Origin of the sequence: Sagittula sp. NFXS13 (genome assembly GCF_040148795.1) — a bacterium.
GTDB lineage: Bacteria > Pseudomonadota > Alphaproteobacteria > Rhodobacterales > Rhodobacteraceae > Sagittula > Sagittula marina.
In genome coordinates, this window is the sequence record NZ_JAGEMH010000003.1 from 443222 (window position 1) to 555376 (window position 112155).

At 61.0% G+C, this 112155-nt stretch carries 115 protein-coding genes (2 of these 115 only partly in view); 90 read left to right on the forward strand and 25 right to left on the reverse strand.

Annotation, left to right across the window (positions count from 1 at the left end; all coding sequences use genetic code 11):
- On the reverse strand, positions 1–1617 hold the 5' portion of the coding sequence (locus J4E08_RS09985; protein ID WP_349538332.1) for a leucine-rich repeat domain-containing protein. Its footprint begins 1197 nt before the window's first position; only the first 1617 of its 2814 coding nucleotides appear in the window; it begins with the start codon at positions 1615–1617; its stop codon lies off the left edge, out of view.
- Between the two features lie 364 nt (positions 1618–1981).
- Positions 1982–2611, reverse strand: coding sequence for a S24 family peptidase (locus tag J4E08_RS09990; protein ID WP_349538333.1), 630 nt, complete (start codon positions 2609–2611; stop codon positions 1982–1984).
- Positions 2612–2789: 178 nt separating this feature from the next.
- Here J4E08_RS09990 and J4E08_RS09995 point away from each other — a divergent pair, with 178 nt between their 5' ends.
- The 10 genes from J4E08_RS09995 to J4E08_RS10040 are packed head-to-tail and all read left to right on the forward strand — an operon-like array spanning position 2790 to position 9250.
- Positions 2790–3041 (forward strand): hypothetical protein, encoded by a 252-nt coding sequence (locus tag J4E08_RS09995; protein ID WP_349538334.1) that lies wholly within the window; start codon positions 2790–2792, stop codon positions 3039–3041.
- Positions 3041–3175, forward strand: coding sequence for a hypothetical protein (locus J4E08_RS10000; RefSeq protein WP_349538335.1), 135 nt, complete (start codon positions 3041–3043; stop codon positions 3173–3175). Before J4E08_RS09995 ends, J4E08_RS10000 begins: the two co-directional genes overlap by 1 nt.
- The gene (locus J4E08_RS10005) at positions 3172–3657 is read left to right on the forward strand and encodes a hypothetical protein (RefSeq protein ID WP_349538336.1); all 486 of its coding nucleotides are present in this window, start codon (positions 3172–3174) and stop codon (positions 3655–3657) included. Before J4E08_RS10000 ends, J4E08_RS10005 begins: the two co-directional genes overlap by 4 nt.
- A 2-nt stretch (positions 3658–3659) precedes the next feature.
- Positions 3660–4502, forward strand: a complete 843-nt coding sequence (locus tag J4E08_RS10010; protein WP_349538337.1) for a ParB/RepB/Spo0J family partition protein — start codon at positions 3660–3662, stop codon at positions 4500–4502.
- A complete protein-coding gene (locus J4E08_RS10015) occupies positions 4499–6622 on the forward strand; it encodes a transposase domain-containing protein (protein WP_349538338.1) in 2124 nt (707 codons plus the stop codon). Before J4E08_RS10010 ends, J4E08_RS10015 begins: the two co-directional genes overlap by 4 nt.
- Before the next feature lie 11 nt (positions 6623–6633).
- The gene (locus J4E08_RS10020) at positions 6634–7389 is read left to right on the forward strand and encodes an AAA family ATPase (RefSeq protein WP_349538339.1); all 756 of its coding nucleotides are present in this window, start codon (positions 6634–6636) and stop codon (positions 7387–7389) included.
- The gene (locus J4E08_RS10025; RefSeq protein ID WP_349538340.1) at positions 7386–7931 is read left to right on the forward strand and encodes a hypothetical protein; all 546 of its coding nucleotides are present in this window, start codon (positions 7386–7388) and stop codon (positions 7929–7931) included. The genes J4E08_RS10020 and J4E08_RS10025 overlap by 4 nt, the downstream gene beginning before the upstream one ends.
- A complete protein-coding gene (locus J4E08_RS10030; protein WP_349538341.1) occupies positions 7928–8308 on the forward strand; it encodes a hypothetical protein in 381 nt (126 codons plus the stop codon). The genes J4E08_RS10025 and J4E08_RS10030 overlap by 4 nt, the downstream gene beginning before the upstream one ends.
- Positions 8305–8949, forward strand: a complete 645-nt coding sequence (locus J4E08_RS10035; RefSeq protein ID WP_349538342.1) for a DUF3164 family protein — start codon at positions 8305–8307, stop codon at positions 8947–8949. The genes J4E08_RS10030 and J4E08_RS10035 overlap by 4 nt, the downstream gene beginning before the upstream one ends.
- Positions 8950–8953: 4 nt before the next feature.
- The gene (locus J4E08_RS10040; RefSeq protein WP_349538343.1) at positions 8954–9250 is read left to right on the forward strand and encodes a hypothetical protein; all 297 of its coding nucleotides are present in this window, start codon (positions 8954–8956) and stop codon (positions 9248–9250) included.
- A gap of 2 nt (positions 9251–9252) precedes the next feature.
- Here J4E08_RS10040 and J4E08_RS10045 read toward each other — a convergent pair whose 3' ends face one another.
- On the reverse strand, positions 9253–9552 hold the full coding sequence (locus J4E08_RS10045; RefSeq protein WP_349538344.1) for a hypothetical protein: 300 nt from the start codon (positions 9550–9552) through the stop codon (positions 9253–9255).
- Positions 9553–9617: 65 nt separating this feature from the next.
- Here J4E08_RS10045 and J4E08_RS10050 point away from each other — a divergent pair, with 65 nt between their 5' ends.
- The 39 genes from J4E08_RS10050 (at position 9618) to murD (ending at position 44945) form a co-directional block, all read left to right on the forward strand.
- Positions 9618–10073, forward strand: a complete 456-nt coding sequence (locus tag J4E08_RS10050; RefSeq protein WP_349538345.1) for a gp16 family protein — start codon at positions 9618–9620, stop codon at positions 10071–10073.
- Positions 10070–10306 carry a hypothetical protein gene (locus J4E08_RS10055; protein ID WP_349538346.1) on the forward strand — a complete coding sequence of 79 codons (237 nt, stop codon included), beginning with the start codon at positions 10070–10072 and terminating at the stop codon, positions 10304–10306. Before J4E08_RS10050 ends, J4E08_RS10055 begins: the two co-directional genes overlap by 4 nt.
- 68 nt (positions 10307–10374) lie before the next feature.
- Positions 10375–10710 carry a helix-turn-helix domain-containing protein gene (locus tag J4E08_RS10060; RefSeq protein WP_349538347.1) on the forward strand — a complete coding sequence of 112 codons (336 nt, stop codon included), beginning with the start codon at positions 10375–10377 and terminating at the stop codon, positions 10708–10710.
- Positions 10711–10751: 41 nt separating this feature from the next.
- A complete protein-coding gene (locus tag J4E08_RS10065) occupies positions 10752–11375 on the forward strand; it encodes a holin-associated N-acetylmuramidase (protein WP_349538349.1) in 624 nt (207 codons plus the stop codon).
- A complete protein-coding gene (locus J4E08_RS10070; protein WP_349538350.1) occupies positions 11366–11917 on the forward strand; it encodes a 3TM-type holin in 552 nt (183 codons plus the stop codon). Before J4E08_RS10065 ends, J4E08_RS10070 begins: the two co-directional genes overlap by 10 nt.
- A gap of 1 nt (position 11918) precedes the next feature.
- A complete protein-coding gene (locus J4E08_RS10075) occupies positions 11919–12308 on the forward strand; it encodes a DUF2730 family protein (protein WP_349538351.1) in 390 nt (129 codons plus the stop codon).
- Positions 12308–12607 carry a VpaChn25_0724 family phage protein gene (locus J4E08_RS10080; protein WP_349538352.1) on the forward strand — a complete coding sequence of 100 codons (300 nt, stop codon included), beginning with the start codon at positions 12308–12310 and terminating at the stop codon, positions 12605–12607. Before J4E08_RS10075 ends, J4E08_RS10080 begins: the two co-directional genes overlap by 1 nt.
- A gap of 3 nt (positions 12608–12610) precedes the next feature.
- A complete protein-coding gene (locus J4E08_RS10085) occupies positions 12611–13192 on the forward strand; it encodes a phage protein Gp27 family protein (RefSeq protein WP_349538353.1) in 582 nt (193 codons plus the stop codon).
- Positions 13189–13398, forward strand: a complete 210-nt coding sequence (locus J4E08_RS10090) for a hypothetical protein (protein ID WP_349538354.1) — start codon at positions 13189–13191, stop codon at positions 13396–13398. The genes J4E08_RS10085 and J4E08_RS10090 overlap by 4 nt, the downstream gene beginning before the upstream one ends.
- The gene (locus J4E08_RS10095) at positions 13395–13706 is read left to right on the forward strand and encodes a ubiquitination-like system serine protease family protein (RefSeq protein WP_349538355.1); all 312 of its coding nucleotides are present in this window, start codon (positions 13395–13397) and stop codon (positions 13704–13706) included. The genes J4E08_RS10090 and J4E08_RS10095 overlap by 4 nt, the downstream gene beginning before the upstream one ends.
- A 139-nt stretch (positions 13707–13845) precedes the next feature.
- Complete coding sequence (locus J4E08_RS10100; protein WP_349538356.1) at positions 13846–15480, forward strand: hypothetical protein; 1635 nt, start codon at positions 13846–13848, stop codon at positions 15478–15480.
- A gap of 12 nt (positions 15481–15492) precedes the next feature.
- Entirely contained in the window at positions 15493–17085 is a 1593-nt protein-coding gene (locus J4E08_RS10105; RefSeq protein WP_349538357.1) for a DUF935 domain-containing protein, read from the forward strand.
- Complete coding sequence (locus J4E08_RS10110) at positions 17078–18025, forward strand: phage head morphogenesis protein (RefSeq protein ID WP_349538358.1); 948 nt, start codon at positions 17078–17080, stop codon at positions 18023–18025. Before J4E08_RS10105 ends, J4E08_RS10110 begins: the two co-directional genes overlap by 8 nt.
- Before the next feature lie 110 nt (positions 18026–18135).
- On the forward strand, positions 18136–18552 hold the full coding sequence (locus J4E08_RS10115) for a CD225/dispanin family protein (protein ID WP_349538359.1): 417 nt from the start codon (positions 18136–18138) through the stop codon (positions 18550–18552).
- Positions 18553–18559: 7 nt separating this feature from the next.
- Positions 18560–19078: a phage virion morphogenesis protein gene (locus J4E08_RS10120; RefSeq protein ID WP_349538360.1), complete on the forward strand. Its 519-nt coding sequence runs from the start codon at positions 18560–18562 to the stop codon at positions 19076–19078.
- Between the two features lie 55 nt (positions 19079–19133).
- The gene (locus tag J4E08_RS10125; RefSeq protein ID WP_349538361.1) at positions 19134–20198 is read left to right on the forward strand and encodes a phage protease; all 1065 of its coding nucleotides are present in this window, start codon (positions 19134–19136) and stop codon (positions 20196–20198) included.
- Positions 20198–20635, forward strand: coding sequence for a hypothetical protein (locus tag J4E08_RS10130; protein WP_349538362.1), 438 nt, complete (start codon positions 20198–20200; stop codon positions 20633–20635). The genes J4E08_RS10125 and J4E08_RS10130 overlap by 1 nt, the downstream gene beginning before the upstream one ends.
- A gap of 12 nt (positions 20636–20647) precedes the next feature.
- On the forward strand, positions 20648–21541 hold the full coding sequence (locus tag J4E08_RS10135; RefSeq protein ID WP_349538363.1) for a Mu-like prophage major head subunit gpT family protein: 894 nt from the start codon (positions 20648–20650) through the stop codon (positions 21539–21541).
- An 11-nt stretch (positions 21542–21552) separates the two neighbouring features.
- Positions 21553–22128 carry an HI1506-related protein gene (locus J4E08_RS10140; protein ID WP_349538364.1) on the forward strand — a complete coding sequence of 192 codons (576 nt, stop codon included), beginning with the start codon at positions 21553–21555 and terminating at the stop codon, positions 22126–22128.
- A gap of 79 nt (positions 22129–22207) precedes the next feature.
- Positions 22208–22636: a gp436 family protein gene (locus J4E08_RS10145; RefSeq protein ID WP_349538365.1), complete on the forward strand. Its 429-nt coding sequence runs from the start codon at positions 22208–22210 to the stop codon at positions 22634–22636.
- Positions 22636–23070 (forward strand): phage tail terminator protein, encoded by a 435-nt coding sequence (locus J4E08_RS10150; protein ID WP_349538366.1) that lies wholly within the window; start codon positions 22636–22638, stop codon positions 23068–23070. Before J4E08_RS10145 ends, J4E08_RS10150 begins: the two co-directional genes overlap by 1 nt.
- The gene (locus J4E08_RS10155) at positions 23067–23216 is read left to right on the forward strand and encodes a hypothetical protein (protein WP_349538367.1); all 150 of its coding nucleotides are present in this window, start codon (positions 23067–23069) and stop codon (positions 23214–23216) included. The genes J4E08_RS10150 and J4E08_RS10155 overlap by 4 nt, the downstream gene beginning before the upstream one ends.
- 3 nt (positions 23217–23219) lie before the next feature.
- Positions 23220–24155 carry a phage tail tube protein gene (locus J4E08_RS10160; protein WP_349538368.1) on the forward strand — a complete coding sequence of 312 codons (936 nt, stop codon included), beginning with the start codon at positions 23220–23222 and terminating at the stop codon, positions 24153–24155.
- Positions 24156–24165: 10 nt separating this feature from the next.
- On the forward strand, positions 24166–24471 hold the full coding sequence (locus tag J4E08_RS10165; protein WP_349538369.1) for a hypothetical protein: 306 nt from the start codon (positions 24166–24168) through the stop codon (positions 24469–24471).
- A 122-nt stretch (positions 24472–24593) separates the two neighbouring features.
- Complete coding sequence (locus J4E08_RS10170; protein WP_349538491.1) at positions 24594–24809, forward strand: DUF1799 domain-containing protein; 216 nt, start codon at positions 24594–24596, stop codon at positions 24807–24809.
- 1 nt (position 24810) lies between these two features.
- On the forward strand, positions 24811–27468 hold the full coding sequence (locus J4E08_RS10175) for a phage tail length tape measure family protein (RefSeq protein ID WP_349538370.1): 2658 nt from the start codon (positions 24811–24813) through the stop codon (positions 27466–27468).
- Positions 27465–27890, forward strand: a complete 426-nt coding sequence (locus J4E08_RS10180) for a hypothetical protein (protein WP_349538371.1) — start codon at positions 27465–27467, stop codon at positions 27888–27890. The genes J4E08_RS10175 and J4E08_RS10180 overlap by 4 nt, the downstream gene beginning before the upstream one ends.
- The gene (locus tag J4E08_RS10185) at positions 27887–28423 is read left to right on the forward strand and encodes a hypothetical protein (RefSeq protein WP_349538372.1); all 537 of its coding nucleotides are present in this window, start codon (positions 27887–27889) and stop codon (positions 28421–28423) included. Before J4E08_RS10180 ends, J4E08_RS10185 begins: the two co-directional genes overlap by 4 nt.
- Positions 28420–28824: a C40 family peptidase gene (locus J4E08_RS10190; RefSeq protein ID WP_349538373.1), complete on the forward strand. Its 405-nt coding sequence runs from the start codon at positions 28420–28422 to the stop codon at positions 28822–28824. Before J4E08_RS10185 ends, J4E08_RS10190 begins: the two co-directional genes overlap by 4 nt.
- The gene (gene gpJ, locus J4E08_RS10195; protein WP_349538374.1) at positions 28821–32144 is read left to right on the forward strand and encodes a TipJ family phage tail tip protein; all 3324 of its coding nucleotides are present in this window, start codon (positions 28821–28823) and stop codon (positions 32142–32144) included. The genes J4E08_RS10190 and gpJ overlap by 4 nt, the downstream gene beginning before the upstream one ends.
- Positions 32145–32155: 11 nt before the next feature.
- Positions 32156–34837: an SGNH/GDSL hydrolase family protein gene (locus J4E08_RS10200; RefSeq protein ID WP_349538375.1), complete on the forward strand. Its 2682-nt coding sequence runs from the start codon at positions 32156–32158 to the stop codon at positions 34835–34837.
- A gap of 919 nt (positions 34838–35756) precedes the next feature.
- Positions 35757–36263 carry a division/cell wall cluster transcriptional repressor MraZ gene (mraZ, locus tag J4E08_RS10205; protein ID WP_183963161.1) on the forward strand — a complete coding sequence of 169 codons (507 nt, stop codon included), beginning with the start codon at positions 35757–35759 and terminating at the stop codon, positions 36261–36263.
- Positions 36264–37241 carry a 16S rRNA (cytosine(1402)-N(4))-methyltransferase RsmH gene (gene rsmH / locus J4E08_RS10210; protein ID WP_349538376.1) on the forward strand — a complete coding sequence of 326 codons (978 nt, stop codon included), beginning with the start codon at positions 36264–36266 and terminating at the stop codon, positions 37239–37241.
- A gap of 12 nt (positions 37242–37253) precedes the next feature.
- A complete protein-coding gene (gene ftsL / locus J4E08_RS10215) occupies positions 37254–37601 on the forward strand; it encodes a cell division protein FtsL (protein ID WP_349538377.1) in 348 nt (115 codons plus the stop codon).
- Positions 37598–39391: a peptidoglycan D,D-transpeptidase FtsI family protein gene (locus J4E08_RS10220; RefSeq protein WP_349538378.1), complete on the forward strand. Its 1794-nt coding sequence runs from the start codon at positions 37598–37600 to the stop codon at positions 39389–39391. Before ftsL ends, J4E08_RS10220 begins: the two co-directional genes overlap by 4 nt.
- Positions 39392–39466: 75 nt before the next feature.
- Positions 39467–40948, forward strand: a complete 1482-nt coding sequence (locus J4E08_RS10225; RefSeq protein WP_349538379.1) for a UDP-N-acetylmuramoyl-L-alanyl-D-glutamate--2,6-diaminopimelate ligase — start codon at positions 39467–39469, stop codon at positions 40946–40948.
- Positions 40945–42381 carry a UDP-N-acetylmuramoyl-tripeptide--D-alanyl-D-alanine ligase gene (locus J4E08_RS10230; RefSeq protein ID WP_349538380.1) on the forward strand — a complete coding sequence of 479 codons (1437 nt, stop codon included), beginning with the start codon at positions 40945–40947 and terminating at the stop codon, positions 42379–42381. The genes J4E08_RS10225 and J4E08_RS10230 overlap by 4 nt, the downstream gene beginning before the upstream one ends.
- A gap of 12 nt (positions 42382–42393) precedes the next feature.
- The gene (gene mraY, locus J4E08_RS10235; RefSeq protein WP_183963149.1) at positions 42394–43476 is read left to right on the forward strand and encodes a phospho-N-acetylmuramoyl-pentapeptide-transferase; all 1083 of its coding nucleotides are present in this window, start codon (positions 42394–42396) and stop codon (positions 43474–43476) included.
- Between the two features lie 65 nt (positions 43477–43541).
- Complete coding sequence (gene murD / locus J4E08_RS10240) at positions 43542–44945, forward strand: UDP-N-acetylmuramoyl-L-alanine--D-glutamate ligase (protein ID WP_349538381.1); 1404 nt, start codon at positions 43542–43544, stop codon at positions 44943–44945.
- On the opposite strand, the gene J4E08_RS10245 is transcribed toward murD, so the two are convergent.
- Entirely contained in the window at positions 44937–46145 is a 1209-nt protein-coding gene (locus J4E08_RS10245) for a BaiN/RdsA family NAD(P)/FAD-dependent oxidoreductase (protein WP_349538382.1), read from the reverse strand. The genes murD and J4E08_RS10245 overlap by 9 nt on opposite strands.
- A 206-nt stretch (positions 46146–46351) precedes the next feature.
- Between J4E08_RS10245 and ftsW the strand changes: the two genes are divergently transcribed.
- From ftsW to recN, 12 genes are all read left to right on the forward strand, one after another.
- On the forward strand, positions 46352–47518 hold the full coding sequence (gene ftsW, locus J4E08_RS10250; RefSeq protein ID WP_349538383.1) for a putative lipid II flippase FtsW: 1167 nt from the start codon (positions 46352–46354) through the stop codon (positions 47516–47518).
- 81 nt (positions 47519–47599) lie between these two features.
- Positions 47600–48733: an undecaprenyldiphospho-muramoylpentapeptide beta-N-acetylglucosaminyltransferase gene (murG, locus tag J4E08_RS10255; protein ID WP_349538384.1), complete on the forward strand. Its 1134-nt coding sequence runs from the start codon at positions 47600–47602 to the stop codon at positions 48731–48733.
- A gap of 13 nt (positions 48734–48746) precedes the next feature.
- Positions 48747–50144, forward strand: coding sequence for a UDP-N-acetylmuramate--L-alanine ligase (gene murC, locus J4E08_RS10260; protein ID WP_349538492.1), 1398 nt, complete (start codon positions 48747–48749; stop codon positions 50142–50144).
- A 200-nt stretch (positions 50145–50344) separates the two neighbouring features.
- Positions 50345–50605: a DUF2484 family protein gene (locus J4E08_RS10265; protein WP_183963139.1), complete on the forward strand. Its 261-nt coding sequence runs from the start codon at positions 50345–50347 to the stop codon at positions 50603–50605.
- Between the two features lie 95 nt (positions 50606–50700).
- Positions 50701–51618 carry a UDP-N-acetylmuramate dehydrogenase gene (gene murB / locus J4E08_RS10270; protein ID WP_349538385.1) on the forward strand — a complete coding sequence of 306 codons (918 nt, stop codon included), beginning with the start codon at positions 50701–50703 and terminating at the stop codon, positions 51616–51618.
- Positions 51619–51917: 299 nt separating this feature from the next.
- Complete coding sequence (locus tag J4E08_RS10275; RefSeq protein ID WP_349538386.1) at positions 51918–52832, forward strand: D-alanine--D-alanine ligase; 915 nt, start codon at positions 51918–51920, stop codon at positions 52830–52832.
- On the forward strand, positions 52820–53770 hold the full coding sequence (locus J4E08_RS10280) for a cell division protein FtsQ/DivIB (protein ID WP_349538387.1): 951 nt from the start codon (positions 52820–52822) through the stop codon (positions 53768–53770). Before J4E08_RS10275 ends, J4E08_RS10280 begins: the two co-directional genes overlap by 13 nt.
- 19 nt (positions 53771–53789) lie before the next feature.
- A complete protein-coding gene (gene ftsA, locus J4E08_RS10285) occupies positions 53790–55118 on the forward strand; it encodes a cell division protein FtsA (RefSeq protein ID WP_183963133.1) in 1329 nt (442 codons plus the stop codon).
- Positions 55119–55560: 442 nt separating this feature from the next.
- Positions 55561–57189, forward strand: a complete 1629-nt coding sequence (gene ftsZ, locus J4E08_RS10290) for a cell division protein FtsZ (protein WP_183963131.1) — start codon at positions 55561–55563, stop codon at positions 57187–57189.
- A gap of 567 nt (positions 57190–57756) precedes the next feature.
- Positions 57757–58695, forward strand: coding sequence for a UDP-3-O-acyl-N-acetylglucosamine deacetylase (gene lpxC, locus J4E08_RS10295; RefSeq protein WP_349538388.1), 939 nt, complete (start codon positions 57757–57759; stop codon positions 58693–58695).
- Positions 58696–58867: 172 nt separating this feature from the next.
- Positions 58868–59722, forward strand: coding sequence for an outer membrane protein assembly factor BamD (locus tag J4E08_RS10300; RefSeq protein WP_183963127.1), 855 nt, complete (start codon positions 58868–58870; stop codon positions 59720–59722).
- A gap of 54 nt (positions 59723–59776) precedes the next feature.
- Complete coding sequence (gene recN / locus J4E08_RS10305) at positions 59777–61429, forward strand: DNA repair protein RecN (RefSeq protein ID WP_349538389.1); 1653 nt, start codon at positions 59777–59779, stop codon at positions 61427–61429.
- Between the two features lie 56 nt (positions 61430–61485).
- Here recN and J4E08_RS10310 read toward each other — a convergent pair whose 3' ends face one another.
- Positions 61486–61869, reverse strand: a complete 384-nt coding sequence (locus J4E08_RS10310) for a hypothetical protein (RefSeq protein WP_349538390.1) — start codon at positions 61867–61869, stop codon at positions 61486–61488.
- Positions 61870–61974: 105 nt separating this feature from the next.
- Here J4E08_RS10310 and J4E08_RS10315 point away from each other — a divergent pair, with 105 nt between their 5' ends.
- Positions 61975–62562 carry a TetR/AcrR family transcriptional regulator gene (locus J4E08_RS10315; protein WP_349538391.1) on the forward strand — a complete coding sequence of 196 codons (588 nt, stop codon included), beginning with the start codon at positions 61975–61977 and terminating at the stop codon, positions 62560–62562.
- A 3-nt stretch (positions 62563–62565) separates the two neighbouring features.
- On the opposite strand, the gene J4E08_RS10320 is transcribed toward J4E08_RS10315, so the two are convergent.
- The gene (locus J4E08_RS10320; RefSeq protein WP_349538392.1) at positions 62566–63939 is read right to left on the reverse strand and encodes an FAD-binding oxidoreductase; all 1374 of its coding nucleotides are present in this window, start codon (positions 63937–63939) and stop codon (positions 62566–62568) included.
- Between the two features lie 143 nt (positions 63940–64082).
- Between J4E08_RS10320 and J4E08_RS10325 the strand changes: the two genes are divergently transcribed.
- The gene (locus J4E08_RS10325) at positions 64083–65690 is read left to right on the forward strand and encodes a chloride channel protein (RefSeq protein ID WP_349538493.1); all 1608 of its coding nucleotides are present in this window, start codon (positions 64083–64085) and stop codon (positions 65688–65690) included.
- 17 nt (positions 65691–65707) lie between these two features.
- Here J4E08_RS10325 and J4E08_RS10330 read toward each other — a convergent pair whose 3' ends face one another.
- The 3 genes from J4E08_RS10330 to J4E08_RS10340 all read right to left on the reverse strand — a co-directional run bounded on the left by J4E08_RS10330 (position 65708) and on the right by J4E08_RS10340 (position 69209).
- Entirely contained in the window at positions 65708–66805 is a 1098-nt protein-coding gene (locus tag J4E08_RS10330) for an SH3 domain-containing protein (protein WP_349538393.1), read from the reverse strand.
- A gap of 178 nt (positions 66806–66983) precedes the next feature.
- Positions 66984–67328 carry a DUF427 domain-containing protein gene (locus J4E08_RS10335; RefSeq protein ID WP_183963115.1) on the reverse strand — a complete coding sequence of 115 codons (345 nt, stop codon included), beginning with the start codon at positions 67326–67328 and terminating at the stop codon, positions 66984–66986.
- 111 nt (positions 67329–67439) lie between these two features.
- Positions 67440–69209 (reverse strand): aminopeptidase P family protein, encoded by a 1770-nt coding sequence (locus J4E08_RS10340; protein ID WP_349538394.1) that lies wholly within the window; start codon positions 69207–69209, stop codon positions 67440–67442.
- A gap of 165 nt (positions 69210–69374) precedes the next feature.
- On the opposite strand from J4E08_RS10340, the gene J4E08_RS10345 reads away from it, so the two are divergent.
- Positions 69375–69812, forward strand: coding sequence for a hypothetical protein (locus J4E08_RS10345; protein WP_349538395.1), 438 nt, complete (start codon positions 69375–69377; stop codon positions 69810–69812).
- A 19-nt stretch (positions 69813–69831) separates the two neighbouring features.
- On the opposite strand, the gene cobT is transcribed toward J4E08_RS10345, so the two are convergent.
- Complete coding sequence (cobT, locus tag J4E08_RS10350) at positions 69832–71712, reverse strand: cobaltochelatase subunit CobT (protein ID WP_349538396.1); 1881 nt, start codon at positions 71710–71712, stop codon at positions 69832–69834.
- Between the two features lie 57 nt (positions 71713–71769).
- On the reverse strand, positions 71770–72198 hold the full coding sequence (locus tag J4E08_RS10355) for a hypothetical protein (RefSeq protein ID WP_349538397.1): 429 nt from the start codon (positions 72196–72198) through the stop codon (positions 71770–71772).
- Positions 72199–72520: 322 nt separating this feature from the next.
- Here J4E08_RS10355 and J4E08_RS10360 point away from each other — a divergent pair, with 322 nt between their 5' ends.
- Complete coding sequence (locus J4E08_RS10360) at positions 72521–72787, forward strand: hypothetical protein (RefSeq protein WP_349538398.1); 267 nt, start codon at positions 72521–72523, stop codon at positions 72785–72787.
- A 56-nt stretch (positions 72788–72843) separates the two neighbouring features.
- On the opposite strand, the gene cobS is transcribed toward J4E08_RS10360, so the two are convergent.
- Positions 72844–73830 carry a cobaltochelatase subunit CobS gene (cobS, locus tag J4E08_RS10365; RefSeq protein ID WP_183963097.1) on the reverse strand — a complete coding sequence of 329 codons (987 nt, stop codon included), beginning with the start codon at positions 73828–73830 and terminating at the stop codon, positions 72844–72846.
- Between the two features lie 88 nt (positions 73831–73918).
- On the opposite strand from cobS, the gene J4E08_RS10370 reads away from it, so the two are divergent.
- From J4E08_RS10370 to J4E08_RS10410, 9 genes are all read left to right on the forward strand, one after another.
- Positions 73919–74470: a sigma-70 family RNA polymerase sigma factor gene (locus tag J4E08_RS10370; RefSeq protein WP_183964049.1), complete on the forward strand. Its 552-nt coding sequence runs from the start codon at positions 73919–73921 to the stop codon at positions 74468–74470.
- Positions 74467–75156 carry an anti-sigma factor gene (locus J4E08_RS10375; RefSeq protein WP_349538399.1) on the forward strand — a complete coding sequence of 230 codons (690 nt, stop codon included), beginning with the start codon at positions 74467–74469 and terminating at the stop codon, positions 75154–75156. The genes J4E08_RS10370 and J4E08_RS10375 overlap by 4 nt, the downstream gene beginning before the upstream one ends.
- 726 nt (positions 75157–75882) lie before the next feature.
- Positions 75883–76665 carry a ribose-5-phosphate isomerase RpiA gene (rpiA, locus tag J4E08_RS10380; protein WP_349538400.1) on the forward strand — a complete coding sequence of 261 codons (783 nt, stop codon included), beginning with the start codon at positions 75883–75885 and terminating at the stop codon, positions 76663–76665.
- Positions 76666–76677: 12 nt separating this feature from the next.
- Positions 76678–77205 carry a hypothetical protein gene (locus tag J4E08_RS10385; protein ID WP_349538401.1) on the forward strand — a complete coding sequence of 176 codons (528 nt, stop codon included), beginning with the start codon at positions 76678–76680 and terminating at the stop codon, positions 77203–77205.
- 80 nt (positions 77206–77285) lie between these two features.
- Complete coding sequence (gene gorA / locus J4E08_RS10390) at positions 77286–78728, forward strand: glutathione-disulfide reductase (protein ID WP_349538402.1); 1443 nt, start codon at positions 77286–77288, stop codon at positions 78726–78728.
- 139 nt (positions 78729–78867) lie between these two features.
- Positions 78868–80019 carry an FtsH protease activity modulator HflK gene (hflK, locus tag J4E08_RS10395; protein ID WP_183963085.1) on the forward strand — a complete coding sequence of 384 codons (1152 nt, stop codon included), beginning with the start codon at positions 78868–78870 and terminating at the stop codon, positions 80017–80019.
- 14 nt (positions 80020–80033) lie between these two features.
- Positions 80034–81146 carry a protease modulator HflC gene (gene hflC / locus J4E08_RS10400; protein ID WP_349538403.1) on the forward strand — a complete coding sequence of 371 codons (1113 nt, stop codon included), beginning with the start codon at positions 80034–80036 and terminating at the stop codon, positions 81144–81146.
- 4 nt (positions 81147–81150) lie between these two features.
- Positions 81151–81342: a DUF2065 domain-containing protein gene (locus J4E08_RS10405; RefSeq protein WP_183963083.1), complete on the forward strand. Its 192-nt coding sequence runs from the start codon at positions 81151–81153 to the stop codon at positions 81340–81342.
- A gap of 244 nt (positions 81343–81586) precedes the next feature.
- A complete protein-coding gene (locus J4E08_RS10410; RefSeq protein WP_502949259.1) occupies positions 81587–83059 on the forward strand; it encodes a DegQ family serine endoprotease in 1473 nt (490 codons plus the stop codon).
- 57 nt (positions 83060–83116) lie between these two features.
- Here the strand turns inward: J4E08_RS10410 and J4E08_RS10415 are convergent, their stop codons facing one another.
- The 3 genes from J4E08_RS10415 to J4E08_RS10425 all read right to left on the reverse strand — a co-directional run bounded on the left by J4E08_RS10415 (position 83117) and on the right by J4E08_RS10425 (position 84974).
- A complete protein-coding gene (locus J4E08_RS10415) occupies positions 83117–83893 on the reverse strand; it encodes a pyrroline-5-carboxylate reductase family protein (RefSeq protein ID WP_349538404.1) in 777 nt (258 codons plus the stop codon).
- Positions 83894–83967: 74 nt separating this feature from the next.
- Positions 83968–84579, reverse strand: coding sequence for a peptidoglycan-binding domain-containing protein (locus tag J4E08_RS10420; protein WP_349538405.1), 612 nt, complete (start codon positions 84577–84579; stop codon positions 83968–83970).
- Positions 84580–84617: 38 nt separating this feature from the next.
- Positions 84618–84974, reverse strand: coding sequence for an OB-fold nucleic acid binding domain-containing protein (locus J4E08_RS10425; RefSeq protein WP_349538406.1), 357 nt, complete (start codon positions 84972–84974; stop codon positions 84618–84620).
- A gap of 158 nt (positions 84975–85132) precedes the next feature.
- Between J4E08_RS10425 and J4E08_RS10430 the strand changes: the two genes are divergently transcribed.
- From J4E08_RS10430 to J4E08_RS10445, 4 genes are all read left to right on the forward strand, one after another.
- Positions 85133–85456 (forward strand): 2Fe-2S iron-sulfur cluster-binding protein, encoded by a 324-nt coding sequence (locus J4E08_RS10430; RefSeq protein WP_183963080.1) that lies wholly within the window; start codon positions 85133–85135, stop codon positions 85454–85456.
- Positions 85456–86238 carry an FG-GAP repeat domain-containing protein gene (locus J4E08_RS10435; protein ID WP_349538407.1) on the forward strand — a complete coding sequence of 261 codons (783 nt, stop codon included), beginning with the start codon at positions 85456–85458 and terminating at the stop codon, positions 86236–86238. The genes J4E08_RS10430 and J4E08_RS10435 overlap by 1 nt, the downstream gene beginning before the upstream one ends.
- Positions 86239–86302: 64 nt before the next feature.
- Complete coding sequence (locus J4E08_RS10440) at positions 86303–87118, forward strand: TIGR00282 family metallophosphoesterase (protein WP_183963079.1); 816 nt, start codon at positions 86303–86305, stop codon at positions 87116–87118.
- 145 nt (positions 87119–87263) lie between these two features.
- Complete coding sequence (locus tag J4E08_RS10445) at positions 87264–89042, forward strand: SLC13 family permease (RefSeq protein ID WP_349538408.1); 1779 nt, start codon at positions 87264–87266, stop codon at positions 89040–89042.
- Between the two features lie 44 nt (positions 89043–89086).
- Here J4E08_RS10445 and J4E08_RS10450 read toward each other — a convergent pair whose 3' ends face one another.
- The gene (locus J4E08_RS10450) at positions 89087–89821 is read right to left on the reverse strand and encodes a glutamine amidotransferase (RefSeq protein WP_349538409.1); all 735 of its coding nucleotides are present in this window, start codon (positions 89819–89821) and stop codon (positions 89087–89089) included.
- 114 nt (positions 89822–89935) lie between these two features.
- On the opposite strand from J4E08_RS10450, the gene J4E08_RS10455 reads away from it, so the two are divergent.
- On the forward strand, positions 89936–90682 hold the full coding sequence (locus J4E08_RS10455) for a YebC/PmpR family DNA-binding transcriptional regulator (protein ID WP_349538410.1): 747 nt from the start codon (positions 89936–89938) through the stop codon (positions 90680–90682).
- 53 nt (positions 90683–90735) lie between these two features.
- Here J4E08_RS10455 and J4E08_RS10460 read toward each other — a convergent pair whose 3' ends face one another.
- Complete coding sequence (locus J4E08_RS10460; RefSeq protein WP_349538411.1) at positions 90736–91608, reverse strand: LysR family transcriptional regulator ArgP; 873 nt, start codon at positions 91606–91608, stop codon at positions 90736–90738.
- Between the two features lie 111 nt (positions 91609–91719).
- On the opposite strand from J4E08_RS10460, the gene J4E08_RS10465 reads away from it, so the two are divergent.
- The 5 genes from J4E08_RS10465 (at position 91720) to J4E08_RS10485 (ending at position 95482) form a co-directional block, all read left to right on the forward strand.
- Entirely contained in the window at positions 91720–92322 is a 603-nt protein-coding gene (locus J4E08_RS10465; protein ID WP_349538412.1) for a LysE/ArgO family amino acid transporter, read from the forward strand.
- Between the two features lie 234 nt (positions 92323–92556).
- The gene (locus tag J4E08_RS10470; protein WP_183963073.1) at positions 92557–92754 is read left to right on the forward strand and encodes a hypothetical protein; all 198 of its coding nucleotides are present in this window, start codon (positions 92557–92559) and stop codon (positions 92752–92754) included.
- A gap of 819 nt (positions 92755–93573) precedes the next feature.
- Complete coding sequence (locus tag J4E08_RS10475) at positions 93574–94236, forward strand: thermonuclease family protein (protein ID WP_349538413.1); 663 nt, start codon at positions 93574–93576, stop codon at positions 94234–94236.
- Between the two features lie 183 nt (positions 94237–94419).
- A complete protein-coding gene (locus J4E08_RS10480; protein WP_183963071.1) occupies positions 94420–94689 on the forward strand; it encodes a DksA/TraR family C4-type zinc finger protein in 270 nt (89 codons plus the stop codon).
- 301 nt (positions 94690–94990) lie between these two features.
- Positions 94991–95482, forward strand: a complete 492-nt coding sequence (locus J4E08_RS10485; protein ID WP_349538414.1) for a hypothetical protein — start codon at positions 94991–94993, stop codon at positions 95480–95482.
- 63 nt (positions 95483–95545) lie between these two features.
- Here J4E08_RS10485 and J4E08_RS10490 read toward each other — a convergent pair whose 3' ends face one another.
- Positions 95546–97369 carry a M3 family oligoendopeptidase gene (locus J4E08_RS10490; protein ID WP_349538415.1) on the reverse strand — a complete coding sequence of 608 codons (1824 nt, stop codon included), beginning with the start codon at positions 97367–97369 and terminating at the stop codon, positions 95546–95548.
- 161 nt (positions 97370–97530) lie between these two features.
- Here J4E08_RS10490 and J4E08_RS10495 point away from each other — a divergent pair, with 161 nt between their 5' ends.
- Positions 97531–98436 (forward strand): hypothetical protein, encoded by a 906-nt coding sequence (locus J4E08_RS10495; RefSeq protein ID WP_349538416.1) that lies wholly within the window; start codon positions 97531–97533, stop codon positions 98434–98436.
- A gap of 271 nt (positions 98437–98707) precedes the next feature.
- Here the strand turns inward: J4E08_RS10495 and J4E08_RS10500 are convergent, their stop codons facing one another.
- The 5 genes from J4E08_RS10500 to J4E08_RS10520 are packed head-to-tail and all read right to left on the reverse strand — an operon-like array spanning position 98708 to position 103542.
- Positions 98708–99652, reverse strand: coding sequence for a hypothetical protein (locus J4E08_RS10500; RefSeq protein ID WP_349538417.1), 945 nt, complete (start codon positions 99650–99652; stop codon positions 98708–98710).
- Between the two features lie 6 nt (positions 99653–99658).
- Positions 99659–101248: an ATP-dependent DNA ligase gene (locus J4E08_RS10505; RefSeq protein ID WP_349538418.1), complete on the reverse strand. Its 1590-nt coding sequence runs from the start codon at positions 101246–101248 to the stop codon at positions 99659–99661.
- Entirely contained in the window at positions 101245–102249 is a 1005-nt protein-coding gene (locus J4E08_RS10510; RefSeq protein ID WP_349538419.1) for a ligase-associated DNA damage response exonuclease, read from the reverse strand. Before J4E08_RS10510 ends, J4E08_RS10505 begins: the two co-directional genes overlap by 4 nt.
- Before the next feature lie 40 nt (positions 102250–102289).
- Positions 102290–103252: an alpha/beta fold hydrolase gene (locus J4E08_RS10515; RefSeq protein WP_349538420.1), complete on the reverse strand. Its 963-nt coding sequence runs from the start codon at positions 103250–103252 to the stop codon at positions 102290–102292.
- Positions 103252–103542 (reverse strand): SCP2 sterol-binding domain-containing protein, encoded by a 291-nt coding sequence (locus J4E08_RS10520; RefSeq protein WP_349538421.1) that lies wholly within the window; start codon positions 103540–103542, stop codon positions 103252–103254. The genes J4E08_RS10515 and J4E08_RS10520 overlap by 1 nt, the downstream gene beginning before the upstream one ends.
- 87 nt (positions 103543–103629) lie before the next feature.
- Here J4E08_RS10520 and J4E08_RS10525 point away from each other — a divergent pair, with 87 nt between their 5' ends.
- From J4E08_RS10525 to J4E08_RS10545, 5 genes are all read left to right on the forward strand, one after another.
- Positions 103630–104181 (forward strand): tetratricopeptide repeat protein, encoded by a 552-nt coding sequence (locus J4E08_RS10525; RefSeq protein WP_349538422.1) that lies wholly within the window; start codon positions 103630–103632, stop codon positions 104179–104181.
- A 21-nt stretch (positions 104182–104202) separates the two neighbouring features.
- Positions 104203–107178 carry a helicase-related protein gene (locus tag J4E08_RS10530; protein ID WP_349538424.1) on the forward strand — a complete coding sequence of 992 codons (2976 nt, stop codon included), beginning with the start codon at positions 104203–104205 and terminating at the stop codon, positions 107176–107178.
- Positions 107179–107571 (forward strand): RNA-binding S4 domain-containing protein, encoded by a 393-nt coding sequence (locus J4E08_RS10535; protein WP_349538425.1) that lies wholly within the window; start codon positions 107179–107181, stop codon positions 107569–107571.
- A gap of 54 nt (positions 107572–107625) precedes the next feature.
- Positions 107626–107964 carry a ferredoxin FdxA gene (gene fdxA, locus J4E08_RS10540; protein WP_183963062.1) on the forward strand — a complete coding sequence of 113 codons (339 nt, stop codon included), beginning with the start codon at positions 107626–107628 and terminating at the stop codon, positions 107962–107964.
- A gap of 305 nt (positions 107965–108269) precedes the next feature.
- Entirely contained in the window at positions 108270–108776 is a 507-nt protein-coding gene (locus J4E08_RS10545) for a CarD family transcriptional regulator (RefSeq protein ID WP_183963061.1), read from the forward strand.
- A 533-nt stretch (positions 108777–109309) separates the two neighbouring features.
- On the opposite strand, the gene J4E08_RS10550 is transcribed toward J4E08_RS10545, so the two are convergent.
- Positions 109310–111208: a cation:proton antiporter domain-containing protein gene (locus tag J4E08_RS10550; RefSeq protein WP_349538428.1), complete on the reverse strand. Its 1899-nt coding sequence runs from the start codon at positions 111206–111208 to the stop codon at positions 109310–109312.
- A 125-nt stretch (positions 111209–111333) separates the two neighbouring features.
- Positions 111334–112155: the 3' portion of a DUF726 domain-containing protein gene (locus J4E08_RS10555; RefSeq protein WP_349538429.1), read on the reverse strand. Its footprint extends 111 nt past the window's final position; the window shows 822 of its 933 coding nt (coding positions 112–933); the start codon falls outside the window, past its right edge; it ends in the stop codon at positions 111334–111336.

A 112155-nucleotide genomic window follows, 5' to 3' on the forward strand; every position in this document is an offset into this window, starting at 1 on the left:
CTCGCTGTGCAGCCAAAAAACCTCCCCGGCGTTGTGGAGAAAGCACAGGAACTGTTCCGGGTCGGAGATCCCGCCGGTCGTCTCACAAAGGTCGCGGAACGCATCCAACGAAAGTGTTCGGTGCTTGCGTTCATTTGATGCGCGCCCCTGATCCGCCGCAAGCATGTCTCGCAGCGTCTGCACGACGGCCAGACGCCCTGCGCCGATCAAAGGTGGATTGAAACGCGCGGCCGCCCCTTGGAGCGCATCCTTCAAGCTGGGCAGCTTTTGCCCCGTAGCGGCGCTCATCGCCAACACCGTGCAATAGCTGAAGTGTTTGCGCAGCGGCACGAGATTGGGGTGGTCGCCGCGATCATACTCGCCCTCGCGATCAATCTGGTTCTGGACCACGACGAGGGGAGTATCGGGCTCTCCGAAGCGGCGAACAAAATCCAGCCACCAGCCAACCGGACGGTTTCGGAAACGCAGCCCGTGGGAGGGGATATCCTCCGCGCTATTGTCTGTGTCGGGCGTCCAGACCAATAGGAACACGGCGCGAGAGCGCAGGAACAGCGCATGGGTGCCGTGATAGATGTCCTGCCCGCCAAAATCCCAGATCCGAAACGTCCCGCTGTCGCCCGGAATCGGCGCTTTGGACAGTTGGATGCCATGGGTGCTGTCCGCGTCGGCTTCAAACGGAAGGTCTCGCAAGCGGTTGCAAATCTGTGTCTTGCCAATCCGACCATTGCCCAAAATGATCAGTTTGACAGAATCCAAGCGTTGCGGGTTATCACCAAGATCTGCGAAATGGGCGCGAAGACTATCAGCGCAGCTCCTAATAGAATTCGTGGAAAGAACCTCGTCAGGCAGTCCGCGAACCCTTGTGCGATAGGCATTGAGGGTTTGGAAGTTCTCGTTGGACAGCAGCTCGCGCAAACTCCGCATATCATTAATCTGTGTGCCCGAGCAGTTGAGGCGCTGCAGCCGGCTGAGACCGCTGAGGGGCGCCAGATCGCTGACCTGTGTGTCAGAGCAGTTGAGGAAATGCAGCTGGCTGAGACCGCTGAGGGGCGCCAGATCGCTGACCTGTGTGTCAGAGCAGTTGAGGAACTGCAGCTGGCTGAGACCGCTGAGGGGCGCCAGATCGCTGAGCGGTGTTCCCGAGCAGTCGAGGCTCTGCAGCTGGTTGAGACCGCTGAGGGACACCAGTTCGCTGACCTGTGTGTCTGAGCAGTCGAGGCTCCGCAGCTGGTTGAGGCCGCTGAGGAACGCCAGATCGCTGACCTGTGTGTACGAGCAGGCGAAGCTCTGCAGCTGGTTGAGACCGCTGAGGGGCGCTAGATCACTGACCTGTGTTTCCGAGCAGTCGAGGCTCTGCAGCTGGTTGAGACCGCTGAGGGGCGCCAGATCGCTGACCTTTGTGTTCGAGCAGTCGAGGCTCTGCAGCTGGTCGCATTGGCCAATTGCTTCGGGCAATTTTGTGAGCGCCTGTAGATCAGATAAATCGAGGTGATGAGTGGCGGGCGCAGAAAAAGCCGCCCTAACGCGTTTTAGAGCCTCCTCATGCGCGGCTTCAGCGTCTACCCCCCAAATCAAGTCATCGTTAGAAATGCCTTCTGTGGCTTTCAAGTTATTCACCAATCCGTTTCGTCTATGGTCGAACGCTATCCAAATTCTCCCTCAAAACAAGAGGAGGCATCGCCCTCAGGCAACGTCCGCTACGGAAAATCTATCGAACTCCTGAAAATATTCAGCACAGGCTTTGCAAAAGGTCGCTATTTGCGCACAGCGGTCATCGGTGCGCAGTGCAGCGAACGGCGGCTCTCCGCCCAAAAGCACACGGGCAGTGCGCTTCTGCGGCTGACACTAGGGTCTAAGAAGGACTCACATTGGTCAACAAACGTAGTCGCACTCGATCTGGCTATCGTTGATAAGCCGACCCTTGCCTGCCGTGCAGCCCTTGGTGTTTAGATAAGCTTCGGCTGCGGGACGGAACTCTGCATCAGTCTGCTGAATGGCCCCACCAAACGGCTTTGCCGACGATGCGCAGGGCGTTAATTTCCGCGCCGCGCAATTCCTGCGGATCATAGCGGGCGTTGTTTTCTGAAACGAGGATCAGGCGCTCTTCGGAGGGGCGGCGAAGCGCCTTTACCAGCAGTGCGCCGTCCAGTTCGACAACATAGATGTCATCCTGATAGCCCTTGCGCAGCGAAACGCGCCTGGGGTCGCGGATACGAGGCTTGGTGCGGGACGTGTCGATCATGATTAGGTCGTTGTGCCAGATCACAGGCTGCATGCTGTCGCCACGAACCCGCAGCAGGGCAGCGTTCTCCACATTTATGCCTTTGCTGGATAGCCACTCCTTGCGGAAAGCCAAAGGGCCATCTGCTGCAGCATTGACTGCGGATGCTCCGCGCACGCCGGAGACCTCAACCGGGTAGGTCGAGACCAAGGCATAATCTGGATTGTCATGTGGAGCGATGCTGGGTGTGTCCATCGATTGGCGTGGCGGGCCGATGTAAACCTCTAAGCCCAGAACCTCCGCCAAGGCTAAGATCTTTTCGTAAGGGTGCTTCCCTGGATGATCTCTCGCCGACAATCGAAGATTTTTGATCAACGACGGGTTGTCCACTGCCGCCTGAGACGCGGCAGAGGCTGATACACCCTTGTTCAAAAGGGCCTGATCTATAGCGGCAAGTAACTCGTCCATTGGCGCAGTTTAGCCATGAATGGCTAAGAATGAAAAGGTATGGAATAAAATAGCCGTTAATGGCTTGACCGTAATGGCCGTGAACGGCTAACTTGCCATTATGAGCAGAGCACAGAAAAACCTCCTCCGCCTCGCGACCGAATTGTCGGCGCATGAAGGTGTAACGCATTGGGCAATCTCTATGCGTCTGTTCGGCAAGGGTGACTTCTTCAGCAGGTTGGAAAAGGGAAGCCACCCACGCTCGGACACTTATGAAAAGGCGCTGGGGCTTTTGTCCCAGCGCTGGCCTGAAGACCTTGAATGGCCAAAAGGCGTTGAGCGCCCGGAAGATACCAACCGGAGGACAGCGTGATGCCTGCATTTCAGTTCGCTATTTACGTGTGGGCATTTTTCAATCTGCTGGGGTTGGGCGTGGTGTTGATCACCGTTGCATGGCGTCTGGCGAATGATTCGCCGGCCAAGGTCCGAGATGGGGCGCATCAATGAGCCAGATAAACATCTCATCACGTGCTCATTCGATTGGCGTTGGCATGACGGATCTTGAGCGCGTCGCCCTTGGGGTGGCGTTGGTCGAGACGGTTTTGAACCCGGTCTATAGTCCAGCTGTAATCCATGCAGCTCGCACAATTCGCGAACATGGCGAGGCTTTACAGGATGCGCAGTGGCGTGCTGTCTGCGCCGCCGCGAACAACGACACATCACACACCTCGGTTGCGGCATCGACAGGCCAATCTACTCACGGAGCCATCGAGCAGATGGCCACGCCCGAGATTTCCGGTCCCCCAATTGATGCGGGCAAGCTGGGGCGTCCAGGCCGATCTTTCTCTTCCTCACTGAGGTCGGCTTGGGCACGGTTTTCCGCTGCCGAAAAGCGGCTTTCCCAGAGCTGGTGGGGCGACGGGTTGGCGGGGCTGAGCTTTGCCATTCTTTGCATCTGTCTGATGTTCGCGCCGCTGATCTGGAGCTGAGAATGATCGAACGACTGAACACAATCACTGAATTGTCGGTGCAGGATATTCGGATCACGGGCCGTCTGCGGGATGTGTCACCCGATGGTGTAGAAACACTGAAAGACACCATCGCCGCAAACGGTTTTGTCGGACGTATCGTTGTGCGTCGGACAAAGAAGGGCGATCTGGTACTTGATGGCGCGCACCGCCTGACCGCCATGCGCGAGCTGGGCCACGAGGTGATCCCCTGCGATGTGATCCGTTGTTCGGATGACGAAGCGCTGATGTTCGAGATTGATGGAAACATCGCCGGAGCGGGCATGACGGCTTTGCAGCTGTCGTATTTTCTCGCGCGCCGTCGCGAAACTTACCAGCGTTTGCACCCGGAGGCACAGCAAGGCCTTGCCGGTGCAACAAGCCGCTGGGATGCGACTGACACAATGTCAGTTGCAAAGGCGGTTGCCGCCGAGCGCGGCGTTTCTGAACGGCACGTTTACCGGATGATGAAGGCTGGCGCCGCGTTGGCACCGGATGACTATCGTCGCCTGTGTAATGCGCCGCGTCCTATCCAGCTGACCGATCTGACGGATATCTCCAAGATTGGCGAGCCATCCGAACGCTACTACGTCATTAACGCGCTGGCCAAAGGCGAGGCAAAAAAAGCCAGCGCTGCCCGCAAGGCATACCGCGCCGAACAGGGCACTGGTCCTACGCCACGCGACGCCACCGATGCCGCGCACATGCGCCTGTCCGATGCCTGGTCTCGTGCCAACAAAGCTGCGCGTCGACGGTTCCTCGAAGACCTCGGGGCCGAAGTTCAAGCTTTGCTTGATGAAATCCACGAGACGGAAGGCGCGGTATGAGCCTCCCTCCTGTCCAGCAATGGTGGAGCGCCGCCGAGATTGCGGAAGCCGGCTTGCCGGATCTTCCCGCGACGAAGCAGGGCGTGAACGCACTGGCAAAGCGTTCAGGCTGGTCCGTTCAGACTGGTAAGTCGCGCGCCCGGCGTGGACGCGGGCGGGGGCTGGAATATCACGTCAGTCTGTTTCCTACACGGGCGCGCGTGGCTTTGATGCAGGCGTCTGAAGCTTCGGCCATTACAGCGCCAAATCGGTCACGCGAGCAGGCTTGGGCCGATCTGGACAAGGCAACTCCGAAGGCGCGTGAAAAAGCACTGGACCGGCTGACGGCACTGGACGAGGTCTTGGCTCTGGAAGGCGCCGGCCTGACCCGTACTGAGGCGGTTCGAGCGGTCGTGATGCAGCGCAAGGGCGATGGAAAGACCGCTTCGGAGAAGACGCTGTGGAACTGGCTGGCGATGGTCGAGGGGGTGAGGCGCGCTGACTGGCTACCCTTTCTGGCACCCGTTCCGGGCGGCAAGTCCGGTGATCGCACGGAGGTCTGTCAGGCATTTCTTGATGTTGTAAAACAGTATTTCTTCACGCGCTCCGGACCGACGCTGACCGCAGCCTATGAGTGGGCTTGCGATGTCGCGCGCGCTGAGGGTGTCGCCGTTGGGCCGCTGTGGAAAGTGCGCCGACTGATTGCGGAGGTTCCGACGCATGTTCAACTCTATCTGCGCGAAGGGCCGGAAGCTGTGGGTCGCCACTTTCCGCATCAGACGCGCAGCAAGAGCTATTTGAAGGCCATGGAATGCGTGCAAACGGACTACCACAAGTTCGACGTTTTCATCCAATTCCCTGATCGTGAAAAGCCGGGTCGGATCCAGATGATCGCCGTCTCGGATGTGTATTCCGGCAAATTTCTGGCCTATCGCCTGTCTGAGACAGCCAATGGTCACACCGTTCAGCTGACATTCGGCGACCTGGTGCGGCGCTACGGCATTCCGCAGCACTGCCTGATGGATAACGGGCACGAGTTTGTAAACAAGGTGATGGCTGGGCAGGTCAAGCACCGTAAACGTTTCAAGCAGGTGCAGGGCGAGGTGTTGGGCCTATTTCCCCTGCTTGGCATTGAGCTGCATTTTGCAACGCCGGGACACGGTCAGGCAAAACCGATCGAACGCGCGTTTCGGGATTTGTGCGACCGCGTTGCCAAACATCCCGCCTTTGTCGGTGCTTACACGGGCCGCAATACCGTGGAAAAGCCAGAGAACTACGGCACGCGGGCAATTCCTCTCGCTGACTTCAAGGCAGTTCTGGAGCGCGAAATCGCAGCCCACAATGCCCGTCGCGGCAGACGGTCGGAAGTGGCCAACCAACGGTCGTTTGATGAGGTGTTTAATGCCTCATACTCGAACGCGCCAATCACCAAACCCACCGAGGAACAGCAGCGCCTGTGGCTGATGCGTTCCGAGGGCATCCGGGCGCATCGGGATAATGGTGAGCTCAAGGTGCATGGTTCTCGCTACTGGGCGGAATGGATGTGGCAGATTGCGGGGCAGGAGGTCACCGTTCGGTTTGACCCTGACGATCTGATGAATGGCCTTCAGGTCTACACGATGGACGGCACCTTCCTGGGCGAGGCACCGGTGAAACGCCCCGGCGACTTTCTCAGCGTCGAGGATGCAAAGGAGCACGCCCGCGACAAGACCGCGTTCAAGCGTCACGCGAAGGAAGCCGCGCGTCTGCAAAAGAAAATGTCCGACGGCAAAGCTGTCGCGCGGCTTGCGGACGCGCAGAATGACAAAGCTGGTGACGGCTTGCCCGATGCGGGCGTGATCCGTCTTCCTAAAATCCATCCTCACGCGCCGAAAGGTGGGAAGCGTGGCCAAGTGGCCGCCGAGGATGAGGCACGGTTGAGTGCCGAGGTGACACGCCTTCAAGAGCGCATCCAACGCCGCCCCGAACCTGAGCGCGATCCGGCGATGGAGTTCGCTCGTGCCATGGAACTTGAGGGAATGGAGGCCAATGGACAGCCTTTGAGCGTCGAGCAACGCGCCTGGCTGACCGACTATCAGGGCACATCGGAATATCGGGTCCAACTGCGGATACACCGTGGGTTTGGTCGACAAAAGGACTGAGAGGAAAGAGCATGACACAAGGCAATCTCGCCCCACTGCGCAACGTCGCAGCCCTATTGGAACTGGTGGATCAGCTGCTGCACCGCAGTGTGACCTTACCGGGCATTGGTGTCTTTTACGGGGCACATGGCGCTGGCAAGAGCACGGCTACCACGTTCGCAGCCAACGAATACGATGCCTGCATCGTGCAAGCCAAAAGCTATTGGACCCGCCAGCACATGGCTGACGTCCTACTTGAAGAACTCGAAATCAAAGGCGTGCGCGGAACTCTTCCCCGCAAAATCGAGGCAATCTGCGAGGTTTTGGCCGCCTCCAATCGCCCGCTTATCTTCGACGATGCACAGTACATGATGAAAAGCCAGATGATCGACATGGCGCGGGACATCTTCGAGGGCAGCCTGTCACCGATCGTCTTTGTCGGCGAGCCTGACTTCGAGGCGAACCTGACACGGTGGCCAAACATCCATGATCGCGTCCTGGTCAGCTCTGAGACCATCGCTTGCAACGCGGCGGATGCAGAGTTCTTGGCGCAGATCTACTGTTCCGGGATTGAGATCCAGCCGGAGGTGATCCGCGAACTGGTAGACCTGACCGGTGGATCTGCGCGGAAGCTTTCGACCGATTTTGAGCGCATCCGGGAGGCTGCGCGCCGCGCCAGCTTGCGGTCCGTCGATCTCTCTTTCCTACCGCGCGTGGGCAAACTGCACACCACAGGGGGGCAGATCGTCCTGACAGCGCAATTGCTCGACAAGCGGGGTGTGGCATGAAGGAGTTTCGCAGCGCCATGGAACGAGACGCCTGGTCCAAGGTGGAAGGTTTGGCAGAACTGCATTGGTCTGATCTCGCGGCCAAAGGCGTGCACGCCGAGACTGCCCAGCAGTTCATCCGCCGCTGGGAGGCTGCTGGTCGGATCAGGCAAATCCGCAAGGACGGTCACCGCAAGATCTACGTGAACACGGAACGCGCCATTCCGGTCGCGCCGCCGGTGAAAGGCGATCCTACTCCCGAGGGCAACATGTGGCGGACAATGCGCCGCCCTGGGAATTTCACGCCCGTCGACCTCGTGGCTATGTCCAACGCTAACGGGGTCGAGGTGACGCTGGATAAGGCGCGGGCATATTGCCGGACGCTGCTGGAGGCGGGGTATCTGCGCGTGCGAGAGACCGCGATCCCAGGTAAACGCCAGCCGCGCTATCAGCTGATCCGTAATACGGGCCCCTGCGCACCTGTGGTGAAACGTCTCAATGGCGTCGAAGACCCGAATGAGGGAACGTTTGCGCCTCTGCGTGGCAAGGGGCGAGCGTCATGAGCGCGCTGGACAAGGCGACGTCAGGGTGGGGCGTTGACATGCCCGCCTGGGTCCGTGCGCTGGCCGAAGAGTGCGACCGTACAAGCCAGAACAAGGCCGCGGCACGTATTGGGCGCTCCGGATCTCTGGTCTCCACCGTCCTGGCTAACAAATACGGCGGCTCCACGGATGTGGTGGAAGATCTCGTTCGTGGTGCCCTGATGTCCGAAACCGTCAGTTGCCCGATGCTGGGCGCGATCGACAAGAAGACCTGCCACGACTGGCGCAAACGGGCAGGGCGCTTCAGCGCCCGAAACACCCGCGCCGTTCAGATGTTCCGCGCCTGCAGTCGCTGCCCGCGCAACGAGAAGCCCACCGAAAAAGGAACCGAGGAATGACCGAGCAACTCATTCAAGCCGCTGGCGTGACCGATGTGAATGGCACGCCTCATATGACAGATGCAAAAGGCCATCTGATCCCCATCAGCATGGTAAAGGCGCAGGACCAGCTTCAAGACGAGCTTGTCCGGACCATCATTGGCCATGCTCGCGATCTGAATGCGCAGATTGCACGGTTCAAGGGCCACAGCTTTGAAGACGTAAACAGCTTCCTTGAACTGTTATCGTCGGAATACGGTCAGTCACGCGGCGGGACAAAGGGCAACATGACCTTCACAGCCTTTGACGGCACGCTGAAGGTCACCATCCAGGTGGCTGAGCATTTTGACTATGGTCCGGAGCTTCAGATCGCCAAGACGCTGGTGGACGAGTGCCTGATCGAATGGTCCGCCGGTGCGCGCCCAGAGATCCGCGCCGTCATTGAGAAAGCTTTCCAAACCGACAAGGAAGGCAAGATCAACCGGGCCGAACTGCTGAGCCTGAAAAAGCTGGAGATCGAAGACGAGCGCTGGCAGCGCGCAATGGCGGCGATCACTGATGCCGAGCGCGCTGTCGGATCGAAAACTTACATGCGCTTTTACCAGCGCAAAAACGGCCAGGCGGAGTGGGAGGCCATCACAATCGACATGGCCAGGGCGTGATGCGATGGGGAGCCTGAATTTAAGCAAGCTCCATCAAGCTCTTTTGCAACAGCGCTTGGAAGAGATCAGTCTGGAGAATGAACCGCGCGACGGTTCATCCAGCATCAAGGTGACTGACGCGTGCCCACGCGACATCACCAACCCACCCGACGATCTCGTTTGGCAGGGGCGCTGGTGCCGCATCGAGCGCTGGGGCGCTGCTGATTGGGCCATCGGTTTCGGCCATTGGGAGGGGGCTATCGAGATCCACCTGACAAAGTGGATCATCCGCTTTGAACCCGCCTCTCCGGAGTGTTGCTGATGTCAATCGAGGTTGGAAACGGCTTTGCGCATCGCGCCTTGGACACTAGCGCCATTCATAGACGTGCATGCTTCGGAGTAAGCGGGCATCACGTCGACGGACTTTCGCCCCATAGCAGCCCCAAACAAAAACGCTTCCGCTGCGCTCACAATGTTCGCACGGTGCAACTCGGGCGCGGCCAAAATACTGAACATCGTACCGCAGGGCGCTTGCATCAATGTCTGGTTAATGCCGCTGACCGTGCTTTGAGCCTGTACGGTCGTGGACGAAATCAAAGCGGCGGCGAAGATGGTAAAGCGCATGATGAAATCCAGTGCAATCGTGTGTTGAACAGCGTCAGAACGCCCGACTTTGGGAGGGGATGTCAATGAGCCACCAAATCATTCGCACCATACACGCGGGCTGCAAACAACTAGGCCTTGATAAGGATACCCGCCGGGATCTGCAGCTGGCGGTGGTCGGTAAGGCGAGCCTTGGCGATATGACCGATGCAGAGAAGCAGGCCGTGGTCGCCGAACTGAAGCGGCGCGGCTTCAAACCCACCGGGCGCGGCAAGGGGCGCTTCAAAGCGGCATCTCGACGTGATGTCCGCCTGATCTTCGTTCTTTGGCGTGCATTGGGCGACGCTGGTGAGCTGAATGACCCCACGTCCAAGGGCTTGCACGCCTTCGTGCGCAGCCAGTTCGAGCAGACTTGGGGCACTGTGCCGATCGACATAAACACCATGACCGATCCAAGCCAGATCGAAGCGGTGATCCAGGCGCTTCGCTCATGGATCAACCGCACAGGGGTCGACTTCGACTGGGGGCAAGTGAGCCGATGACAAGACGACTTGAGATCAGTGACCATGCCTTGCTGCGTTACATGCAACAAGGCATGGGTCTCGACGTTGAACAGCTGCGCCGCCAGCTGGCCACACGCGTCGATGCGGCAAGCGCAGGCAGGGATGGCATGTGCGGTGTCAATGTGGACGGCGTCCACCTGGTAGTGCGCGGCCATGTGGTTACCACCGCCTTCAACCGTTGCGCCCATCGTCGGGGCAGCGGGCGCGGATGAGTGACCGGGTGGCATACCCCCGCCACCCGGCGCACCTTGACGTCTTCGTCGAGGTCTTAGGTCCACGAATGGCCGTATCCTTTCTTGTCATGTTCGGTGGATCTGAAATCTACTTCCCCCGCGATCCCAAAGGCCGTTCTGCCGCAGAAGGTCTGATCGGCGCCGACAAGCTGAGAACCTTGGGCGCGCGCATGCGCGACGCTTCTGCCGAGATCCCGATCCCACGCACCTGGTTGATCCGAGCGCTTCGCGCCGAAGGCCTTTCGATCGGAGAAATCGCCCGCGCGCTCAAGACTTCGTCCAGCAATGTGAAGCGCCAGTTGCGTGTCACAGGCGAATTGACCGCCCCTGCAGATCCACTGCAATTATCGCTTTTCCCGACAGCGGTCCCCCCGCAAGACTAGCTCAGAACCGGTCATTCTAGCCCCATTCAACGGGGGCTTTTATGGCACGCACAGTTCAACAGATGGCAAAGGAGATCGTCGACCGCGAAGGCGGTTTCGTCAACGATCCCGATGACCCCGGCGGCGCGACCAAATACGGCGTCACCATCCATACGCTGCGGAATATTCCTTGGGGCGATCTCGACGGCGATGGCGACATCGACGCCATGGACGTGCGCGCGCTCACCAAAGCACATGCCGAGACGATCTTTGTGGAGCGCTATTTCTTTGGCCCCCGCATCAATGAGCTGCCCGAGGCGCTGCATGCCACCGTGTTCGACATGTATGTCAACGCCGGGGCCAATGCGGTGAAGATCCTACAACGCCTCGTGAACCGGATGATCACCAGCGAACTTGCCATAGACGGTGTGTTAGGGCCGCACACTCTTGGCACGGTGCGCGCCGCCTGGGATCAGGGATCGCCCGATCGCTTCGTCGATGCTTATGGCATTGCACGCCGCAACTATTACTTCCGGATCGCGGATCACCGCCCCCGTCTCCGCAAGTTCGCCCAGACACGCGCGGGTGGCAAAGGTGGCTGGATTAAGCGCGCCGAAGAGTTCATCTCGCCAAACTTCCACCTGACAGACGCCGACTTTCAGGCGCGGGTGGCCGCATGGGGCTGATCCAAGCGCTCACCGCACTTTTCGGCGGCAACCGCAACACCATCGCCGAAGTGGCTCAGGTCTTCCGCGTCAATGCCGAAGCATCAGATGCGCGCGGCTTCGACCTCGATACCGCTGCGCTGAACCAGTTCGCCGCGGAGTTCGTGGCCCGAAGCCAGCGAACCTGGTGGGATAGTCTGGTCGACGGCTTGAACCGACTGCCGCGCCCGTTGTTCACTGCTGGCGTGTTTGCGCTTCTGGGCTGGACGTTCATTGACCCTGTCAAAATGGCAGAAGTCTTTGGCTCCTGGGCAATCATTCCAACACCTGTCTGGGCATTGATCACCGTTGTGGTGACCTTCTTCTTTGGCGGTCGCGCGCAGGTCAAAGATCAGGACTTTCAGCGCGACATGGCAGGCGTAATGGCCAGCACACAAACATTCCTATCCCAGCGGCGCGAACTGCGTGCCCTTGCTGAAGAACCCGCGCTCCAAACCGTTGGAGGCGATGATGACACGACGTCCGACCCCAACCCCGCCCTGGCCGACTGGCGCACGAGCTGACTTGAGAGGACTGAATGCTCAATCGAAAAGACACCACCACCTGTGCCGTACACTTCCCGCCGAAGTGGTCGACGCCGTGACCGTCGCTGAAATAATCGACTTGGCCTTCAAGGCTCTGACACTTTCGCTGTCGGTCGGTGCGCTTCTGATCGCGTTCTTTCGCACGCGCGGCGACCGAATGGACCGCCACGAAGTGCGCCTGCAGCGTTTGGAGCAAACGGTTCAAGGCCTGCCGGGCAAAGAGGATCTGCACACCCTGCAGCTCGAAGCGGTCAAGCAGACCGGTGCCCTGTCCGAGATGCGCGCCGTCATGGCCGGAAACGCCAAGATCATGGAGCGGCTGGAGATCATCGTCACCCGCCACGAACAACATCTGCTGGAGAACCGCTGATGTCCTACGCCGAAGAACTGCGCGAACACGCGCGCCTGGCCATCCTGCGGATGCTGGAAGACGCGCCGCGATACACTTCGAATGTCTCTATCATGACCGACCTGCTGCCCCGGTACGGGATCAGCTACACGCGTGATCAGGTTGTCGGTGAACTGACGTGGCTGAAGGACCAGGGCATGCTCACCACCGAAGAGTTGCTTGGTGGGTTCATCGTCGCCACCGCCACCACACGCGGCTGCGAAACCGCGCAAGGTGTGGCCACCTATCCCGGCATTCAGCGCCCGCGTCCGAGGGGCTGACGGATGCCACCGCCCAAGAAGATTGATCTGCTGCCCGAGCAGCTGCGCGAATGGCTGCGCGAGGAACTGACCTTGCGCGGCTTCGGTGACATTCTTGACGTCACCGAGGCTCTGAATTTCCGGCTGGAAGAAGAAGGGCTGGAGCTGTCGATCGGAAAGAGCGCCGTTGGTGACTTCAGCAAGGCGCTGAAGGATCAACGCGAGGCTTTCGCCTTCGCCGATGCCATGCTCTCCGACCTCGACATCGAGGCCGAAGGCGATCTGCATCGCACCTTGATGCAGATGATTGCCACAAGCGCCATCCAGATGATGCGTCATGTGCGCGATGAAGACGGCCATCTTGACCCGAAGGATCTGATGTCGCTGGGCCGCATGCTGAAGGATCTGATGTCGTCGGCAGGCATTCGCGAAAAGCTCTTGGACAGCGAGCGCGAGCGTATCCGCCGCGACGCGATCGAAGAGGCGCAGCGCGAAGCCGAAGAACGTGCCGACGCCACGATAGAAACGCTGAGGCGCGACCAGCCGGGCCTGAGCGTCGACACGCTGACCACCATGAAGCGCGGGTTTTTGGGACTGAAGTCATGAAGTGTCTGAAGGACCCCTCAGTCCAGGACGCCATCCTTCTGGTCGGTGACTGGCACTGGCGCAAAGGCCCCCGTTTGAGCGCATGGCTTGCCTGGGCCTTTGGCCGTCGAGAAGTCTTTGTCACCCACTTGGATGACGTCGCCTGCGTGGCGTGGTGGCGCGGGAACCCCTACCTGATCGACCTATCCGAGAGGACACCGCAATGACTTTGCGCGCCATTTCCATGCCAAACAAGGCGAGCCTGAGCGCCGCCGCGCTGCCTGGATCGTTTTGGGTGCCGGAGGTCGAGGAAGGCGGCAGGACCATGCTGCACTTTATTTGCCCATGCGGATGCGGCGTGACGCGGGCGATCACCGTGGGGCATCGTCACAAGCCCAAGATGTGCGGGGCGTCCTGGAACTGGAACGCAAGCCGTTCCGAGCCAACACTGACACCATCGGTCAATGCACGCCCGGTGGGAGGCTGTAACGGCTGGCACGGATACCTTCGCAATGGCTATTGGGAGGCCTGCTGATGTTGTTCGCACGTCCTTTCATTGGACCAATAAAGCGGGCGCTGAAATCTCTGTTCAACAGCTCACCAAAAGCGCCGTCCGAACCCAATTCACGACAGATCCGCAGGCAGGAAGCGTGCCTGGCCAAGAAGGGGCGCTGATGGCTGACGCAGTTCTGACCCGCAACCCGGAAGCGCTGCCCGCCGATCTACCACGCGGCGCAGAGATCCCTGCTGATCTGGATCCGCTGGCCGAAGGCGTTTTAATGGCGCACCAGAAGACGTGGCTGGAAGACGACAGTGGGCTGAAGGTCTGCGAGAAAGGCCGACGCACCGGGATCACCTTTGCCGAAGCACTGGGCGACACGCTGGTCGCCGCCGCCAGCCGCGACGCAGGCGGGCAAAACGTCTTCTACATCGGTGACACCAAGGACAAGGGCCGCGAGTTCATCGGGTACGTGGCGCACTTCGCCAAGGTGATCGCGGGCGAGTTGGGAGAGATTGAGGAGTTCCTTTTCGAGGATCAGCAAGAGGACGGCAGCACCAAAAAGATCGCCGCCTATCGTGTCCAGTTCGCCAGCGGCTATCGCGTCGAAGCGCTGTCCAGCAACCCCGCCAACATCCGAGGCTTGCAGGGCGTGGTCGTGATCGACGAAGCTGCCTTCCACCGCGATGTGCGCGAGGTCATCGACGCGGTCAACGCGATGCTGATCTGGGGCGGCATGGTCCGCATCATCTCGACCCACAACGGGCACCTGAACGCCTTTAACGAGGTGATCCGAGAGGCGCGTGCGGGCAAGAACGCCTATAGCGTCCATCGCTACACCTTTGGTGATGCTGTCGAGAATGGGCTGTTTCAACGCGTCTGCCTAATGCGCGGCAACGAATGGTCGCAAGAGGCACAGGACGCGTGGGAAGCGCAGATCCGCGCCGCCTACGGTGCGCGCGACGCGGCCATGAAACAGGAGCTGGACGCGATCCCGTCAGAGATGGCCGGAGCAGCTCTGACCCGCGTCCAGATCGAGGCCTGTTTGGCCGAAGGCATCCCCTTTGTGCGCTGGCACCAGCCCGATGCTTTCAAGAACGCGCCAGAGCCGACCCGAAAGGCAGAGACGACGAGCTGGTGCGCCTCCCAACTAAAATCCATCCTGGCGGCGCTGGACCCCAACCGCCGACACTACTTCGGCGAAGACTTCGCGCGCTCCGGTGACGCCACCGACATCGTCGTGCTGGAAGAGGGCGAGGATCTGGTGCGCCGTGCCAAGCTGGTCGTGGAAATGCGCAACATTCCGTTTCAGCAGCAAAAGCAGGTGCTGTTCTATGTGGTCGACGCGCTGCCCCGCTTTGCCAAAGGGGCGGTCGACAAGACCGGCAACGGAGCTTATCTGGCCGAAGTCGCAGCTCAGCGCTACGGCGCGCGCATCGTGGAAGTAGCCTTCAGCCGTGAATGGTACGCCACAGAGATGCCGCCCTATGTCGACGCCTTCAGCGATCGCACAGTGCTGTTGCCCAGGCATCCCGACATTCTGAGCGACCATCAGGCGTTGCAGTTCGTGGATGGGATCATCCGGATCCCGCGCGACTTTCGGTTCAAAGGCTCTGACGGTCTGGCTCGCCACGGTGACACCGCTGTCGCGGGAGCGTTGGCGTGGTTCGCCAGTCGTCAGCAGCCTTCAGAGATCGCTTACACGCCGGTCGCCAACGACAGATCAAACGACGACACCCCCCGCCGTCGCGCGCCGGGACGCAGCTGGTGGTCGCCACCGCTTGGCGCACGGTTGCGCGGTGGCCTTTGACGAGGACTGAGTATGGCACGACAGCCGCAACTGCTGGACCACATGGGCCGACCGGTCCAACGCCAGACGCTAACCCAGCGGGTCGCCGGGCCGACCTTGTCCGGTGTGCGTTCGCCGTTGACGGGCGATCCCGGCGACGGGCTGAACCCGGTCCGCCTCGCCAACATCCTGCGCGAAGCCGATCATGGCGATCCTCTGCGGATGCTGGAACTTGCCGAGGTGATCGAAGAGCGAGATCCACACTATGTGGGTGTTTTGGGCACACGTCGCCGCTCTGTCACTGGGCTGGACATAACCGTCGAAGACGCCAGCGACGACCCGATCGACAAAGAGGCCGCCGAGCGCATTCGCCAATGGCTGAGCCGTGACGAGCTGGCTGACGAAATGTTCGATATCCTGGATGCGATCGGCAAAGGCTACAGCGGCACCGAGATCATTTGGGATCAGTCGATGGGCCAATGGTCCATCGAGCGTCTGGAATGGGTCGATCCGCGCTTCTTCCGTTTTGATCGGCGCGATTTGCGCACGCCAATGCTGTTGGACGAGAATGGACATGAACAGCCGCTCACAACCTACAAGTTTATCTGGGCAAACATCCGCGCCAAGTCCGGCATCCCCAGCCGCTCTGGCCTCGCACGGGTGGTGATGTGGCCCTACCTGTTCAAGAAGTTCACCGAGCGCGATTGGGCCATCTTCACCCAGACCTATGGACAGCCGCTGCGCCTGGGCCGCTACCCTGCGGGGTCGAGCGACGACGATCAAAGCACACTGATGCGTGCCGTGGCCAACATTGCCGGGGACTGCGCCGCGATCATCCCCGACGGCATGTCGATCGACTTTGTGCAGACCGGACAGGTAGGCGCGTCCAGTGACCTCTACGAACGCCGCGCCGACTGGCTCGACAAGCAGGTCTCCAAGGCTGTCTTGGGTCAGACGGCCACCACCGATGCCGAGGTCGGCGGGCTTGGCTCGGGCAAGGAACATCGGCTGGTACAAGAGGACATCGAGCGTGCGGATGCCAAGGCGTTGAGTGCGGTGATCAACCGCGACCTTGTGCGCCCCTTCGTCCGCATGAATTTTCCGGGGCATGACCGTTTTCCACGCGTGGTCATCGCCCGACCGGAAGCCGAAGACATCACCGCCTGGATGAGCAACGTGTCCACCGCCGTCGAGCTGGGCCTGCCGGTGGCGGAAGAGGACGTTTATACCAAGCTCGGCCTGCGCCAACCGGCCAAAGGGGCCAAAATTCTGGGGCAGGTGGCCAAGTCCCCCGGCGACCGGGCCACGATGGCCCCTGAGAGCGCCGTTAAATACCCGTTAAATACCCCCCTAGCATCTTTGACGGCCAACGCCCCGTCGGAACACAAAGACGGCCCTGAGGCGCTTTCTCCGGCCATCGACCGTCTGGCCACTGAGGCCGCTCCCCTGGTGGGCCGCATGATTGCGCAGATCGAGACGCTGATCGCAGAGGCTCAGACACCCGAAGAGGCACGTGACGCCATCCTCCAGGCATTCCCGCAGATCCCGACCGACGAACTGACGCAGCTGTTCGCGGCGGCGTTCATGGCGGCCGAGGCCGGGGGCCGGGTCGCGTCTGATGGCTGAGCTGACCGGCACCTTCCACCGTCCCTTCGCTGAGCAGGTGGCGGCGTGGAAGATCCGCGCTGCCAACCGCGTGCCGACATCACGGTGGGACGACATGTGGCAGGACAGCCATGACCGCGCGTTCATGGTGGCCGGCGCGATGAAGGCCGACTTGCTGGCCGATCTTGCGCAAGCCGTTGGCAAGGTGATCGAGGACGGCCAGTCGATCGAAGCGTTCCGAAAGGACTTTCGCGAGATCGTCGCGAAACGCGGCTGGCATGGCTGGACCGGTGAAGGCACCAAGGCGGGTGAAGCCTGGCGCACGAAGGTTATCTACACCACGAACATGCGCAGCACCTATGCCGCTGGACGATATGCCCAGCTGACCGAGGGCAATTTTAAGTTCTGGGTCTACCGCCATTCCGGAGCGACGGAACCGCGCGAGCAACACCTTGCCTGGGACGGGTTGATCCTGCCCGCTGATCATCTTTTCTGGCGAACGCACTTTCCGCCGAATGGCTGGGGATGTGGGTGCTATGTGGTGGGGGCGCGCAGCATGCGGGCCGCTCTGCGCCTTGGCGGCAATCCTATGGTGAAGCTACCTGACAACTGGGATGCCATCGACATGCGGACGGGTGCGCCCGATGGCATTGATCGGGGCTGGGCCTATGCACCCGGTCGCTCCGTCGCCGATCAGGTCCGCGCTGCTGTTGCAGAGAAATCGACGGCCCTGCCGGCGGTGTTGGGAGATGCCTTGGCGCGCAGCATTTCTACGCCCCGGTGGATCGATGCCCTCATTGAAATGCCGGACGACATCCGTAAAAAAGCTGCCGAGCTGCTTTCTCGAGACACTTTGCCACCAGATATCGAACAGAAACTGGAGAATCTGGCAGATGGAGACGCGGTTATTCGTGATCGTCTCATTGAAGTCCTCAAAAACCGAGTGGCTGCATCAGAGTAACGCTGCGCGGGTCGCGATCACCTATGTCGATTTGCTTATCGTTGCGAGAAAGTAAACGATCAAAGTGAAAAACGAATTTGCAGGAAACCCCTTTCAAAGGAAACCGAAATATGCAGAAGCGCAGGAACATCTATGAGGCAATCATCGCATGGGGTTACGACAATATTGACCAGGGCGTGACCGTGACGCAATTTGATCAATTTTGTTCAGATTGGGGGACGTTTGTTCCTCAGCGGCGCCTACGCGAGGTTTTTGTAGAAACTTTCGTACTGAGGACGGGGCAAGGCGTAGCCACCCACGACACAGAAAACAGGGATCAGCAATTGTGGCATCTCAAGTTAGATGCCGTGTTCCAACATCTTGATCGGGTGGAGTTGGAAGAAGCGCGTAAAAGCTCGAAAAGTGCTATGTGGTGGGCCATCACTTCCATTGTTTTAACTGGCGTTATCGGTGTGGCGCAGATCTATGTCGCTATGTGTGAACCACAGAGAATCGGTGCAGTTTCTAAGTTTACTTGCTCAGAATAACGCGGACATGACCGATCTTATCGAGCTGGACTTCGACCTCGACGAACTGACGCCTGCACTGGCGCGCGTCATTGCGAAACTGGGAGACACCACCGAGCTGATGCAGGACATCGGCGAATTGATGGTGAACAGCACCAAACAGAACTTCGCCGAGGGCACCGATCCGGATGGCGACGCCTGGGCACCGAAGTCGATGGCGACTTTGGAGGCCTACCGCCGCCGCGAAGGCAAAAAGGCCAATGCCAGCGTTCCATCGCGTCCGTTGATCGGTGTGACCCGGATGCTGTCCACCACGATCAGCTATGAGGCACAGAACGGCTCTGTCGAATGGGGATCGAACCAGATCCAAGCGGCGGTGATGCAATTTGGCGCAAAGAAGGGTGCATTTGGGACCGCATCGAACGGCTCTTCTATTCCATGGGGCAACATCCCCGCGCGCCCGTTTCTGGGCTTCGGAGAGGCGGATAAGACCGCTATTCAAGAGACCATTGAAGACTACCTTCAACAGGCTTCTGACGGGCGCTGATACCCGACACCGGTCCCGGTGAAATCACCCCATCTGTCCGTGCAATCTGCCGGGCATGGACAAACACCTGACCACCACAGCGCTCAGCGCCCTTGCACTGCCTCTGGTCGCAGCCGGATCTGTTCCGGACTGGCTTCGGTTGGTGCCGAACGGTCGCTCAAAAGCATATGATGGTCGTGGTCCCTACTTCTACGAGGACGCCCGCCATGTAATCGCCAACAGCTTTGGCTTTTCCCCCCGCATTCACATCGACGTCAATCATTCGACCGAAAGCGCGGCCAAGCTGGGCGCGCCGTCCGAGGCGCAGGGCTACATCGTCGAGATGCAAGAGCGCGACGACGGCATCTGGGGCCGCGTTGACTGGAACCCGTCAGGCGCTGCCCTGATGAGCAATCGCAGCTATTGGGGCGCGTCTCCGGTGCTGCTGCACGACAAGGCGGGCAAGATCATCGCGATCAAGTCGCTTGCTTTGGTGAATGACCCGGCGCTGCGAGCACTGACGGCGCTTTCCGCACAATCCGCACAAAAGGAGACACTCGGGATGGAGTTCCTGATGAAACTGGCCGAGATCCTCGGCCTGGGCGCTGACGCGTCTGAAGACGATGTGTCGGCAGCGATCAAAAAGCTGATCGACGCTGACGCCCCAAAGGAGGGAGAAGACAAGGTCGCGCAGGCGGCCCTGGCCTCCGTGCGCAGCGCCTTCGGCCTGACATCGAGCGCCAGCGTGACCGAACTTGTCGCAACCGCCACCGCTTTGCAAGCAAGCCAAACGCAGGTTGCACAGTTGTCCGCGCGGCTCGACAAGCTGACAGAGGACACCGCGCAGCGCGATGCAGATGCCTGGGTGCAATCCCAGCTTCAGGCGGGTGCTGGCATCCCGGCGGGCAAGGAAATCACCTTTGCCGACCTCTACAAGGAAGACCCCGCCCGTGCGGCTGAGGTCGTCGGCATGATGCCCAAGCTGGGCCGCACTGGCCTGTCTGCCCGTCAACCGCAAGAGGCCGTGGAAGTCACCGCGCTGAGCGCTGACCAGCAGACCATCGCCGACACTCTCGGCATCCCCCAAGACAAGTTTCTGGCGCAACTCCAAGCCGAAGCCAAAGCGAAGGAGACCGCCTGATGGCCGCCCTGACCCAAGACCGCAACACAGTCCGGATGGATGGCACCCTCCGGCGCGGAACCGTTGCCGCTGCCACCCTGATCTATGCCGGGGCCATCGCCATGCTGAACGCTGACGGCGATCTGGTCGAAGGCCAGGCTGCCACAGGTCTGGTGGGGGTGGGGCGTGCCAATGCACGGGCCGACAACACAACCGGTGCAGCTGGCGACCTGACCCTCGACTACGAGGTCGGCACCTTCCGCTACGCCAATTCTGCCGGGGCGGATGAAATCACCACCGCCGCCATCGGACAGCCTTGCTACGCGGTCGACGATCAGACCGTCGCGCTGACCGACGGCACCGGCACTCGATCCCCCGCTGGCGTGATCGACGGGTTGGATGCCTCCGGCGTCTGGGTCCGCTTCGACGCAGCCCTCACCACCATTGCAGCCGCGTAAGGAGATCCTGAGATGCTGATCAACGCCGCAAATCTCGCCAGCCTGCGCGCTGGCTTCTCAACGGCCTTCCAAGGCGGCCAGAGCGAAGCGTCGACCCAGTGGGCACGCATCGCGACGCGCGTCAACGCAACCCAGCAGACCCAGAAATATGGCTGGCTGGGCCAGATGCCGAACGTGCGCGAATGGATCGGCCCGCGCGCCGTCCAGAACCTTGCACAGCACGACTACACCATCACTGAAAAGCCTTACGAACTGACCGTTGGTGTGAAACGCCGCGACATCGAAACCGACAACCTCGGGATCTATGCGCCGATGATGACCGAGATGGGCCGGTCCACCGTGGCGCATAAGGACATGGAAGTCTTTGGCCTGGCCAAGCTTGGCTGGACCGAAGATTGCTATGATGGCCAACCCTTTTTCGACACCGAACATCCGGTGCTCGATAAGGATGGCAACGTCACCCTTGTGGCCAACACCGATGGCGGATCTGGCGCGCCCTGGTTCCTGATGGACACCAGCCGGGCATTGAAGCCGCTGATCCTGCAGATCGGCAAGGAGTTCAAGTTCGTGTCCAAGGACAAGGACACCGACGACAACGTCTTTGATCGTGACGAATACGTCTACGGCACCGATGGCTATATGGATGTGGGCTTCGGCTTTTGGCAGATGGCCTGGGGATCGAAGCAGACCCTCGACGCGGCCCACTATCAGACCGCCCGCGCTGCCTTGACGGGTATGAAAGGCGATCATGGCCGCCCGCTGGGCCTGATGCCGAACCTTCTGGTGGTTGGCCCTTCTCATGAGGGCGCAGCGCGCAAGCTGCTGAACAACGAGAACGGCGCAAACGGCGAGACCAACGAATGGCGCGGCACGGCCGAGCTGCTGGTCGTTCCGTGGCTGGCGTAAGGAGCAGCGCCATGAGCGATCCGATCGACCGCAAAAAATGGGAGGCCCGCGCTGATGCCCTGGGCATCCCGCACCGTACCAACTGGCGCGATGAAACCGTGATGGAAAAAGTCACCGAGGCCGAAGCTGCGAAAGCTGGTGCGGGCGAGAGCAAGGAGGAAGCGGCTGCGTCGCCTCCCCCAAACGCAGTAGCTGCGGTAGCGTCTGCTGCTGAAGCGCAGACGCTGGATGGCGCGTCTGGTGCAGACGAGAGCAATGCGGACGGGGCGCCGTCGCCTCTCCCGCCCGCAAAAGCTGCGGTGACCTCCACCGCTGCAGCGCAGTTGAAGGCCGCGCCGGCCACGCCCTCCATCACCGACCTTGCAAAAGAAAGCGATGTGACCGTCGAGGAACAGCTGACGATCGGCGAAACCGTTCTGACAATCCGCGTCCGTGGCCCCAAGAAAGGCCGCTATCGCGCAGGCCGTCACTTCACCCGTGACGTGACAGAGATCCCCGTCGACGAGCTGACGGACGGCGAACTGGATGCGCTGCAGGCCGACCCCAAGCTGACGGTCAAAGTTCCGGACGAAACACCGCCGAGCTGACCATGCCTAGTCGGCTCACCCAACTGCCCGGCGGATAGCGCCGCCGGGCCTTTTTCCTTACCCCCTGCGCGAGACCGTGATGTCCTATTGCACCCTCTCAGACCTCGATGCGCGATACGGCACCGCGTTGCTGGTCGATCTGACCGATCGCGCCGAAGAGGCCACAGGGGTGATCGACGCCGTTGCAGTGGCGCAGGCCATCGCTGATGCCGACGCGATGATCGACGGCTATGTCGCGGGCCGTTACGCGCTGCCCTTTGCCACGGTGCCCGATCCCATCCCGGCGCTGTCGCGCGCCATCGCGATCTACACGCTGCACGTCTACCAACCCAATGAGAAGATCGAGGCCGATTATCGCGATGCCATCGACACGCTGAAAGGCATCGCGCGCGGCTCCATCAAGCTCAACGCCGCTGGCGTGGCACCGAAGACCAGCGGTGGCCACGGCGCACGCGTCACCGACCGCGATCGAGACTTCACCGCCAAGACCATGAAGGGCTTCATCTGATGCTGATCGACGCGGTCAAGACACGGCTTGAAGCGCGCATTCCGGAATTGGCCGGAGAGGTCGGCACCGCTGTGGACTTCACCAGTCTGAGCCGCAGCGGCCAAGCTCTGCGTGGCGGCGTGAATGTCTTTGTGCTGCCCGCTGGAAGCAAGGGTCTGCAGGCCACGGCAGGCACCGGTTATTTTGTCCAGGGCGTGCGCCGCGCCGTGTCGATCGTCAGCATGCTGCAATCCACCGACCCCAAGGGTCGCCGCGCTCTGGAGCGCCTGGACGGCTGGCTGGACGATATCACACAGGCAGTTTGTGGCTGGGCACCAGACGAGGTTCCGGGCGTGTTCGAGTTGCTGAGCGAGCGCCCGGTCCAAGCCCCCGCTGGCGTCATGGCCTTCATGACAGATCTGCAAATCACCGACCGACTGAGGACAACCCCATGACGGCAAAGAAAACCCCAGCGCTGCCCCAGTCCGGTGGCAGCTACACCCGCACCTCCAAGGGCGATCTAAAGCAGGTCGCCAGCCCCACCAGGGACGCGCCGCTTCCCGCCCAGGCGGCCCCGGCCCGCGAAGAAAAGGAGGCCTGAGCCATGGCCGCGAAGTTCTGGAACAAGAAGGTTATCCTGGCACAGGTCGAGGCCACCTATGGCACCGACAGCGCCCCCACTGGCGCGTCCAACGCTGTCTTGGCCAAGAACGTGTCGTTCAATCCCGCCGAAGGGGCTGACAAGGATCTGGCGCACGAGACCCCGATGCTGGGCAACTCCGGCACCCTGCCGGTCGATCAGCACAGCACCCTATCCTTTGAGGTCGACCTTGCGCCCAGCGGAACCGCTGGCACAGCCCCCGCATTTGGGGCGCTGCTGCGCGGATGTGGCATGGCAGAAACGCTCAATGCAGCCACCAGCGTGATCTACAATCCGATCAGTGGCGCCATGGACAGCCTGACTCTGTGGCTGGTGGTGGACGGCATCCTCTTTGCCTTCGTCGGCGCGCGTGGCGCTGTCAAGCTGATGGCCAACGCATCGTCTGAACCGATGCTGCAATTCTCCTTTACCGGGCTTTATAGCAAGCCCTTGGAGATCAGTCCTCCGACGCCAGACCTTTCGAGCTGGCGCGATCCCGTGGCGGTTTCGAAGAAGAACACACCCGTCTTCACCATCGACGGCACGGCGCTGTTCTTCCGCAACTTCACATTGGACTTTGGCAACGAGGTCCAGCCGCGTTTCCTGGCCAACAAGGAAGAGATCCGGATCGTCGATCGGGCGGAGACCATCCAGACCCAGATCGAGAGCATCGAGCTGGCCACCTTCGACCCATGGGCGTTGTCCGACGCACAGGCGCGCGTGCCGCTAATTCTGCAGCACGGCACCACCGCAGGGAACATCACCACGATCAATGTGCCAGAGGCTCAGATCATGCGTCCAGGCGCGCCAACCGAGGCGCAGAAGATCATGGAATGGCCGCTGAACCTCCGACCGATGCCGATGTCTGGCAACGATCAATTCACTCTGACCTTCACCTGAGAGGACACCCATGGCCTATCGCATTGCTCAAGAGCGGCGCATCACCAACACCGTCACCACTGTCGATGGTCAGACCTTTGGCGCGTTGTTCCGGATGCTGACCGACGAAGACCTGACCCGTTTGGCAAACGAAGACGGCGGAAAGGCCGCGATCCGCGCCACGGTCATTGAGCTGACCGACATCGAGAACGAGGATGGCCAGCCGATCCCGTACACACCGAAGATTTTGGAGGCGGTCATCTCGTTTCCATCTGACGCTCTGGCCATTCAGCGCGCCTACAATGAAGCCGTGTTCAAGGCCGCGATGGGAAACTGAAATGGGCCGGGCGCGCTGCGATCACCGGTGCGCTCTGGTCCGAAGCCGAGGACGCTGATCAAATCGAGGCGGCGTTCTGGGGCATCTCGGTCACCGCCCTGCAGCACGACAGCGACGGCGGGATCTGGCCCGAGCATCTGGAGGCTATGGACGCCTTTCTGGCGATCAACGGTCAATGGCGGGTCGCTATGACCATGACCGGAACGCAGGTGATCAGCCTCGACTACGGCGCCGCCGAGAGCGGCCTGCGCCTCGCTGGCATCACCACCACGCCGGAGCTGTGGCAGCAGATCAGGATCATTGAACAGGGGGCCAAAGCGGCCTTGAACGGGGAATAGAATGGCGTTCCGGGTCTCAGGCAAGATCACAGCAGACGGCAAGCAGGCGCAGGCGGAACTGCGGCGCACGGAAACTGGCGTCACCGATCTTGGCAACGCGGCTGAGAAGACCGGAAAACAGGGGAAAAGCGCGAGCACCGGTCTCGCCACCGTGGGGCGTGCGACTGATGAGATCGGTAAGCGCGCTCCGCCCGCCGTCAGTGCGATGGACGGCTTGGGCAAATCTGTCCAGACAACTGGTGCGCAAGCCCAAAAAACCGACGCCGCCACCGATGCGCTGACAACTGCATTGCAGGCGCACAAGGCAGAGCTGGCCCGGCTTCAGACGAAGTACAAGGGCACGGTCGTGGACCTCGATGCGGTCCGCGCCAAGATGGTGGCTTTGGAAGCGCAGGGCAAAAAGCTGCCCAAAACCTATAACGCTGCGGCGGGATCTGTCGGCAACCTGACAAGTCAATTTAACGACATCGGCGTCATGATGGCGGCGGGGCAAAACCCGCTTCAACTGGCCATTCAACAGGGCACACAGATTGGCCAAGTGTTCCAGCAATCGGGGGCCAAGGGAAAAGACGCGGCCAAGCTGATCCTGTCCGGCTTTACCGCCATGGTAAGCCCGATCAATCTGATTACCATCGGCTCGATCGCAGCTGCCGCCGCAATGACCAATTGGCTCACGAGTTCGTCGGCTGAAGCCGAGGATCTGGAGGATGTTCTGGAGCGGCTTTCAGGTCGCGTTACGGGTCTCAAAAATGACGCGGCTCTTAGCGCAGATGCAATCCGAAAGGAATTTGGCGGCCTAAGCCCGGCGCTTTCAAAGATGCTGGCTGAGATCAGGGATCGAGAGCTGGACGCAATTCAGCGCGACGCTACGAAGGCGGCGAAATCGCTGATCCAGGACGTTGCCGGAGCCGCCTTGGCAATCTCACAGCAAGCGCGCCGCGAGGGTGACTTTGCAGGGCGTGAAGCGATCAAGGGTGCTTTGAGCGATCTCTACAATGCTGAGACACTGGACGACCAGATCAAAGCAGTGGAGCAGCTAAAATCCACCGTGGCAGGTGTTGCGGTCGGCTTAAAAGGCGTGGAAGAAAGGCAAATCGCCTTCCGGAATGCAGTTCTGGATACGGAACGCGCACTTCGCCAAGGTCAAACTGCGGGCAACGCTGTATTTGATGCGTTGAAGGAGGGGTGGACGGCCTCTCTCGCAAAGGTGCGGGAGTATGGGGCGGAGCGGTTGAAGGTTCACCGTGAAGGAACCGATTTACTTCTCCAACTTCAGCATGAGAATGACCTGCGCGCCATCGCGGCCAAGTATGGCGAAGACAGTGTCCAGTACATGGTCGCCCAGGAAGAGGCGCAGCGGGCCGTCTTTGAAGAGCTGGTCGCGTCACTGGACATTGCGGAAAGCTTCAAGGACGAGATCCGCAGGGCATACGAAGAAGGCAGCGCCTTTGGCAGTCTGGACATGTCCAGCGGGCTGCGCGAGGCCGTCGGACTGGCAGCACAGCTGGCGGTAAACCTCGCCAACGCGCGCGCTCAGTCTATCACTGAGCTAGATCGCGCCCAGCTGAATTGGGACTATCGCGATGATCCGGTCGGCAAGGCGGGCGCGCTTGCCCGCAATGAGTTCGACGCGAATGTCGGAACCGCGGATTTTTCCGGCCTCGATCCGATCCTTCAGACATCACTCCAGCAACAACGCGAAGAATATGTTGCCAACGCCGAGGCGGTCGAGCAACTGCGCCAGAAGACGGTCGACTATGCCCGCGAACAGGCCAAGCTGGCGAAGTCCACCGGCAGCAAACGCGGCGGCAAAAGCCGCACCAAGGAAGAACGCGACGAAGTGGGCGAGCTGATCAGCGGCTATCAGCAGCGCCTTGCGATCCTTCGAGAGACCGATCCGGTTCAGAAGGAGCTGCTGCGCCATGCCGATGCTCTGACCAAGGCGACGCAGGCGCAAACCGACGCGGTACGGTCGAAAATCAGCGCGCTGCAATCGGAAGAAGCCATGCACCAGCGCATTGATGCGATGCAGGACTTCAGCGGTCAGCTCTTCATGGCGGGGATCGACGCCATGCGCGCCCGTGGCGATGCCGCCGCGCAAGCCTGGGCACAGGTGGGCAACATGGTGCAACAGGCGCTGATGCAGGCCGCGATCCTCGGGTCTGGTCCTCTGGGCGGGATGCTGGGCGGCGGGTTGATCCCCGGTCTGTTCGGGTTGCTGGGCTTTGCTGACGGTGGCGATACCGGCATGATCTACGGCCCCGGCGGATCACGCGATGATCGCGTGCCGTTCATGACCAGCCAAGGCCGCCTGATCACCACCAGCCCCGGCGAGTTCATTGTCAACTCGGACGCCACTGCCAAGCATCGTGCGCTGCTGGAAGCGATCAACTCCGGCGCGCCGATGCCCGGCTTTGCCTCCGGTGGCGCGACAGGCGGCGGCAACTATCCAGCGCAGGCGCTGCATGTCGAACTGGTGGACGGCACAAACCGGGGGATCACGGCCACCCGCCGCGAAGACCGCATCGACAGCGCTGGTCGTCGCTATCCGCGCTTTGAGATCTCCGACGTGGTGGGCCAAGGCCTCAGCACGCCGGGTGGTGGCGCAGCGGCTCTGCTCAAATCCAAGGGCCTCGGGCCGATGGGGCCAAAGCGATGAGCTATCCGACGTTTCCCGAGACCCTGCCGCCCCCACATCGCTCAGGCTTTGGACAGCAGCGCATCGACGGGCGGCGCAAGGCCGTCGCGGATCTGGGCCTGCCGAGCTTTGGACGCAGAGGCACGCTGGAGCCTGCGAAGATGGGCTTCACCCTGACCATGGACCGCATGCAGGTCGCAATCTTCGAGAGGTTCTACCGCGAGACCACCGGAGGCGGCACCGACTGGTTCTGGATGCCCGACCCGATCACCCACCACTGGCCGATGCTCGACGAGAATGGCGACACGCTGCTGGATGAGAACGGCAACACGTTGCTGGACGTTGCGATGATGCTGACCAGCTGGGGCGACACACCGCCGGAGCTGGTCGAATGGCGCGGCACGACATTCACTTATCAGTTTGAGGTCACCATTCTGCCATGAGCCGCCGCGTCTCTCTTCCCGGCCGTCAACACTTCGACGGCAAACGGCGCGCCGATGTCGCGCTCTATCTCTTCGAGATCACGCATCCTGCACTGGCTGCGCCGATCCGACTGTCGACAGACATGACCGAAGAGGTCAACCGCGATCCGCGCCTCTACGGCACGCGGTCTGAGTGGCGCGGTGCAGATCCCCGGACGGAGCCGTTCATCTTTGCGCCGCTCCAGATCGAAGCGCCTGCCGAGTTCGAGGAAGCGGTGCCGGAAGCGCGGCTGATCATCGGCGTGGTCGATCAGCACCTTCTGGACCTGTTGCGCAGCATCACGTCGCCTGCCGTCTGTCACTTTGCCAAGGTGCTGGCGAGCCAGCCGTCGACCATCGAAGAGCAATGTCTGGGCCTGTCGATCCGATCGGCAGAGACCGACCTGAGCGCGGGCACCACCGTTGAACTGCCCATGTCGGTGTTCCCGGTTCACCTGGAGCAATTCCCGGCGCAGCGCATGACCAAGACCAACGCGGGGGCGATCAAACGATGAGCTGGAGCGACGCATACATCGCGATCCCCTTTGCCAGGCTGGGCCGCAGCCGCGAGGGTCTGGATTGCTGGGGTCTGCCGTGCCTGGTCTACGCCGAGCAGCTGGGCATCACCCTGCCGAGCTACACCGGCAGCTACACATGCGACAGCGAACGTGCGGAACTGGCGCGGCTGCTGGACAACGGGGCGATGCACGGGCCGTGGCAGCGGGTGGACACACCGCAGCCATTCGATCTCGCGGGCTTCACCATGGCCGGGCACGTCTCCCATGTCGCCATCTGCCTGGGCCGCGACACGGCACTGCACGCGCATGTGGATCAGGTGAAGATCCTCCGGCTCGACGCCGCGCCCTGGACGCACAGGCTGGCCGGATACTGGCGACACGCGGGAATGCTGCGATGAGCGGCGTGATCGTCTATGACGACCCTCTGGCGACGTCACCGCGCGAGAGATTTGAGCTGTCCTGCGCGGTGCTGCCAACGCTGGCCGAGATCGTGGCCAATGCCTTTCCAGAGGCCTCCGACAGCGCTCTGGATCAGCTGCGCGTCACGCTGGTGCTGCGCGATCAAAGCTGGCCAGTGGCGCGCCCGAACTGGCACCGGGTGCGACCGCGCACGGGCACCTTCGTGGTGCTGCGCATGACCCCGGCTGATCCGGTCAGTTTGTTCATCAACCTGGTGGGCTTCATCCAGCCCATTCTTTACGGCCTCGGCGTTCCATTGGCGGCGGTCTATCCGCTGGGCTATGTCGGCGCGACCGCCCTGGTGCTTGGCGCGACCTATGCCCTCGGGCAATCGCTGGTGCCGGTCGTGCCGGAACTGGAGAACCGAGGCTCGCCCGAAGAGCTGTTCCAGCTCGAAGGCTGGCAGAACCAGCTCAGCCCCGACGCGGCGTTCCCGTTTCCGATCGGCAAGATCCGCATGTCGCCGCTGTTCCTGATGCCGCCCTATCCCGAGATCATCGACGGCGAGCAGCACATCACCGGCCTGTTTACCTGGGGCATCGGCAGGCTGCAGATCGAAGACCTGAAGCTGGGGGAAACGCCGGTCAGCGAGGTGGCCAATATCGTCGTGGAGACCCGCGAAGGCACCGCCAGCGACGCGCCGCACAGCCTGGCCATCGAGCAAGTCTTCAACGACAACGTGAACCTGCGGCTGACCAATCCGGTGGGTGATGGGGATGGCGGCCTCTCCTACTTCTATCGCAGCTGGACCAGCCCGCCGGACACGGACCGCATCCGTGTCATCCTGCTTTGGCCCGTGGGTCTGCACCGTATCAGCAGCAAGGGCAAAATCCGCAATCAGGGATCACGCATCACCTTTGAGCAGCGCCGCCTTGGATCCTCGGAGCCATGGCAGGAAGCGGGCGTGTTGGAGGAAGCGCGCGGCACCATCCACCCGTTCTACCGTCAGTTTGAATGGCGGACCCCGGAACCGGGCCAGTGGATCGTGCGGATGTACCGATCCGTGCGCAACGATGAAGGTATGAACCGACGCCATGATGTGACGTGGGTGAGCGCTGCTGCGATTGTCGAACGGTCGCCTCTGTCCACAGACATTCCCATGGCCACGACGAGTGTCCGCATCAAAGCCAACGACGCCAACAACGGCGTGCTGAATGCTTTGAACGGGGTTGTGACGCGCTATGCCCCGGTCTGGACCGGATCAGCCTGGGAGGATCAGCCCACCCGCAACGCCGCGTCTGCCGCCATGGCCGCCCTGCGCCATCAAGGTTTGTCGGTGCCAGAGAATGCGGTTGCACGCCGAGACGCGCAGATGGCCGATTGGTTCGACTTCTGCGCGGCTAAAGGGCTGACCTGCAACGCCGTGCTGGCAGGCGAGCAGACCTTCGGCGAGGTCATGACACAGATCTGCGGGGCGGGCCGTGCCAGCTGGCATCGCGACGGCGAGGGCTGGGGCGTTGTGATCGACAGGCCGCAGCCCGCCATCATCGACGAGATCAGCCCGAGGAACGCGGGGCAGCTGAAGTGGTCGCGCCGCTATGCCGAGCTGCCGGATGCGTTCCGCGTCACCTTCCGCGACGAGACCAGCGGCTATGCTGCTGCCGAGCGCATCGTGCCGTTTCCCGGTCTCACGGGGGACCCGGAAATGTTCGAAGCGCTGCCCATGTTCGGCAAGACAGATCCGGCAGAGGTCTGGATCGAGGCGCGCCGCCGCCAGTACGAGCTGATCCATCGGCCCGACACCTTCATCGCCACCCAGACCGGCGAGATCCGCCACGCCACGCGCGGCGATGCGGTGGGCTTCAGCTGCGACATTCTCGACGAGGCCCAGATCGCTGCCAAAGTGCGCCGGGCCGAGGGCCGGTTCGTCGAACTGGACGCGCCGGTGAAGATGGTCGAGGGCGAGGCCTATGCCATGCGGTGGCAGGTCTACGACGAAGACGACACCGTTGGATATGCCCTTCAAGCCACCGTTCAAACCCGCGCTGGCGAGGGGTTTGCGGTGCTGCTGGCCGAGGGCGAACCGCTGCCGCCCGAAGGGCAGGCCGTGCGCTTTGGCCGTCTGTCCCGTCTGTCTTACCCGTGCCGCATCACCCGCCTGGAACCTGCGCAGGGCGGCACCTACCGCCTGACATTGCAAAACGATGCGCCGATCATCGACACGCTGACCGATGCCGAAGTGCCGCCGGAGTGGGTGCGTGTCTCCGGCGCGGATGTGATCAGCTATTCCGCGCCCACCGCGCCGGTGCTGGGCACGCCCGAGGTCGGCGTCGAAGACTATGACTTCACCGCCACCGCCGGTCTGGCGATCACCCTGCCGGTCACGATGCCACCGTCGAACCTGGTCTCCATCGCGCGGATCGAGGTTTTCCATGGGCAGGTCACCTCCGAAGATCCCGGCGTGCAACCGGCGGCCAGCTACGCGCAGGCCGACATCATGGGCGGCACCGGCACCCTGCAGCTGCCGTATCCGTCCGGCGCACGCGTGGCGATCTATGCCCGCGCGGTCAGCGTCCATGACGATGTCAGCCCGGACACCAACCTGATCAACGTGACCGTGGACGGCACGGCAGCAGAGCTGCCGTTGCCGCTCGACGCCAGCAGCCTGAGCTCCACCGGCGGACTGGGCCATGTCAGCATCACGGTCGCCACCCGTGCGGACACGGCGGAGGTGCAGCTGTTCCGCGCCCCCTCCGGCACGCCGCTCGATGTCGAGGTCCACGCCCTGGGCGATCCGCGCCCGGTGCCCGCCTCCAGCACGGTCACGCTTCTTGAGGGCGATGCCACATCCTCCGAGCTGATCACCGCAGGCGACATGTCGGACGCCGCTGCATGGGATCTGTCGGAAGTCACGATCTCCGAAGGTGCTGCGCAACATGCCACCGGCGCAGCGGGGGCAATGGCGCAGGATCTGGTTCTGAGCGAAGGGCAGACGTATCGCGGCGCGATCGGGATCTCCGGCCTGACCGCCGGAACGCTGCAGATCCGCCTGGGCGGCACATCCCCGGTCGACGGCCCGCTGCTGGACGCAAGCGCGGGCGACGGCCTGCACCTGTTCGAGATCACCGCCAACGCCGACAGCACCAGCATCGAGATCATCTGGTCGGCGGATTGCCCGGCCTTCGTCACGACCATCGCGCTCTTTGCCCCGACCGCCACCAGCGCCGAGGCGGGCACCTGGGACTTCTACATCGCACCCATCACCTCGGAACAGGTCGCAAATGTCCCGACCGGACCGACCGTTTCAACCATCGTTTAAGGGGGAGTAAAATGCCCGGTATTCCAGTTACAGAAAAACCGCTAATTCCCAGCGCTGACACGCTGACAGCCATCCGAGATCGCTCCACGGGGCGGATCTCCGTCGCGTCTCTGGCGCTGCAGATGACCGGGGCTGGCGCGATCGCTGAAGAGCTGACGGCCATACGAGGCCAGGTCACAAGTGGTTTGCTGGCCCCCCCGAGCTGGTCGGCGCTATTGTCAATTACTGGATCTGAAGACGCCGCAGGCGCTGAGGTTCCGGCGACCGACACCGGGACGCATGCCGATGCCAGTGCGACTGGTTATGACGGTTCGATGGTGTCGAATTCGGGACGGTTTTCGTGGAACGAAGCTTGGCAGCGCTGGGTCCGGATCGGAGATGTTCAAGGCACATCAACTACCGTGGCGCTCGCCTCTGGCGGCTCTGTAAATGCGATTGAAGCAACAACGTTGCGCTACGTGTCGCCTGTTGCGAATGAGACGCTGTTTGCACTCCCAATAGTCAGTTCCAACACGGCTGCAGTTACAGTGTCGGTCAATGATGGCCCCGCGCTCGATCTGGTTACCAACTCGGGTTCACCTCTTTCTGCTGGCTATCTGGTCGCGGGCTCCACAGTTGATTTCCGTTTTGATGGATCAGCCTATCGTCTGACCTCGACGGTATCGGATGCTGCGCTACAAGCCGACATTATCGCGATAAAAGACCAAGTGAAAGAAGACCAAGCCACTGTTGCGTCAGATCGAGCGGCGGTGGAACTGGCGAAACATTCGCTCAATGTGAATGCGCCCGAGGGTGGCTTCGATGCCTCATCACCTGCATTCCCAACGTCGTTGGAGGCTGGCCAATATTGGGTGACAACGACTGCGGGGACGGTTGATGGTGTGGAGTTTGCTCTTGGGGATCGGATTGTCGCTTTGGTGGATGATGCCAGTACAACGACATTTGCCTCGAACTGGATCAAGGTCGCCGATGCAAGCGGGGGCTTCAACTTCACTACCCGCGACGCCGCGACTGCCGCTGCACTTGCTGGCTTTCCCGATGGGTCGATCGGTCTGATCGGCGGGTTGGCATATCGCGCTGACAGCACTGCAACGGGTGCAGCCAGCGCGACAGCTGACCTTCTGGTCGATGGGTTGGTGCCAGACGGCTTTGTTCGAGATCGGCACTTTGGTGCCACTGGAGACGGATCATCCGACGATTCCGCTGCAATCGAGGCTGCAGGTCCGAACACTGTTCTGCATGTTGAGGAAGGAAGGTATGTGACCACGGTCACGGCATCCAAAGTCACTCTGGAGACGACTGCTGCAGCGCAGTTTAGGGACAGTGAGAGTGGCGACTTTGCTCCCTTGACAGTGCGAAAGCGGCTGGCTGATCTGACCTTTGCGTACGGGGACAAGATCCGGCAGTCGAAGTCGGGGCAAGCGCCGAAGATCACCTGCTACGGCGATAGCAACACCCGGTATTATTTCGGCGGGGCTGGACCGCTTTCGAAATCGTATGGCGCGCAGTTGGACATCATCGCCGCTACTCGCCCGCACCTCTACGCCTCCACCATCACGGTGCGCGGATACCCAGGCGAGACCGCTGAGTATGGTAACAGCAATTTCGCCGCGAATGTGCCGAGCGATACGGACTATTTGGTGATCGGGTACGGGACGAATAACATCAAGCTGGGGTCTCCTGATTGGAATAGCTACAGCGCGGCAATCCTATCCATCATGACCAAGGCGCTGGCTCTGGGGGCTCAGCCGATCCTTTTGGGTATTCCTTGGTACAGCGCCAACTATGGCACCAACGGAGTTGCATCTCAGCATCTGCTGCGCATCTGGAACGCGCGCCTTTACCGCATGGCACAGGATTGCGGCGTCCCATTTGTCGACACATATTCGTTGGTCTGGGAGTATCCGTCGGCTTACATTGATGAGACAAGCCCGCAACGGCACTACAATGCCAACGCCACACGCATCATCGCCGAACGCATCGCAGATGTGCTGCAGAGCCTCATGCCATCTGCGCAGCCTGCGGGGTGGTCGAAGGTTGGAGATTGGACGGATCTGTCTTGCCTGTCTGCTTGCACCGGCCCGATAGCGCGCTCGCAGTACAATAATGGCAACAGGCGGTTTGAGGCCTTGGTCGTGCCGTCTGGCTCGTCTATCACCTTGGCCGGGAACGGGCGGGGGTGCTTCGGTTTCTATCCACGCGCTTCGGCTACGGTGGAAATGGTCGCAGTGGATGAGAACGGCGCGACAAAGGAGACGGCAATGATCACGATGAGCGGCGCGACCGATGCTGGGCAGTACTATCCCATCCAGCGTGAAGCTCTCAAATTTTCGTCGGGGCGTTCCGCATCGGAGGTCACTCTGACAGCTACGAGCGGTACGTTTTATTTGCGGTCGGCCAGCTTCGAGGATGGTCTTATTTTGCCGACCACTCAGTGGAACCAGATTGTGCAGGAAATCCCAGCGGCAGCGCTGCCTCCCGTGGGCGTAGGCCTGCGGGAATATCTCGTGACCGATCTGGGCTATGCGGTGCGCTGGCTTTCCGACCGTTGGTACGGCCCGCTGGGTCTGTGGTCAGTAGGGCCGACTGCTGACCGGGACGCAGTATCCGCGATCGGGTGCCCGACCGGCTACAAATTCTATAACACGACGACGGGTACGGTGGAGCGATGGAATGGCACTGTATGGGCTTGATCATGCACGGGTGGCTGAGAGCCTCGGGGCGTAAACAAACAGCAACGACTTCGACTGCACTGTGATCAACGCCACGAACCTGACGGTCGGGGCGAACATCTGACGGTAAAGGGGGGCTTAAAGGGGGGGGGGGCAAGCCCCCCTGCCAAAAACCGCGTTGCTGTAAAAGACTGTGTTACTGACTGCAAAAATCTCCGTCACGCTACAAGCACTGCAAAGAAACGCGTCGCGTTGGGCTGTCCCATGCGGTCCCATTTCGAGCTCATGGGAAACCATGGGCGAACTTCGCTAGCTGGCCGCAATCACGAATCACAGAGACGCGAGCGGGGATGGTTCCCTGTGGATAAATCCCTAGATCTGTGGATAACACAGGTATCGGATAGCGTGTTCGTTGCTTGTTCGTTTTGATCCGGGCCGAGTTCGAGGACTCGCAGCGCGCGAAGGGAAGTTTTTTGGGAAAGCATGGGCCATTTCTTACGGGCGTCTGTCTGGGAATATATGGTGCCGAAGCGCCAGCATGGCACCATATGGGCGGAGTCCTACCGCAATTTCACCACAATAGGTAGGAGGCTGGCGTCAGTCATGCCGCTTCAAGCACCACTTGTCCCCCAAATTTCTATTGCTTCCCATGTATTCCCATGGCAAACCTAATTCACACGATGAGACGGGCATACGGGACACCAAACGATCCCAACCGATACTCAAAACAATAACAAAGAGCAGGTTCATACAGGCGCTCGCTTTCATCGTGAACACAAGGATCCGGCGCGCGGGCGAGCAGACATCCCCCCAGGTGGCGCGCGCAGTCGGAGACACCCGCCAACGCGGGTCAGCGGCGGGTTGATCAGTGGCAGCAGATCAACCCGCCGTTTTTACGTCTTGAAGACGGATTTTTTCAGGGGGCGGAGGGCCAGAGGCAGTGAGCCGCAGGCTGAGGTTCAGAGGTGAAAGTCGGCACAAGGTCGACACGAAGGGGCGGGTCTCGATTCCGGCCTCCTTTCGCCGTGTCCTCGAAGCCGGTGACCCTGACTGGACCGAAGGTCTGAACCCTAACTTTGTGATCGTCTACGGGGATCACCGTCGCAAGTTCCTGGAATGCTACACTGTTCAGGAGATGGAGGCGGTCGAGGATCGCATCGCATCCATGAAACGGGGTGACCCCAAGCGGCGCATTCTGGAGCGGCTCTTCTCCACCCGTTCCGTGACAACCAGTGTTGATGAGACAGGCCGTATCGTCCTGTCGGCCAAGCTGCGCGAAAAGATCGGCATCACAAACGAAGCTTATTTCGCCTCCAATGTGGACACCTTCCAGATTTGGGAGCCGACGGTCTACGAAGAGGAAGAGCTCGCAAAGGCCGAAGAATATCTTGATGAACTGCCCGAGGATTTCGATCCGGTGCAGTTGCTCGACGAGGAGGGGTTCTAAATGTCCGATGCGGAGCACACCTCCGATGCGCCGCACATTCCCGTCCTGCTGGCGCCATTGTTGCGTGAAGTGGCGCCGGTCAGCGGCGTTTGGATCGATGGCACCTTCGGCGCAGGCGGCTACGCCCGCGGCTTGGTGAAGGCCGGGGCCGAGCGCGTCATTGGTATTGATCGCGACCCGATGGCGCATGACATGGCCGAAGGCTGGCTGGGAGATTGGCCTGCAATTTCCCTTGTTCGAGAGAATTTCTCAAATCTGGATAAGGCTGTAGAAGCCGCGGACGGTGTCGTCCTGGACCTTGGAGTGTCGTCCATGCAGCTCGATCGGGCGGAGCGTGGCTTTTCTTTCATGCGCGATGGACCGCTGGACATGCGGATGGGCCAGTCCGGGAAGACTGCTGCCGATCTGGTGAATGAGTTGTCTGTCGAGGCTTTGGCAGAAGTTCTTTATGTATATGGAGAAGAGCGCCAGTCCCGTCGCATCGCCCGCGCCATGGTGCAGGATCGGCCTTTTGAGCGTACGCTGCCTTTGGCGGAAATGATCGAACGCGTCATTGGGCGGACCAAGCCGGGTCAGGCCCACGCGGCAACGCGGTCTTTCCAGGCGCTGCGCATCGCGGTGAACGGCGAATACGAGGCGCTTTGGCAGGGGCTCATGGCGGCAGAACGGGTGTTGAAGCCTGGCGGGATGCTGGCCGTCGTGACGTTCCACTCCGTTGAGGACCGTATGGTAAAACGGTTTTTCCAGCTTCACGGCGACAAGAAGCGGCACGTCAACCGCTATGCGACCGAAAAGGTCGAGGCTGAGGCGCCCTTCGAAATTCTGACGCGCAAGGCGCTGGGGCCGGACCCGGATGAGCTGGAGCGCAATCCGCGTGCCCGGTCGGCCAAGCTGCGCGTGGCGCGGCGCACGGAATTGCCCGCAGACGCTGTTGCGGCGGATGAAATTGCCATGCCGATGTTGCGTGGCTCAAAGTAAAGGGGATGTGACTTGCGAACCGTGTTGTTCATACTTGCGGCCCTGGCTGTGATCGGGTCCGGCTACTGGGCCTACCGCGAGAATTACCAAACTCAGGATGAGCTGGACCGCGCGCAAGGTCTGCGCGCAGAGATCACCGGCGCGCGCGAACGGCTTGCGATCCTGCGTGCTGAATGGGCTTATCTGAACCGCCCCGACCGATTGCGCGATTTGACAGAGCTCAACTTTGACAAGCTTGGATTGATCCCACTTCGCCCCGATCAGTTTGGACGAATTGACCAGGTCGCCTACCCATTGCCGCCTGAAATTGACATCAGCGAAGGCGTCGACATCTCCAGCGTGGGAGCAAGCAACCCATGACCCGTATTCCGCTGCGCCCTCTGGCTCGCATTCTGGATGCACGTCAAAAGGGTGAAAATCCCGATGCTATCGAACGCGAGAACCGCCGCATCCGTCACGAGGACATGCGCGACCGTATGCGCCTGCGGGCAGAGGGGCGTCTGCTCGTCCTGGCCGTCATGTTTTTTTGCGCCTACGGCGTGATCGGCGCCCGGATGGGGATGCTATCGGCCTCTGAGCCGTCGGAGCCGCGCGCCCAGGCGTCAGGGGCGTCAATCATCGCGAGCAGGGCGGACATCACGGACCGCCATGGCCGGCTGTTGGCGACGAATATGTCGACGCACTCGCTTTATGCGCATCCTCAGCAGATGATTGAACCGCAGCGTGCCGCGCAGCGCTTGGCAGAAATATTCCCGGATCTGGATGCCGAAAAGCTGGCAGCGCGCTTTATGGACCCAAAGCGTAAGTTCCTCTGGGTACGCAAGAAAATCAGCCCGGAGCAAATGCAAGCCGTGCATGACATTGGCGAGCCGGGTTTGCTGTTTGGGCCGCGTGAGATGCGCCTTTATCCGAACGGCCCGATCCTCAGCCATGTGCTGGGCGGGGCGTCTTTCGGTCAGGAAGGCGTCCATTCCGCCGAGGTGATCGGCACTGCCGGGATCGAACGGTTTTTCGACAAGGAGCTTCGCGATCCTGCCCGGGAAGGCGTCCCATTGACGCTGTCCATCGACCTCACGGTTCAAGCTGCGGCAGAAGAAGTGCTGGATGCCGGCATGAAGCTGATGAACGCCAAAGGGGCGGCATCGGTCTTGATGGATGTACACACGGGTGAGGTGATTTCCATTGTATCGCTGCCCGATTTCGATCCAAATGATCGGCCTCGCCCAGCAGTCCAAGGCAGGCCGTCAGACAGCCCGTTGTTCAACCGAGCCGTGCAAGGCGTGTATGAGCTTGGGTCGACCTTCAAGATCTTCGCGGCCATCCAGGCTATGCAGCTGGATCTTGTTCAGCCCGATACGATCATCGACACTTCGCCGCCATTCAAAGTCGGTGGCCACCGCATCGGTGAGTTCGACAACCACAACTATGGCAAGATTTCAGTCGAGAAGATCATCGTCAAATCCTCCAACCGGGGCACGGGTAAGCTTGCGCTGGCAATTGGGCCGGAACGGCAGCAGACGTTTCTGAAAACCCTCGGTTTGTTCGACCCGACACCGTTGGAGATCGTGGAGGCGCACGGCGGTAAGCCATTGATCCCCGAACGCTGGACGGACCTGTCCACGGTAACCATTTCCTACGGACATGGTATTTCAACGACCCCGTTGCACTTGGCAACCGGCTACGCTGCCATCGCCAATGGGGGGCACATGGTAAAACCGACTCTGTTGAAGCAGACGACATCGCAATATCAAGACGTGGTGTTCCGTGAAGACGTTGCAAAAGACGCGCTCCACATGTTGCGTGAGGTCGTCAGCAACGAGGATGGGACAGCCTCTTTCGGGGAGGTTCCTGGCTACAGTGTGGGCGGTAAGACAGGGTCCGCAGAGAAGCCCAAAGAAAACGGCGGCGGCTACTACAAGGAGAAGAACATTAACACTTTTGCTTCGATTTTTCCGACGGATAACCCGAAGTATGTGTTGGTGGTCACCTTGGATGAGCCGATGGACACGGCAGGGTCCAAACCGCGCCGCACCGCGGGTTGGACGTCGGTGCCGGTGGCCGCAGAAATGATAGGCCGGATTGCGCCTCTTCTGGGCTTGCGTCCACACTACGATACAGGGCAGTTGGTCACGACAAGTGCCTCGGACTGAGCGAAAGGTTGCGGGGCGCAGGAGCGGCTGCAAGGCCGCTCTGACCATACTGCCGAGACCATGAGGGGCGCGGACATGACTTCTGAACCCAAAAGCCTGAAGGACCTGGGGCTGACAACCCGAGGCAACCGGGACATGTTGATTACCGGCCTCGCTGTGGATTCACGCGAGGTCAGGAATGGTTACCTTTTCGCGGCGCTTCCAGGTGTGCGTGTCCATGGTGCAGAGTTCATCGAGTACGCGGTGCGCCAAGGCGCCGTTGCCATTCTGACAGATGCGACCGGGGCTAAGCTGGCGGCGGACGTGATCGAAGCGTCTGGAGTGGGGCTGATCATTGCCGAAGATCCCCGGCAGGCTCTGGCCTACACGGCCGCGCTTTGGTCCGGTTCACAGCCTGGAACGGTTGTGGCCGTGACCGGCACCAATGGCAAAACATCGGTTGCAACGTTTTGCCGACAAATCTGGCAGGAAATTGGGCTACGGGCGGTGAACCTTGGCACGACCGGTGTTGAGGGCGATTGGACCGCGCCCTTGCGCCATACCACTCCGGAGCCGATTACCCTGCATCGGATGTTGGCCGGGGCGGCCGAATCCGGGGTGAGCCACGCGGCGATGGAGGCGTCTTCGCACGGATTGGCCCAACGCCGGCTCGACGGCGTTCAGCTGACGGCTGCGGGATTTACCAATTTCAGTCAGGACCACCTCGACTACCATGCGAGCTTCGAGGACTACTTCTCTGCCAAGGCGGGACTTTTTGCCCGCGTTCTTCCAGAAGATGGCGTTGCAGTGGTTAATATCGACGACGCTCGGGGTGTGGACATGTTGGCGATCGCGCGCGCGCGTGGTCAGGACGTTCTGACCGTTGGCCGCAGTGGGGCCGATATCTGTTTGCAAGCGCAGCGCTTTGACGCGACTGGCCAGGAAATCCGGATCAGCTTTGCCGATGAGGTTCGCCAAGAGAGGCTTGGCCTGATCGGTGGTTTCCAAGCGGAAAATGTTCTGCTTGCCGCTGGACTTGTGATTGCTTGCGGAAGCGATCCAGATGACGTTTTCGATGTCTTGCCGCTGCTTGGCACAGTGCGCGGCCGTATGGAATTGGCGGCAACACGGGACAACGGTGCTGCGGTGTTCGTTGATTATGCACATACGCCTGACGCAGTTGCCACGGCTATTCAGGCGCTGCGTCCGCACGTCATGGGGCGGCTTGTGGCCATCGTCGGCGCAGGTGGTGACAGGGACGTCGGTAAACGGCCACTGATGGGTGCGGCGGCTGCCGAACACGCGGATACGGTTATTGTCACGGACGACAATCCCCGAAGCGAAGATCCGAAAGCCATTCGCGCCATGGTGATGGAAGGCGCGCCCTCTGCGATTGAAGTGCCTGATCGCGCTGAAGCGATCCTGCGGGGGGCGGATGCACTCGGTCCCGGTGATGCATTGCTGATCTGCGGCAAAGGGCACGAGACAGGTCAAATCATTGGCGAGACTGTGTTTCCCTTCGACGACGTGGAACAGGCCAGCGTGGCAGTGGCGGCGCTGGACGGGAAGGGGTTGTGATGCTTTGGACGGCTCGGGACGCGGCGGCGGCAACTGGCGGTACAGTGGCCTCCGATTGGCAGGCAACAGGCGTATCCATCGATACGCGTACACTTGAATCCGGCGATCTGTTCATTGCTTTGAAGGCGGCCCGGGATGGCCACGATTTCGTAAAGCAGGCTTTGGACAAGGGCGCTGCTGCAGCCCTCGTGACCCATATCCCCGAAGGTGTGGATAACCCCGAGAAGTTGCTCATTGTCGACGATGTACAGGCCGGACTTGAAGCACTTGGCAAAGCTGCACGTGCACGGTTCCGCGGTCGACTTGTCGCGGTGACAGGCTCCGTCGGTAAAACGTCGACCAAGGAGATGTTGCGCACTGTTCTGGGCGCACAGGGCACCGTTCATGCGGCGGAAAAGTCCTACAACAATCATTGGGGCGTGCCACTCACCTTGGCGCGTATGCCTGCGGATGCTGATTTCGCGGTTGTCGAAATTGGCATGAACCACCCAGACGAAATCGCGCCTCTGGCGCGGATGGCGCGTCCGCATGTGGCAGTTGTCACTATCGTGGCCCCGGCGCATATGGCCGCTTTTGAAAGCCTTGAGGGTATCGCTCGCGAAAAGTCGAGCATATTCGATGGATTGGAGCCGCGCGGCACTGCCATCTACAACGGAGACCTTTCGGTCAGCCATATCCTGCGCGATGCGGCAGGCGCAAAAGCCAAGCGCTGTATCTCTTTCGGGGAGGCGGCGCACAATCACCATCGGGTGTCTGATGTGCGTGTGCAAGATAACTGCACGGTCGTGCAGGGGCGCGCATGGCGTACGCCGGTTTTGTACAAAGTAATGGTACCGGGTCGCCACTTCGCTGTGAACGGGATGTCCGTACTTGCAGTTACGTCTGCCTTGAAACTTGATCGTGCGCTTTCTTTGGCTGCGTTGGCGCAATGGCAACCTGGACCAGGACGGGGTCTGCGTGAAAGCATCCAGCTAGATCCGGTGGACGAACGGATGTCGCTAGAACTCATTGATGACGCTTACAATTCTAATCCGACGTCTTTGGGGGCCGCGCTGGAAGTGCTCGCCGCGGCAGAGCCACTGAACCATGTCGGGCGTCACGATAAGGGGCGTCGCATCGCCTATCTTGGGGATATGAAGGAATTGGGCCGGGATGAAGCGGCTTTGCACGAGGCATTGGCTGACAATCCTCATCTGAAACGGATCGACGTGGTGCACTGCATTGGACCGCTGATGCGACAGCTTTGGCAAAACCTGCCAATGCACCGCCGCGGACATTGGGCCGAGACCAGCGACAAATTGGCAAAGCGGGTCCGTCACGATCTCGACGCCGGCGATGTTGTGCTGGCCAAAGGGTCGTTAAGCATGGGTGTCGGACGCGTGGTTGACGCCATTCGGAAAATGCGCCAAGCCCCCGCAGAACTCGAAGGGTAGGAAGGGATCGCCATGCTGTATTGGCTGACCGAACTGAGTGATGGCGGTGATTTTTTCAACCTTTTCAGGTACATCACTTTCCGTGCAGGCGGCGCATTTTTGACGGCTCTGATCTTTGGATTCTTGTTTGGCCTGCCGTTAATCAACGTGTTGCGCAAACGGCAAGGCAAAGGTCAACCGATCCGTACGGATGGCCCCGAAGGGCATTTCGTCAAGGCGGGCACACCGACCATGGGCGGTTTGTTGATCATTGGCGCCTTGGTCACGTCGACTCTCCTGTGGGCGCGGCTGGACAATCCGTTTGTCTGGATGGTGCTCTTCGTCACGATGGCCTTTGCCGCCATCGGGTTTGCGGATGATTACGCCAAGGTCAGCAAGCAGAACACCGCAGGCGTGCCGGGTAAGGTGCGGTTGTTGCTTGGCTTTTTGATCGCCGGTGTCGCTGGATTTTGGGCAGCACAGTATCATCCGCCAGAGTTGAGCTATCAACTCGCGTTGCCAATTTTCAAAGACACGCTGATCAACATGTCTTTCCTCTTCATCCCTTTCGTCATGATTGTGATCGTGGGAGCCGCCAACGCGGTGAACCTGACGGACGGGTTGGATGGCTTGGCGATCATGCCGGTGATGATCGCGACATCTACGCTGGGCGTGATTGCCTATGCCGTTGGTCGCGTTGACTTTACCGAATATCTGGACGTGCATTACGTGCCGGGCACCGGCGAAATCCTGATCTTTGCTGCGGGTGTTGTCGGCGGAGGGCTTGGCTTCCTTTGGTACAACGCGCCCCCAGCGGCGGTTTTCATGGGCGACACAGGGTCGTTGGCATTGGGTGGCGCCCTGGGCGCGATCGCGGTGGCGACCAAGCACGAGATTGTGCTCGGCATCGTGGGGGGCCTGTTCGTGGTCGAGGCGATGTCCGTCATCATTCAGGTGCTGTATTTCAAGCGTACGGGCAAACGTGTCTTCCTGATGGCGCCAATCCATCATCACTATGAGAAGAAGGGCTGGGCGGAGCCAACGATTGTCATCCGCTTCTGGATTATTTCTCTGATCCTCGCCATCATTGGTCTCGCCACGCTAAAAGTACGCTGAGACATTTGGATAATTTTGAGCGGCCCGGGCACGTCTCGGGCCGCAGTCGTGAACGGGGGTAGGACATGATACCGGTTCAAGGATTCGACGGCGCGACTGTGGCCGTTTTGGGATTGGGTCGATCTGGCCTTGCAGCGGCGAGAGCTTTGCGTGCCGGAGGGGCGGACGTCGTGATTTGGGACGACACGCCAAGCGCGCGAGAGCGGGCAGAGGCAGAAGGGTTCGAGGCGCGAAACCTGACCGGTGACGGGGCGTTCGACGACGTGGCCTGCCTGGTCACATCACCTGGTATCCCGCATCTCTACCCGGCCCCAAATCCGGTCATTTCCAGTGCTTTGCAAGCCGGTGTTGCTGTGGATAACGACATTGGGCTGTTCTTCCGGTCGTTTAGTGTCAACTTCGACGAATATGGTCGTCCGCCCCGTGTGGTCGCGGTGACGGGCTCCAACGGCAAATCCACCACCTCGGCCTTGATAGATCACATTTTGTCCCAAGCGGGACGGCAGAGCCAGTTGGCCGGGAATATCGGACGCGGGGTTCTGGACATTGATCCTCCCGCTGAAGGCGGTGTCGTCGTGCTTGAGCTGTCGTCTTACCAAACGGAGCTTGCACGAAGCCTGACACCGGATGTGGCCGTGTTTACCAATCTGTCGCCAGACCATCTGGATCGCCACGCCGGGATGGGGGGATACTTTGCTGCTAAGCGCAGGCTTTTTGCCGAAGGTGGTCCGGACCGTTGCGTGATTGGCGTCGATGAGGTCGAGGGGCAGTTTCTGGCCGGTCAACTGTCCGAAGGAAGAGGCGATGATCGCGTGATCCGTATCGCCACCACAAAGCTCACCGGCCCGGGGTGGTATGTCTTTGCCCGAAAAGGGTTTTTGGCGGAGTGGCGAAAAGGGCGTCAGGTCGGCTCAGTCGATCTGCGCGATGTTGCGGGCTTGCCGGGGGCGCACAATCATCAGAATGCTTGCGCGGCCTGGGCGGCGTGCCGGTCGCTGGGGCTCGGCCCTCGCGAGATCGAAGCGGGTTTGCGCAGCTACGGCGGCCTTCCACATCGGTCGCAGCGTATTGCGGAGGCGAAAGGCGTGATTTTCGTCAACGACTCCAAAGCGACAAACGTGGACTCGGCCTTGAAGGCACTACTGGCCTTTGACCGGGTGCGCTGGGTTTGCGGCGGCTTGATGAAAGAGGGTGGTTTGGACGCTTTGACGCCGGGATTGGAGCGTGTTGCAAAAGCCTATGTGATCGGACGGGAGGCCGAGGGGTTTGCGCTCGGATTGTCTGGGGTTGACGCAGAAATTTGCGGGTCGATGGAGGTGGCCGTTCAACGTGCCGTTTCAGACGCGCAACCAGGCGAGGTTGTGCTTTTGGCACCGGCCGCGGCTAGTTTCGATCAATACGATAACTTTGAGCGCCGTGGCGAGGATTTCATCGCTTGTGTGCAAAAGGCCTTGGGAGTGTCAGAGTAAAGTCCTGACCTGCGCCTCCCGAATGGCGGCTCCGGCGGCGACGCCGGAGGCCCAGGCCCACTGGAAATTATATCCGCCAAGCCAGCCGGTCACGTCGACCGCTTCGCCGATGGCGTAGAGGCCCGGAAGATGCTTGGACATCAGGGTTTTGCTGTCCAATCCTTCTGTGGATAACCCGCCCAGCGTCACTTCGGCGGTGCGATATCCTTCGGTGCCTGTGGGCTTTACACGCCAGTTGTGGATAACGTTTGCCAGTGCATCCATCCGCGCGTTGGGGATATCTGCAAGATTGCCTTTCAGGTCATGCGTTTGCCCGAGAAGGCTCACAAGTTTCGACGGCAATATCTGGGAAAGCTCCGTGGTGAGCGCGCGCCTGCCATTGGACTGCCGCGCCTGCTTGAGGGTCTCGACCACATCGACGCCTGGGGCGAGGTCTGCGACGACCTCCTCCCCCTCGCGCCAATAGCTCGAAAGCTGTAGAACGGCCGGTCCGGATAGCCCCCTGTGGGTAAACAGCAACGCTTCGGCAAACTGCGCGCGGTCATTCGACAGGCGACAAGGCAGGGCCGTCCCGGACAGATCGTCAAAGCGGCCCTTGTCGAAAGTGAACGGGACCAGAGCGGGCCGGGTCTCGACCAGGTCATGCCCGAACTGTTGCGCCAGATCGTAGGCAAGGCCAGAGGCGCCCATCTTTGGTATCGATTTGCCGCCGGTGGCCAAAACAAGGTTTGCTGCGGTCGCCTCTGTCCGACGGCCTTCCCGTTCCAAAACAACGGTAAATCTGCCGTCACGATGCGCGACGTCCACGACGCTGGTGCGCAGCCAGAGCTCTGCACCGGCTCGGTTCATCTCGGAAAGAAGCATGTCGATGATCTGGGTGGCTTTGCCATCGCAGAACAGCTGGCCGAGTGTTTTTTCGTGCCATGCGATCCCGTGTTTCGAGACCAGCTCGATGAAGTCCCACTGGCTGTAACGCGCCAACGCGGATTTGCAAAAATGCGGGTTCTGCGACAGGTAGTTGGCCGGCGTCACATCCATATTGGTGAAATTGCAGCGCCCTCCGCCGGAGATGCGGATCTTTTCACCCGGCGCTTTGGCGTGGTCGATCACCAGAACGCCCGGCCCGGCATGGGCCGCTGCCATCAGCCCGGCGGCGCCGGCGCCAAGAATGATGGTCTCGTATCGCGTGGCTTTCGACATGTTAACGCACCTGCCTTTGCTTGGGCGAAATCCTCCAGAGCCTGTCGTGCGACGCCTACGCACGGTCGTCCCCCGATGGCAAAACAAACCTGCACGGGTTCGGCTCCAGAGACCCCCTTTTGTCTGGCCTGTGGCAGCAATTTGCGGTATGCTCAAGGCTAGACCCGGAAAACCGGGCTTTTCCGAGGCAGTTGAGCGGTGTCCTCATGACAGAAATGGTTTATGGCGCAATGCCCGTTGCGGGCGGCGAACCTGTGTTGCCCAAATGGTGGCGCACGGTCGACAGGTGGAGCTTGTCGTGCATCCTCATCCTTTTTGCGGTGGGGTTGCTTTTGGGACTGGCGGCCTCTGTGCCACTGGCCGAGCGCAATGGCCTGGCAACGTTCCACTATGTGCAAAGACAGGCTTTTTTCGGCGGTCTTGCGATGATCACGATGTTCATCACGTCGCTTATGACACCGTTGATGGTCCGGCGCATGGCCGTCGTCGGCTTTCTCTTGGCCTTTGTCGCGCTGGCGTTCCTGCCCGTACTTGGCACGGACTTCGGCAAAGGGGCCACGCGTTGGTATTCGCTTGGATTCGCCTCGTTGCAGCCGTCTGAGTTCCTCAAGCCCGTCTTCATCATCGTGGCCGCATGGCTGATGGCTGCGGGGCAGGAGTTGGGCGGCCCTCCCGGACGACTTTACTCCTTTGTCATCATGGTTGCGATTGTTCTGATGCTGGCAATGCAGCCGGACTTCGGGCAAGCGTCTCTGATCCTGTTCAGCTGGGCTGTGATGTGGTTTGTTGGCGGGGCGCCGATGGTCTTGCTGGCCACGCTGGCTGGCGTTGTCGTCATGGCTGGGACCTTTTTCTACAATGCGTCCGAGCACTTCGCGCGCCGCATCGACGGCTTCCTCAATCCCGAGGTCGACCCGACCACACAGCTTGGGTATGCGACCAACGCCATCCGCGAGGGCGGGTTTCTCGGCGTGGGCGTCGGCGAAGGCACAGTGAAATGGTCGTTGCCCGATGCGCACACTGACTTCATCATTGCCGTTGCCGCCGAAGAATACGGGCTTGTCATGGTGATGTTCGTGCTGGCGCTGTATTCGACTATCGTGGTCCGCAGCTTTATCCGGCTGATGCGAGAACGTGATCCGTTCATCCGCTTGGCGGGCACGGGGCTGGCCGCGATCTTTGGCGTGCAAGCGATGATCAACATGGGCGTGGCCGTGCGCCTTCTGCCAGCAAAAGGCATGACCCTTCCATTTGTCAGCTACGGCGGCTCGTCCCTGATTGCAGGTGGCATCGCGGTGGGCATGTTGCTGGCGCTGACGCGCACGCGTCCCCAAGGCGAAATCGGCGATATCTTGCGCGGGGGGCGCCGCTGATCCCGTCTGATTCTACCATTGGTGGACGGACCTGCGGCACTCCTATAAGTGGCCGCAGATACGTGTCGAGGGAGTGACGGTATGACGGAGCAAGCGCCTCTGTTGGTGATGGCGGCTGGAGGCACGGGTGGGCATATGTTTCCCGCTCAGGCCTTGGCGGAGCAAATGCTGGCCCGCGGCTGGCGGGTCAAGCTGTCCACGGATGCGCGCGGAGCCCGTTACACTGCCGCATTTCCTGCTGGCGTCGAAATTGAGCAGGTGACTTCCGCAACCTTTTCACGGGGTGGTCCGCTGGCCAAACTGATGGTGCCATTTCGTGTGGCGGGTGGCGTGTTTTCGGCCATCCTGCGCATGTCGCGGGACAAGCCCGCCGCCGTTGTCGGCTTTGGCGGCTATCCATCCATTCCCGCCCTGACGGCTGCCTGGGTGCTGCGGCGTCCTCGCATGATCCACGAGCAAAATGGCGTGCTGGGTCGGGTGAACGAGCGCTTTGCAACGAAGGTCGATCGCGTTGCGTGCGGCACCTGGCCCACCGCATTGCCTGACGGCGTCGAAGGCGTGCACGTGGGAAACCCTGTGCGTGCCTCAGTGCACGAACGCGCAGCGGCCGGCTATATCGCGCCGGGGCCTTACCCGATGTCGATGCTGGTGATCGGCGGCTCGCAAGGTGCGCGCATTCTGTCCGATGTGGTGCCGCCCGCCATCGCGGCACTCGAACTGGACATGGTCGGAAATCTGCGCGTTTACCATCAGGCGCGGGACGAGGATGGCGAACGTGTCGCCACCTATTACGCGGAGAACGGTGTGCAGGCCGACGTGCAGCCATTTTTCCATGACCTGCCTGCCTTGATGAGCGAAGCACAGCTAGTGGTCTCGCGGTCTGGTGCATCGTCGGTGGCTGATATTTCGGTGATCGGGCGGCCTTCGATCCTGATCCCGCTGAAAATTGCCACCGGCGACCATCAAACGGTCAACGCCCAGGCGCTTGTGGAGGCAGGGGCCGCCATCCGCATCCCTGAGACGCAATTGACGATAGAGAGCCTGCGGGACGCCATCGAGGCGATCCTGTCAAATGAACAAGGTGCCATTCGGATGTCGCAAGCGGCATTGAGTGTGGCAAAACCCGATGCGGCAGCGCATCTGGCCGCGCTGGTCGAAGAACTGGCCGGATATGACTCTGAGGAAAGGGCAGCATATGAAAGATCTGGAGAATGAGCGGGGCGCGCGCATGATTGGAGCAACCAAGCTGCCCGGGGACGTCGGGGCGATCCACTTCGTCGGGATTGGCGGCATCGGCATGTCCGGCATTGCGGAAGTGTTGGTGAACCATGGCTACACTGTCCAGGGGTCCGACCTGAAGGCCTCCAAGATCACGGCGCGCCTGGCGGAGATGGGGGCGACGATCTTCGAAGGACAGCGCGCCGAGAACCTCGATGGTGCCGAAGTCGTCGTGATTTCCTCTGCCATCAAACCCGGCAATCCAGAGCTGGACGAGGCACGTCGCCGCGGCTTGCCCGTGGTCCGCCGGGCAGAGATGCTGGCGGAACTCATGCGCCTGAAATCCAACGTTGCCATTGCCGGAACCCACGGCAAAACCACCACGACTACCATGGTGGCGACGCTGCTTGATGCCGGCCAGTTTGATCCCACTGTTGTGAACGGCGGCATCATTCACAAATACGGCTCAAACGCCCGGATGGGGCAGGGTGAGTGGATGGTGGTGGAGGCAGATGAATCTGACGGCACCTTCAACCGTCTACCCGCGACGATTGCCATCGTGACCAACATCGACCCGGAGCATATGGAGCACTGGGGCTCGATCGAGAACTTGCGTCAGGGCTTTTACGACTTCGTGTCGAACATCCCCTTCTATGGCTTGGCCGTCTGCTGCACGGATCATCCTGAGGTTCAGACCCTTGTTGGGCGCGTCACGGATCGCCGTATCGTGACGTACGGTTTCAACACGCAGGCGGACGTCCGGGCTGTAAACCTGACCTACAAAGGCGGCGAGGCGTATTTCGATGTACATTTTCAGGCATCGGGTGAGGTGATCGAGGGCATGGTGCTGCCCATGCCGGGCGATCACAATGTTTCCAATGCCCTGTCGGCCATTGCTGTGGCGCGACATCTGGGTATGTCAGGCGATGAGATCCGCACGGCGCTTGCTGCTTTCGGAGGCGTGAACCGGCGCTTTACAAAGGTCGGCGAAGTGAATGGCGTCGCAATCATTGATGACTACGGTCATCACCCGGTCGAAATCGCGGCTGTCTTGAAGGCGGCGCGCCAGGCCTGTGAGGGACGTGTCATCGCCGTGCATCAGCCGCACAGGTATTCGCGCCTGTCGCACCACTTCGAAGAGTTCTGCACCTGTTTCAACGAGGCAGATGTGGTCGCGATTGCGGAGGTCTTTTCCGCTGGAGAAGAGCCCATACCAGGTGCATCGCGCGACGATCTTGTTGCCGGTCTTGTAAGGCATGGTCACCGTCACGCGCGCGCGGTCATGAACGAAGACGATCTGGAGCGGTTGGTCGGTGAGCAGACGCGGCCAGGTGACATGGTCGTTTGCCTCGGGGCCGGGACGATCTCTGCTTGGGCGAATGGCCTTCCGGATCGGTTGTCGAAGTAGAGAGCGGCCAATGAATGATTTAGGGGCCGTCAGCGGCCCCTTTTTCGTTTCATGTGCGGACGATACGTCTTCCTTGGTCCCAACTTTAACCCCGGTGGTTGGATCGCTGGTGTCTGCAATTGCATTGGTCGGCGGGCTTGTGTGAAAGCCCGGTTGCTGGCACACTGACCGCAGCCTGAGGGGGCAACCGGAGGTGAGCCATGACGCTCTCTTTAACACTTGCCTGCCTTTGGGCAGTGCTGGCCAATCTGGCCGCAATGATCCCGTCAAGCGACAATCATTGGACACGCGCTTACGTGCTGATCGGTCTGGGCATTCCTTTGGTCGGCTTCGTTACATATCAAAATGGCCCGTGGATCGGTTTGGTCATATTGGTGGGCGGGATGAGCGTCTTGCGCTGGCCTTTGGTATACTTCGCACGTTGGGGGAAGCGCGTGATTTCGGGGCCGGAGGGCGGATAATTCTCTCCCGACGTGGCGTTGTGGCAGCGCGCAGGCGAAGTGTATTGTGCGTGTGGTTATTGCTTTGGACTTAGCGCCGGGATAGCAGTTTTCCCATGATGGATATGCCTGAAATTCGGGGGCGCTTGACGCCCCAGCGCCCGCTCAACGATCTGACGTGGCTTCGTGTCGGCGGACCCGCTGATTGGTTCTTTCAACCTGCGGATCTTGATGACTTGTGCACCTTCTTAAGCGCGTTACCTGACGACATCGCGGTCTTTCCGATGGGCGTGGGATCGAATTTGATCGTGCGAGACGGCGGTCTGCGCGCCGCGGTCATCCGCTTGGGGCGTGGCTTCAATGAAATCGATATCGCCGGCGGCCGGGTGCGCTGCGGCGCCGCGGCTTTGGACGCGCATGTTGCGAAACGGGCGGCCGCCGCGGGGGTGGACCTCGGGTTTTTGCGCACGATACCGGGCACTATCGGTGGGGCCGTACGGATGAATGCGGGTTGTTATGGGTCATACGTGGCAGATGTCTTGGTCGAAGCGACAGCGGTCACACGTACAGGCGATGTGGTGAAACTTTCACCCGAGGACCTCGCCTTCGGGTACCGTTCTTCAGTGCTCCCCGAGGGCGCGGTGCTGGTAGAGGCCGTGTTCCAGGCGCCGTCAGGCGACCCGGAGGTGCTGGCGGCTCGAATGGAGGAGCAGTTGGCGAAGCGGAATGAAACCCAGCCAGTGAAGGATCGCACCGCGGGCAGCACATTTCGGAATCCGGCGGGGTTTTCCTCCACGGGCCAAGCAGATGACACCCACGAGCTGAAGGCCTGGAAGGTTATCGATGACGCTGGCATGCGGGGAGCCCGTATTGGCGGCGCCAAGATGTCTGAAATGCATTCCAATTTTCTGTTGAATACGGGGGATGCTACGGCGTCCGATTTGGAACGCTTGGGCGAAGAGGTCCGCGAGAAAGTGCGTGAAACCTCTGGCTTGGATCTGGTCTGGGAGGTGATCCGGGTTGGCGAACCTTAGGCTTTTCCGGCCGATTTAGGTCGACTTCATCATAGTAGCGCCGTGATATCCGCAGGTAGTGCATGGTCCTGGGTACGCTGGGTGTGCTCCCATGGGGTCATCGGTATCTAATTAACGAAAAAGGGTTTTCCATGGGCTGGGAATGCGGCTAAGATGTGGCAAGGCTTGCCGGGTGATTTGCCTGCTGCAGGTCGAAAACCGCCTCATGATCCAGAATAAGAACATCGGACGGGGGCACGACCACAGGCAGGTCGATAGATGACATGGGGGACAACCCCCGGGCAAAAGGCGATTTTGGGATGTCGAGCAGGACACTCCCGAAGGTTGTGGTACTGAAAGGCGGACCTTCAGCTGAGCGCGAGGTGTCGCTGGTTTCCGGTCGGGAATGTGCCGCTGCCTTGAGGGGCGAAGGATACGAGGTGTTCGAAGTGGACGCTGGCGTCGATGTGGCCCAGCGTCTTGCAAAGATCGCCCCGGACGTGGTTTTCAATGCACTGCATGGCCGGTGGGGTGAGGATGGCTGCATTCAAGGTTTGCTTGAGTGGCTTCGCGTGCCCTACACCCATTCAGGGGTGCTTGCCTCTTCCTTGGCAATCGACAAGGAAAAGACGAAAACCGCCTATCGCATGGCCAATCTGCCTGTTGCGGATAGTTTTCTTAAATCAAAGCAGTGCGTTATGGCGGCTCACGTGATGCCGCCGCCTTACGTTGTGAAGCCTTACAACGAAGGCTCTTCGGTCGGCGTCTATCTTGTGCATGACGCGGCCAACGGACCACCTGTTCTTGGCCCCGAAATGCCGGATACGGTGATGGTGGAGGCCTTTATCCCAGGACGCGAATTAACGTGTACGGTTATGGGGGACAGCCCTCTGGGGGTAACAGAGATTTTCACTGACGGTTGGTACGATTACGATGCGAAATACAAGTCTGGCGGGTCGCGCCACGTCTGCCCGGCAGAATTGCCAAATAACGTAACCGAAGCCTGCATGGACTACGCCTTGCGAGCCCACAGGGCCTTGGGGTGTCGTGGTGTCAGCCGGACGGACTTTCGTTGGGACGATACCAAAGGCATCGACGGGCTTGTTTTGCTGGAAACGAACACCCAGCCCGGTATGACACCGACCTCACTGTCGCCCGAACATGCTGCGCTGCATGAGATGAGCTTTGGCCAGTTTTGCGCATGGATGGTGGAGGACGCATCGTGCGACAGGTGATCCGCAACGAACGTGACCTGGAGGTCACGCCTGAGCCGAGCAATGACGACATGCCGGATATGGGCATGGCACGGCTCGACCCCACCGCCAGCCGACTGAAGTACCGGCTGGAACGCCTGATGCTGACCCCGATCTTTCGCTTCGCGCTTCGCGTTGCGCTGCCCATTGCGGTGGTGGTGGGCGGCGTTTCAGCGTGGTTTTCAGTTGAAAACAACCGTGAAGCTTTCAATCTGATGGTCGCCGACGTGCGTGCAGCAGTGGAAAGCCGTCCCGAATTTCAGGTCAAATTGATGGCCATCGATGGCGCCTCTGAACCGGTTGCCGAACTCATCCGCGCCGAGTTGCCATACAACTTTCCGATCAGCTCCTTCGATGTCGACCTTTCAGAGATGCAGGCGCGAATTGGGGCACTGGATCCAATCCGCTCGGTTGAGGTGCGCATTCGCCAAGGCGGCGTTCTGCAGATCGATGTGGATGAGCGCAAGCCAGCCGTACTTTGGCGTACGGCGGATGGGCTGCGTCTTCTTGACGAGGCTGGCGTGTTGGTTGGCCCGGCGAATTCACGTGGCGACCGTCCGGATCTGCCCGTGATTGCGGGCGAGGCCTCCGAGGATGCCGTGGCGCAGGCTCTGCGTCTTTGGTCGGTGAGCGGTCCCATTCAGATGCGATTGCGCGGGTTTGAACGCATCGGGGCGCGCCGTTGGGATGTTGTCCTGGACCGTGACCAGCGTATCATGCTGCCGGAAAAACAACCGGTTCAAGCTTTGGAAAGAGTGATCGCAATGGCGATGGCGCCGCAGGTGGACCTGCTGGCGCGCGACCTGACGGTTGTGGATCTGCGGCTGCCACGGCGGCCGGTGATCCGAATGACAGACCAGGCCACACAACAGATGTGGCGTATCAAATTGATCGAGGCAGGCCTGGGAACGGGCAATTGAACAGAACGGGGCAGCGGCAATGATCGAGCTATACGAATCCCAGCGCGCGATGCGGAATATGCGGCGCGCGGCGATGCAACGGGGCGTGGTGGCCATCCTGGACGTGGGAACGTCCAAGGTTGCTTGTCTTGTCCTGCGCTTCGACGGGACGGAGGCACGTGACGACGGCATTGGTTCGTTGGCGGGGCAGAGCGGTTTCCGCGTGATCGGTGCCGCGACGACCCGATCGCGCGGTGTCCGCTTTGGCGAGATCAGCGCCATGCAAGAAACCGAGCGTGCCATTCGCACAGCCGTTCAGGCCGCGCAAAAGATGGCGGGCATTCGCGTCGATCACGTGATTGCCGCATTCGCCGGTGCTGATCCGCGCAGCTATGGCTTGGCCGGGCAGGTGGATGTCATGGGCGTCACGGTGGATGAACAGGACGTGGCCCGCGTGCTGTCAGCCTGTGATGCGCCGGACTTTGGCCACGACCGGGAAGTGCTGCACGCGCAGCCGGTGAACTTTGCCTTGGACCATCGTTCCGGTCTGATTGATCCGCGCGGCCAGATCGGCACAGAGCTATCCTGCGATATGCACATGCTTACGGTGCAGGCGCAGGCGGTGGCGAACCTCGCCCATTGCGTCAAGCGCTGTGATCTGGAGCTCGCGGGCCTGGCGTCCTCGGCCTATGTCTCTGGCATCGCGGCTCTGGTCGAAGACGAACAAGAGCTTGGCGCCGCGTGTATCGACATGGGGGGCGGCGCGACTGGGATCTCGATCTTCATCAAGAAGCACATGATCTACGCCGACAGCGTGCGGATGGGCGGCGATCACGTTACGTCGGATATTTCCATGGGACTTCAAGTGCCTATGGCGACAGCTGAACGGATCAAGACGTTTTATGGCGGGGTTCAGGCCACGGGCATGGATGACCGCGAGATGATCGAATGCGGTGGTGAGACGGGCGACTGGGAACACGATCGTCGCACGGTGTCCCGAACCGAATTGATCGGCATCATGCGTCCCCGGGTTGAGGAAATCCTCGAAGATGTGCGTGCTCGGTTGGACGCTGCGGGCTTTGACCATTTGCCGTCCCAACAGATCGTTTTGACAGGCGGCGCATCGCAGATCCCGGGCCTTGATGGCCTGGCGTCCAAGATCCTTGGGCAGCAGGTGCGTTTGGGCCGTCCCCTGCGCGTGCACGGTTTGCCGCAGGCCGCGACCGGGCCGGGATTTGCCGGTGCCGTGGGCCTTTCGCTTTTCGCGGCGCATCCGCAGGACGAATGGTGGGACTTCGAATTGCCTGTTGACCGCTATCCGGCCCGTTCGTTGAAGCGGGCGGTGCAATGGTTCCGCGACAACTGGTGATATGATTTTGCTTTGGTCTGGCACGAAGGGTTCCCCCGTGTCGGACCTTGTTCTAGATCTCCACCGTCAATCTGGCGTGTGCAGGTAAACCGAGCACAATATGGGGGTGACGGCAGGCTTCACAGCTGTTAGGAACTCTGTGGATAACGGCGGGATAAACCCGCCATACCGGGATCGGGCAGGATCCAAACGTAACCTGTAGACACTTTTGACGCGGTGCGCTTTGCGCCGTGATTTGTGGTGCGCGAACTCTTGCCTACTGCATGTGGATGCGACAGCGAAAAGGCGCGGTTGGGAGCCTTTTTTCTGCCATATTTGGTGGATTAACCCAGATTTTTGCGTGACGCCAAGGGCTAATCCCGGTAAACTCATCATTAACAGGCAGGCTACGTGCCTGGATGGGTGAGAAAACCAAGTCGATAAGAACACAGGCGGACAAACCATGGCACTGAACCTTTCCATGCCCGGACAGGATGAATTGAAGCCGCGCATCACGGTCTTTGGCGTGGGCGGGGCAGGCGGCAACGCCGTCAACAACATGATTGAAAAGCGGCTCGAAGGCGTCGACTTCGTTGTCGCCAACACGGACGCTCAAGCGCTCCAGCAAAGCCAGTCGCAAAGCCGCATCCAGCTGGGTGTGAAGGTTACCGAAGGTCTTGGTGCAGGGGCGCGCGCAAGCGTTGGCGCCGCAGCCGCTGAAGAGAGCATCGAGAGCATTGTGGATCATCTGGCGGGTGCACACATGTGCTTTATCACCGCCGGTATGGGCGGTGGAACCGGCACTGGCGCGGCCCCGATCATTGCTCAGGCAGCGCGTGAACTTGGCGTTCTAACCGTCGGTGTTGTCACGAAACCTTTTCAGTTCGAAGGCGCGAAACGCATGCGCCAAGCTGAGGAAGGTGTCGAGACGCTGCAAAAGATGGTCGACACGCTGATCATCATTCCCAACCAGAACCTTTTCCGTCTGGCCAATGAAAAGACGACCTTCACCGAGGCGTTCTCTTTGGCGGATGACGTCCTGTATCAGGGCGTGAAGGGTGTGACCGATCTGATGGTCCGTCCCGGCCTGATCAACCTCGACTTTGCCGACGTGCGCGCCGTCATGGACGAGATGGGCAAAGCCATGATGGGCACCGGTGAGGCAGAGGGCGAAGATCGCGCCATTCAGGCCGCCGAGAAGGCAATCGCGAACCCACTGTTGGACGAAATCTCGCTCAAAGGCGCGAAGGGTGTGCTGATCAATATCACGGGCGGCACTGACCTGACCCTGTTTGAACTGGACGAAGCGGCCAACCGCATCCGCGAAGAAGTGGATCAGGACGCCAACATCATCGTCGGCTCGACAATGGATGAAAGCCTTGGCGGTATGATGCGCGTGTCTGTCGTGGCCACCGGCATCGACGCGACGGACAACATCGCCGACACGCCTGTCCCGCGCCGTTCGCTGTCGCATCCGCTGCGTCAGCAGTCAGCCGCTGCTGAGGAGCCTGCTCCGGCGCCCGCCCCGAAGGCCCAGCCTGCCGTGGCGCAGAAGCCTGTACAGGAACCGCTGTTTGACGAAATGGAGTCCAACCGGTCCGCCTCTGACGACCACATGGACGACGTCTTCGAAGACGAGGCGCAGACCCCTGCACCGGTGCGTATGGATGACGACGGCCTGCCGCCGCCAGCCTACCAGCCACAGGTCGCGGATTTCCGTCCTCAGGCCGACATCGAAGCTGACCCGAACGATTTCGTCGCTCCGCGCAAGCCGGTCCCCGGTGAGCCGAGCCCTGCCGCTCTGGATCGCTTGAAGGCAGCCGCAGCCCGTACCCGTGACGAGCACGGCCAAGCACCTGGTGCCGCAGCAGATGCTGCTGCCGCTCAAGGTGAGGACAAGCCACGCTTCTCGGTGAATTCCCTGATCGGCCGCATGACTGGCCACGGCGGCGAGCAGCAGCAACCGGCGCAGCCCGCACGTCGTCAGCCTCCGATGCAGGGCCAACGCCCGGCACCTGCGCCCGCTCCGGAAGCGGACCCGGAGGAAGACCGTATCGAGATCCCGGCGTTCCTGCGTCGCCAGGCAAACTGAACGTACCGAACCTAAAGAAATCGTCTCGGGTAACCGAGATCCTCTTGGATGGCGCTCTCTGGAAAACAGGGGGCGCTTTTCCATTTCGGGAAGGGGCTTTTGTTTATGGATTGCGTCATTTCGTGCATGGTCTGCGGTGCTCAGGGGAATTTCAGGTCGTCAATCAGGCTTTCCAGTTTGCGACCCTTTCGGCCGGACACGTGTCCTCAAGACATCTCGCATGGCCAAGTGGTGTCGGATGAGCCATCTGTGAGTGGGTAGCTGCCCCGCTCGAATACGGCCAACTGGTCGCCTGAAACAGACATCTGTGTCACAGTCTTGTAGCAATTGTGATGGATGTCGTGTTTTGAGGACGGCGCGCCTCAAGCGGAAAAACACGATATATAAATTTATATCAATGGGTTGCATGTGCCTAAATGCGATTTGCGCGGGGCAGCGCCTATGGCCACTGGTAGATGTTTCACTCGGTTACAATCTTTGATTTGAGACCACCGCCCCCCATGCCCTATCTCTAACCTCAGAGCCGCACCCGTTTTCGGGAGGCGCGCAAAACGTTAGGATGATCTCGTGCAAAACACCTTGCGCTCCAGCGCCATCTTCGAAGGCACCGGTCTGCACTCAGGTGCAGCCGTGCGCATGATCATTCGTCCAGCGCCTGCGAACCATGGCGTGTGGTTTCGTCGAACCGATGTCGAAGTTGGCAACGGTTTGATTCCGGCGCGCTGGGACGTGGTCGAAACATCGCCCCTGTGCACGGAAATCGTTAACGGTGAAGGCGTGGCGGTCTCGACGATTGAACACGTCATGGCCGCGCTGGCCGGCTGCGGCGTACACAACGCATTGATCGAGATTGACGGGCCGGAGGCACCGATCCTGGATGGGTCGTCCGTTCCCTTCGTGCGCGGCATCCTTTCGGTCGGTCTTCGTCGTCAGAATGCGCGCATCCGGGCCATCGAGGTTCTCGACACCATCGAGGTGAAGACCCCATCCGGTTGGGCGCGCCTGTCGCCGTCGGCGGAGCCGTCGAACGGCCTTGAGATGTCCTTCGAGATTGAGTTCGCGGACGCTGCAATCGGTCGTCAGGAAAAGCGACTGAGCCTTGCCAATGGCACCTTCGTTCGCGAACTTTCCGACAGCCGCACATTTTGTCGCGCCTCCGACGTTGATGCGATGCGCGCCGCGGGCAAGGCCTTGGGCGGCACCTTTGAAAATGCAGTTGTTGTTGATGGCGACAAGGTCCTCAGCCCAGGTGGCCTGCGTCACGCGGATGAAGCTGTGCGCCACAAGATGCTGGACGCGTTGGGCGATCTTGCGCTCGCCGGTGCCCCGATCCTTGGCCTGTACGAGGGGCACAAGGCGGGTCATGCCATGACAAATGCCCTGTTGCGCGCCATGTTCGCCAAGCCGGGCGCATGGCGGTTGGTGACCTGTGACCCGATGACGGCCGCCAGCCTACCGGGCGCAGGCGTAGAGAGCGATGAGATCCCGCAAGTGGCCGTCGCCTGAAGCGGCTGGTCTTATTGCACGTCATGGCTGCGGCAACTTCTTGCGACCTTCATCTTCCCAATCCGCCAATAGGGCGTTTTGCCCGCCGAATTAGTATGCTAGACCCGGTCCAAAGATGGCTCGATGATCGCTTCCGCGTGAGGGCCGGGAAGAACAGAGGACGGTGGTGGTGATGACTGGGGGCAGATCGCGGGCTGTGGTGTTCGGGATGGGCATCGTTGTTCTGCTGTTGTCGGGCTGCGGTGAACTGCAGCGCAAAGGTGTGGGGCCGGACGGTGCGCCGTTGGAAACCTATACAGCTAAACAGATTTTTGAACGCGGCGAATACGAGATGTCGCGCAAGGATTGGGAAGACGGCGCATTTTACTTCGGTGAAATCGAGCGTCTCTATCCCTATTCCGAATGGGCCAAGCGTGCGCTGATCATGCAGGCCTACGCCTATCACAAGGATAAGGATTACGAGAACGCACGTTCATCGGCGCAGCGCTTTATCGACTTTTATCCTGCCGATGATGACGCGGCCTATGCGCAGTATCTCTTGGCGTTGTCATACTACGATCAGATCGAACTGGTGGGGCGTGATCAGGGGCTGACGTTCCAGGCGTTGCAGGCCCTGCGCGCCGTGATCGAACGCTATCCTGACAGCGAATATGCGCGCTCTTCGGTGCTGAAATTCGATCTGGCCTTCGATCACCTCGCCGGCAAGGAAATGGAAATCGGGCGCTACTACCTGAAGCGTCAGCACTACGGCGCGGCGATCTCGCGGTTCCGTGTCGTGGTCGAGGATTTCCAGACCACGACGCACACCCCAGAGGCGCTGCACCGCTTGGTGGAAAGCTACCTGTCGTTGGGCCTGCTGGAAGAAGCGCAGACCGCTGGCGCGGTGCTTGGCTACAACTACCAGTCTACGGAATGGTACGAAGACAGCTATGCGTTGCTGACCAAACAAGGCTTGGAGCCGAAAGCCTTCGACAGCAATTGGCTGGGCGCGGTTTACCGCCAGATGCTGAAAGGTGAGTGGCTCTGAGGGGGCGGCGGGGAGGCTCTCCCCGTCTTACGCTCCAGAGGCTCTTGGTGACCTATGCTGCGCGCGCTTGAAATTCGGGACATGCTTATCATCGACCGGCTGGAACTGGATTTCCGGCCCGGCCTGAACGTGCTCACTGGCGAGACAGGGGCGGGCAAGTCCATCCTGCTGGACTCCTTGGGCTTTGTTCTGGGGTGGCGCGGGCGGGCCGAACTGGTGCGCGCGGGCGCCGATCAGGGCGAGGTGATTGCCGTCTTCGATCTCGCTTCGGATCACGCCGCATGGGATGTTATGCGTGACGCGGGATTGCCCGTTGACGGCGAACTGATCCTGAGGCGCGTGAACACGGCGGACGGTCGCAAGACCGGTTGGGTCAATGATCGCCGTGTGTCCGGGGAGGTGTTGCGGCGACTGTCCGACACCTTGGTGGAACTGCACGGACAACATGACGACAAGGGTTTGCTGGATCCCAAAGGGCATCGCGCGATCCTTGATGAATACGCGGTCGCTGGACCGGCGCAAGAAGCTGTGCGGCTGGCGTGGCGCAAGGTCGGCGCGGCGCGCAAGGATCTGGCGCAAGCCCGTGAGGCCTTGGAAAAGGTGCGCGCAGAGGAAGATTTCCTGCGGCACGCTGTGGCGGAGCTGGAGGCCCTGTCTCCTGAGCCGGGCGAGGAGGCTGTGCTCGACACCCGCAGGCGGCAGATGCAGGCGGCGGAGAAAATCCGCGCCGATATCGCTCAGGCTTCATCGGCACTTGGATATGAGGGCGCCGAGGGGGCCATGTCTGGCGCGTTGCGCTGGCTGGAAGGGGCATCTGAAAAGGCCGACGGACGGCTGGATTCCCCGATCGAGGCCTTGGTGCGTGCCATGGCCGAATTGGATGAGGCCGCGCGCGGTGTGGCCGATTGTCTGGATGCGTTGGACTTCAATCCCTCCGAGCTCGAGGACACCGAGGAACGCCTGTTTGCGCTCAGGGGCTTGGCCCGTAAACATCAGGTGGCAGCGGACGATCTGGCAAGTTTGACAGAGGAACTTGGCGCGCGCCTCGCTGCGTTGGACGCGGGCGAGGCGCAGATTGGCGCGTTGGAAGCCGCGGTCAAAGATGCCGAAATCTCGTATACGGACGCGGCGAAATCCCTGACCGAACTGCGCCAGAAAGCAGCTGTACGCTTGGACAAAGGGGTGGCCTCAGAGCTTGAGCCGCTCAAGATGGGCCGAGCCGTGTTCCAGACCGAGGTTGCCGAAGCACCCGACGGGCCCGAGGGGCGAGATGCGGTGACGTTCCGCGTTGCCACCAACCCCGGTGCACCTGCCGGAGCATTGAATAAAATCGCGTCGGGCGGTGAATTGTCCCGATTTCTCCTGGCCCTGAAGGTCGCGCTTCACGAGGAAGCAGGGCAGGGCGTCACGATGATTTTTGACGAGATCGACCGTGGCGTGGGTGGCGCAACAGCGGATGCGGTGGGCCGTCGCCTCAAGGCTTTGGCCGACGCGGGACAGGTTCTTGTGGTGACGCACTCGCCGCAGGTGGCGGCTTTGGGCGCGCACCATTGGCGCGTTGCCAAGCGCGTCGAAGAGGGCATGACGCTTTCGGAAGTTGTTCCATTGGATGCGGATGAACGAGAGACGGAGCTCGCGCGCATGCTGTCCGGTGACACTGTGACCGACGCCGCGCGGGCCGCGGCGCGGGCCCTGTTGGCAGGATAGCTTGCCAAGGCCTTGACCCTGTTGCGTCTCCACCGGGGCGAAAGGTGGTGTACGGCTTAGGTCGTCACGTCAGCATGTCCCTTTGTCCTTGTACGACAGGCGCCCAGTGTTTGCACCAGCAGGACAAAGATCGCGACCTGGCCGGTGATGACGGCGGGCCAGATCTCTGCAAACGCCGGGTCGACGTATTTTTGCGGGCCAAGTGAGACCATTGCCAAAATTGCGGTGACGATACTCAGCCAAGCTGTGCCAGGGCGGCCGGCCATCATCCATGTTGCGCAACCGATGGCGATGACTGCGGTCAAGAACGGGCCCAGCGCGAACAGTGGAATGGTCAGCGGCGGGTGCGGTGCCGTTTCCGTGTATAGCGCAAACAGCATCAATAGGTGAATTGTCAGAAGTGTTGCGAGAGCGGCTCGGGTGGGCAGTGGATCGATCATGGAAAATACCTCGGTTGGAAAATCCGTAATTTAATGTACGCCTTGCTATATCCGTAATCGTGTGTACGGTTTTGAGTCAACACCTAATTGGAAATCGGATGCCGCATGACCCCGGACGAAAAAGAAGCCCGCGAAAAACAAATTGCCGATGCCGCCTATGATTTGCTGAAAGAAAAGGGGTTTGGCGGCATGTCGATGCTGGCTGTCGCGCGCAAAGCCAAGGCATCGAACGAGACACTCTATCGTTGGTACGGTGATAAATCGGGCCTTTTTGCCATGCTGATCGCGCGCAATGTTGACGCGATCTCCGACCGTCTGGATCAGGTCACGCAGGCGCGCGATGAGGCCGCGTTGATAGAGCTTGGGGCCTTGCTCTTGGAATTGCTCTTGTCTCCGCGTGCCATCGAATTGAACCGCGCCGCCGCCGCCGATCCCAAAAACCAGCTCGGCGCTATTTTGGCAGAGGGTGGACGTGGCCGCGTGTTCCCGCGGGTGTTGCTCTTTTTTGAAGGTTTGCGCGCCGAAGGGCTGGTTCGGCAGAAGGCACAGGATGCGGCTTCGCTGTGGCTTGACCTGCTTGTTGGCGATGTGCCTTTGCGCTGCGTGACAGGGGCCTTGAAGCCGCCAGGGGCAGATGCGCGCCACACCCGCGCCACACTGGCCGCAACGCGGGTGCTGATTTTATGTGGATAAACGCTAGCTTCCCGGCACAAGCTTGCCTGGGTTGAGAATGCCTTGGGGGTCCATCGTTGCTTTCAACGCCCCCATGACCTGCCAGCCGTGACCATGTTCCGCCTGCATGTAATCTTTTTTGCCAAGGCCGACGCCATGTTCGCCAGTGCAGGTGCCGCCAAGCCGTAGCGCCCGCTCTGCCATGCGCGCTGACAGGGCCTTTGCTATGTCAATTTCGGTCGGAACATCCGGATCGATCAACAGGATCGCATGAAAATTCCCGTCGCCCACATGACCGAGGATCGGGCCGGGGATGCCAGAGGCAGCAATATCGTCCTGGGTTTCCTCGACGGCGCGGGCAAGTTGGCTGATCGGGACGCAGATATCGGTGACAAGCCCACGTGCGCCGGGGCGCGAGGCGAGGATTGCGTAATAGCCATTGTGGCGCATCGCCCAGAGCGCAGTGCGCTCCTCCGCCCGCGCGGACCACTGGAAATCGGTGCCGTCGTGATCTGCCACGATCTCGGCAAAGCGGGCAGCGTCCTGGGCGATGCTTTCGGGGGAGCCATGAAATTCCACCATCAGATGCGGCAGCGGCGCCATGTCCATTCCGGCATAGGTGTTGAAAGCCCGTGCGGTGTCGGCGCACGCGAATTCGATGCGCGCCATGGGAATGCCCATCTGGATCGTTTCCATCACGGCATTTGCGGCGGTGTGCATGTCCGGAAAGGCGCAGATCCCGGCGGAGATCGATTCCGGTATCCCATGCAGGCGCAGCGTGATCTCGGTAACGAGGGCCAGAGTGCCCTCTGATCCGACCAGCAGGGCCGTCAGATCATAACCGGCGGCAGACTTTCGCGCGCGCGTGCCTGTGCGGATCACCGTGCCATCGGCCAGAACGGCCTCGAACCCCAGAACGTTGTCACGCATCGACCCGTAGCGCACCGTCGTCGTACCAGAGGCGCGGGTCATGGCCATCCCACCAAGTGAGGCATTGGCCCCCGGATCCACCGGAAAAAACAGGCCCGTCGCGCGCAGCTCCTCGTTCAGGGACTCGCGCGTCACGCCGGGTTGGACCGTGACATCCATATCCTCGGCCCGGATATTGAGCACACGGTTCATGCGTGCAAAGTCAACGATGATGCCGCCACGCACGGCTTGCGCCTGCGCTTCGAGCGATGTGCCCGCGCCCCATCCGACCATAGGCACATCGTATTTGGCACAGACCTTTACGATCTGCGCCACCTCTGCTGTGCTCTCGGGGTAGGCCACTGCATCCGGCGGCGCAGGGGGGAAATGGCTTTCGGATTGAGCGTGCGCATCGAGATCGGGCTTGGACCTGCTGAAACGTTCGCCTAGGAACAGCTGCAAGTCGTCAAGCGCCTGGGCGAGGGACATAGTAAGGCTCCGATTTTTCACGCAGTTACCTTATCTAAGGGTCTGACGGGGTTAAAGTCGCGGTGAAAGAGGAGACAATCGTGCGAGGTGTGTTCCGGCAACACTGGGAAACCATCCAGAGCGACCTGAATCGCGGCTGGGACATGGTTCGACATCGCGGACCGGGGCAGCTGAGCTTTTGGTTCATTGCCTTGCTCCTGGGGGTTGTCGCCGGACTGGGGGCCATCGGATTTCGTTTCGCTGTGGAGGTGCTGCAAGCGGCGCTTTATGGCACGGAAGATGTTAACATGTTGGCAAGCTGGGCCGGGGAACTGCACTGGGCTTTGGTTCTCCTGATCCCTGTGTGCGGCGGTGTTGTCGTCGGTTTGATCTTGCAGAGGTTCACGCCTGATGGGCGGGTCCGCTCCGTGGGAGACGTCATAGAGGGCGCGGCTTTGAACGATGGCCGCGTGGAACGGCGCGCGGGCGTGGCAAGCGTGCTTTGTTCGTGGATCACCTTGTCCACGGGCGGCAGCACGGGGCGGGAAGGGCCCGTGGTGCATATGGCCGCCCTGGCCTCGACCTGGATGGCGAACCGCCTTGGGGTGGACGGGATCACCGGGCGCGATCTTCTAGGTTGTGCGGTCGCGGCGGCAGTCTCCGCCTCCTTCAACGCGCCTATCGCCGGTGCGCTTTTTGCGCTGGAAGTGGTGCTGCGTCACTTCGCGCTGCACGCCTTTGCACCGATCGTCGTGGCCAGCGCGGCGGGAACCGTGGTCAATCGGCTGGTCTACGGTGACGTAACGGAATTTATCTTGCCGGGCACCACGACTGTGGAATTCTACCTCGAACTGCCGGCGTTTTTCCTGTTGGGGCTGGTGTGTGGAATCATCGCCGTTGCCATGATGCGGGCGATCTTCTTTGCCGACGATGTGGAGACAGAGCTGCAAAAGCGTCTTGGCCTGCCACGTTGGCTGCGGCCTGCGGTGGCGGGGCTGTTGCTGGGTGCCTTGGCGATCTGGTTTCCGCATATCATTGGCGTCGGATACGAGACCACGAGCCTGGCCCTGTCAGGCCAGCTTTTGATGTGGGAGGCTCTGGTCTTTGCGATCATAAAGGTCATCGCCGTGTCCATCACGATCGCGGGTCGTATGGGGGGCGGCATCTTTTCCCCGTCTTTGATGGTGGGCGCGCTGACCGGTCTGACCTTCGGCCACCTGGCGACAGCGCTGGTGCCGGAGGCTTCCTCCGCCTTTACCCTCTACGCACTGGCGGGCATGGGCGCCGTGGCGGCGGCGGTTCTGGGAGCGCCGATTTCCACCACGCTGATCGTGTTTGAACTGACCGGGGACTGGCAGACCGGATTGGCGGTGATGATCTCTGTCTCCATGTCGACCGCGCTGGCCAGCCGCGTGGTGCATCGGTCGTTCTTCCTCACGCAGTTGGAGCGGCGCAAGGTCGCACTGGCCGCCGGGCCACAAGCCTACCTCTTGGGGATGTTCCGGGTGAAAGGGGTCATGCGCAAACCAACGGACGAGGGCGCAGCGGACGAGGATGTCTGCCTCGAAATGGTAGAGCAGGGGCTGTACGTCCAGTTGAACGCGACGTTGAAAACCGCTTTGCCGCTGCTCGACAGTTCGACAAAGCCTTTCCTGCCCGTGGTGACGATGGAGGACGGGCAGCCGGTTCTGCAAGGCGCCCTGTTCCACGTGGACGCCTTGAAGGCCTATAACCGGGCGTTGGCGGCCACGGCCGAGGAAGAGCATTCCTAAGCCCGCCGCGCATCCCTTCAGCGGCTGCCGCGTCCCAATTCCCGCACCACGCAGCTTTCGAGGTTGTCTCCGGAGAAGGCACATTCCGCCAGAATGCGCGGCAGATCCTCAGGCGTGACACGCAAAACGTTGCGATCATTGCGGTTCCGTTCGTCGCGTTGGCGCGGCCAGTCCTGCCGCCGATCATCGGCGCTCGGAACGGCACGGGGCGGCCGCGTCTCAGACAGATAATCTACGTGCGCAAACCCCACTTCGCCGGTGTCGCTGCGCAGCAGTTTCCATGTCTCGGTGCCACCTTCCAGCAGTTCGACACGGGAGCGATGGTCCATCGTCTCGCGGATGTCATAAGACGTGCCGGGGCCTGCGCGCAGGTTCAATCCGCCATACTGGGGCGCGTCGACCCAAAGTGTGTCCACCACACGACCGGCCGTCGGCGGATCCGTGGGGCGCGTGCGCGGCGGTTGCAGCTGGTCAGGGGGCGTGGCGGACAGGTAGGTGCCATACACATATCCGGTCCATCCGCTTTCGGCGCGCACACGTCGCCACGGGGCGCTGCCGCCCAAGATGACGACCTGATCGCCGTGAGCGAGTTGATCCAGAATGTTGTAGTTCGTGCCGGGACCGCTGCGCAGGTTCAACGCCCCCGCAGAGGGGGAATTGACGTAAAGCGTCTCGCGACCAGAGGCGTCGCGGTCAAATCCACCCGCGGTCGTGGTGCGGCCAGCACTGCGTGTGGGCGTGTTGGTCACCGTATCACGCCGGGCACTGCGCGCGTCATCAGAGGCATCTCTGCGGATCCAGTCCGGGCGGTCGGCACTGCGGCGCAGCGTGTTTTCGGCCTCCTGCTCCGGGTCCTCCAGCTTGGACCTCGGGATCCAGCCGGTCGCGCCGGAGGGGCCGCGCACTTCCACCCACATGCCCGCAGGATCGTCGGACAGGATGTCCACCACGGTGCCGTCACGCAGCAGCCGCTCTATGTCAAACGCCGCTGCCGGGCCGTTGCGCATCTCCACCGTGGTGCCACGGGGCGTGTCTACGACGCCCTGTGCGGCCAGGGCTGGCAGCGCGCAAACACTGAGTACGATGGACATGAAAAAGGGCAGACGCAGAGACATCAAATATCCTTTCGGCTTGAAACGATGCGCAACACTAGGGGGCAGGTGGTTTGCTATTCAATAACGGCCGGGAAAAAGAGCTTAACAGCGCGGGTTTTCCGCTGATCCGGCGTGTGGCCAAAGAAAAAGCCTCGATCACGCGGATCGAGGCTTTTGGGCCGTTGAAAGCCGTAGGACCTCAGACCTGTTCGACAGCCACGCCGTCCTGAACGTGAAAGGCGAGGTATCCCTTGATCTCTGCGACCTCTTCCTTGGGGCTCTCGTAGGACCAGACCGCGTTTTCGTAGGTCCGCGACTTGGACATGATCGAGAAGTAAGAAGCTTCGCCCTTGTGCGGGCAGGTTTCCTTGTGGTCCGTGGCGTCAAAGAACGCCATGCCAAGGTCTTCGCGCGGAAAATAGATGATCGGAGGCAGATCGCCCTCGACCAGCTCCAGCGCACGGGACGATTCGCCCAGCACGGCGCCACCGGCGCGAACAACCCAAGTGCCCACGGCAGGTGTAATGGTGATGTGCTTGGTCATAGTCATGATCTCCCTGAGTGACGTGCCCGGTGAAATGGTCAGGTGGCGGCAGTGAGATCCCGCCGTCCCCTCACTCCTGACCAACTGGCCGGGTATTGTGACATAGACATGTCAGAGGGGGGCACATGCAACCCTTAACCAGTCTTCTGCGGCATCTTCGACATGCGGAAGGAGCGTATCCAGCACTCTCTGATGATAGCCGTCGAGCCAGATTTTCTCTGCGTCGAGCAGCAATTCCGGCACGATCAGGCGGCGGTCGATGGGCACCAGCGTCAGCGTTTCAAAGCGGTACATCTGTGGGACGCTCTGGCGCGGCAGGGCGGGGGCCTCTTCGACAATGATGAGGTTTTCAATGCGAATGCCGTATTCTCCCTCGCGGTAGAACCCCGGTTCGTTGGACAGGATCATGCCTGGCTCCAGCGGGACGCGCCCCTTGGGCGAAATGCTCGTCGGCCCTTCGTGCACGCAAAGATAGGCGCCGACGCCGTGGCCCGTGCCGTGGCCATAATCGAGGCCCGCCTCCCACAGGCTGTGACGCGCGAGCACATCGATATCCGACCCGGACCGCCCCTTGGGAAAGCGCAGGCGGGACAGGGTGATCATGCCTTTCAACACGCGGGTAAAGGCATCCCGGTGTTCCTCTGTAGGCTCGCCGATGGCAATCGTGCGGGTGATGTCGGTCGTGCCGTCGACATATTGGCCCCCGGAATCCACCAGCAACAGCTCACCTTCTTTGACGGCGCGGTCGGTGGCCTCCGTCACGCGGTAATGCACGATTGCGCCATGCTCTCCCGCACCGCAAATCGTGTCAAAGGAGATGTCGCGCAGCGCGTTGGTCTCCGCCCGAAAGGCTTCGAGTTGCTTCACCACGGCGATCTCGGTCAGCGTGCCGGGCGCCTGGGCATCAAGCCAAGCGAGAAACCGCACCATCGCTGTGGCGTCGCGCAGATGGGCGTTGCGGCTGCCCTCCAGTTCCGCCGGGTTCTTTTGCGCCTTGGGCATGATGCACGGATCGCGACCCTCGACCGGATTGGCCAAGGCATCAACCACTGCAACGGGACAGGACTCCGGGTCAATGCGCACGGGGTCGGTCAGCGCGGCAAGTGCGGGCAGAAACGCTTCCACCGGCATCAGGCGCACGCTGTAGCCCAAGTGATCGCGAATGCCATCGGTTTTCGCCGGGTCCATGAACAAATCCACCCGCGCATCGGCATGTAGTATGGCAAAGCCATGCGCCACCGGATTGCGCGGGATGTCCCCGCCGCGGATGTTCAGAAGCCAGGCAATCGAATCCGGCAGGGTGATGACAGCCGCAGACTGCGGCGCGATGTCTTTGGCCAGCCGGGCGATCTTGTCCATGTGGGATTCGCCCGCCAGCTCCATCGGGTGCACAAAGGCGGCAGCCATCGGCGGCGCAGGCTGATCCTCCCACAAGGCATCGATCAGGTTGTCCGTGGCGCGCAGCTCGACCTCTGGCAGGTTCTTTTCCAGTTCCTTTTTCTGGCTGACCGTCAACAGCCATGGATCATAGGCAAGTGCCCCCTGCGGCAGCGCCTTCGAAAGCCAGTCGGACAGCGAAATACCCGGCCAGTCGACTTTCTCAAACACATCGGCGGTTTGCGCCTTCACCTGCACGGTGTAGCGGCTGTCGGTGAATATCGCGGCGCGGTCGCGCAGCGCGATTGCCCAGCCCGCAGACCCTGTAAACCCTGTCAGCCATGCCAGGCGGTCGTCATGGGCGGCGACATATTCGCCTTGATGCGCGTCAGCGCGCGGGATGAGAAATCCGTCAAAGCCACGGTCGGCGAGCAGATCCTGAAGGGCGCTGAGGCGGGCCGGTCCCTGCGCGGGAGAGGCCGTTTCGGTAAAGCTCTGGAACATTGATATCTCCTTTGGCGCGCAGAGTATCTGGCCTGCAGGCGAGGGCAAGAAGATGCCGACGCCTGAGGTCTCGGTAAAGATGTTTTGACTTCCCCTGTCCGCTGCCGCGTAAAGGTCATAGATAACGTGCAGCGCCGATGGGCGTGGCCAGGCAGGAGACCGTCGATGACAGCGGATGCAAAGAAAATCGTGGATGCGGTCCTCGAAACAACCGGGCAGGCGCTGTTGCAGGGCGACTTCGAGACCTACGCCCGACACTTCCTGTTGCCCGCGCGGTTTGAAACCTTCGATGGTCACCACAGTGTCATCACATCAGCGGAGCTGGCCGCCATGTTTGCCGCGATCCGCGATCACTACGCGCAGATTGGTCTGAAGGATCTGGTCCGCAGCTGCGTTTCTGCCGAAATGCAGCCCGATGGCAGCATCAAGGCCACACATGAGACGCGTATGATCTGCCACGGCAATGTGCTGCACCGCGCAGCGTATCCCGTGATGGGAACCTACATACACAAAGACGGCGTCTGGCAGATCAATGCCTGTCAACACGCGGTCTCCGGCACTTCGCCCTATGGTCGTGCCTTGATGGGGCAGGCGGCGGCCTGAAGGCCCACCGCCACTCCGATCACGCGACGCGGTTCACGCCCATGAACCGCGCGCGGGCGCGTGGATCACTGTCGAACAGAGAGGCCAACTGTTCCGTCATGGCCCCCGCCAATTGTTCCACATCGGTGATCGTGACCGCGCGGTCATAATAGCGTGTCACGTCGTGTCCGATGCCAATGGCAAGCAGTTCGACCTGACGCCGCTTTTCCACCATGGCGATGACATCGCGCAGGTGTTTTTCCAGATAGTTCGCCGGGTTCACGGACAGCGTGGAATCATCGACCGGCGCACCGTCCGAAATCACCATCAGGATCTTGCGCGCCTCGGGGCGTCCCACCATGCGCCGGTGCGCCCATTCCAGCGCCTCGCCGTCGATGTTCTCCTTCAGCAGGCCTTCCTTCATCATCAGGCCAAGGTTGTCGCGGGTGCGCCGCCAAGGCGCATCAGCTTGCTTGTAGATGATGTGGCGCAGATCGTTCAGACGGCCGGGTTGCTGCTCGCGTCCGGCGTTCAGCCATTCCTCGCGCGCCAGCCCGCCCTTCCAGGCGCGTGTGGTAAAGCCGAGGATCTCGACCTTCACGTTGCAGCGCTCCAGCGTGCGGGCCAGAACATCCGCACAAATCGCCGCGATGGAGATCGGGCGCCCGCGCATGGAGCCGGAGTTGTCCAGCAACAAGGTCACGACGGTGTCGCGGAATTCCATATCCTTTTCGACCTTGAACGACAGCGGCGTCGTCGGGTTCGCCACCACGCGCGCCAGCCGACCGGCGTCAAGAACGCCCTCTTCCTTGTCGAACTCCCAAGACCGGTTCTGCTGCGCCTGCAGGCGGCGTTGCAGCTTGTTGGCCAAACGGCTCACCGCACCCTTGAGGGGCTCCAGCTGTTGATCGAGGTAGGCCCGCAGCCGCTCCAGCTCGATCGGCTCGGCAAGGTCTTCGGCGGCGATTTCCTCGTCGTTTTCCGTCGAGTAGACGCGGTAATCCGGATCGGCGTCGGAAATTGGCTGCGGCGAGGGCGGATCCATCGGGGCGTCGCCCTCGGGCAATTCCGCCTCGTCTCCCAGCTCCTGGTCGGCCATGTCGTCCATGCTGACCTGCGCCTGAGAGGGATCTTGCGTTTCCTCCTGGCTTTGCTCCGGCGAGGCTTCGGATTCTTCACCCTCGTCCTCATCATTGCCGTTGGAATCGGGCTGTTCCTCTTCGTCCTGCCCATCCTGCTCGCCGTCGTCGTCGGCGTCGTCATCCATATTGTCAGGATCATCACCAAGCTGATCGCCATAGCCCAGGTCGGTGATCATCTTGCGCGCGAACTTGGCAAAGGCCGACTGGTCGGACAGCACGGTCTCCACGTCTGACAATGTGCCGGCAGCCTGTTCCTCGACGAAACCGCGCCAAAGCTCCATGACGTTGGCCGCATCGGGCGGCAGGTCGCGGCCCGTGGCCAGATGGCGGATCAGATAGCCGGCGGCAACGGGAAGGGGCGCCTCCGCCCGGTCGCGAATTTGACCGTAGCCGCGGCGCGCGGCCTCATGGCCGATCTTGGCGTCCACATTGCCGGCAGTCCCGGGCATGTCGCGTGCGCCCATGGCTTCGCAGCGCGCGGTTTCCATGGCGTCGTACAGCTCGCGGGCCATATCGCCTTGCGGCAGGTAGCGCGCATGGGTGGGCGCATCGTGATAGCGCCGGTGCAACGCGAGGGCGTCCGCCGTGCCGCGGGCCAGCAGCACCTCGTCTCGGGTCATGCGGCGCGATACCTGCGGCAGACGCATGGCATCGCCCGACACGCCGGCAGGGTCCACCGTATAGCTGACCGACAGATCGGGATCGTCGGCCATGACCTTGGTGGCCTCGGCAAGGGCCTTCTTGAACGGATCGGCGGGGTTGTCGCTGGGCTTGCTCATGGTTGCAGATTTGAACCCTGCGGACGGTCTTGGCAAGGGGGCGCGTGGCAGCGATGTTCAGGAGTGTGCGGTTCGACTGCCAATCATGAGGCTGTCACAAGCCCGAAGGTTGCGTCGGATCTGTCCCTTGGCAATGCGATTGCGGCGCGGGTCACTGTCGAAGTCCGCGTTGCGAAACAAATTGCGCATCTGGCTGCGGGCGCGGACACGCGACTGCATCAACGCCACCTTGTAGCTTCGGTTCTCCACCTGTTCTGCCAGAAGGGCGTTCATCATTGCGGCGAGCATGTCACGTCGCAGGCGTGCGGCGTCGTTTTCCGTTGCGACGAGGCGGCTGTGTTCGACGACGGCAGTGTAAAATCCATGACACGCCGCCAGATTGAGCGCGCCCTCAGGCGGCGGCGGACCGGTCGCCGCACTGGCCATACCGGGCATCAAGGCCAGGAACAACGGCGCGAGCCGGGGGAAGGGGCGCGGATATGTCATGGCTTCAAAGGTTAGCAGAGACCTGTGAACGATAGGTTGCCACATCGCACAGCCGCCACACCAAACAGCGCTGTCCCATGCCGCAGCATCATGCCAGCCCGCTTTCTTGGCGGCGTTCCGGTCGCTAGGGCGGTAAACCTTCGCCTCTGGCGGGATCGTTCGCCCTGCCACATAGAGCCTCGGAACCACGGCCATTTTCGGAGAAAACTGTTACCGAGACCGGCCAGGCATTCATCCTTTCAAAATAAACTAAAAGTTTATGTAAAAGCGAAGCATTAACCTTTGCGTCATACTTACCGGATGTAACGAGAGGATCTTGGACATGTCGATACATCCGGGAAGTATGCGTCAGGCTCCCGAGCCGAAGGTCAGCAAGAGGATGCTGAAGATCGGTGGACCAAGCGTCGACCGCGTCAAGGCGATGCTGAGAAAGCTGTCCGGTGTGGGCACAGACGTGCAAAATATGGGCGGCTTTTTAGACGGGATGGAAGCGCGGCTGGAGCGGATCGAAGCGGAGGCGCGCGTCCTCATGCAGCAAGCCGAGCTCGGGATGCGCAGCGCCTACGACCGTGGCGATGACACCCGCTGAAATGCGAAACGCGCGCCCTGTTGGACGCGCGTTGTATCGGGTGCTGTCTACCGGAGTTAACCCAGGCTGATCGACGCAGCGCTTTCCGGCAGCTCTTCGTCAAAGCAACGCTGGTAAAACTCCGCCACGGTCTGGCGCTCCAGCTCGTCACATTTGTTCAGGAACGAAACGCGGAAGGCGTAGCCCATGTTGCGGAAAATTTCCGCGTTGGTGGCCCAGGCGATCACGGTCCGTGGCGACATCACGGTGGACAATTCACCATTCATGAAGGCGCGGCGGGTAAAGTCCGCGACGGTCACCATCTGCCGCACGGTCTTGCGACCCTTTTCATTGTTATAGTGCGGGGCCTTGGACAGGATGATCGCGGTTTCGGCGTCGATGCTGAGGTAGTTCAGCGTCGCCACCAGCGACCAGCGGTCCATCTGACCTTGGTTGATCTGCTGCGTACCGTGGTAGAGGCCGGTGGTGTCGCCGAGGCCGACGGTGTTGGCTGTGGCGAAAATACGGAAGTACTTGTGCGGGGTGATGACCTGGTTTTGATCGAGCAGCGTCAGCTTGCCGTCTGTTTCCAGAACCCGCTGGATAACGAACATCACGTCTGCGCGACCGGCATCGTATTCGTCGAACACAATCGCTGTCGGGTTGCGCAGCGCCCAAGGCAGAATGCCTTCCTGGAATTGCGTCACCTGCTTGCCGTCGACCAGTTTGATGGCATCCTTGCCGATAAGGTCGATCCGGGAAATGTGGCTGTCGAGGTTCACGCGCACAGCCGGCCAGTTCAACCGCGAGGCCACCTGTTCGATGTGCGTCGACTTGCCGGTGCCGTGGTAGCCCTGGATCATCACACGGCGGTTGCGATTGAACCCCGCAAGGATGGCCAGCGTGGTGTCTGGGTCAAACTTGTAAGTGGAATCAATGTCCGGCACGCGGTCGGTGCGATCCGGAAAGCCATGCACGACCATATCGGAGTCGATGCCAAAGACTTCGCGCACCGAGATTTCCTCGGTCGGTTTCGCGTTGATATCGATCGTGCCGTCCGCCATGGTGCCCGTGTCCTCTGATCCATTGTCTTGCACGCGTTGGTGCAACATATCGCGAGAAGGGGCAAGGGGGATGGGTGGTTCAGACAATATGACACCGCAGGAAGAGATCGAAGCGCTGATCGCGCGGGTCGCCATGGCTGACAGAAAGGCCTTTCGCGACCTCTATTCTCGCACGTCGGCGAAACTCTTTGGCGTGAGCGTTCGTATCTTGAAAGACGAAGCGCTGGCCGAAGAGGTCCTGCAGGAAGTTTATGTAAAACTCTGGGATCGGGCGGGCGCATACCGAAGCAATGGATATTCTCCCATGACCTGGCTGATCACGATCACACGGAACGCCTCCATCGACCGCCTGCGCAAGGCGCGTCGTGAGGGATCTGCCATGGCGCCGGTGGATATTGCCGAGCGTTTGTACGACGACGCGCCGGGACCAGCCCAGCAGGCGGAAATGCGGTCCGAGGCGAAGGCGTTGCAGGCGTGCCTGTCAGAACTGCCTCTGGATCGGTCCGAGATGGTGCAGCGTGTGTACCTGCAAGGGCTGACCTACCAGGAGATCGCAGAAGAAACCGGGATTAAGCTGAACACCGTACGCACCTGGCTACGGCGAAGCCTTATGCAACTGAGGGAGTGTCTGGGCGGATGACCGATGAACCCCTCACAGATGAACCCGGCGAGATCGAAACCCAAGCGGCTGAATATGCGCTGGGTTTGCTTTCCGGCGACGAGCGTCTGACCTTCGAGGCACGCATGGCGCAGGATCGCGACCTTGCTCAGGATGTTGACGCGTGGACGGAGTACTTTGTCACGCTGACCGATGGCATGCCATCCAAGACACCGCCGGCGCGCGTGCTGAAGCGAATCGAGTTGGCGGTCCATGGTGCGCCTGAGCCGCCCATATGGCGGTCGCTGGTGCCCTACCTGATGGGGGCCGTTGGCGGCGCGCTGATCGCTTGGGCTGTCTTCATGTCGGGCATCTTGATCGAGGCGCCGGGCGATGGGCGTATCCGGGCTGATCTTGCACCGGCGGAAGGACAATTGGCCTTTGCGGTGCTGATCGACCCACCGTCCCACACGGTGTCTTTGGACTTGACCGAAGGGGCCGTGCCCGAGGGACGGTCGCTGGAGGTCTGGCTGATCCCTGCCGGGGCTGAGCCCATTTCGCTGGGTCTGGCGACCGAGGACGGGACCTTTGCCACGCGCTTGTCGGACGCCATGGCGGCGCGCGTTCCGGGGGCGACCCTGGCCGTGACGGACGAGCCTGTTGGCGGGTCCCCGACGGGCGCACCGACCGGGACGATCCAGGCTGCCGGCGTGCCTATTCCACTGTGATGGTCAGCTCTTCCGCGGTGGGGCGTTGCGCCTCACCAGCCCATCGAGGACCAGAACGTCGAAAGGGTATCCAATGACCGTGGTCGCCGCGGGCATCATGGGATGGACCGGCTGACTGTAGCGCAAGAGACGTGAGAAGAGGTCGGCACGAAGGGGAACCGGACGCACGGCGTCCGGACCGGTGAGCCGGCAGGAGGTCTGGCGATCAGGCATGGGTTTCTTTCTTCTCGCTGTGGTTGCAAGTGAAGTGTCGCCGTTAAACTTGGCAATAAAACGGCGGTGAGAGGGTGATCCGGCATAAATTGTCAGCTGACAATTCAGCGAATGCGCCGTTTCATGTATGATTCAGGTAAAGTTCTGCACGAAAGCTGGTTTCCGGTCGCGTTTCACGCCTTGAGCACGGGACTGTCGAAAGAGTGACGAATTTTCTGCGAGCGTGCGAAAAGTTCCGGAAATCCGGCGCAAAATGACGCCTCCATCGCATAAAACCAGACTGCGTTTGATGGATGATTTTGGGTGTTTCTGGTACAGTTAGCCACCGGCTTGGACCAAAACCTGAATGGTGGCTTCGGTGGTGGGCTCTTTTAGCCTTGAACGGGACATTTCGTGCATGAAACGCGCGGGATTGGATGCTTTGCCCAAGTGTCGCGGGCTTTAGGCAATTGCACCTCGCACCGCGCCATGTCCCTGATATAAGTGTGCCGTCAGCTGAACAGGGGGAAAGACATGTCCGGAGAACTCTCGCCCATCGACAAGGCCAAGTTTGTAGCGGCCAAACAAGCGGCGGAATTCGTGGAATCCGGAATGCGTGTCGGCCTTGGGACGGGGTCGACCGCGGCATGGCTGGTGCGGTGTCTCGGGGAAAAGGTCCGCGAGGACGGTCTGCGTTTCAAGGGTGTGCCGACCTCGACCCGCACGGCGGAGCTTGCACGGGATGTGGGGCTGGAGGTCATCAGCCTCGACGAGGCAAAGTGGCTCGACATGACCATCGACGGCGCGGATGAATTTGATGAGGATCTGAACCTGATCAAAGGGGGCGGCGGCGCGCTGTTGCAGGAAAAGATCGTGGCCACGGCCAGCGACCAGATGATCGTCATCGCCGACGCCGCCAAGGAAGTGCAGGCGCTGGGTGCTTTCCCTCTGCCGCTGGAGATTATCCCGTTTGGCTGGCAAACCACGCAGGCGCTGATCGAAGAGGTTCTGGTGTCGATGGACGTGATGGGGCGGCAGACCACGCTGCGCATGAACGGTGCGCGGCCCTACATCACGGATGAGGCGAACCATATCCTCGACCTGCATTTGTCGCGCATCGGCAATCCGCGCCAGCTGTCGATGGTGCTCAACCAGATCCCCGGCGTTGTGGAGAATGGGCTGTTCATAGATATTTGCGACAAGCTTGTGGTGGGGCACAGTGACGGGCGCGTCGAAGTGCGCGACATCAATGAGGGTACAGTCAGCGAAAGCCAGCTGGCCTTTGTCGAAGACGACAACCTTTTCAGCGACATCTGAAGCGGAGCAGGCATGGCGGAGGCACCCAGCTTCGAGGCGACGCTGTCCACGGGGCGCGGGGCGTTGTCGCGCGTGCATGAGGCCATCGCCGTTGTGTTGCTGAGCTGGTTTTTATGGCGTCTTTTTCAGGATCTGCAGCAGCCGGATTTGTCCTGGTTCTGGATCGGTTTCAATCTGCTGGTCGTGATGATGATCGCCGGTTTGCTGATTGCCCATGTGCGGGGCCTGATCCGCCCGAGCGTGACGGAGGTTCTGCGCATTGATGCGGATGGCCTGCATTTGCCGGATCGGCCGGGCAAGGGGCAGGGCGCGCGCATCCCGTGGGGGGCGGTCACCAGTGTCGAGCTGAACCGCGTCGGCAGCCATCTCGTGCGCAGCTACGTCACCCATGGGCATGGCAGCGCGCAGCGGGTCGACGTTTTGCCGTTTGCGCGCCTCGATCACGTTCGGGCCCAGGACGCGCTGGGCGTCATCAAGCACTACTGGCCGGATGCCAAGCTGCCCGCGCAAGAGCAAATGGCGCGCACCGCCGGGAGGTGAGAGCGGCGGCTCTGGCCTTCTGCGCCGCCGCATGAAATACCTCCCGCCAAGTTAATACTCCCAGACTTACGGAGCGGATCATGAGCGAATTCGACTACGATCTCTTTGTCATCGGCGGCGGCTCCGGCGGCGTGCGGGCGGCGCGTGTGGCCGCCGGCGAGGCGGGCGCAAAAGTGGCGCTGGCAGAGGAAGACCGCTATGGCGGTACCTGCGTCATCCGCGGCTGCGTGCCCAAGAAGCTGATGGTTTTTGCCAGCGAATACCGGGACATGCCCGCCGCTGCACGTGCCTACGGCTGGGACATCCAGGACGGCCAGTTCGATTGGACGACCTTTCGCCAGAAGTTGAACGCCGAGCTTGATCGTCTCGAAGGGGTGTATCGCAAGTTGCTGGCAGGCTCCGGCGTAGAGACGTTTGACGCGCGCGCGACGATCAAGGATGCCCATACCGTCACGCTGTCCACCGGCGAGGAAAAGACAGCCAAGCACATTCTTGTGGCCACCGGCGGGCGCCCGATGCGCCCGGACATGCCGAACGCACATCTGGGCATGGTGTCGGACGATATTTTCCATCTCGAAACGCTGCCGAAGCGGGTCTTGATCGTGGGCGGCGGCTACATCGCCTGTGAATTTGCCTGCATCCTGCATGGCCTGGGTGTCGAAGTGACGCAGTTTTATCGGGGCGCGCAAATCCTGCGTGGCTTTGACGACGAAGCGCGCGGCCTGATCGCGGAGGCCATGTCGGACCGCGGCATCGACCTTCATACCGGGACAACCATCGTCGAGATGCACAAGATCGGGACGCCGGAAGCCGAGAACATGGGCGAGGCGCCGGTAGATGATGTGCAATACGGTCTTGCCGAAGTTGAAGAAGCTGGCAACGGCCCGCTGCGCGTCAAGGCGACCAACGGCACGATCCGCGATTTCGACGCCGTGTTCTTTGCCACCGGGCGCAAGCCGAACACCGATGATCTGGGAATCGAGGGTCTGGGGCTTGAGCTGGGGCGCAATGGCGCGATCCAGGTGGACGAATACAGCCAGACCGGCGTGCCCTCCGTCTATGCCATTGGCGACGTGACCGACCGTGTGAACCTGACACCGGTGGCGATTCGCGAGGGCATGGCCTTTGTGAACACGGTGTTTCATGGCAACCCGACGCCGGTGGATCACGAGCTGATCCCAAGCGCGGTGTTCACGCAGCCGGAGATGGGCACCGTGGGCCTGACCGAAGAAGCCGCAGCCGAACAGGAGGAGGTGGAGGTCTACTGCACCTCGTTCCGTCCGATGCAGACGGCCTTTGCAGATGGGTCAGGACGTGTTTTGATGAAACTTATCGTCTCAAAGGCGAACCGCACGGTTCTGGGCTGCCATATCGTGGCGCCGGGCGCGGGGGAAATGATCCAGCTGGCCGGAATTGCCGTAAAGATGGGGGCGACCAAAGAGGACTTTGACCGCACCGTCGCCGTGCATCCGACCATGTCGGAGGAGATCGTCACGATGCGCAACCCGACGCGCACTGTGTGATACGGTCTTGCGCCAACCCGGCAATCTGTCGGGCTGGTGCCGTGAATGCCGCAGGTGATGGAGGTTGAATTCCACGCCGGCGTGCACAGGTATGATTATGATACGTGAATATATTGAATTCAAAGAAGGGTAGAGCTTCATGGCAGGAAACAGCGGCGGCCCCTGGGGGGGTGGTGGCAACCAGGGTGGCGGCAATGACCAGCGCCCACCTTCGGGTGGTGGTGGCGGCGGACGTCGTCCCGAGGACAACCAGATCCCCGAGATCGACGAGCTGATGAAGAAAGGCCAGGAGCAACTGCGCGTTCTTATGGGCGGTCGCGGCGGCGGGAAGGGGCGTTCAAATGGTCCCTCCGGCGGCGGTGGCGGCGGTCCGCACATCTCCAAGGGGATGATCGGTCTGGGTGCTCTGGTATTGGTGGGCATCTGGGCGTTTTCGAGCTTTTACACCGTGAAGCCCGAAGAACAGTCGGTTGAATTGTTCCTTGGTGACTATTCCAGCACCGGCGAGCCGGGTCTGAACTTTGCCCCCTGGCCCTTTGTCACCTATGACAAGGTCAATGTGACCTCCGAGCGGACGGAAACCATTGGCGGCGGACGCTCCGACGGTCTTATGCTGACCACCGATGCGAACATCGTCGACATTGATTTCCAGGTGGTCTGGAACGTCGCTGATCCGGCATTGATGTTGTTCAATATCGCAGATCCGAAGCTGACGGTTCAGGCGGTGTCCGAATCCGTGATGCGCGAGATCATCGCGGCGTCCAACCTTGCGCCGATCCTCAACCGTGACCGTGGGCTGATTGCCGATACCGCGCGCGAGAATATCCAAACGACGCTCGATGAATACGAAAGCGGCATCCGCATCGTCCGTGTCAACCTGCGTGGCGCTGAGCCGCCCTCCGAGGTGATTGATGCGTTCCGCGAAGTGCAGGCTGCCGAGCAGCAGCGTGACCGTCTGGAACGCGAAGCGGACGCTTATGCCAACCGTGTGGTCGCAGAGGCCCGTGGTCAGGCTGCGCAGACCCGCGAAGAAGCTGAAGGCTACCGCGCGCAGGTCGTGAACGGTGCTTTGGGTGAGGCCGCGCGCTTTACCTCTGTTCAGCAGGAATACGCGCAGGCGCCGGAGGTCACACGCCGCCGCCTGTACCTTGAAACCATGGAAAAAGTGCTGGGCGACGTGGACAAGATGATCCTCGACGAAGCGCTGACCGGTGGCGAAGGCGGCGTCGTGCCGTATCTGCCGCTCAACGAGCTTAGCCGTTCGTCCGGTCAATCCGGCCAGTCGAACTGAGGGAGGGCTTAGAGATGAACAAGACAACTTATATCCTGCCCGCCATCGTCGTGATCTTGGTGGTGCTGCTGTCGTCGATCTTTGTGGTCGATGAGCGTGAAAAAGCGCTGGTGATGCGCTTTGGCCAAATTCAAAGCGTCAAGGAAGAGCCCGGTCTGGGCTTCAAGATGCCCCTGCTGGACGAGGTCGTGACCTATGACGACCGCATCCTGTCGCTGGACACCGAAACCATCGAGGTCACTCCTTCGGATGACCGCCGTCTCGTGGTCGACGCCTTTGCGCGGTATCGTATTCAGGACGTGGTACAGTTTCGTCAGGCTGTCGGTGTTGGCGGCGTGCGCGTGGCCGAAGATCGTCTGCAAGGTATTCTGAACGCGCAGATCCGCGAAGTTCTGGGTGCCGATCAGGTCACGTCCGACACCATCCTTTCCGAGGACCGCGGCAATCTGATGATCCGTATCCGGGATCAGGCGCGGGGCGAGGCACGCTCGCTGGGTCTGGACGTGGTGGACGTGCGGCTGAAGCAGACCAACCTGCCGACGCAAAACCTTGAAGCGACCTTTGCCCGGATGCGGGCGGAGCGTGAACGGGAAGCGGCCGACGAGATCGCCCGTGGTAATGAGGCGGCACAGCGCGTGCGCGCGCTTGCGGATCGTACCGTGGTGGAAACCCTGTCGGAAGCCGACCGTGAAGCCAACGTGACCCGTGGTGAAGCGGACGCCGAGCGGAACGCGATCTTTGCGGACAGCTATGGTGCGGACCCTGACTTCTTTGCGTTCTACCGGTCCTTGCAGGCCTATGAGACTGCGATCCAGGGGGGCAATTCCACCATGGTGATGACGCCGAACAGCCAGTTCTTTGACTACTTCAAGAATGAGGGTGAGATCACCCCGACATCGCCGATCGAAACGCCTGAAACGTTGCAGAACGTCCAACCGGCGGCTGATCCGGTGGCTCCGACGGCTGAAGATGTTTCGCGGGACATGGAAGCCGAAGAGCAAGACACCAGCGATGCGGTCGATGGCCCGGCCACCGACACATCCCCGGTGGGCGAGCCTGTCGAGGACACCGGTTCAACTCAAACCGATGCACCGGCCGAGCCGGAGACATCCGAGGAAAGCAACTGATCCAATGGGTTTCAGTGACATCGCAACGGGAATCGGCATGGTTCTTGTGATCGAGGGGCTGGTGTACGCACTGGCCCCTTCGCTTGTGGAGCGACTGCTTGAGGCGCTGCGCGAGATGCCGTTGGAGGCGCGGCGCACTGTGGGCCTCTTGTCGGCTGTGACCGGCATTCTGGTCTTGTGGCTGGCGCGCGGCTGAGACCTGCGTCCGGCGGGATTTGCCGCGTCATGCTATATTGCGTCATGCCGGGTGCCCGGTGGCAGCTTTGCTGGATCGCCCGCGCGCGGTTCACTCACTGGCCGTCACTTGGGCGTGAGATAGCCGACATATAGCTTTGGTGTTGCGCCTTTGCGCTTATGTAAGACACACTGAAGACAGAACGCAGGGCAGCCGTCGCCTGAGGGTGGGGGCAACTGGCCTGACCAGAGACAAGGAGATCTCTTTGAAACCGCAAGTTATCGCGCAGACTCGGGAGGATGCGACGCCGCTTCGGCTGTTTTGGCTGACGACGCTCTCGATGGTCCTGATCCTTTCGCAATCGCTGATGGCCCACGCCCGTGGCGCGCCGGAAAGCTTCGCCGATCTGGCGCAGCGTATCAGCCCCGCCGTTGTGAACATCACGACCACGACTACGGTTGCAGGCCGCACCGGTCCGCAGGGTATCGTGCCCGAAGGGTCGCCGTTCGAGGATTTCTTTCGTGACTTCCAAGAACGGCAGGGCCCGAACGGTCAAAGCCCGCGTCGCTCGTCAGCACTGGGCTCCGGCTTCGTCATTTCCGAAGACGGCTACATCGTCACCAACAACCACGTCATCGAAGGCGCGGATGAAATTCAGATCGAGTTTTTCGAAGGCTTCGAATTGCCTGCGGAGCTGGTCGGCACCGATCCGAATACGGACATCGCGCTGCTGAAGGTCGAGGCCGACAACGCGTTGAAATACGTCAACTTCGGCGATTCCAACACCTCTCGTGTCGGGGACTGGGTCATGGCCATGGGCAACCCGCTTGGTCAGGGCTTCTCCGTGTCTGCCGGGATCGTATCGGCGCGCAACCGGGCGCTGTCGGGCACCTATGATGACTACATCCAGACGGACGCGGCCATCAACCGTGGCAACTCCGGCGGACCGCTGTTCAACATGGACGGCGAAGTCATCGGTGTGAACACGGCGATCCTGTCGCCCAATGGTGGCTCCATCGGCATCGGCTTCTCCATGGCGTCGAACGTGGTGACCCGCGTGGTGGATCAGCTCAAGGAGTTCGGCGAAACCCGCCGCGGCTGGCTGGGCGTGCGGATCCAGGACGTGACCGAGGATGTGGCCGAAGCGCTGGCACTAGCCGACGCCAAGGGCGCGCTTGTGTCCGACGTGCCGGAAGGTCCCGCCATGGAAGGCGGCATGAAAGCAGGCGATGTGATCATGTCCTTTGACGGCGTCGAGGTGGAAGACACCCGCCAGCTTGTCCGGACCGTGGCGAATACGCCGGTGGGCAAGACGGTGCGCGTGGTCGTGAACCGTGAAGGCGAAACCCAGACGCTGAAGATCACGCTGGGCCGCCGCGAAGAAAGCGACAATGCCATTCCCGCCTCCGCCGACATGCCGGCAGATGAGCCGCAGGAAATGGAGGCGATCGGTCTGACGCTGGCGCCGTTGACGGACGAGCTGCGCGAAGAGCTGCAGGTGCCGGCTGGCATCGACGGTCTGGCCGTGATGTCGGTGGACGAGACAGCGGAGGCCTTTGAGAAGGGGCTGCGCGCTGGCGATGTCATCACCGAGGCTGGTCAGAGTGCCATAAGCACCGTGGGTGAGCTGGAAGACCGCGTGGCGGAAGCCGGCGACGAAGGGCGCAAGTCCATCCTGCTTCTGGTGCGCCGCGGTGGCGACCCGCGCTTTGTCGCGCTGGGGCTTGGCAGCGAGTAAAGCTTGGACACAAAATGACAAAGGGCGTCCGAGAGGGCGCCCTTTTTCGTTGCGTGGTTATTCTGCGATGGTTTTCGCCCGTTTTGTGGCGGCGCGCAGCCCATCTGCCAGTGCGTCCCGCATCGGACCATCGCGGAGCACGGTAAGCCCGGCGGCGGTGGTGCCTGCGTAGTCGATCATGTCCTGTACCATGGCCTCTGGCGCGCGGGGATCGTCAGCCATTGCGATGCCGGAGGCGAGGAAAAGCTGTCTGACCGCTGCGTTGGCGATTTCCTCTGGCACGCCCTCTGATCGAGCATGGTCGGACATCGCGGCGGCGCAGGCGGCAACGAAGCCGGGCACCGGGCCGGTCAGCGCGGTAAACACGTCGATATGGTGCTCGTCGGTGACTTCGGCCGCTTTACCGAGGGCGCCGAACAGATGTTGCGCAAGGTGGCGGTCGGCGGCAGTGCTGGCGGCGCTGGCAATCCACGGCGAAAAGGCAAGGCGCTGGGCGGCGGCCGGGCTGCTCATGGCGCGAATGATGCGGGCGCTGCCGAAGAGGCTGGACAGCCGGTCTTGGGTGGCGCCGGCCACGACGGACAGGATCGGCAGGTTTGGGGCGTGCATCTTCACGTTCGGCAGCGCGTCCGGAGGCACGCAGAGCAGCAGAGCATCGCAGCGGCTCACGAGGGCCTGCGGATCGGTGACGACCTCTACGCCCGGCACGTCGCTGGTGCCGCTCCGGGTGGCAATCAGCAAGCTCTCGGGCGTCAGGGTGCCGCTGTCCAGCCATCCCCGTGCCATGGCCGCGCCAAGCATCCCGCTGCCGATCAATCCGATTGTCTGTGTCATGGGGCGTCCTCCTTGGGTTGCCTGACGATGGCGCAGAAAGTGACGTCGGGAAAGCCGCAAATCTGCCGGGCCTGTCAGCCCTTTGGATCGGGGAGGTCCACCGTAATCAGCCCGAGAGAGCGCGCGGTTTCCAGCGACAGCTGCGCACTGTCGAGACCGCGTTCCTTTTGGTAGCGGTGAATGGCGGCGGAGGTTGGCGCGTCAATCCGACCAGTGACATTGCCGGCAAAGTAGTCGCGGGCCGCCAAGGCACGTTGCAGGGACGAGATGAAGTCCGGCGTCAACTGGTGGCCGCAGACGGCCTCGAATATGAATTGGGACCGCTCTCTCACGACCTTGGGCACCGGCGCGCGACGATAGACGGCGGGCGTGACGACCGTGCCATCCTCGGCGATTTCGGCCTGGATGACCCTGACCTCGCCCATGACCTGTTGGTAAACGGCGGGGGTTTCCTCGCGCGCTTGGCACCGTCCGTCCGAAAGGGCGATGACAGGCGTGGCGAGCGGCACGGGGGACAAGGCGACGGGCTGTATGTCGGAATAGACCGTATCGTCCGTCCCGGAATTCGAAGGCCCATCCATGCAGGCAGCGGTGGCGGACAACAAAAGCGCGCAGAAGGCAGCCCGGCGGCGCGCGCCGGTCCAGACGAGACGCGCGGCGGGGCGCGTATCGGGCTTGGGTGTCACTGCTTTGGCCTCTTTCGTGCCTGTTGTCCGGCGAAACGCTACCGTATTTCCGGGCCTTGTGGAAGCGTGGGATCCAGCAGCCGGTCGAGCAGTTGCGAAATGTCCTCAATCTCCTCGGCGATGACATGGGACACGCCATGATCCCGCTGCAAGCGTCCGGTGACGCGCAGCATCCGTCCGGCGATTACCGCGCGGCGAAACCGTTCGTACATGGCGCGCCAGACGATGATGTTCACCACGCCGGTCTCATCCTCCAGCGTCAGGAAAATCACGCCCTTGGCGGTGCCGGGGCGTTGCCGCAGGATCACCAGTCCGGCCACGGTGATGCGGGCCCCCAATGGCGGACGCGAGAGGAGCTCTGCGGGGATGGCGGAGGGGGGGCGGGGCCAATTCATGAGAACATAAATAGAACATTTGAGCGATTCCGCCAATCACCTCTGCGTGGTTTTCAGGCGTCGCATTTCACTTCTGCCGGAGAACGTGCAAAAGGCGCTGGCAGAGAGACGTGGGGATGTCTAATCATGCCCGCGATCAAACGGAGAGGAGCGGTGAAATGGCAAAGATTACATACATCGAGCATAACGGGACGGAACATGTGGTGGAGGTCGCCAATGGCCTGACCGTCATGGAAGGCGCACGGGACAACAGCATTCCGGGCATCGAAGCGGATTGCGGCGGGGCCTGCGCGTGTTCGACCTGCCACGTCTACGTGGACCCGTCGTGGGTGGAAAAGCTCCCTCCGCGTGAGGATATGGAAGAAGACATGCTCGACTTCGCCTACGAGCCCGACCCGACCAAGTCGCGCCTGACCTGCCAGATCAAGGTGACCGACGCCCTGGACGGTCTGGTCGTGCGGATGCCGGAAAAGCAGATCTGATGGGCTGGGCGGTCCCCTCGGGGCCGCCCGCACAAGCGCCGCGTAAACCGTGGCGCATCTGGCACGCGCTCGCCCGCGGCGCGTGTCTGGCCCTGGCGCTTGTGGTGGGCGCCGCAGCGGTTGAGGCCGCGCCCTGTATCACCGGGGCGCGCTATGTGGACCCGGTCACGCGCTATGGTCACAACGTTTTGGGCGGAGGCGGCGAGTTCGGCGGCCTTTTGTTGCAGACCAAGGACATGGACGGCACCCTGCGACGGGTGCGGGTGACACTGCCTGAGGATCGGGTGTTCGAGGACATTGCGCCTTTGGTCAGCGATCTGGGGCCTGACGGCTGTGCCGAAGTGATCGTCGTCGAAAGCCAGATGACGCGCGGCGCGCAACTGGCGATCTATGACGGCACGGGGACCAAGGTGGCGGCAACCCCGCACATCGGCCAGCGCAATCGGTGGCTGTCGGTGATCGGCGCGGCGGATCTGGATGGTGACGGTGCGGTGGAGATCGCCTATATCGACCGCCCTCATCTGGCAAAGACCTTGCGGATCTGGCGCTACACCGAGGGCAGGCTGACCGAAGTGGCGACGCAAGGGGGGCTGACCAATCATCGCATCGGCTGGGATTTCATCGCCGGTGGCCTGCGCGATTGCGGGCAGGGACCGGAGATGGTCCTGGCCTCTGGCGACTGGCGGGACCTGGTGGCCGTAGACTTCGACGGTACGGTGCAGGTGGCGCGGATCGGCCCCTACAGCAAAGCGGCCCTGAAGACCGCCATGGACTGCCGATAAACTGGCTCTCCGGCTTGCGTTTGGGTCTTTGCTTTTCCGGCGCGGCGCATTAGGCCTGCTGCCCATGCGTATACTCTTTCTTGGCGATGTAATGGGCCGCTCCGGGCGGCAGGGGATCGTGGACCGGCTGCCGGGACTGCGGACGGACTGGAAACTCGACTTCGTTATCGTGAATGCCGAGAACACCACCAATGGGCACGGGCTGAGCGCAGCCCACGCCAAGGAGATCTTCGAGGCTGGCGCCGATGTGATCACCCTGGGCGACCATGCGTTTGACCAGAAAGAGATGCTGACGCACATCGAAAGCGACACCCGGATCGTGCGGCCGCTGAACTTTGCCCGGCAAGCGCCGGGGCGCGGTGCCGCGATGTACAGCGATGCGCGCGGGCGCAAGGTGCTGGTGGTGCAGGCGTTGGGCCAAGTGTTCATGTCGCGCAATTACGACAGCCCCTTTGCCGCCGTGGACGAGGTGTTGAAACGTCATCCGCTGGGCGGGCAGGCGCAGGCCATCGTGTTGGACATGCATTGCGAGGCAACATCCGAGAAGATGGGCATGGGCCATTTCTGCGACGGGCGGGCAAGCCTTGTGGTTGGCACGCACACACACGTGCCCACGGGCGATGCGCAGATCCTGCCGAAGGGCACGGCCTTCTTGTCCGACGCGGGCATGTGCGGCGACTACAATTCCGTGATCGGTATGGAGCCGGCCGAGCCGTTGCGCCGCTTTGTCAACGGCATGTCGAAAGGCCGGTTCGAGCCTGCCAAGGGCGAGGCCACGCTGTCGGGTGTGTTCATCGAGACCGACGACCTCACCGGCAAACCCAAGTCCATGGCCATGGTGCGCCAGGGTGGGCGGCTGGTGCAATGCGGACCGTCCTGACGGCAGCTTGCCCCTGGATGCTCAGACGGACAGCAGCGGATGACACGTCGGGGCATCGCCTGTGCATCCCGCTTGTGCCCACCTGCATGGCACTGCAGACTACGTCCGTTTGACGAGCAGCATACGCGAGGCGGGAACAGCCGAAATGGGATGGATTGATTTGAACCAACAGGCGGAGGCCTGGGTTGCCATCGCGGTTGTGGTGGGCATGTTCGTGCTCTTTATCCGCGAGGTGTATCCAACCGAAGTCACGGCCATCGGGGGCGTCGCGGCGCTGCTGTTGTTCGGGGCGTTGCCGTATGACGATGCACTGAGTGTGCTGTCGAACCCGGCCCCCTGGACCATCGCGGCGATGTTCATCGTCATGGGCGCGCTGGTGCGGACCGGGGCGCTGGATGCGTTCACCGCCTATGCGCAGCGCAAGGTGGCCGTGCGGCCACGTCTGGGGATGTCGGTGATCCTGATCGTGGTGGTTCTGGCCTCTGCGGTGATGAACAACACGCCGGTCGTGGTGGTGATGCTGCCTGTTTTCGTGCAGATCGCCGGGCAGTTGAAAATCGCGCCGTCGAAGCTTTTGATCCCGCTGAGCTACGCCGCCATCATGGGCGGCACGCTGACGCTTATCGGGACCTCGACCAACCTTTTGGTGGATGGTGTCGCGCGTGCGCAGGGGTTGGAGCCCTTTGGCATCTTCGAGGTCACGCCGGTGGCATTGATCCTGGTGTCCGTGGGGATGTGCTATCTGTTTTTCGTGGCGCCGAAGATGCTTCCGGAACGGATGAGCATGGCGGGGATGCTGTCGGATCGGTCGCGGATGAAGTTCTTTACCGAAGCCGTGGTGCCGCCGGAGAGCAACATGATCGGGCGTGAAGTGCTGAGCGTGCAGTTGTTCAAGCGCGAGGGGGTTCGGCTGGTCGACGTGGTGCGTGGCGATGAATCCCTGCGACGCAACCTTGAAAACGTGACGTTGCAGGTGGGCGACCGCGTGGTCTTGCGCACACAGATGACCGAACTTTTGTCGCTGCAACGCGACCCGTCGCTGAAGCGGGTGGATCAGGTGTCGTCCAAGGAGACCAGCACGGTCGAGGTCCTGATCACGCCGGGTTGCAAGATGGTTGGCCGCTCCCTTGGCGGGCTGCGTCTGCGGCGGCGGTTCGGGGTGTATCCGCTGGCAGTGCACCGCCGGAACCAGAATATCGGGCGGCAGCTGGACGAACTGGTGGTGCGGATCGGGGACACTCTGCTGCTCGAAGGCAACCCGGAAGACATCAAGCGGCTCGCTGATGAGATGGGGCTGGTGGACGTGACACAGCCATCCGCGCGGGCGTTTCGGCGCGGGCATGCGCCGGTGGCCCTGGCCGCGCTTGTGGGCATCGTCGTGCTTGCCGCGCTGGGGATCGCGCCGATCCTTGCGCTGGCAGTGGTGGCCGTGGCCGTGGTGCTGCTGGGACATTGCATCGACAGCGAGGAGGCGTTCAGCTTTGTGGAAGGGCAGCTGCTGGCGCTGATCTTTGCCATGCTGGCGGTGGGCGCCGCGTTGGAGCACACCGGCGCGGTGTCGATGATCGCCGGCGCCGTGGCGCCACTGATGGACGGCATGCCGCCCTGGGCTCTGGTCTGGGGGATTTACCTGCTGACCAGCCTGCTGACCGAAACGGTGTCCAACAACGCGGTCGCCGTGGTCGTGACGCCGATAGCTGTCAGCATCGGGTCGGCGATCGGGGTCGATCCACGGCCGCTGGTGGTTGCGGTGATGGTGGCGGCGAGCCTCAGCTTTGCCACGCCGATCGGCTATCAGACCAACACGCTGGTCTATGGGCCGGGGGGCTACAAGTTCACGGATTTCGTGAAGGTCGGCTTGCCGCTGAACCTGATCATGGGGGCGCTGGCGGCGCTGTTCATCCCGGTGTTCTTTCCGTTATGAAACGCACGAGGCAGAGCTTTCGGGACCGGGCCGGTCGCGAAAGGTCATTGATAGCGTTGAACAAAAGCCGATAGCAGTTTTTCGGGATGGGTCACATCCGCCGCGCGGCACATGTCGATCAGCGCGTCTGCGGTCTCCGGCGGGAAGTAGCCCTTGTGCCGGTAAATGCGGATGCGGGTTTCGAACCCACTGGCGTCGGCCTCCGGGTGGAATTGCGTGGCGTAGACGTTCTGACCGTGACGGATCACCTGGTACGGACAGCTGTCTGCACGGGCCAGATGCGCCGCGCCCTCTGGCAGATGTTGCACCGCTTCCTTGTGTCCGACAAATGCGTCGAACCGAGCGGGCAGGGCGCGCATCAGCGGGTCGGCCTGGCCGTCTGTGGTCTGGGTGCAGGTGACGGCGCTCACGGATTCGCCATAGCGGGCCTTTGACACCTCTGCACCCAAGTGGTGGGCCAGGATGCCTATGCCGTAGCAGCAGCCCATGAAGGGCAGGTCGTGCCCGGTGATCGAAGGCATCAGGGACAGGCAGGCGGCCTCGATCCGGGCCTCGACGGGGTCCTTGGTGTCGGCGGGATCGGAGACGCAGCCCGGACCGCCGCCGACGATCACGCCAGCATAGTCGCGCGGGTCCAATGTGGCGGGGAGGTCCTCTCGGTCGAGCTGGAGACGGTGCACCTGCGCCTCGCGCAGACCGCCCTTGTCGAGGATCGCGTGATATTCATCGTCGCTCGCCTCTGTTTCGGGGCGCAACTGGAGGAGAAGAAACCGGGCCATGACGCTGGCTTACGCGCGGACAGGACGTCGCGCAATGGGTGGCCTTGGCAAGAGGGGCGTGGATGGATTATAGAGACGCGAATTTTCAAACAGTCTACCCGAAGAGGCGAGATCATGGCCGGCCATTCCAAATGGGCAAACATCCAGCACCGCAAGGGCCGTCAGGACAAACTGCGGGCGAAAATCTTCTCCAAGTTGTCGAAGGAAATCACCATCGCGGCAAAGATGGGCGATCCCGATCCTGAAAAGAACCCACGCCTGCGCCTGGCAGTCAAGGAAGCCAAGGGCCAGTCCATGCCCAAGGACAACATCGAACGCGCCATCAAGAAGGCCATCGGTGGCGAGGGCGAAGAATACGAAGAAATCCGCTACGAGGGCTACGGCCCGAACGGTGTTGCGGTGATCGTCGAGGCGATGACCGACAACCGCAACCGCACCGCCTCTACCGTGCGGTCGACCTTTACCAAGAACGGCGGCAATCTGGGCGAGACAGGCTCCGTCGGGTTCATGTTCGAGCGCAAGGGCGAGATCATCTATCCGGCAGACGCAGGCGATGCCGACGATATCATGATGGCGGCGATCGAGGCCGGGGCCGAGGATGTGGAATCGTCCGAGGATGGTCACGTCATCTATTGCGCCGACACGGATCTGAACGAGGTGGCGAACGCTCTGGAAGCCGACCTTGGCGAATCCGAGTCGACCAAGCTGATCTGGAAGCCGACCACCACAACAGAGATGGACGTGGACGGCATGACCACGCTGATGAAGCTGGTGGATGCGCTGGAAGAAGACGACGACGTGCAGCGCGTCACCACCAACTTCGAGGCGTCGGACGAAGTCATGGCGCAGCTCGACGGCTGAACGCGGTTCGTGAGATGTGAGAGCGCGCGGTAGGGGAGCCTGCCGCGCGTTTTCTATTGCGGGATCGGCAAAAGCGCGTTTCGCGCCGCCCGTTGCAGCGCCTTGGTCAACGGGCGCAAGGCCGGGCCGAGGTGGCTGCTGACCTGCCAATACAAGGCCACGTCGCGCGGGCTGTCTGACAGCGCGATCAAAGTGCCTTTGGCAATGTGCTCCTCCACCAGCGGCAGGGGATTCAGCCCCCAGCCCAGCCCTGCGACGGATGCCGTCACGAAACCATGTGTCGAGGGCAGGATATGGACGGGCGGTGCGGGGGCGTCTGGAAAGACATCCGCCAGCCACCCCCTTTGCAGGCGGTCCTTTCCGGAGAAATCCAGCATCGGCGCTTTGCCCAGCGTGGCGGCTGTGACGGCGTCCGGGAAGTATCGCTTTGCAAAGCTTGGCGCACAGGTCGCGATATAGCGCGTGACGCCGAGCGGCAGCACATCACATCCCTGGAGTGGCGCCGCGCGGGTGGTTATGGCGGCGCACACTTCTCCCTCGCGCAGAATGTGGTGCGCGGCGGTCTCATCCTCGATCACGATATCGAACAGGAAGTCCGTTTCTGCCAAGGCCGGAATGGCCCAGGTGTCGAGGCTGTCGGCGTTCAGCGCGATTCTGACGCGGGCCTCGGCGACGCGGCCCAGATCCTGTGCCAAGGCCGCATCCAGCAGGGCCAGCTCCCGCGCGTGGCGGCACAACCGTGCCCCGGTGGGCGTGGCACGGGCGGGGGATTGCCGCAAAACCAACGGGGCGCCGACGCGATCCTCCAATGCGCGAATGCGTTGCGACACGGCCGAGGGCGTGATCGCCAGCTCCGCCGCGGCCCCGTCAAAGGCGCCGAGGCGAAGCACGGCCTCCAAAGCGGCAAGTTGGGCTGGATCGTACATGCTGCGGGACCTCGTTTGGATTAGAGTTGCTTCACCAGTTTTAGAATCCTTAATTTGCTTAATCCAGCGGTGCTGCGTACCTGCAGGCGACGACGACAAGGAGCATGAGACATGCAGGCCATCTGGTCCTCTTACCTGCCGGGATTTGCCTTGGCCTTTAGCCTGATTATGGCCATCGGCGCGCAGAACGCGTTTGTGCTGCGGCAAGGTTTGCGCCGCCAGCATGTGCTGCCTGTGGTGTTGGTGTGCACGCTGTCCGATGCCCTGCTGATCACCGCAGGAGTGGCCGGGTTCGGGGCGCTGGCGACGGCGGTTCCGGGGCTGGAATTGGCGATGCGCGTCTTCGGCGCGGCCTTCCTGGTGTGGTACGGCGCACGCACACTTTGGTCGGCCTGGAAGGGCGGAGAGGCGCTGGAGGCCGGGGAGGGCGCGCAGAGCCGCCGCAAAGCCGTGCTGACCTGCCTCGCGCTCACATGGCTCAACCCGCATGTCTACCTCGACACGGTGGTGCTGCTGGGGACGATTTCCGCCCGCTATGATGCGGTGCCATTTACGTTTGGCGCGGTGACCGCCTCGACCACCTTCTTCTTTTCGCTGGGATTTGGCGCACGGGTTCTGGCGCCGGTGTTCAAACGTCCGGCAGCCTGGCGCGTGCTGGACCTGTTGGTCGGACTGACCATGTGGGCGATTGCCGTGTCCCTGACCTTGGGCTGAGGCGGGCATCCGTCATACAGGGCGGCATATCGCGGCTTGAGCATCAAGAGCTTGGCCTGGGTGGCCTTGGTTCAATGCGCGAGGCGGCGGTCACAGTCGCTGAGCGTGCAACGAACCGCGGGCAGGTGCCGGGATTGTTCTCAAACCGCGAAAAGTCCGCACCTTGGACGCAATTGCGCCTTGTTTCATGGGCATTTCTTGATCTGTAAACAGTGATTTTCAGGAGTGTGTAAAATGTTTGCGGATAACAAGTTGACTGAAGACATGATCGAGATCGAAGCCTTCCTGTTGCGTGAGCGCGAGAAGGTTCTGTCGGATGCGGAATGGCGCTTTCGGATGCGTGGTTACGGCTACAACCTGCGCCGCACGGACTGTGGTATCGAAGTGGCGCGCCTGCCGCAGAACCGCGTCCTGGGCACGCTGAAATTTTGAAGCTGACGTATTTGCCAACACGATAGGTGCGTCCCATGCGGGGCGGGCCGGATTTTTGTCGAACGGACCGTCGGGACTGTATCGGGCATTTGACAGCCGAAAAGCTGTTGATTTTGCATGATGGGACATTTTCGGCGTGCTTCCCGGCACGAAAAGGGACGCGCGTTAAGCATACTTACCGGCAAGGCTTGATCTGGCGGTTTGCGTTGGTCAGCTTAGCGGTATGTTAAACTTTGTAAAAATTCTTGCGCTTATCGCTTTGGCAGGACCAGCGTCCTCTGAAACCCGCGTGGTGTTTGGTCCGGCGGAGGTGTTGGATGCCGGGCACCTGCGTGTGCGCGGACAGGCCTTCAAACTGTCGGGGATTTGGGCACCAGCGGTGAACCATCAGTGCGACCACGGCTGGGCATGTGGGGCTTGGGCTGCTGGCGAAGTTGCCGCGCGCTACGACGGACGAGATGTCCTTTGTGTCGAAATGAAACCTGAAATCAATGAGGTAACAGAGGCCGTTTGTCTTGATGGCAGGCGCGAGATTGGCGCAGATCTCGTGGCATCTGGCTTGGCATTTGCCCCGGCACAAGGCCCCTACGGGCGTGAGGTCGCGCGGTCCCGCCGTGTTGGAGCCGGGCTTCGCGCCTTGGGCGTTCATGGCACGTCTCAGGTTCACCCCCCGCGGAAGGCGCAGCCCCGCATCCAAAGCGCGAAGATGACTCAGTGACACGGCGCAGGCAGTTTTAGCGTTAAGGTTGACGACCTTTTTACATTGTACTCGCCAGATGCTGTGGCGATATAAAGGGAATGTTAAACTCCGTTAACCAAATGCTCCTGGTCGTCACGCTTGGCGTGTCGATCTTGTGCGCCTCCCATGCCTCTGCCACTGATCTTGTTGGTTCCGTTCGCGTAATTGACGGCGATACGATCGACGTTGGCACCGCGCGTGTGCGCTTGCATGGTTTAGATGCGCCGGAGCAGGGACAACACTGCGGGGCTGGCGGCTCCGGTCATTGGGCTTGCGGTGCTTGGGTGACTGAAAATCTGCGTCAAATGGTCGACGGGCGGATGGCGCGTTGTGTCGAACTTGACCGGGATCGCTATGACCGAATCGTCGCGCGATGCTTTGTTGACGGCGAGGATGTTGGTGAACAGATGGTGAGCCGCGGGTTTGCCGTGGCTTTCACGCGGTACTCCATGGACTACACAATGCATGAGACAGCTGCACGTGAGGCCGGGCTTGGGCTTCATGCGGTCGCATTCGATCCGCCGGCGCAGTACCGCAAGCGATCAGCGCAGAAGGCCACAAAAAGCGCGCAAAAAGAATGCGTTATAAAGGGCAATATCAGCCGAAACGGTGCTGAACGCATTTATCATATGCCGGGGCAGCGCGATTACAAAGCGACGCGGATAAATCTGTCAAAGGGCGAGCGCTGCTTTGACACGGCAGAGGATGCGCGGCTTGCGGGCTGGCGTCCCGCAAAACGCTGAGCGTCTGCTGTAAAACCTTAATCATGATCGGCCAGACGGATCGAAGACCGCATGCGGTTGTGGGGCGCTCCTCGCGCCACCCGATCGGCACGTGGTGTGACCTGCGACGCGACACCGCGACAAATCCAAAGATGCCCTATATTACTGGATGAATATCCAAGCAAAGCCCCAAGGAGGCACGCAATGGCTGGAGGATGGAGCCGCGACGGAGCGGAAAATGAACAGATGGAAGCTTCGATCCAGGAAGAGTTGGAGCGGATGAAGCTGCGGCGCGCGCCTGTCGGAGAAAGCCTGATGGACTGTGCTGAGTGTGGTGAGGAGATCCCCGAGAAGCGGCGCGTCGCTTTGCCCGGCGTAAAGTTTTGCGTGGACTGCGCTGCCGAGCGGCAAGGGCGCGACGTGCGGCAATCGTCGTACAATCGACGGGGATCGAAAGACAGCCAATTGAAGTAAGCGCTGGCGGCTTGTCCGCATATCCGCGCTGGTCTCTGCCGGCGCAACCCTGCATTGACAGCTCCGCACCGATTTGATTTTCCAGAGTTTTGGGCACTGCGCGGCCCGATCGGAAAATTGAGAGTCCAAGATGCCGCATCCAGATCAACCGAAGACACGTCTTGGGCGCCAGCTTGCTGCGGGGGTGCCGCAGAAGGTGGTGAGGGACGTATGGAACCGCTTTCGCTACGGGCCCGGAGCGCCCCTCAGTGACGAGCGTATCTACATTTCGCCTTGTGACATCAAATATGCGCACCGAGCGGTGGATCGTACGTACAGGCGGCGGGAAAGTGGCATGGTCGTCGCGGGCGACTGGGATCAATCGCGTGAACCGCTTCCCGAAACGCGGGCGGCACGGGTGATCCACGATCACTTTGTAAAAGGCATGAGCTGGGCCGAAACCGGCATCGTGGACTACCATCTGGGCAAGATCGCCGAGAAAGGCATTTCCGAAGGCGCGCGTACACTGGAAGAGATCATGGCGCGCTACGAAGATCTGGATCGGGTCTACGAAGATGCGCAGAAAACGGGCACATTACGTCCGCGCAGCGAGCTTCCCGGTCACTTGCGGCGCGAATACGAGGGTATTTTCTTTCACATCGCGCGGGACGGCGAACCGCTTCGTACCGGTGGCGGCAGGAACCGCTTTGCCATCGCGCGGGTGCTGAAACTGCCAAAGATCCCGGCACAGCTGGGCATCATTCACCCCGATGCTGTACGCGCAGGGTATCTGGAGCAGTTGCGTCGGCCGTGAGGGCTCAGGCTTTTTGAGGCATACGGGTGAAGGGCCGGGAAGGCCCTTCACGTTTAGCCAATGTCAGTCTTCCATCGCCTCGAGTTCGTCGATGAAGCCTTCGATCATCGACAGACCCTTGTCCCAGAACTTGGGGTCGGTTGCGTCCAGGCCAAAGGGTGCGAGAAGCTCTTTGTGGTGCTTTGAGCCGCCTGCCTTGAGCATGTCGAAGTACTTGTCCTGGAAGCCTTCGGGGTTTTCTTCGTAGGTCGCGTAGAGCGCGTTCACCAAGCCGTCCCCGAAGGCATAGGCATAGACGTAAAACGGCGAATGAACGAAGTGCGGGATGTAGGCCCAGAAGGTCTCGTAGCCTTCCATGAAGTCGAAGCCTTCACCGAGGCTTTCCGCCTGTACCGACATCCACAGCGCGTTGATGTCGTCCGGGGTCAGCTCGCCGCCGCGGCGGGCGTCGTGCAGTTTGCATTCAAAGTCATAGAAGGCAATCTGGCGCACGACGGTGTTGATCATGTCCTCCACCTTGCCGGCGAGCATGACCTTGCGCTCCTTCTGGTCCTTGGCGTTTTCCAGCATCTTGCGGAACGTCAGCATCTCGCCAAAGACGGAGGCGGTTTCCGCAAGCGTCAAGGGGGTGGAGGATAGCATTTCGCCCTGATCTGCTGCCAGAACCTGGTGTACGCCATGGCCAAGTTCGTGCGCCAGGGTCATGACATCGCGCGGTTTTCCGAGGTAGTTCAACATGACGTAAGGGTGTACGTCGGTGACTGTCGGATGGGCGAAAGCGCCGGGCGCCTTTCCCGGTTTCACGGCAGCGTCGATCCATCCTTTGTCAAAGAAGGGCGTCGCGATTTCGCCCATACGTGGATCGAAGGCGTTGTAGGCGTCCATAACCATCTCGCGCGCTTCGGGCCAGTCGATGACGCGATCGGTTTCCATCGGCAGCGGCGCGTTGCGGTCCCAGACCTGCATTCGGTCGAGGCCAAGCCACTTGCGCTTCAATTCATAGTAACGGTGAGACAGGCGCGGGTAGGCCTCGACCACGGCATTGCGCAACGCCTCGACGACTTCGGGTTCCACATCATTGGACAGGTGACGCCCGGTCTGAGAGGTGGGCATGCCGCGCCACCGGTCCATAACCTCTTTCTCCTTCGCGGTGGTGTTGTGGACGCGTGCGAACGTACGGATGTTTTCACCGAAAACGCGTGCCAGCTCATGCGCGGCAGCTTCGCGTTTGCTGCGGTCTTGATCGGTGAGGAAGTTCAGCGTGCCCTCGATCCCGAGTTCTTCGCCGTCGATCTCGAAGGTCAGTCCCGCGATGGTTTCGTCGAACAACTTTTCCCAAGCGTCGCCAACCACGCCCATGTCATGCAGGAACTTCTCCATCTCGTCAGAGAGCTGGTAAGGTTTCAGCGCGCGGATGCGGCGGATGGCGGGTTTGTAGCGCGCAAGGTCAGCATCGGCATCAAACAGGGCGTCCAGTGTCGCATCGTCCAGCCGGTTGAGCTCCAGCGTGAAAAACACAAGTGGCGTCGTGTAGTTTGTTACCTTCTCCTGCATGTCGGAGAGGAACTTTGCCCGTTCCGAATCCACCGTCAGCTGGTAGTACCGCAACCCGGCGAAGGACATGATACGCCCTGCAATCGCCCCGATCTTTTCGTGGCGTTGAATGACGTCGAGAAACCCGGAGGCGTCGAGTGTGTCAAGCTTGCCTTCGTAATCCTCTGCGAAGGTCCGGCACGCGTTCTCCAACCAATCGAGATCCCGCTTCAACTCCGGCGCGTCAGGTGCCGGGTACAGATCGGTCAGATCCCACTCCGGCAGAGGGCCCAGATCCTTGCCGCCAGAAGTGGCATTTGCATCAAAAAGCGGACGGGGAAGCGAAAGGGGCATTTTGAACCTCGGATGATTGACGTTTGCATACAGACATAGGTGTGAGGTTGCGGGGATGGCAAGGCGCAGCGGGCTTAAAAGAATTGCGGACACCGAGCATCTCTGAGCTAACTCAACGTCAGGAGAAGGATGCGATTCATCTAGTGGAGGAGATTTCGAACATGGATACCAAGGGGTTTATATTTGCGGTGGGGGGGCTGGTTGTTGGCCTGATCGGCGGCACGGTCATCGGCAACGGCATGAGCGACACTGCCATGCAGGACGCGATCAGTCGGACAATTCAGCCCGCGCGGGAAGAGGCGAGCAATGCAGCGACGAGCACGCAAGCCACGCTTGCGACGATCCAGGAACAGTTGACCGCGCTGGAAGCTGCCGTAACGGGAAATACGGTTGATCCAGAGGAAATGGCCTCCAGCATGGGGGAACAGACCCAGGGTCTTTCCGAGCAGATCAAAGAGATGCGCGACGCTCTGTCCTCGCAGATTTCCGAAGCTGGCGCGTCTCAGGCGGAAGCTGTTCAGGCGGCTATGGATGAGCTGTCGTCGAGCATGGCAAACAGCGCGCAAATTGCAGCCTCTGCTGTGGCCTCCTCCGACGGTGGTAGCGGTGGCGGCGCAATGCCGAGCGACGACATGGAAGTGAGCGATGCGCTGTCGGTTGGAAGTACGGCGCTGTTTGCGGATGGGGCGTTGCGTGTTTTCGTCTCTCGCTTGGAACCGGAGCAAGGCTCTGCACGGCTATCGGTCAATCGCGAGACCGTAAACCTGGGAACCGGTGGCACAACGACTGTGAGCGTCGAGGAAACAGAATGTGCTTTGTCAATCATGGCGTTGACGTCGCAAGGCGTGACACTTGGATCTGATTGCTCAGCGGTTCTGACTGATGCGGAAGACGCTGCCCAGTCGTCAGATGATGCCTCCGATCAACCGGAGAACACATCTGAAGAGGACGCGGCCGCGTCGGATGACACCAACACAGACAGTGCGCAGGAAGACAGCAACGCAGACAGTGCGCAGGAGGAGCCTGATACGCAGGAGGAGTCGCCGGACGAAGCGAGCTCGGAGTAACCGGCTTTCAGATATATCGCCAAGCCGGGAAACACCGTTTGTGAAACGAAACGCTTCGTGGCCACGACATGTCGGGAAGGGGACGCTCGTCGGTTAGTGCGCGATTTTCTGGATCTTCGACACCTGTCTGTCTTAACAGTCGGTGTTTACCCCCTGAGATTTCAGCAGGCGTACAAGCATGTACGCTCAGCGCAGGCGGGGTAGCAGTGCCGCTGGCGGCTAAGGCTCTTGTGATCAAGTTCGAACTGGGCGGGGGAATGACCCCGCCCTTTCAGTACGTGTACGCATATGTCAGGTGCAATCCGGGACCCGCTTCGCCGTCTGTCGCTGCGAGGACGGCATCTCCATATTGATGATAGCTGCGTTTTACAGCGAGACCGTAGGCATCGTCCTCTTGATCTTCTGAAAATTCACCCATGACTGTAATGAGATAGTCGCCAGTGAGATCCACTTCGGCCTTCAATGCAATCGCGTTTGGACGATCGTTTGCGGCCATGCTTAGCCATGCGGCCGACAGGTCGACACTGCCAAAATCGGCGCGCGTGCCAAGTTTCGCATTCACACCTTCGTGTTGTCCATCATCCGACCAAATGCTCTCTAAAGCGGCGGCAAACTCATAGTGGCCACTTTGTTGCGACAGTGCGGCTGAGGCCGTACGAAAGCCGCCTTTGTGGGCGCCATGCGCCGATACAGACCATGTCAAGGCGTCCATCTCACCATCAACAGACACACCCCAAGGCACTGCGGTGCGCCGCATGGCTTCGACAGTGTTGTGGCTCCGCGTGTATTCAAGGCGGTCATACGAAAGGTACGGCGCGGTGTGTCCAAAGACCGATGGAATTACCGAATCAAAGGCGGGGCGCACGACCCCGAGCCGAATGCGCCCGTCCCAAACGAAGGCAGCGTAGGTCTCATGCGGGTTTTTCCCGTCCAAGGCGTACAGATATGTACCGACTTCGAAGCTTAGAGGATGGGATGTGGGAAACGGCACCGACGCAGTAGCATCCATAGCCCCGAAAAGTGGGAGTTCAGCCAGATTGGTCACTCCTGCCTCGACGGTTCCCTCGAATTTGACGGATTGAGCGGCGGCGGGCGCGGCTGCGGAGACAAGTAGAATTAGGCTAATTATGCGCAAATTAAATGCCCTTTCGGTGCTCAAGCAATACCGCGTATTGGGCGCTCCATCGAAGGGAATGTGACCCACGGCATCTGACATTGCATCTCACCCGTAGAGTTTCAACAACGATTTCAGGTCATTGAGAGAATTTGCTTCGTTCACAGGCTTGTCTCGGCGCCATCTGCTCATGCGTGGAAAACGAAGGGCAATGCCCGATTTGTGTCGCGGGCTTTCCTGAATGCCCTCAAAGGCAATCTCGAAAACATGCTCCGGCTTGACCTGCCGGACAGGGCCGAAGCGCTGTAATGTATTGCGCCGAACCCAACGGGTAATTTCCTTGAACTCACTGTCCGAGAGCCCTGAGTAGGCCTTGGTAAATGGGGTCAACTCGTTGCCATTCCAAACCGCAAATGTGAAATCGGTAAACAGGTTGGCGCGGCGGCCATGCCCTTGTTGCGCATAGATCATCACAGCGTCGACGGTTAGCGGATCCAGCTTCCACTTCCACCAATCGCCCTTTTTGCGGCCTGCAAGGTATGGCGCGTCGCAGCGTTTTAACATCAGGCCTTCGGCACGGTGCGTTCTTGCCGTTGCTCTGGTGTCTGCCAGTGCGTCCCAGCTTTCGAAATCGAGTTTCGGCGAAAGGCGTACAGGAGAATCCGGCGGGGCATTCTCCAGCATTGTTTCAAGGCGTTGGCGGCGTTCCTTCAAGGGAAGGTGACGGATGTCGTCGCCGCCGATTTCAAGTAAATCATATGCCAGTAAGGACACGGGCGCGTCTCGGAGAAGTTTTTTGGAAACAGTCTTCCGCGTGATGCGCGGCTGTAATGTTGCAAAGGGAAGGGGGCCATCGTCCCACGCCAGCAGTTCTCCGTCAAAGACGGTGCCGTCGGGCAGAAAATCCGGAGCACGCTCGAATTCTGGAAAGCGATCTGTCAACAGCTCTTCTCCGCGTGACCAGAGATGGTGTTCACCGTCGCGCAAAATCAACTGGCCGCGAATTCCGTCCCACTTCCATTCTGCTTGCCAATCCGCTGCTGGACCTAGATTTTTCGCCGCACTTTCCAATTGATAGGCCAGGTAAAAAGGATAGGGGCGTGAGCCATCGGCACGCGGGTCATCTTTTTCGATGAGGTCGTGATAGCTTGTGGTCTCCGGCGTCCAGTTGCCCATAAGCTTGAGCGCCAAGGCGGCCTCGTCCTGATCGGTGGCCTGAGCCAGGGCGCGGGTCATCAATTTGCGTGATATTCCGATGCGAAAGCCGCCGGTCACAAGCTTCGTGAAGACAAAACGCTCTGCTGTGTCGAGTTGATCCCATGCGTCAAGGATTTGTGCCTTGCGCTCGTCCAGCGGCAGACCCGTCATCGCGCGGAGTTGCCCGATCCAGCGGGTCAAAGGCAGATCGCTGTCGCGCGTCGGGGGTGGCAGTACGAGCGAGATGGTCTCGGCCAGGTCACCGACAATCGGGTAGCTTTCCTCGAACAGCCAAAGGGGGATACGCGCCTGTTCCGCTGCGAGGTTGCGCAATTCGGTGGCGTTGATCGCCCGCTTCGGCCGCCTGCCGGAGAAGAGGGCGATGCACCAAAGTTTATCTTCGTCCGGAGCCGTAATGAAGTATTCGGCAAGGGCCTTCGTCTTGAGTGTGGTTTTCGTGGTTTGATCGAGGGTGGTGAAAAGGCGGGTGAAGCGTTTCATACAGCCTCCTCGCTTTGGCCATCGTCGCCGAATTCGGTCTGCAGCACATGTGCGTCATAGCCCTCTTCTTTCAGCCACTTGGAGAAGATCTCGGTGTAGCCGTGCGTGGCATAGACTGTTTCTGCGCCGGTGGCCTTGATGGCCTCCTGAAGCCCGGGCCAGTCGGCGTGATCCGACAGAACAAAACCGCGATCCATGCCCCGCCTGCGACGTATGCCGCGTATCCGCATCCAGCCAGAGGCAAAGCTGGTGGAAGGGTTTCGAAACCGACGGGCCCACTGGCTGCCCAAGGCCGATGGCGGTGCCAGCACCAAGGCGCCTTTCTGTGCCTTTACGTCCAAGTCTGGCGTGACGTGAATTGTCTCGGGAAGAGCGTATCCTTGTGTACGGAGTATCTCGTTTGTGGCTTCCACTGCACCATGGGTGAGGATCGGGCCAATTGGATCGAGCAGGGACAAGAGCCGTTGCGCCTTCCCCAGGGAATAGGCGCCCAACAAAGCTGTTTTCCCCTCGGCAACACAGGTTTGCCACCAAGCGTTGATCTCTTCCGCGACCTTCGCCTGTGGTTCCCATGTGAACACAGGGAGGCCGAAGGTGCATTCGGTGATGAAACTGTGGCAGCGTACAGGCTCGTACGGCTCGCAGAACCCATCGTCGGTGGTTTTATAATCGCCTGACGCGACCCAGACATAACCGTCCACCTCGATACGGATCTGCGCAGATCCGGGGAGGTGGCCGGCGGGGTGAAACGACACGTTTGCGCCGCCGATTTGCCGCGTCTCACCGTAGGCGATGCCGTCCGCAGTAATTTCCCCCAGCCTGTGCCGCATGACCGGCAAAGCGGCGTGGGTCGCAAGATACCGACCATGTCCGGGCCGCGCGTGGTCCGCATGGCCATGGGTGATCAAAGCGCGATCTACGGGGCGCCAGGGATCAATGTAAAAATCGCCGGCAGGGCAGTAGATGCCCCGGTCAGTGAAGGTGAGAACTGGATCGGTCATGCAGCGGAGATAATGCGCTTTATGACCTTGGCGAGGACAATCAGGCGGTCAGCGCCTGTGCCTCTCCTGCGGTGGCGAAATGGTCGATCATGTCGGCGAACACGCGGTTACGGGTCGCGGGCACTTCCATCATGATTTCGTGTTCGCCATCGGCCACCATTTCCAGCCGTCCCCCCGGCCATTCCGCCATTCGGGCGCGGATGCGATCGATATCAACGATGCGTTCATTGGTGCCTGTGTAGCATACGCACGGGACGTTCGGCGCTGGGCGACGGGACAGGATACGCATTTCGGCCAGTGCTTCGTGCAACCAATTGAGGGAAGGGCCGCCCAGTTGCAATTCAGGATGAGCGAGGACCTGGCGGCGCATGTACTCCCACATCTCCGGGTCGCGGGTGAGGCTGTTGTCGTTGAAATCACTGCCAACGACATAACTGATTGCTCCGGTGCCGGGCGCAAACATATGGCCAAGACCCATCGACTTCGACATCCGCGCGATCGCCCAAGCTGCGGGACGCACGGGATTTGCAATGCGAATGCCCCACATGGGGCCGGTGAACACGGCGGAGGTCACGTCCAGGCCGTCCATCAGCGCGCGCAGACCAATGCAACCGCCCATCGAATGCGCAACCAGATGCTGAGTGCGCGGCAGGTCCAACACGTCGACCAGCGATGTCATGGTGGCGACGTCGCGCTGGTAATCCTCGAACAGATCGACATGGCCCGTGCGTCGTTCGACCAACATCCGGTCTGCCAATCCCTGACCGCGCCAATCAATGGCGAGTGTGTGGTACCCGGCCTCGGCGAAGACCGCTGCGGCGCGGCCGTATTTCTCGACGTATTCCGTGCGGCCCGGAAACAGCAGCACAGTCCCCCGCGTCCCCTCGGACGGGTAATGCGCAATGCGCAGCCTCAGCGAATCTGCGGCCTTGACCCACCAGGCGCGGGCGCCGGCAGGGCCTTCGGCGAGATCAGCAAAGAAAGGCGCGGGGGTCAGGTCCATCAGGCAAGGACTCCGGCAAGGCGCATCGCCGCGGACATGTCGCCGTCGATTGCAAGCTTGCCGCCCATGAAGGCAGTCGTCGGATTGAGGTCACCGGACAGGATCGCCTCGAATGTTTCCTGGTCGGCGGTCAATGTGACGTCGGTGTCCTCGTCGCCTTCACGCACGTCATCACCCTCGATGATCACGCTGCCTTCGTCCTCGATGACGAATTTTGCGCTGCCCTCAAAGGACTCACCAGCCATCTTGGACTTCAGGGCTGTCACGGCCGCGGTCACAACTTCGCTCATACGTCGCTCCTTCATTCTCTCAAAAACGTGCGCTGTTCATTCCGCGCACGGACGCTACACTCATGACAGGATATGAGCAGAGGTGACATGAATTTCAAAAGTATCGTCACGGCATTTCTCGCCACAGTCATGATATCCCTACCAATCGCAGGATTGGCACAGGATCGCCTCGATACGCTGATGTCGGAGCTGCAACAGGCAGAGGATGAAACCTCTGCGCTGCGGCTGGAGAATCAGATCATCACCGAATGGTCAAAGAGCGGTTCACCGGCGATGGACCTGCTGTTGAAGCGGGGGCGCGATGCCCTGGACGTTTCAGAGCTCGACGCGGCGACTGAACATTTTCGGGCGCTGACCGATCATGCGCCTGAATTTGCCGAAGGTTGGCACGGTCTCGCCCTTGCGTACTACCAGGAGGAGCGATTTGGACCTGCGCTGGATGCATTGGAGCGTGTGCTGGCCCTGAACCCGGAACATTTTGCAGCGCTTCGTGGTGTCGGGGCGATCCACGAACAATTGGGCAACGAGGTGCTTGCCTATGGGGCCTTTGAACAGGTACTGACCCTGCGACCGCACGATCCGGACGTCATCGACGCGCTGGAGCGGCTTGAAACCATGGTAAAGGGCGTGACGCTGTAACGGCGGATCGCACAGGGGCGCATGTCAATGAGAGCGCGGGTCGCGGCTGTTCTAGGTCCGACCAATACGGGCAAGACCCATTATGCCATCGAACGGATGCTGGGCTATCGAACGGGGGTGATCGGCCTGCCGCTGCGCTTGCTGGCGCGCGAAGTCTACGACCGCATTGTTGCGATGCGTGGTCCCTCCGTTGTGGCATTGGTCACGGGCGAAGAGCGGATCGTTCCGCCGCGGGCGCAGTACTGGGTCTGCACGGTCGAAGCGATGCCAGAGGGTATGGGCGCGGATTTCGTCGCGATAGATGAGATCCAGCTTTGTGCTGATCCGGAGCGCGGCCATGTCTTTACCGACCGGCTGCTGCGGATGCGTGGCACGCATGAGACGCTGTTCCTGGGCTCTGACACCATGCGCGGGCCGATCGCGCAGATTGTGCCGGGCGTCGAATATGTGCGCCGCGAGCGTATGTCACAGCTGGTCTACACAGGATCCAAGAAAATCAGCCGCCTGCAGCCGCGTACCGCGATTGTCGGATTCTCCATTGATAACGTCTACGCCATCGCCGAACTGCTGAAGCGGCAAAAAGGCGGGGCGGCTGTTGTCATGGGGGCGCTTTCGCCGCGGACTCGCAACGCGCAGGTGGACCTCTATCAAAACGGTGAGGTGGATTACCTTGTCGCCACCGACGCCATTGGTATGGGCCTGAACCTCGACATCAATCACGTCGCGTTTTCCAGCACGATGAAGTTCGACGGACGCCGGATGCGGTCGCTGATGCCGAATGAGTTGGCTCAGATCGCCGGGCGCGCCGGGCGCGGAATGTCAGACGGCACATTCGGGGTAACGGGGGAGGCGCCGCCGCTTGATGAGAACGTGGCTGATGCCATCTGCAATCACCAATTCACCCCGATCAAGAAACTGCAGTGGCGCTCGGCCGAGTTGAACTTTGGGTCCATCCAGGCGCTGGAGCGGTCGCTCGACGTGTCGCCGACTCAGGACGTTTTGTCCAAGGCGCGCGAAGCGGATGATCTGCGGGCCTTGCGCGCCATGGCCGCGGAGGCGGAGGTTCAGGCCAGGGCCTCCTCTGTCGAAAGCGTGCGCCTGTTGTGGAGCGTGTGCAGGATTCCCGACTTTCGCGGCATTTCGCCGGCGGAGCATGCGGGCCTTCTGAGCACGATTTTCGGCCATTTGCATCAGTCCGGCGCAATTCCTGACGATTTCCTTGCACGTCAGGTCAAAAGAATTGATCGAACCGATGGCGACATTGATGCGTTGTCAAAACGGCTCGCCTATATTCGGACTTGGACCTATGTTGCGCAGCGCAAGGGTTGGACCCGGGACGAAGAGCATTGGCGCGGGACGACTCGCGCTGTAGAAGACCGCCTGTCGGATGCATTGCATGACCGATTGACACAGAGATTTGTAGACCGGCGGACCAGCGTCCTGCTTCGCCGGTTGAAACAGAAGGAGGCCCTCTTGGCCGAAGTAAACGATTCTGGAGAAGTGACCGTCGAGGGTCATGTCGTGGGCAAGCTGGAAGGCTTCCGCTTCCGTCAAGACAAGGAAGCGCAGGGGCAGGAGGCAAAGACATTGCGTCAAGCCTCCACCCAGGCCCTGACGCCGCATTTCCATTTGCGCGCGGACCGCTTTTACAATGCCCCCGACACGGAGATCGATTTCACCGAGCAGGGTGGCCTCATGTGGGGCGATCAGGCTGTCGGGAAGCTGTCGAAAGGCGACGATCCGCTGAAGCCGCGCGTCGTGGCGTTCGTGGATGACGAAGCTGGTGCCGATGTGGCGCAGAAGGTCGAGCGGCGTCTGCAGCACTTCATGGACCGCAAGATTGCCGCGCAGTTCGAGCCGCTGGTGAAAATGCGCGACGATGAGCTGTTGACCGGTTTGGCGCGTGGCTTTGCCTTCCGTCTGGTCGAGGGGATGGGCATCATCCCCCGCTCCGAGGTGGCCGATGAGGTGAAGGCTCTGGATCAGGACGCCCGTGGCGCGTTGCGCAAGCACGGCGTGCGGTTCGGTCAGTTCACCATCTTCATGCCCTTGCTGCTCAAACCCGCGCCGACGCGTCTGCGTCTGGTTTTGTGGTCGCTGTCCAACGGTCTGGATGAATTCCCCGAAGCGCCGCCGCCCGGACTGGTGACTGTGCCGAACATGGCCGAGGTGCCGAGCCAGCATTACACGCTGTCCGGCTACCGCAAGGCCGGTGCACGCGCGATCCGGATCGACATGCTGGAGCGTCTGGCAGATATGCTGCGTTCCGAGGACAGCCGCGGAGGCTTTGAAGCCAAAGCCGACATGCTCTCCATCACTGGTATGACGCTGGAGCAGTTCGCTGACCTCATGGAAGGCCTTGGCTATCGCGCCGAAAAAGGCGAACGCGCAAAGGTGAAAGCAGTCGACGCCGTTGTTCAGCCCGAGACCGGCGAGCAGGTCGAGGGGGATGCCACGGTCGCTTCTGAAGACACGCCTGTCATGGACGTCGCTTCGGAGACCGCGCCGACGCTGGAACCGGATGCGGCGGAAACACCGGCGCCCGCAGATATTGCAGAGCCAATCGCAGAGCTGGAAGATGCGGGCGAGGCGCCTATTTCGGCGGAGCCTGCCGAGACGATGGATGCGGAGTCCAACGAGAATGTCATTGCTGAAACCCCGGCTGAAGAAATTCTGCCCGGCACCGCGCCTGACGAAGGCGTGGCAGGCCCCGAGATGGAGGCTTTCTACACATTCACCTGGGGTGGCAATCGCGGTGGAAACCGGGGCAATCAACGTCGCGGTGGTGCGAACAAGCCGCGTCGTGATGCTCAGGGAGAGGGCGGACGGGGCGGTAAGCCCGGCGGCAACGGTCCGAGAGGCAAGGGCGGTCCCAAAGGGAAGGGTGCCCCGAAAGGCGGCAAATCTGCCGAGGCACGCCCCCCGCGCAAGGACAAGCCGATTGATCCGGACAACCCCTTTGCTGCGGCTCTCATGGGGCTGAAAGGCAAGAAGTAAGTGACTGATTCGGCGGTGTCCTCCAAGATCCGCATCGACAAGTGGCTATGGCACGCGCGGTTTTTCAAGACCCGCAGCCTCGCCGCGAAGGTCGTGTCTGGAGGGCATTGCCGCGTCAACGGTCAGCACATCGCCAAACCCGCCTACGGCGTGGGGCAGGGGGATGTGCTGACCTTTTCACAAGGCCGCGATGTGCGGGTGATCAAGGTGATTGCACCTGGCGAACGCCGCGGCCCGGCGCCGGAAGCGCAGGCGCTATACGAAGATCTTTCTCCGCCAAAGCCCCGTGACGAAACGGATGTTTCGCCAATTGTCCGTGACGAAGGCAATGCGCGTCCGACGAAGCGTGACAGGCGGAAACTCGATCTTGATCGCCGTAGGACGCTTGAATGATTCAGGGTGCTGCTTTAGCTAAGCCCTGACGCTCTAGACGGAAGTGATCTCACAATGACCTATGTCGTGACCGACAACTGCATCGGCTGCAAATACACCGATTGTGTTGAAGTGTGCCCCGTGGATTGTTTCTATGAGGGAGAAAACACCCTTGTGATTCATCCTGATGAGTGCATTGATTGTGGTGTCTGCGAACCCGAATGCCCTGCCGATGCCATCCGCCCGGATACCGAACCGGAGATGGAGAAATGGGTGGAGTTCAATCGCAAGTACTCCGAGATGTGGCCTGTCATCGTCACCAAGAAGGACCCGCTGCCCGAAGCCGAAGAGCGTGACGGCGAGTCTGACAAACTGGAGAAGTACTTCTCCGAAGCGCCCGGCGAGGGCGGCTGACTTCGTGATTGATTCGCGCTGGAGCGGATCAAAGGTGCAGTGACGGCAGTTATCTAATTGACCGTATTGCGTTTTCTCGAATGAGCAGGGCGCTATCCTAGGCCCGCTTTTTATGTTATATGTATTGTTTACATGATGACACGCTGCGCAGGGCGATCCGCCTTGTTGTCCAGAGACTGCAACCTTTGGGCCATAGCTTGAACACCGATGAACAGGGGCACGGTAACCTATGAGGTTTCCGCGTTTTTTCTTGTCCGTGGAGTAGAAGCGCGCAAAGGCGGTCGGTGCTGCGAGGAAAGACGTATATGACCAAAGCGAAGAAATCCGAATTCCGTCCCAATGACTATGTCGTGTATCCGGCGCATGGCGTCGGCCAGATTGTGTCCATCGAAGAGCAGGAGATCGCAGGCCTGAGCCTCGAGCTTTTCGTGATTTCGTTTGAAAAGGACAAGATGACCCTGCGGGTGCCCACCCACAAGGCAACGGAAATCGGTATGCGGTCGCTTAGCTCCCCCGACGTGGTGGATGAGGCGATGAAGACGTTGCGCGGTAAAGCCAAGGTGAAGCGCGCCATGTGGTCGCGCCGGGCGCAGGAGTATGAGCAGAAAATCAACTCCGGTGATTTGATCGCCATCGCGGAAGTCGTGCGCGACCTGCACCGTGCCGACGATCAGCGTGAACAGTCCTATTCGGAACGTCAGCTGTACGAGGCTGCACTGGAACGCCTGACCCGCGAGATTGCGGCTGTCTCTGGTGACGAAGCAGCCGCCGCCAAGCAGGTTGACGACGTTCTCGGCCTGCGCGCTGCATAAATCTATTATTGATATCCGACTGAACGGCTCCCTTGCGGGGGCCGTTTTCGTTTTTTCTTCTTGAGCTTGAAATATTTTGAAGACTTATCGACGGACGCCTCTAAGCGAACGCCCATTCCGCATAGTGCTGTGAGTCGTCAGCATATAAGTCGCACGCAGGCTCAAGACGCTCAGCGGGCTCGCGCCCTATGAAGACATCTACCAGGTTTGGGTTTCAGAGACTGACAGACCATTATTGATCCGTTCCACCAAATCCCGGGCCGAAACAGGTCGGCACGTCCGGTCCCGTCGAGGACGATCAGGTCCCATCGCGCCCGAGAAGGTCTCGCCGCTCAGCCCAGCTGCAAAGGCGGTTTGTAGGAGGGATGCAAGGTTCGGGATGGTTGCGCGTCTGGTGTGTCGGAAAAGTATGTTTCCGGCAGATCGCGAACCGCAGGGCTTATCTCAGGCTGTGGCCAACCGCAAAAATGACGCCGATGGATCGGCGCCCGAGGAACAAATCCTCTTGCGCGGGCCGCGTGAGGACAAACAGTTCAGGCCACGTCGTGCTTGCCGCGTGCTTCCAAGGCTGTAAAAAGCGCTGTTTCCAACTCTTTTTCAAGTTCGCGGGCGCGCGCGATGTAGGCTTCGTTTTCCACTGCAGGGATCGCGGGGTTCCAAAGCTTGGCGAGATCACGCACTGTCTGCCGGTCGTGATGGTAAAATGTCTCTTCCGCGATGGCGGCTTCGTATTCACTCATGCCAATGTTCTCCAAGACATAACGTCCTGCGCGCAGGCTGGCATCGAACATTTCGCGCACGATGTCATCGGCACCCGCCTGATACAGTGCATAAACGTGGTTTCGGTCGCGGGCACGGGCGACAATGTGCAGATCCGGCCGCACGCGGCGTGCATAGGCCACCAATTTGGTCGTCGACTTCGCATCATCCAAGGCTGCCACCAGCACACGGGCGGACCCGAGCCCGGCTGCATGCAGCAACTCTGGTCGCGTTGGGTCGCCAAAAAAGCCCTTGTACCCAAAACGTCGCATCAATTGAATTGTCGGCATATCGTGATCCAGAACCACCGTCCGATAGCCGGAGCTTTGCACCAGGCGATTCACCACCTGACCAAAACGACCGATGCCCGCAATGATGACCGGCCCCTCTTCGTCGATCACGTCGGCTTGCGCTTGTTCCTGCTCCGTTTCGAGCCGTGCCCGGATGAAGTCGAACAGCAAAAACAGCAGTGGTGTGATCAGCATCGACAAGGCGACCACCAACAACATCCTGCTCGCCAGCATTTCTGGAAAAACGCTTTGTTGCAGGCCAAAGGAGACGAGGACAAAGCCGAACTCGCCAGCCTGTGCGAGCCCTAACGTGAACAGCCACAGGCCCCGCTTTCGCAGCCCAAAGGCGCGCCCTATGAAGTACAACACCAAGCCCTTGATCAAGATCACGGCCAGCGCCAGTCCCACCATGAGGACGGGTTCTGCCATCAGGCGTTCTACGTCGATGCCCGCGCCGACCGTGATGAAGAACAACCCAAGCAGCAGCCCTTTGAACGGCGCAATGTCGGATTCCAGTTCATGCCGGAATTCCGAGTTGGCCAGAACCACGCCCGCGAGAAAGGTCCCGAGAGCGGGGGAGAGACCGACTAGCGTCATGAGGAACGCGATGCCGATGACGATCAGCAGCGCCACGGCGGTGAACATTTCCGGCAGGCGCGCGGTGTGGATGAACCGGAAAAGCGGCCGCGCGCCGTAGATCCCGGCGAGAATGATCGCTGCAACGATGCCGAGCGTCACGCCTGCAGCCTGCCAGCCTTCCAGCCCATCGACCAGTGACATACTGGCGTGGCCGTCTTCTGCAGCACCGTTGGTCATTGCTCCGTTGTCTATGGCACGCCGGATCGACCCGTCCGGACCAACGGAGACCTTGGCCACCACAGCCAGCAAAGGCATGGCGATCAGCATCGGAATGACGGCAATGTCTTGCGTCAGCAGGACGGAAAAGATCGAGCGACCGCCATTGGTCTGCATCAATCCCTTTTCCGACAGCGTTTGAAGCACGATTGCGGTCGATGACAGTGCGATCGTCATGCCCACAGCCAAGGACGTTTGCCACGGATAGCCCAAGGTCATAGCGCCCACCATGATCGCCAGCGTCGTCAGCAGAATTTGCAGACCACCCAGGCCGATCAGCCTGTGGCGCATATCCCAAAGCGCGCGGGGCTCCAGTTCCAGACCGATGAGAAAAAGCATCAGGACCACGCCGAACTCAGCGAAATGACGAAGATCTTCGGTATGCGCGACGAGGCCAAGGCCGGGTCCAATAATCAGACCGGCGAGCAGGTACCCAAGTACCGATCCCAGCCCAAACCGCGTGGCTATGGGCACAGCAATGACGGCAGCTGCAAGGAAAACGGTGGCCTGAAGTAAAAAGTCGTCCAATGTAAATCGCGCTCCGGTAGGTGTCCCGGCATGATGCAGTCAGCGAGACGGGAAACGCAACATTCGGAAACAGTCACTTGGCAAGATAGCGCTTTTTGTATGAAAGCTCGTGTTACCAGGTGAACTTAATGAGCGGTGAGGACAACGGGATGTGCCGGCCTCGGTCGTGGGAACAATCTAGACCACCGAGGCGTGTGTGTATCGGGCAACGTCGCGCGCAACTGAACCAGAGGCATTTGGCCCGACAAGAAAGCGCGATACAATGGAAAGACGCCGGCCCGCAGATAGGGGGACCAATGGCAGATGCGACGCTCTGCCGGGGCGATGCGAAAGCCGGCGCGCCGCAGCGCCTGCAGACTGTTCGCGTCGTCTAGCTGAAGCGTGACCATATTGGGTGTGGATAGTGAACCTCCCGCCGCATGGCCGAGCATCTTGGATCTTTTTCCAGGGGCCGGGATCAGGTGCTCCAACATGAAATCGAACACATCGTTTTCTCGGCTGGTGACGTTCAGCACCTGCGTGTGCAGGCCGGCAGGAGAGGTGAGACAGATCTTCGCCGTCTCTTCGAATTCCGCCCCGGCCAACAAAATCACGCGGCGTAGGGTTTCTGGATCACTGTCACGGATCGCTCTAAGGATGACGCGGGCCCCCATTGAATGGCCGATGGCGTGAATGGGCCGTTCAGGCGCAAGCGTTCGAATATCCGACAACAACGTGGCCAAGGCGCGGCCAGCAAGGTCGGCCTGCTCGAAAGCTTGCCAAACCGTGCCGCGTGCTGGCCATCCAAACGATATCCCAAGACCTTCGCCCGCTTGACCGCGCAACCCAAGGTGACGGGGCCAGCCGACAATGCGCCTGGTCGTCCTGGGCTCGCGGGCAAATAAGGTCTCGTGCGGGCAGTTTCCTGCACGACCGGGCTGATATCTGAACCCGTGGACCATTACGGT

What these genes read in the sequence shown, in the direction of transcription:
- J4E08_RS10475 (WP_349538413.1), top strand. Translation starts at nt 93,574, where the DNA reads ATGCTCCTGGTCGTCACGCTTGGCGTGTCGATCTTGTGCGCCTCCCAT.
- J4E08_RS10000 (WP_349538335.1), top strand. Translation starts at nt 3,041, where the DNA reads ATGCCTGCATTTCAGTTCGCTATTTACGTGTGGGCATTTTTCAATCTG.
- J4E08_RS10120 (WP_349538360.1), top strand. Translation starts at nt 18,560, where the DNA reads ATGACCGATCTTATCGAGCTGGACTTCGACCTCGACGAACTGACGCCT.
- J4E08_RS10510 (WP_349538419.1), bottom strand. Translation starts at nt 102,249, where the DNA reads ATGACCGATCCAGTTCTCACCTTCACTGACCGGGGCATCTACTGCCCT.
- J4E08_RS10245 (WP_349538382.1), bottom strand. Translation starts at nt 46,145, where the DNA reads ATGTCGAAAGCCACGCGATACGAGACCATCATTCTTGGCGCCGGCGCC.
- J4E08_RS10275 (WP_349538386.1), top strand. Translation starts at nt 51,918, where the DNA reads ATGTCGAGCAGGACACTCCCGAAGGTTGTGGTACTGAAAGGCGGACCT.
- J4E08_RS10115 (WP_349538359.1), top strand. Translation starts at nt 18,136, where the DNA reads ATGCAGAAGCGCAGGAACATCTATGAGGCAATCATCGCATGGGGTTAC.
- fdxA (WP_183963062.1), top strand. Translation starts at nt 107,626, where the DNA reads ATGACCTATGTCGTGACCGACAACTGCATCGGCTGCAAATACACCGAT.
- J4E08_RS10315 (WP_349538391.1), top strand. Translation starts at nt 61,975, where the DNA reads ATGACCCCGGACGAAAAAGAAGCCCGCGAAAAACAAATTGCCGATGCC.
- J4E08_RS10200 (WP_349538375.1), top strand. Translation starts at nt 32,156, where the DNA reads ATGCCCGGTATTCCAGTTACAGAAAAACCGCTAATTCCCAGCGCTGAC.
- J4E08_RS10445 (WP_349538408.1), top strand. Translation starts at nt 87,264, where the DNA reads ATGGGATGGATTGATTTGAACCAACAGGCGGAGGCCTGGGTTGCCATC.
- recN (WP_349538389.1), top strand. Translation starts at nt 59,777, where the DNA reads ATGCTGCGCGCGCTTGAAATTCGGGACATGCTTATCATCGACCGGCTG.
- J4E08_RS10100 (WP_349538356.1), top strand. Translation starts at nt 13,846, where the DNA reads ATGGCTGACGCAGTTCTGACCCGCAACCCGGAAGCGCTGCCCGCCGAT.
- J4E08_RS10450 (WP_349538409.1), bottom strand. Translation starts at nt 89,821, where the DNA reads ATGGCCCGGTTTCTTCTCCTCCAGTTGCGCCCCGAAACAGAGGCGAGC.
- murD (WP_349538381.1), top strand. Translation starts at nt 43,542, where the DNA reads ATGATACCGGTTCAAGGATTCGACGGCGCGACTGTGGCCGTTTTGGGA.
- hflC (WP_349538403.1), top strand. Translation starts at nt 80,034, where the DNA reads ATGAACAAGACAACTTATATCCTGCCCGCCATCGTCGTGATCTTGGTG.
- J4E08_RS10360 (WP_349538398.1), top strand. Translation starts at nt 72,521, where the DNA reads ATGTCGATACATCCGGGAAGTATGCGTCAGGCTCCCGAGCCGAAGGTC.
- J4E08_RS10095 (WP_349538355.1), top strand. Translation starts at nt 13,395, where the DNA reads ATGACTTTGCGCGCCATTTCCATGCCAAACAAGGCGAGCCTGAGCGCC.
- J4E08_RS10310 (WP_349538390.1), bottom strand. Translation starts at nt 61,869, where the DNA reads ATGATCGATCCACTGCCCACCCGAGCCGCTCTCGCAACACTTCTGACA.
- J4E08_RS10225 (WP_349538379.1), top strand. Translation starts at nt 39,467, where the DNA reads ATGACTTCTGAACCCAAAAGCCTGAAGGACCTGGGGCTGACAACCCGA.
- J4E08_RS10465 (WP_349538412.1), top strand. Translation starts at nt 91,720, where the DNA reads ATGCAGGCCATCTGGTCCTCTTACCTGCCGGGATTTGCCTTGGCCTTT.
- ftsW (WP_349538383.1), top strand. Translation starts at nt 46,352, where the DNA reads ATGACAGAAATGGTTTATGGCGCAATGCCCGTTGCGGGCGGCGAACCT.
- J4E08_RS10030 (WP_349538341.1), top strand. Translation starts at nt 7,928, where the DNA reads ATGAGCGCGCTGGACAAGGCGACGTCAGGGTGGGGCGTTGACATGCCC.
- J4E08_RS10185 (WP_349538372.1), top strand. Translation starts at nt 27,887, where the DNA reads ATGAGCCGCCGCGTCTCTCTTCCCGGCCGTCAACACTTCGACGGCAAA.
- J4E08_RS10470 (WP_183963073.1), top strand. Translation starts at nt 92,557, where the DNA reads ATGTTTGCGGATAACAAGTTGACTGAAGACATGATCGAGATCGAAGCC.
- J4E08_RS10340 (WP_349538394.1), bottom strand. Translation starts at nt 69,209, where the DNA reads ATGTTCCAGAGCTTTACCGAAACGGCCTCTCCCGCGCAGGGACCGGCC.
- J4E08_RS10335 (WP_183963115.1), bottom strand. Translation starts at nt 67,328, where the DNA reads ATGACCAAGCACATCACCATTACACCTGCCGTGGGCACTTGGGTTGTT.
- J4E08_RS10355 (WP_349538397.1), bottom strand. Translation starts at nt 72,198, where the DNA reads ATGACATATCCGCGCCCCTTCCCCCGGCTCGCGCCGTTGTTCCTGGCC.
- J4E08_RS10035 (WP_349538342.1), top strand. Translation starts at nt 8,305, where the DNA reads ATGACCGAGCAACTCATTCAAGCCGCTGGCGTGACCGATGTGAATGGC.
- cobT (WP_349538396.1), bottom strand. Translation starts at nt 71,712, where the DNA reads ATGAGCAAGCCCAGCGACAACCCCGCCGATCCGTTCAAGAAGGCCCTT.
- J4E08_RS10300 (WP_183963127.1), top strand. Translation starts at nt 58,868, where the DNA reads ATGACTGGGGGCAGATCGCGGGCTGTGGTGTTCGGGATGGGCATCGTT.
- J4E08_RS10070 (WP_349538350.1), top strand. Translation starts at nt 11,366, where the DNA reads ATGGGGCTGATCCAAGCGCTCACCGCACTTTTCGGCGGCAACCGCAAC.
- J4E08_RS10145 (WP_349538365.1), top strand. Translation starts at nt 22,208, where the DNA reads ATGTCCTATTGCACCCTCTCAGACCTCGATGCGCGATACGGCACCGCG.
- J4E08_RS10505 (WP_349538418.1), bottom strand. Translation starts at nt 101,248, where the DNA reads ATGAAACGCTTCACCCGCCTTTTCACCACCCTCGATCAAACCACGAAA.
- J4E08_RS10375 (WP_349538399.1), top strand. Translation starts at nt 74,467, where the DNA reads ATGACCGATGAACCCCTCACAGATGAACCCGGCGAGATCGAAACCCAA.
- J4E08_RS10370 (WP_183964049.1), top strand. Translation starts at nt 73,919, where the DNA reads ATGACACCGCAGGAAGAGATCGAAGCGCTGATCGCGCGGGTCGCCATG.
- J4E08_RS10080 (WP_349538352.1), top strand. Translation starts at nt 12,308, where the DNA reads ATGTCCTACGCCGAAGAACTGCGCGAACACGCGCGCCTGGCCATCCTG.
- J4E08_RS10525 (WP_349538422.1), top strand. Translation starts at nt 103,630, where the DNA reads ATGAATTTCAAAAGTATCGTCACGGCATTTCTCGCCACAGTCATGATA.
- J4E08_RS10150 (WP_349538366.1), top strand. Translation starts at nt 22,636, where the DNA reads ATGCTGATCGACGCGGTCAAGACACGGCTTGAAGCGCGCATTCCGGAA.
- J4E08_RS10430 (WP_183963080.1), top strand. Translation starts at nt 85,133, where the DNA reads ATGGCAAAGATTACATACATCGAGCATAACGGGACGGAACATGTGGTG.
- mraY (WP_183963149.1), top strand. Translation starts at nt 42,394, where the DNA reads ATGCTGTATTGGCTGACCGAACTGAGTGATGGCGGTGATTTTTTCAAC.
- rsmH (WP_349538376.1), top strand. Translation starts at nt 36,264, where the DNA reads ATGTCCGATGCGGAGCACACCTCCGATGCGCCGCACATTCCCGTCCTG.
- J4E08_RS10130 (WP_349538362.1), top strand. Translation starts at nt 20,198, where the DNA reads ATGGCCGCCCTGACCCAAGACCGCAACACAGTCCGGATGGATGGCACC.
- J4E08_RS10180 (WP_349538371.1), top strand. Translation starts at nt 27,465, where the DNA reads ATGAGCTATCCGACGTTTCCCGAGACCCTGCCGCCCCCACATCGCTCA.
- J4E08_RS10495 (WP_349538416.1), top strand. Translation starts at nt 97,531, where the DNA reads ATGGATACCAAGGGGTTTATATTTGCGGTGGGGGGGCTGGTTGTTGGC.
- ftsZ (WP_183963131.1), top strand. Translation starts at nt 55,561, where the DNA reads ATGGCACTGAACCTTTCCATGCCCGGACAGGATGAATTGAAGCCGCGC.
- J4E08_RS10345 (WP_349538395.1), top strand. Translation starts at nt 69,375, where the DNA reads ATGACAGCGGATGCAAAGAAAATCGTGGATGCGGTCCTCGAAACAACC.
- J4E08_RS10060 (WP_349538347.1), top strand. Translation starts at nt 10,375, where the DNA reads ATGGCCGTATCCTTTCTTGTCATGTTCGGTGGATCTGAAATCTACTTC.
- J4E08_RS10480 (WP_183963071.1), top strand. Translation starts at nt 94,420, where the DNA reads ATGGCTGGAGGATGGAGCCGCGACGGAGCGGAAAATGAACAGATGGAA.
- J4E08_RS10385 (WP_349538401.1), top strand. Translation starts at nt 76,678, where the DNA reads ATGGCGGAGGCACCCAGCTTCGAGGCGACGCTGTCCACGGGGCGCGGG.
- J4E08_RS10025 (WP_349538340.1), top strand. Translation starts at nt 7,386, where the DNA reads ATGAAGGAGTTTCGCAGCGCCATGGAACGAGACGCCTGGTCCAAGGTG.
- murG (WP_349538384.1), top strand. Translation starts at nt 47,600, where the DNA reads ATGACGGAGCAAGCGCCTCTGTTGGTGATGGCGGCTGGAGGCACGGGT.
- J4E08_RS10405 (WP_183963083.1), top strand. Translation starts at nt 81,151, where the DNA reads ATGGGTTTCAGTGACATCGCAACGGGAATCGGCATGGTTCTTGTGATC.
- J4E08_RS10040 (WP_349538343.1), top strand. Translation starts at nt 8,954, where the DNA reads ATGGGGAGCCTGAATTTAAGCAAGCTCCATCAAGCTCTTTTGCAACAG.
- J4E08_RS10045 (WP_349538344.1), bottom strand. Translation starts at nt 9,552, where the DNA reads ATGCGCTTTACCATCTTCGCCGCCGCTTTGATTTCGTCCACGACCGTA.
- J4E08_RS10545 (WP_183963061.1), top strand. Translation starts at nt 108,270, where the DNA reads ATGACCAAAGCGAAGAAATCCGAATTCCGTCCCAATGACTATGTCGTG.
- gorA (WP_349538402.1), top strand. Translation starts at nt 77,286, where the DNA reads ATGAGCGAATTCGACTACGATCTCTTTGTCATCGGCGGCGGCTCCGGC.
- rpiA (WP_349538400.1), top strand. Translation starts at nt 75,883, where the DNA reads ATGTCCGGAGAACTCTCGCCCATCGACAAGGCCAAGTTTGTAGCGGCC.
- J4E08_RS10190 (WP_349538373.1), top strand. Translation starts at nt 28,420, where the DNA reads ATGAGCTGGAGCGACGCATACATCGCGATCCCCTTTGCCAGGCTGGGC.
- J4E08_RS10415 (WP_349538404.1), bottom strand. Translation starts at nt 83,893, where the DNA reads ATGACACAGACAATCGGATTGATCGGCAGCGGGATGCTTGGCGCGGCC.
- J4E08_RS10105 (WP_349538357.1), top strand. Translation starts at nt 15,493, where the DNA reads ATGGCACGACAGCCGCAACTGCTGGACCACATGGGCCGACCGGTCCAA.
- J4E08_RS10085 (WP_349538353.1), top strand. Translation starts at nt 12,611, where the DNA reads ATGCCACCGCCCAAGAAGATTGATCTGCTGCCCGAGCAGCTGCGCGAA.
- J4E08_RS10175 (WP_349538370.1), top strand. Translation starts at nt 24,811, where the DNA reads ATGGCGTTCCGGGTCTCAGGCAAGATCACAGCAGACGGCAAGCAGGCG.
- J4E08_RS10325 (WP_349538493.1), top strand. Translation starts at nt 64,083, where the DNA reads ATGGTTCGACATCGCGGACCGGGGCAGCTGAGCTTTTGGTTCATTGCC.
- J4E08_RS10440 (WP_183963079.1), top strand. Translation starts at nt 86,303, where the DNA reads ATGCGTATACTCTTTCTTGGCGATGTAATGGGCCGCTCCGGGCGGCAG.
- J4E08_RS10320 (WP_349538392.1), bottom strand. Translation starts at nt 63,939, where the DNA reads ATGTCCCTCGCCCAGGCGCTTGACGACTTGCAGCTGTTCCTAGGCGAA.
- J4E08_RS10435 (WP_349538407.1), top strand. Translation starts at nt 85,456, where the DNA reads ATGGGCTGGGCGGTCCCCTCGGGGCCGCCCGCACAAGCGCCGCGTAAA.
- J4E08_RS10110 (WP_349538358.1), top strand. Translation starts at nt 17,078, where the DNA reads ATGGCTGAGCTGACCGGCACCTTCCACCGTCCCTTCGCTGAGCAGGTG.
- J4E08_RS10425 (WP_349538406.1), bottom strand. Translation starts at nt 84,974, where the DNA reads ATGAATTGGCCCCGCCCCCCCTCCGCCATCCCCGCAGAGCTCCTCTCG.
- hflK (WP_183963085.1), top strand. Translation starts at nt 78,868, where the DNA reads ATGGCAGGAAACAGCGGCGGCCCCTGGGGGGGTGGTGGCAACCAGGGT.
- J4E08_RS09995 (WP_349538334.1), top strand. Translation starts at nt 2,790, where the DNA reads ATGAGCAGAGCACAGAAAAACCTCCTCCGCCTCGCGACCGAATTGTCG.
- gpJ (WP_349538374.1), top strand. Translation starts at nt 28,821, where the DNA reads ATGAGCGGCGTGATCGTCTATGACGACCCTCTGGCGACGTCACCGCGC.
- J4E08_RS10160 (WP_349538368.1), top strand. Translation starts at nt 23,220, where the DNA reads ATGGCCGCGAAGTTCTGGAACAAGAAGGTTATCCTGGCACAGGTCGAG.
- J4E08_RS10455 (WP_349538410.1), top strand. Translation starts at nt 89,936, where the DNA reads ATGGCCGGCCATTCCAAATGGGCAAACATCCAGCACCGCAAGGGCCGT.
- J4E08_RS10140 (WP_349538364.1), top strand. Translation starts at nt 21,553, where the DNA reads ATGAGCGATCCGATCGACCGCAAAAAATGGGAGGCCCGCGCTGATGCC.
- J4E08_RS10135 (WP_349538363.1), top strand. Translation starts at nt 20,648, where the DNA reads ATGCTGATCAACGCCGCAAATCTCGCCAGCCTGCGCGCTGGCTTCTCA.
- J4E08_RS10125 (WP_349538361.1), top strand. Translation starts at nt 19,134, where the DNA reads ATGGACAAACACCTGACCACCACAGCGCTCAGCGCCCTTGCACTGCCT.
- J4E08_RS10090 (WP_349538354.1), top strand. Translation starts at nt 13,189, where the DNA reads ATGAAGTGTCTGAAGGACCCCTCAGTCCAGGACGCCATCCTTCTGGTC.
- J4E08_RS10015 (WP_349538338.1), top strand. Translation starts at nt 4,499, where the DNA reads ATGAGCCTCCCTCCTGTCCAGCAATGGTGGAGCGCCGCCGAGATTGCG.
- J4E08_RS10220 (WP_349538378.1), top strand. Translation starts at nt 37,598, where the DNA reads ATGACCCGTATTCCGCTGCGCCCTCTGGCTCGCATTCTGGATGCACGT.
- murC (WP_349538492.1), top strand. Translation starts at nt 48,747, where the DNA reads ATGATTGGAGCAACCAAGCTGCCCGGGGACGTCGGGGCGATCCACTTC.
- J4E08_RS10020 (WP_349538339.1), top strand. Translation starts at nt 6,634, where the DNA reads ATGACACAAGGCAATCTCGCCCCACTGCGCAACGTCGCAGCCCTATTG.
- J4E08_RS10010 (WP_349538337.1), top strand. Translation starts at nt 3,660, where the DNA reads ATGATCGAACGACTGAACACAATCACTGAATTGTCGGTGCAGGATATT.
- J4E08_RS10500 (WP_349538417.1), bottom strand. Translation starts at nt 99,652, where the DNA reads ATGTCAGATGCCGTGGGTCACATTCCCTTCGATGGAGCGCCCAATACG.
- J4E08_RS10515 (WP_349538420.1), bottom strand. Translation starts at nt 103,252, where the DNA reads ATGGACCTGACCCCCGCGCCTTTCTTTGCTGATCTCGCCGAAGGCCCT.
- J4E08_RS10055 (WP_349538346.1), top strand. Translation starts at nt 10,070, where the DNA reads ATGACAAGACGACTTGAGATCAGTGACCATGCCTTGCTGCGTTACATG.
- J4E08_RS10005 (WP_349538336.1), top strand. Translation starts at nt 3,172, where the DNA reads ATGAGCCAGATAAACATCTCATCACGTGCTCATTCGATTGGCGTTGGC.
- J4E08_RS10050 (WP_349538345.1), top strand. Translation starts at nt 9,618, where the DNA reads ATGAGCCACCAAATCATTCGCACCATACACGCGGGCTGCAAACAACTA.
- J4E08_RS10490 (WP_349538415.1), bottom strand. Translation starts at nt 97,369, where the DNA reads ATGCCCCTTTCGCTTCCCCGTCCGCTTTTTGATGCAAATGCCACTTCT.
- cobS (WP_183963097.1), bottom strand. Translation starts at nt 73,830, where the DNA reads ATGGCGGACGGCACGATCGATATCAACGCGAAACCGACCGAGGAAATC.
- J4E08_RS10065 (WP_349538349.1), top strand. Translation starts at nt 10,752, where the DNA reads ATGGCACGCACAGTTCAACAGATGGCAAAGGAGATCGTCGACCGCGAA.
- J4E08_RS10460 (WP_349538411.1), bottom strand. Translation starts at nt 91,608, where the DNA reads ATGTACGATCCAGCCCAACTTGCCGCTTTGGAGGCCGTGCTTCGCCTC.
- J4E08_RS10330 (WP_349538393.1), bottom strand. Translation starts at nt 66,805, where the DNA reads ATGTCTCTGCGTCTGCCCTTTTTCATGTCCATCGTACTCAGTGTTTGC.
- J4E08_RS10530 (WP_349538424.1), top strand. Translation starts at nt 104,203, where the DNA reads ATGTCAATGAGAGCGCGGGTCGCGGCTGTTCTAGGTCCGACCAATACG.
- J4E08_RS10265 (WP_183963139.1), top strand. Translation starts at nt 50,345, where the DNA reads ATGACGCTCTCTTTAACACTTGCCTGCCTTTGGGCAGTGCTGGCCAAT.
- J4E08_RS10520 (WP_349538421.1), bottom strand. Translation starts at nt 103,542, where the DNA reads ATGAGCGAAGTTGTGACCGCGGCCGTGACAGCCCTGAAGTCCAAGATG.
- J4E08_RS10165 (WP_349538369.1), top strand. Translation starts at nt 24,166, where the DNA reads ATGGCCTATCGCATTGCTCAAGAGCGGCGCATCACCAACACCGTCACC.
- ftsA (WP_183963133.1), top strand. Translation starts at nt 53,790, where the DNA reads ATGATCGAGCTATACGAATCCCAGCGCGCGATGCGGAATATGCGGCGC.
- murB (WP_349538385.1), top strand. Translation starts at nt 50,701, where the DNA reads ATGATGGATATGCCTGAAATTCGGGGGCGCTTGACGCCCCAGCGCCCG.
- J4E08_RS10155 (WP_349538367.1), top strand. Translation starts at nt 23,067, where the DNA reads ATGACGGCAAAGAAAACCCCAGCGCTGCCCCAGTCCGGTGGCAGCTAC.